Below are 114338 nucleotides of genomic sequence, written 5' to 3'. Positions count from 1 at the left end.
GCGTCCAGCCCCACCCAGCCGCGTGCGGTGATCGAGCCGGCGCCGGCGCGGCCGCTCAGGCGGTCGATCTCCAGACGCGATTGGGTGAAATGGCCGTGCAGGGCGATATTGGTGATCGCCGTGCCATAGGCGGGGTTGGCGTAACGCAGGGCGTCGGCGCGGAGGACGCCGCTCAGGGTTGGCTGTCCCACCCGGCCACCAAAGTCGGCGGCCACGGCGATCGGACCGCTGACCTCGTGCCCGGCGATCCCGGTCATCGCCCAGAGGACGTCGGCGGGGCCATTGTAGCGAATCCCGCCGCTGAGCGGGGCGCCCGACAGGCGCTCGCTCCAGGCGCCGACCCGGGCCGGCGCGCCCAGGCGGGCGTTCAGGCGTCCGATCGTCGCGCCGCCCCGCTTGACCAGGGCTTGGACCTCACCGCCAGCCGCCTTGAGGTCACCCCGCAGCGCGACATCGACCGGCGGGGAGGCCGTCGCCAGGCCCACGCGTGAGAAGTTGGCGATGTCCAGGCGGGCGGCGACGACGGGGGCTGCGTTTGGCCCTTCCTGCCTGGCTTCGATGAGACCATTGGCGGTCCCCTCAAGCGCCAGGTTGGGGTAGAGGCTTTGGACGAAGCCCAGGTCGAGCTCGCGCAGCTGGGCGTTCAGCTGGCTGGAAGCGCCCGTGCGGCCCGAAAGGATCGCCTCGCCTTGGGCGAGCTGGACGCGCACGGGCGACAGCCTCCAGTCTTGGCCGACCTTGTCGATCTGCGCCGGGGCCGCCAGGCGCACGGCCAGACGATTGATCGTGCCGGTCAGATTGGCCCGGATGGTCTGCGGGGTCAGGCTGGCCCGGGCCGCCAGATCGAAGGGGACGGCGTTGCGGCCCTTGGCCACCAGGCCAAGCTGACCGCGGCCAGACTGATAGCGCCCCTGGGCCTGGGCGCTGGTCAGCATCAGGCCATCGCGCGCCAGGTCGGCCACGCTGGCCTGGCCGCTGATCTCGGGGCCGCTCGGCGTCAACAGGATGGCGGCCGTAACCCGCCCGGACCCGATCGTGACCACGGGCGCGAGGGCCAACCGCGCCTGGTCGGCCCGCAGGTCAAGATCGGCCCGCTGAACGGCGCCCGCCGCGCTAAGCCGCGCCGCGCCGCTCAGGCCCGAACCGGAAAGCCGTAGTGTCCCGGCGAAAGGCCCGGCGGGGTCTTGGCTGACCGCGCCCGACAGGGTCACGCCCGCGGTGGTGAAGGCCGCGATCTGGATCGTCGGCGAAGGCTTGGCCCTGAAGACGCCGTTGCCGCGGAACGGCCCATAGGGCGAGCTTCCGCGCAGGGTGACGCGGTAGCCGTCTTGGCCGCCAACGGCGTCGATCACGACGTCGCGCAAGGGCACGCCGATGTCGGGCGCGGCGGCGGCCAGACGCAGAACCGGCCGCTGCGCGGTTCCGCCCGCCGTGAAGGTCAGGGGTCCGTAGCGGCGCGAGCGGGCCGCGGCCTGGAACGTCAAGCCACCGTCCGGCCGATAGGCGCCGCTCCCGCTTTCGATCTGAAAATCGGGGGCCTTCAGCCGCAGGTCGGCCACCGAAAGGGCGCCGCCGGGGTGCAGTTCGAGCTTGGCGCTGAGCACGCCCTGTCCGCCCAAGAGCTCGCGCAGGGGCTTGCTGTCCAGCCGCCGCGTCGTCACGCGCGCCGACCCGCGCAACCCAAATCCGCCCTGAGCGCCGGTGGTGAGCTTGGCGTCGGTGATGAGGTCGAACCGTCCCAGGCCATCGATGGCGTAGTCGTTGACCCGGCCCTTCAGGGCGCCGGTATAGAGTCCCGCCGCCGGGTCGGCGACGATGACGGCCGTGGCGTTGATGCGGTCCGATCGCAGCCGCAGATTGTCCGAGAGCCAGCGCCCGTCGTCATAGGCAAGGTCTCCGCCCAGGGTGATGTTGGACAGCGAACCGCCGGCCGCCGCGTTCAGCCCCGTGACGCGTCCGGCGGCGACCTTGATCGGGATCTTGATCCGCCCCGGGGTCAGGTGAGCACGCCCCGCCGCGCGCAGGGCCTGGACCTGGATGTCGCCCATGCCCACCCAGGTTGCGGAAAGCGCGTAGTCCGCCCGCAGCCTCGACAGGCGCCCGTCGAGTGTCAGGCTCAGCCGGACGTCACGTCCCGTCAGGGTCTTGGCCAGGGTCGCGGGCCGCAGGAGCTTGGCCTCGACCTGGACCCTATCGAACCGATTGGTGTCGAGCGCGATCGCGCCGCTCGCGCGCACGCTCAAGGCGTCCGATGTGAGGGAGAGTTTGCCGTCCAGACGACGACGCACCAGCGCGCCCTGTGCGTCGATGGCGACTTCGGGGGCCAGCAGGTCGGCGGCCGGGCCCGTGACCAGTCGGGCGGGGCGGGCCTGGCCCCTGACGCCGAAGCGGCCTTCGTTCGCGTCCAGCGTCAGGTCGAGCACGGGGGCGGTCCCCAGCTTGGCCAGGGCGCGGCCGTTCCAGCCCTTCCAGTCCCCGCGGCCGTCGACCGCGACCGTCAAGGGCGCTCCCAGGCGCAGATAGCTGTCGATCAGGCCGCCCGCCGGGGCGTTCAAGTCGAGCGCGAGGCGCAGCCGATTGAGCTTGGGGGCGATGTCGATCACCGCGGCGAGGCGATCGCCGCCGGACAGACCTGGGCCCAACAGCGCGCTGGCGCTCATGTCGATCTGGGCGCGGCCGCCGGCGAGTCTGAAGACGCCCTTGAGGTCGGCCACGTGGCGACGGCCGGTGACCGCTGGTTCGAGCACGATGCGCTCGATGTGGACGTTGGGGGCGATGACGGCGATGTCCGGCAGCAATGGCTTGCTCGGGTCGCGCGGTGTCGGCTTGAGCGCGGGGCGCCGCAGCAGGCGGGCGCTCGGAACGCTCAGGTGGCGAAGATCGACGGTCTTTCGCAGGAGCGCCAGGGGACGCCAGTCGAGGGTCGCCTCGGGGATGATGGCGAACGTCCCCCCGGGGTCGGACGCCGTCACCCCCTTCAAGGTCATCTTGCCATAGAGCGAACCGTCGATCCGTTCGATGTGGACACTGAGGCCCGACGCGGTCGTGTAGGCCGCGAGACGCGCGATCAGGAAGGCGCGCCCCGGCGCGGTGTTCAAACCCAGCAGGACCATCGCCGCCAGCGCGATCAAGGCCGTCAGGCCTCCTGCGACGATTATCGCCCAGCGACGGAGGCGACGTCTTGGCGCCTGGCCCTTGGCCGGCGGGCCGGTCTCAACGGCTGGCTCATCGATCGCCATCAGAATGCCTGGCCGATGGAGATGTAGAGCGCCACCCGCGGATCGCCCGGGCGGCGCGACAGGGGCGTGGCGACGTCGATCCGCAAAGGACCAAAGGGCGTGTAGTAGCGTCCGCCGATCCCGGCGCCGACCCTTAGGTCATCGAGCCCCGGTCTTGTGGCGCCATAGACCTGACCAGCGTCGACGAACGGGACGACGCCGATGTCCCCCCAACGAAAGCGCGCCTCGAGCGACATCTCGGTCAGGCCGCGACCGCCAAGGGGATCGCCGTCGGTGTCGCGCGGACCAAGGTCTTGATAGCCAAAGCCGCGCACAGAACCGCCGCCGCCGGCGTAAAGGCGGCGCGACGGCGCCAGGTCGTCGCGCGCGATGCCCATCACCGCGCCCAATCTCAAGCGTCCAGCCAGCACCAGCCTGTCGCCCATGGGCGCATAGGCGGTGGTCTCCAGCAGCGTTCGCGCATAGGGCGTCACCGCGTCGCGCCAGGCGACTTCCGGGCTCAGCCGGCCCGTCACGCGAAAGCCGCGCGTGGGATCGAGCAGGCTGTCGGAGGTGTCAAAGCCAAGCTGCGCGGGCAGGGCCGCGATCAGGAATGTGTCCCTTGGCCTGGCCGCGCTCGCCGCGTCGAACCGGGTCTCGTCCGTGGCGATCAGTTCTCCGCCATAGGCGTAGGTCCAGCGCTTCTGCCACAAGGGGGTGCTGTCGCGCGACACCCGCGCCGAGAGCTTGGCCGATCGTGCGTCGTAGGCCTGGCGGGTCTCCCGAGACAGTTCGGCGCTGGCCTGAAGGGTGCGGTCGCGCCGGCCGGCGTTGGATCGGCGCAGCGTGGCGCCCAAGCGCTGCTGCTGTGTCCCGGCGACGGCGTCCAGTGACAGAGCGCCTTCCGGCGGAAAGAGATTGCGGTGGGTCCACGACCCTGAGAGCCGAAAGCCTTCACCCGTGCCGTAACCGGCTGTGGCGGCCAGGCTGCGAGGCGGCGCCGGAACCTGCCGCACCCTGACGTCCACCATCTCCGAGCCATCGGGCCCCGGTGTTCCGGTGCGCAACGGTTCGAGCGCGACGACCGACAAAAGGCTGGTGGCCACCAGCGCTTGGCGCAGATCCTCGACCTTGCGGCTGTCATAGGTCTGGCCCGGCTTGAACCTGGCCAGGATGCGCACATGTTCGGCGTCGAAAACGGGCTTTCCGGCGACCTGAAAGCCGCCGAACCTGCCCAGGGGCCCCGCGCCCAGAGGCAGGCTGTAGTCGCCGCGCCGCGTGGCCGCGTCGAGTACGATGTCGCGAGGTCCGAGCTCGGCGAAGGGATAGCCCTCCTGTGGCAGGCGCAGGGCGACATGGGCCTCGGCCGCCTCGATGTCCGTGGCGACGATCGGATCGCCGGTTCGCAGGTTCAGCGCCGCGCGCGCGATCTCGGTCGGCGCGGCTGGCGCGCCGGTGATCCGAACGGCCCCGAGTCCATAGCGGGGTCCGGCCGTCACCGTCAGCCCCACGGCCAAGCGATCGGTGCGGCCGGTCGGGGGATCCAGGTCGGCCGTGGCGGCGGCGTCGTAATAGCCGTCCGCGTTCAGCAGTTGGACGAGCAACGCGGCGTCGGCGTCGGCGCGCAGGCGCACCTGGCCCGCCACGGCAGGCGCGCCCACGCCGCGATGCAGGGCCGAAAGCTCCCGAAACCGCGCCGTCAGGTCCGGATCGGTCAACCCCGTAAGGGTGATCTCGTAGCGCACCTGCGCCGCGCGTTCGCCGTCATCAGTCAGGTCGAGCATTCGGGGCGGCGCAGCATCGAAGGCCTCGAGCGGCGTCAGGGGCGTTTGGAACGCTGCATCGGGGGTAGGGTCGTAGGGGAGGTCTCCGGCCGGGCGTATAGAGGGGTGCGGCGTCTGGAGCGAGGGTAGGGCTGCCTCGAAGGCGGGGTCTGAGAAGAGAGGCAGGCGGTCCTGCGCGCCGGAGGATTGGGGGAGACCTGTCGCGATCAGGCTGGTGGCGGCAAGTGATACGAGCGGCGTCCGCACCATAAAGATCCTTTGAGGCAATTAGCCCGCGCGGGACTTGGGGACCTAACGCGGCTCAAGCACCGATTGTTCGATCACGGTGTGTTGACGGGCCGACCGCGCCGTCGAGCCCGCGCGGCCCTTGGCCAATGAGGCTCATCCAATCGCCCGCGGTGTGAAGGGGGTATTCAGTTTTGCGGAGAGCATTGACAATATTGTAAGTATGCTTGGGTGTTTAATTATTCGAATATTAGTTATTTATTGCGGTATTGTTGTATTTCTATATGTATTTTATCCTAAACTGAGAATTACATACCAATATATCGCGCGCGAGCGGCGAATTACGGCTTGGCCGTGGTCTAACATAATCGTGAAATTGCGAATTTAGTCGATATTCGATTTGGGGCGTTACTTAGATAGTCGTCAGAATTGTTATCAAATTTAGAGATTTGATCGTTCTTACGACTTTCACCTGTATTAAAGGAGATATTGCCATGTCTGCTGCGACCGCACAGCGCCCTGACGACAGCAACGAGATCGACCATCCCCTCATTCCCGCCCAGCGTGTCAACGGAGCCGATGTCTTTAACCAGGCCAAGGAAAAGATTGGCAGGATCGAAGACATCGCCATCGACAAGCGGAGTGGCAAGGTCGCCTACGCGATCCTGAGCTTCGGCGGGTTTTTCGGCATGGGTGACAAGCATCAACCGCTGCCTTGGTCCGCTCTGATGTACGACAAAGACCTTGGTGGCTATGTCGTGGACATCAGCCAGGAGTTCCTCGCCTTGGCGCCCAAGCTCGAGATTTCTGAGCTGAGCGGCTGGGATGACGCCGATAAGCGTGAAGCCTTCTACGGCTATTATGGCGCGCTCGGCGCCCGACCGTATTGGTGAGCGGCACGTTAAGCTGGGATGTTGCGGAGGCTGGGCCTCGTCCGGGTGCGCGGTTCTTTAATCGCGGGGAGGGGCGTCGAGGGCTTTCTGCGCCATTCTGGTATCTCCCGCATGTCGCCCGTCGCGCCTCGTCGATTGGGCGCGCCGTAAGGGTTCTGTGGAACGGCGGCGCTGAGTCGGCATAGCGAACCGCCCGGCGAAGCCGCCTGCTCGGATGGAGGCTCTGGGCTCCGCTCGTTTTGTAAAAGAGCCGAGAGGCGGCCGACGCCCGCCGCCGTCCTCGCCATCGTCGCCATACCGGCCTCCGGGGGTGGGTAACGGGCTCGGTGTCCCATCTCGCAACTCCGCCCTGCGGCGGACGTTGGGTCTTCGGGAGGCCACTATGCCAGACTCCATCTTCAGCGGATGGGACGGGATCATTCGCATTCTGCTCATCGCGCCCGCTGCCTATGTCGCGCTCGTGGTCATCCTGCGTGTTTCTGGAAAGCGGACGCTGTCCAAGCTTAACGCCTTTGATTTCATCGTCACAATCGCCATCGGCTCTACGCTGGCTTCGATCATCACGACCAAATCACTGGCCTTGTTGGAAGGCCTCGCGGCGCTCGTGGTTCTGGTCGCGCTCCAGTTTCTGGTTACCGCCACATCGGTGCGCTGGCCTTGGATCAACAATGCGGTGAAGGCCGAGCCGACCCTGCTTTTGAAAGACGGTAGCGCTCTGCGGGGCGCTATGCGACGCCAGAGGATCACACTTGAGGAAATCGAGGCGGCCGTTCGCCAGGCCGGCGGTGGGTCGCTCTTGGCGGCTAGGGCTGTATTTCTGGAGACCGACGGGACCCTGAGCGCCGTTCTGATGGAGCCGTGATGGACCAGCTGCATGCTCTGATCGGCTCGCAAGGCGAAGACATCAACTGGTGGCAGATGTCGATCAGGGCGTGTCTGGTGTTTGTCATCGGCGTCCTCTTCGTCCGCTTGGCCTCCACCCGGGCGTTTGGCAAATGGAGCGCGCTCGACATCATCCTGGCGGTGGTCGTGGGCTCCAACCTGGGGCGGGCCATGACCGGCAACGCACCGTTCGTCGCGACCCTCGTCGCAACCTGCGTCCTGCTGGCCCTCCACGATCTGTTGATCCGCGCCTCGGCCCGATGGTCCTGGCTAAGCCTTATTACAAAAGGCCGATCCGTTAAGCTGGTCAGCGACGGTGCGCCAAACCAAGTGGCGATGCGGCAGGCCGGCATCGGAGAGCGTGATCTTGGTCTGGCGCTGCGCTCGGCCGGCCATGCGGATCTCGACGAGGTGCAGTCGGTCACTCTGGAACGCAATGGCGACATCACGGTGGTCGCCGCTCGTGAGAATGGGGCTTCCTAACCAGGCCAACGCCTGCCCTGCAAAGCAGGTCGAGCGCTTTCAACGCATCATCGGAGAACAAGCCTTCATGGCTTCCACGGACTTCGACTTCGCCAACCGGACCGGACGCAAGCTCACAGGTCGGCTGGAGACGGGCGCCTCGCCTCCCCGGGCCTGGGCTGTGTTCGCTCATTGTTTCACCTGTGACAAATCCTCACTCGCTGCGATCCGCGTGGGCCGCGCCTTGGCGGAGCGCGGCATCGGTGTGCTCCGATTTGACTTCACGGGTCTGGGGGAAAGCGAGGGCCAGTTTGGTTCGGGGCTATCGGGCGATGTCTCGGACGTCGTGTTCGCGGCAAATGCGATGAACGCGGCGGGGATGAAGGTCCAACTATTGGTCGGGCACAGCTTTGGCGGCGCTGCTGTTATCGCGGCAGCGCACGCGATTGAAACCGTCACGGCCGTGGCCGTCATCGGCGCGCCGTTCGACGCCGAACATGTGCTGGCTCACGTCGGCTCGACCCTTGACGGGCTGGCGCTGGGTGAGCGTGTCCAGGTGTCGATCGGCGGACGCGATTTCGAGCTCGGGACTGAGTTCGTCGCCGATATCTGTTCACACAATCAACAAGAGCGGATCGCGAACCTGCGACGCGCGCTGCTCGTTATCCATTCACCGATCGATGAAGTCGTTTCGGTCGACAATGCCGCCCTGATCTTTCAGTCGGCGCTTCATCCAAAGAGTTTCGTCTCCCTCGACACGGCAAACCATATGCTCAGCGTTGACAGTGACGCCGACTACTGCGCCGCCGTGATCGCTGCTTGGGCAGATCGGTATCTTGGGGCGGACTGAGAGAAGACGCCGCCGACCGGCCGGCCATAGTCTGCCGTGGTTTGGTAGCGGCCGAGCTCGGCCCGCCCGGCGCTATCGATCAGCTCAGTCAGGTGGTGCGCGGCTTCGATATCGGAGCGGAGGCCGAAGAACACATATAGCGTCTCGCCTGCAGGGCTTCTCTCGCGCCAAACCCGGCATCGCAGTGGCTGGCGATGGCGAGATACAATCGTCCAGCGGGATGCGCTTGTTGCGCTAGGTCTGATATCCCCGCCGCTCATACGGCGCATCTCGGATTTCGACGTCGGTCAGCCACAAGTCGTGGCGATCGAGCAACTCGGCGACCTTGGTTGCAGCTGACAATGCTTCGCCTTCAGTGCAGCCGTTGTCTGTGGTTTCTGGCGCGCGGGCTGGCGCCACCTTACAATCAATGCCCCCCCAAGCTTCAGATCAGCGCTTTGCCGCCAGTCGTCTGCTCGACAGCTACCTCGTCGTCTCCGCCCAGGCCGGCGACCGGCGCGCGACCGACTTGCTGGCGCGTCGCTATCATCGCCGACTGGTGGCCCATGGTTGTGAGCGCAGATGAGGCGGGAAGGCTAATGTCCGCAAGGGGGCGGGAGGAGCCATCAGCACAGGCGCCGAAACCAGACCTTCAGATCGCCACCGCTATGCATTGTTCGTTCTGGTGAATTCCCGCCCTGAAATGAGGGAATGCCCCGACGCTGGCAAAGGTCGCGTCGCCGCTGCGGAGACGGACATAGCGATCGTCTGTTGGGGGTGGGAAACGGACACTGGGCCTGGCTTCGTTTGCAATAGGTCAAACGCGCGACATTGGACGCAGAAAGCGAGGAAACTGAGGAACGCGCTGAACCAATAGTCAAGCTGCGGGTTTGCTTGGGGAACGGCTTGCGAGCTACGGAGAATCCGATGCTTTCCACCTTTTCTACCTGGGCGGGCCAAGCCACTGCGAATAGGGATGGCCTAGCTTTCTATCGCGCCATCTCGTTCCTAGCAGCGAACACCAAGCGCTAGGCATGGCTTTACCCGTCACCTATTGCGGGCCTCCCCCAGTGCCGGCGGCGCTGGCGTCGAGCTTCAATTTCGATCCTGTTGTGCTGATCGGCCTTTTCGGCATGGCCGTCGCCCTAAGGCGAGAAAAGGCCGGGCTTGCTGCGGTTGGCGTGCTCGCCATCGCCTTTGTGAGTCCGCTCTGCGCCCTGTCGTCGGCACTCTTCTCGGCCCGGGTGGTGCATCACATCCTGCTGGTCGCCGTGGCGGCGCCGCTTTTCGCGATCGCCTTCCCGGCACGGACAAAGGGAGGGATTGCCGCTCCGTTTGTCATCTCAACAGCAGTGCTCTGGGCTTGGCACCTTCCTGCGGCCTACGACGCCGCCCTGGCCAATGTTCCCGTCTATTGGATTATGCAGCTGTCCCTGCTTGGCGCCGCCCTGATGTTCTGGCGGGCGGTGCTGGCCGAGGGGCGGTCTCCCGTGGAACGGCTCGGCTTCGTCGTGGCTGTCTTCGCCCAGATGGGGCTGCTTGGTGCGCTGCTGACCTTTGCCTCCGAGCCGCTCTATGCCGCCCACGGGTTCGCGCCACTTTCGTGGGGGCTGACCCCGCTCCAGGACCAGGCCTTGGGCGGGGTGATCATGTGGGTGCCGGCCGGGATCCCCTACGCGGTCGCGGCCGCGTGGATTGCGCGTCGGGGCTGGAAACAGCTGAAAGCGGTCGGCCTATGATCGACTGGCTGGCGCCCGCGGTTCCGCTGTTCAAGGCGGCGCACATTATTGGCCTAGTGGTCTGGTGCGGGGGGCTGCTGGCCTTGCCCCTGATTCTGACGCGACACGACCCGGCCATCTCGATCCACGACTACCGCACCATCCGGATGGCCTCGCACCTGGCCTACACAATATGCGTGACCCCGGCGGCCGTGATCGCGGTCATTGCCGGAACGTGGCTGATTTTCATACGCGAGGTCTATGTGCCGTGGATGTTCGCCAAGCTGGCTTTTGTGGCGGCCCTGGTCATGGCCCACGCCTGGATCGGTCACATTGTCGCGAAGATCGGCGAGGAACCGAGCGAGCACACGCCGCCGGCGGCCTATGTCCCGCTCATGCTGGTGCTCGTGCTCATTCTGGTGATCCTGGCCCTGGTGCTGGGCAAACCCGTCATGGGCTGGATCGCCTTCCCGGACTGGCTCACCGAGCCCAGGAGCGCTCAGCTCTTGTTCGACACGCCCAGTCGATAGTCGAAGACCAATTTGCCGCCATGCCAGCCCGTCACCGCTACCACCCCGACGCACAATGCCGAGAGCAGGATGCCGTAAGGCAAGACCGCCGCCTCGTAGCCATACAGTCGATGTCCCCAGTTGGCTCCAAGCAGGGCCAGCAAGGTGACCGCGATGATAAAATGCGTCCAGGCCGGTGCGCGGGCGCGAATGCCGGGAACCATCAGCAGCTCGGCCGTGCCGGAAAAGCCGGCCAGCATGCCGAACAAGAAGCCGGTCCCCGCGGACCACAGGGCGGCCCTGGCCCAGAAGCCATCGCCGGTCCACCAGTACAGGGCGTCGGCCCCGAAGGTGCAGAAGGTCAAGGCGACCGGAAAAGCCACGCTCATCGCATGGATCGGGTGACCCAAGACGGCGACGCGCGATTCGGTCGTCGAGAAGCCGGGCGCAGCAGCGATCGGGTCGATCAGGGCTTCGGTTTCTTCCTCGATATTATCGGTCACGGGCCGTCCCTACGTCCATCAATCGTCGTCCTAACAACGGCACTGCTGCTGGCGGGTTGCGAGGGCGCTCTATCGACGGTCCACCCGGCCGGGCCCGCCGCCCGAACCATCGCCCAGATCTGGTGGATAATGGTGGCCGGGGCCGCCGTCATCTTCGCCTTCGTTATGGTCCTCGTCGCCTTGGCGTTCTTTCGCGCGCGGGCGCCCGTCGACGAAGTGCGGCACGAGCGCCTGTGGATCATCAAGCTCGGCATCGCCTTCCCCGCCGTCGTGCTCCTGGCGCTGCTGGCCTATGGTCTGGTCGCCGGCGAATCCCTCTTGCCGCGGCAGGGCCCGGACGTAGTCAGCGTCAGAGCGGAGGCTCGCCGTTCGCAGTGGACGTTCGGCTATGGCGACGCCCCGGGACGGGTGACCGAACACGTGCTGCACATTCCCGCCGGCCGGCCCGTCGATGTCTCCATCACCTCGACCGACGTGATCCACAGCTTCTGGGCGCCGCGCCTCGCCGGCAAGCTCGACGCCATTCCCGGCCACGTGAACGTCCTGCGTATCGAGGCCGATGCGCCGGGCGCCTATGCCGGTCGCAGCGCCGAGTTCAGCGGCGTCGGCTACGACCAGTTCGCCTTTACCGTCGTCGCCCACGACCCCGCTGCCTGGGAGCGCTTCATCGGAGGCGGCACGCCATGAACACGCTCCAGCGCCACCGCAAACTCACCGCCATCTGGTCGTCCGAGCCGGGCGCGCGCGCCTTGGTTTCGACCGTCAACCACACGGATCTGGGCCGGATGTTCCTGGCCGTGTCGTTCTTTTTCTTCCTGGTCGGCGGCGTGCTGGCCATGCTGATCCGCGCCCAGCTGGCGACGCCGCAGTCGGCCTTCGCCGGGCCGGAGATCTACAACCAGATCTTCACCATGCACGGGACCATCATGATGTTCCTGTTCGCCATCCCGACCTTCGAGGGGCTGGCGATGTACCTGCTGCCCAAGCTGTTGGGTACGCGTGATCTCGCCTACCCGCGGCTCTCGGCCTACGGCTTCTGGTGTTATGTCTTCGGCGGCACGATGATGCTGGTGTCGATGGTGCTGGGCATCGCGCCGAACGGCGGATGGTTCATGTATCCGCCCCTGACCGGGGCGATCTATTCACCGGGGATCAACACCGATTTCTGGCTGATCGGCATCACTTTCGTCGAGATTTCCGCGATTGCGGCGGCGGTCGAGATCACCGTCTCGATCCTAAAATACCGCGCGCCCGGCATGGCGCTGGACAAGATGCCGATCTTCGCCTGGTACGCCCTGGTCACGGCGCTGATGATCCTGACGGGGTTCCCGCCCCTGATCCTGGGCTCGATCCTGCTGGAGCTGGAACGGGCCTTCGGACTGCCCTTCTTCCAGGCCGAGTTCGGCGGTGACAGTCTGCTGTGGCAGCACCTGTTCTGGCTGTTCGGCCACCCCGAGGTGTACATCATCGTCCTGCCGGCGGCGGGGGTGATCTCGACCATTCTGCCGGTCATGTGTCGAACGACGCTGCTCGGCTATGGCTGGATCGTGGCCTCGGCGACGGGGCTGGCCTTCCTGTCGTTCGGCATCTGGGTCCACCACATGTTCACGACGGGCATCCCGCACATGGGGCTGGCCTTCTTCTCTGCCGCCTCGACCCTGGTGGCGGTGCCGACGGGGGTCCAGCTGTTCGCCTGGATCGGCACCATGTGGAAGGGCAAGCCCAGCCTGCGGATGCCGATGCTGCACCTGCTCGGCTTCTTCTTCACCTTCGTCATCGGCGGACTCACCGGAGTCATGGTCGCGGTCGTGCCGTTCGACTGGCAGGCGCACGACACCGCCTTCGTTACGGCCCACCTGCATTATGTCCTGTTCGGCGGCTTCGTCTTTCCGATCCTGGCCGGGCTCTACTACTGGATGCCGCATGTCAGCGGCCGTGCGCGGTTCTTCCGGCTGGGTGAGCTCGCCTTCGCTCTGGTCTTCATCGGCTTCCACGTCACCTTCCTGGCCATGCACTGGGTCGGTCTGATGGGGCAGCGGCGCCGGATCTCGACCTATCTGCCGGAGAACGGCTGGACGACCATCAATCTGATCTCGTCGATCGGCAGTTTCGTGCTGGCCATCGGCATCGCCTTGGTGATCGTCGACCTGGTGCTGCATGCCTTCACCGCGCGGCGCAGCCGCCGCGATCCATGGAAGGCCGGCACGCTGGAGTGGGCGATGATGACGCCGCCCCCGGCCTATAATTTCGCCAGCCTGCCGCACGTGAACAGTCGCCAGCCGCTCGCCGACGATCCCGAACTGCCGATCCGCCTAGCGCGCGGCGAGGGCTATCTTTCCGAACCCGAACAGGGCTGGCGAGAAAGCCTGACGGTCGAGATCGCGACCGGCAAGCCGGACTTTCACGTCATCTACCCGACCAATACCCGCCTGCCGATCGTGATGGCGGCGGTTACCGGGGTGTTCTTCGTCTCCCTGCTGCTGAAGTTCTACTGGACCGTTCCGCTCGCAGTGGCGGGGGTGACGATCCTCTCCTGGCGATGGGCCTGGTCGCTGGGGCAGAAGACCGATCTGCCTGCACGCGCGATCGGCCAGGGTTTGAACCTGTTCAACGCCACCCAGGTCGGGCGTTCGCCCAGCTGGTGGGGCTCGGTCTTTCTGCTGACGGCCAATGCCACCTTCTTCGGCTCGCTGCTGTTCGGGTTCGCCTTCCTCTGGACCGTGGCCCCGGCCTGGCCCCCGCCGGCCTGGTTTGGGGCCTCGCTGGTCGAGCTGGCTCTTGGCATCCTTGGAGCGGGTCTGGCTGTGGTGTCGATCCGCCGGGCCGCGGGGGCCAATGCCCGGGACGGAAAGCCCCAGGGCGGAGAGATCCGCATCTGGCTGGGTCTGGCCTTCCTGGGCGCGCTGCTCATGGCGGCGGCCGCGCTCGGCATCGTGGTGCGCGCCCCAACGCCGGCCAACCACGCCTATGGGGCGACGCTCCTGGTGCTGGGCGGCTATGCGCTGTTCCACGCCGCGCTTGTGGCCCTGATGGTGGCGTTTCTGGCCGCCCGCGTGGTCCGAGGTTTCACCTCGCCCCGACGTCATGCGGAGTTTCCCGTGGTGACCCTGTGGGTCGACTACCTTGCCGCGACCTCAATGCTGATCCTCGCTGTGGCCCATCTTCCCGGGATGCTGGCGTGAAGGACATTATCCGGATCCTGATCGCGCCTCTGGTCTGGCTGGCCAGTTTCAGCGCAGCCTATGGCCTGCATGGCCTGATCTGCGGGCACGGGATCGACGGCATGATCTTCGGCGTCCTCTCCGTCCCCCGCGTACTGTTGGCGGGGGGCTATGTGCTCGCGATCCTGATCCAGGTGGGACTGGTCTGGGCTCTGCATTCCGAGCGTTTCAGCTCGCCATCGCCCTTCGTGCGGTTCGTCAGTCGCGTCACGGGCTGGGTCGGACTGGTGTCCGCCGTCTGGGCCCTGCTGCCGACGGTGACGACCACCTACTGCCTCTGAGTCGCGGTCGCCGCGTCGGTCGGCCCCGACACGCATGCGGGCTCGAAAAACTGAGACGCGGCCCACCGGTCAAAGGCTCCGCTTGCCTGTCGGGGGCGGGAGTGTCCGGCTGATCTGGGATGGCGAGCGGGCGCAACGGCGAAAGCACCCTGATCGTGAAGGATCAACGCTGAGCCGGCTGGCGCCTTTCCAGTCGCTCGGCCCGGCGCCAGGGCCAGCATCCTTCGATCTCTGTCTCCAGCGCGAAGCTTAGGAACGTCCGGATCAGGATAATGAGACCGAGCAGCCCGACCGTCTCGAGCGTGAGCGGGGCCGTGATCGTGCTGATGATGTCGGCCCCGACCAGGAGCTCCAGCCCGAGCAGAATGCCGCGCCCGAGGTTGGCGCGATAGTTCGTATAAGCATCTCGCCAGTCCCGATCGCGGGCGCCCTTGACCAGAAAAACCAGCGTTGCGAGCCCAACGGCCCCGACGATGATGCCGGCGCCGAGCAGCTCAAGAAGGACCGCGAACGGCTGAATAAAGGCGTGCGCCCCGCTCAGCATGGGTCCGTCCCTTCATGACCGGGACCGGGCGGTTTTGGGGCCGGTGTCGCCACTCGGACGGCGCTAGACTGCATCAGCCCCTCCGCCAGCGATGCAAGTGGTCGAGCACATCGGCGACGATCTGTTCGCGCGTGAAACCGGTCAGGTCGCGGGGCCGCTCGATCCCGTTGGAGCGGGCTGACAACCGCCACTCCATCGCTCGGCGGCCCTCGGGGGCCTCCAGTGCGGTCAGGGCCGGACGGGGACGCTCCAGAGCGTCCAGCCGGTAGTGAAACGCTTGTCCGCTCTCAGTGGCGGCAGTCAGGGACAGTCCGGCCGGGTCGCGGGTGATGCTTGCGTCCAGCCCTTCGGCCGCCAGTCCCTCCCGCACGCGTTCGAGCGCGGGCTCGCCTGTCTGCTTGATCTGGTGGTCGATGTCGCGGCGGCTGGCGGGCGACAGGATCCGCCGCAATTGGCTGGCCAGAGGGGGTCCTTCGGTCTCGACCGTCCGTCCGGCCAGATCGGCGTTCATCTGACGCACCAGCCCGGCGGCCAGCAGGATCATGATGACCGCGAAGGGCAGGGCCGCCACCAGCGTCGCGGCCTGCAGGGCTCCAAGGCCTCCGGCGAGCAGCAGAACGGCCGCGGCCAGGCCCTCCAGCGAACACCAGTAGACCCGCTGCCAGCGTGGGGTCTCATCCGCGCCGCCGGACGCGATGGTGTCGATGACCAGCGACCCCGAATCGGCTGAGGTGATGAAGAAGACCGCCACCAGCAGCACCACCAGCGTCGAGGTGATCGCCGTGCCCGGGAGTTCTTCGAGGAACTGGAAGATGGCGGTCGACAGGTCTGTGGTCACCGCCTCTGAAATGGCCCCCGCCGCTGCGCCCATGTCGAGACTGATGGCGGTATTGCCGAAGATCGTCATCCACAGGAAGGTGAAGCCGGTCGGGACCAGCAGCACACCGATGACGAACTCCCGCACGGTACGGCCGCGCGAGATCCGGGCGATGAACATGCCGACGAACGGTGACCAGGCGATCCACCACGCCCAGTAGAACAGCGTCCAGTTCGCCATCCAGCCGCGCGGCTCATAGGCGTAGAGGTTGAAGGTCCGGACAAAGAAGTGGTCCAGATACAGGCCGAAATTCTGCACCAGCGCCTTCAGCAGGAAGCCGGTCGGCCCGACCGCCAACACGAACAGCATCAGCACTACCGCGAGGACAAGATTCAGCTCCGACAGGCGCCGCACGCCCCTGTCCAGGCCGGTAAGAACCGAAGCGGTGGCGGCGGCCATCACCAACGCGATCAGTCCGACCTGAATCCAGGGCGTGTTGGGCAGGCCTGTCAGATAGCTCAGGCCGCTATTGATCTGGGACACGCCCAGTCCCAGGGAGGTGGCGATGCCGAACAGGGTGCCGCAGATGGCGAAGATGTCGACCGCGTCGCCGATCGGTCCGTTAACTCGCTTTCCCAGCAACGGGGCCAGCCCGGAGCGCAGCGTCAGGGGCAGCCCTTTGCGGTGCGCGAAATAGGCCAGGCTCAGGCCCACCAGCGCATAGATGGCCCAGGCGTGCACGCCCCAGTGGCTGAACGTGATGACCATAGCCTCTCGGGCCGCGTCGAAGGTTCCGGGCTGGGCCTCGGGCGGACTGGCGTAGTGCTGAATCGGCTCGGCGACCGCGAAATACATCAGCCCGATGCCCATGCCGGCGGCGAACAGCATGGCCAGCCACGAGAGGTAGGGGAAGTCCGGTTCGGACTCATCGGGGCCGAGCTTCAACGCCCCGGTCGGACCCAGGGCCAGGGCCAGCACGACCAGCAGGAATCCCGCCACCGAGGCGATGTAGAACCATCCGAAGGTGTCGATCACCCATGACTGCGCTGTCTGGAACAGCCGGTCGGATTCCCCGGGTGCGGACACGGCGATCGCCAGCAGGAGCCCGACAATCAGGCTGGCTCCCCAGAAGACGCGCGGGTTCATCTTGGTCTTGAGCATGGGCCTATAGCGTGACAGCTCGGCCAAGGTTGCGAGGACGGCCAGGTCAGGCCGCAAAACATGGACCTCGGCGCGGCCGCCACGTGGGCGGTTGGGCGCGAATGCTCTGTCGCCCAGGCATCATTCGATGCGGATCACGAATACCGCGTGGGGACGTTGAATCCTCCCGCTCATGCGCCGCAAGCGTGGAACCGGTCCGCGCGCCACCGGTTCATATCGTGCGGTAAAGCTGGTCGAGGGGTTTGCAAATGACGTGGATGGACAAGCGTGGGGGACCCGCCAGCATCGCCGTACGCCTTTTGGCCGCTCTGTTTGTTATCATCGGTCTGGTGCTGACGGTGGGCGGCGCGTGGCTGCTGTGGCTGGGCGGCTCGTCCTATTATCTCCTCGCCGGTCTGGGGCTCGTCGCCTCGGGCGTCATGCTGTGGCGGCTAAGCTTGGTCGGGGCCTGGATCTATGCCGGCGTGTTCGTCCTGACGGTGCTCTGGGCCCTGTGGGAGGTTGGGCTGAATGGCTGGGCCTTGGTGCCCCGCGTAATCGCGCCGGCCGTTCTGCTCGTTCTGGTGATCGCCGCCTTGCCCGTGCTGGACACCCGCCGGGGCGGACGGCTGGCATTTGGAGGGGCCGCGGTGTTCGTCTTCTTTGCATTGGTTTCCGGCGTCGTTGTCGCCCAGGCCAACCGGCCGATGCAGCCCGCCGTTCCGAAGACGCCTGCGCTTGCCGCCATGTCCGATCCTTCGCTTCGCGCCGTCGGAGCCGACTGGCCCGCCTATGGCGGCACCGAGGCCTCGCGGCGCTATTCGCCGCTGAGCCAGATCAACCGCGAGAATGTCGGCCAGCTGGAGCGGGTCTGGACCTTCCGCACAGGCGACACCCCGGAGGAGAAATGGGGCGCCGAGACGACCCCGCTGAAGATCGGCGACACGGTCTATCTGTGCACCGCGCGGAATATCCTGATCGCCCTCGACGCCCGCACCGGCCGCCAGCGGTGGCGCTATGATCCCGAGGTCTCGGACGACTGGATCCCCTATACCGCCGCCTGCCGCGGCGTGGCCTATCACGACTCAGCGGCGTCCGCGCCGTCGGCGGGCGGTCCCGCCAACCCGATGCGGGCCCCTCCCACGCTTGTGCCTGGTGCGGCCAACGCCGCCTGCGCGACCCGGATCATCGAGGGTACGCTGGATGGCCGGCTGATCGCCGTCGATGCTCGTACCGGCCGTCCCTGCGCCGGTTTCGGGATCAATGGCTCGGTCGACATCAAGGTAGGCATGGGCGACGTCATCCCCGGCATGGTGTCGATCACCTCGGCTCCCACCATCGTCCAGGGCGTAATCGTGACCGGCCACCAGGTGCTGGACGGCCAGTACCGATCCGCGCCGTCGGGCGTGATTCAGGGCTTCGACGCCGTGACCGGCGAACTGCGCTGGGCTTGGGACATGACGCGCCCGGACCTCACAGGGCGCCCGGCGGAGGGCGACACATATACGCGCGGCACCCCCAATATGTGGACCACGGCGTCGGGCGATGAGCAGCTGGGACTGGTCTATCTGCCGATGGGCAACTCCGCCGCCGACTACTACAGCGCCGACCGTTCCGAGGCCGAGAACCGCTTCGCCACGGCCCTGGTAGCGCTGGACGTCAACACCGGGCGCCCGGCCTGGTCTTTCCAGACGGTGCGCAAGGATGTCTGGGACTACGACCTCGGATCTCAGGCCACGCTGATCGACTATCCCACGGCGGCGGGCACGGTTCCGGCTCTCGTCCTGCCCAGCAAACAGGGCGACCTCTATATTCTTGACCGTCGCACCGGTCGGCCGCTGACGCCCGTCGAGGATCGTCCCGCGCCTGAGGGCGGTGTGGAGCCGCAAGAGCGAGCCCCGACACAGCCTTTCTCTCGCTTCCATACCCTGGCGAAGCGCGACCTGACCGAGCGTGACATGTGGGGCATGTCGCCGATCGACCAGATGATATGCCGGATTGGCTTCCGCCAGGCCGCCTATGACGGCATCTATACGCCGCCCACCAGCGACCGGCGCTGGATTCAGTATCCCGGCTACAACGGCGGCTCGGACTGGGGCGGGGTGGCGGTCGATCCGCGGCGCGGCTGGATCATCGCCAACTACAACGACATGCCCAACTACAACCGGCTGGTCCCGCGCGCCGAGGCCGACGCCAAGGGCTGGGTCCCCCATGGTGATCCGCGGGCCGAGGCGGGTGGGGCCGAGGGGGCCGGCGATCCGCAGGTCGGCGTGCCCTACGCCATCGACGTCAACGCCGGCTGGCGGATGGGCGCGACGGGCATGCTGTGCAAGCAGCCGCCCTACGGCGGCATTCGGGCCGTCGATATCCGCACCGGCCAGACCGTCTGGGATCGGCCGCTGGGAACGGCGCGCAAGAACGGCCCCTTTGGCATCCCGTCGATGCTGCCGCTGGACATCGGCACGCCCAACAACGGCGGGTCCGTAGTCACCGCAGGCGGACTAATCTTCATCGCCGCCACTACCGATGACCTTATCCGCGCGATCGACATCGAGACCGGCGAGACCGTGTGGTCCGAGGTCCTGCCAGCGGGCGGGCAGGCCGGGCCGATGGTCTATGAGCTGGACGGGCGGCAGTATCTGGTCCTGATGGCGGGCGGGCACCACTTTATGGAGACGCGGGCGGGAGACCACGTGATCGCCTGGGCCCTGCCTCGGCGATAGGTGGCCATCCAAGCTAAGGTCCAGCATTCGGACATTCGGCGGCGTTCCACCCAGCGGACCTTCCGAACTTCGGCAAGGGGTGGATGTCGGACCTAAGCGGGCTGGTGGCGTTCCTCGTCCCATTCCACCGGACCCCATGTCTGCGCGTCCGCCCAGGCTTTGGCTTCTGCGATCGTCTCGAAATCGGGGGAGGATTCCACATGATAGAGCACGCCATCGGGTCCTAGCGGTCGTGGCGGTCCAGGAGGTGCTAGCTCGTGGTCGTGGGCGTCCCGAACATGCTCGACTTCATCCAGAGCCCAAAAGTGTTCTCGGTCGAAATTGCATGCCGATATCACGACCCGCTGACGCACGGTTCCGTCGTACAACCAGGTCCCGGCAAGGACGGGTTCGCCGGAGAGATCGTCAATGGCCATATCCAACGGTTACCCTGATCGAGATCGAACTTGAATAGCCTGCTTAGGGTGGGAAGCGGGCCTTGGCCCGTTAGTGTAGGAAGCTCGGCGGGAGCGCCGCCCACCCGAGCGCGGCGCATGAGGCTTGCGTGTCACAGCGCGATCCACCGATGATTGTCGGCATTGGCAATTGGATAGCAAGGCAGAGGACTACCCAACGGTAGGCGCGACGTCGCAAAGCGATCCATGATCCGATGATGCCGAGCGCGGCAAAGCCTATATCCAGAGCAGATAGGACCGCCCACCCATCGGGCCGCACTTGGTGTCGAACTAGGTATGCGAGGTAGTCGCCCGACCCAACTGAATGCAGCGCAGACACCAGTGCGAAACCGCTCGCCAATGCCCAGAGGCCGATCGTAGCTGCCTTCATGGTTTCACCCAGGGTACTCGGTGGAAGGTCAAGCTTAGCCTCAGATCCAAGGTCCGCAACGGGTCGGGAGCGGAAGAAAGCGCGAGGGCCACATCCGGACCTTTCGCACTGTGTCCAATGTCCGGTTCTTGGAGCGATCCCAAGGTCCGCAATTGGCGCAATGCTACCGTTAGGATTAAGTGATTGAGAACGCCTCTCATTATGGCCAGCGTTAGGTTGGCATAGGGTCAGCGTTAGGTTGGAACGACAAGTTTTTGGCGGCCCGGAAGGGACTCGAACCCCTGACCTTCGCTTTAGGAAAGCGCTGCTCTATCCTGCTGAGCTACCGGGCCGCGCGCCGCGCGGGCGCAGGGTCAATAGCGCAGGATGGCGGGCTTGCGAACCCCGTCTGAGAAGGGGACGCAATGGGGCTGCTGGATCGTCTGAAGTCACTGTACGTGCAGGTGCTGATCGCCATCGCGCTGGGCATCCTGGTCGGAGCGCTTTGGCCAACGGTCGGCGTGGCGCTCAAGCCGCTGGGTGATGGCTTCATCAAGTTGATCAAGCTGGTCATCGCGCCGGTGATCTTCTGCACCGTGGCCGGCGGCATCGCGCGGATGGGCGACATAAAGTCATTCGGACGGGTGGGGGTGAAGGCCCTGATCTATTTCGAGGTGGTGTCGACCGTCGCTCTGGTGATCGGGCTGATCGTCGGGCGGGTGGTCCAGCCCGGGGCGGGGTTCAACATCGATCCGGCCACGCTGGATCCGGCCATAGCCGCTGGCTATCTGGCCAAGGCCCATCAGGGCGAGGACATGGTCGCCTATCTGCTGCACCTGATCCCCGACACCTTCTTCGGCGCCTTCGCCGAGGGCAATCTGCTGCAGGTGCTGGTGATCTCGGTGCTGACCGGCTTTGCCTGCACGCGCCTGGGTCCGTTTGGCGACAGGGTGGCCGATGGTCTGGAAGACCTGGCCAAGCTGTTCTTCGGCATCATCCACGTGGTGGTGCGGTTCGCGCCGCTGGGCGCCTTCGGGGCCATGGGCTTTACGATCGGCAAGTACGGGCTGGAAGCCCTGGTCCAGCTGGGCACCCTGGTGGCGACCTTCTATCTGACCGCCCTGATCTTCGTGCTGGTGGTGCTGGGCGGCATCGCGGCGGCGGCCGGGTTCTCGATCCTGAGGTTCCTGGCCTATATCCGCGAGGAGCTGCTGATCGTGCTGGGCACCAGTTCGTCGGAATCCGTCCTGCCCCAGATGATGGAGAAGCTGGAGCGGTTGGGCGCGCGCAAGTCGGTGGTGGGGCTGGTAATCCCCACGGGCTACAGCTTCAATCTGGATGGCACCAATATCTACATGACCCTGGCCACCCTGTTCCTGGCCCAGGCGACCAACACCCACCTGACCCTGTGGCAGGAGTTGAGCCTGCTGGGCGTGGCCATGCTGACCTCGAAAGGCGCCAGCGGCGTCACGGGGGCGGGGTTCATCACTCTGGCGGCGACCCTGGCCGTGGTGCCCGACATCCCGATCGCCGCCCTGGCGGTGCTGGTCGGCGTCGACCGGTTCATGAGCGAGTGCCGGGCCCTGACCAATCTGGTCGGGAACGGCGTGGCCACCCTGGTTGTGGCCCGCTGGGATGGCGCCCTGGATCGCGATCAGTTGGCGCGCGAACTTCGGCAGGGTCCCACCGCGACGGTGGCGCTGGTCGAGGGCAAGGCCGACGCAGACTGAGGAGCGGGCAGGGGGCAAGCCCGGCTTGGATAGGTTCTCAGCCCAATGCGCTCATTCGCTGAGCGTGTCGGAGCGTCTGAAGGTCGCGGCTTAGCGGGCGGCGGATCGCACACCCTGCGTCAGAGCCTGCGCCGCGATCGCGGCCTGGGTTCGGTTGTGGACGTTGAGCTTGCGCATCAGTGCGGTCATGTGGGCCTTGACCGTGGCCTCGGCGATGCCGAGGTCGTAGGCGATCTGCTTGTTGAGCAGGCCTGAATTGACGCCTTCGAGGACCTTCAGCTGGGTGGGAGTAAGCCCGCCAAACGCTGTTTCCAGATCCCGGTCGATAACGCGGACTTCCGTCGTAGTCATTCCTGAGCCCCCTTGATTTCGTCCCCGCGCAGCCATCCTACGATGGTGCGACGCCCGTCATTCTTGTCTGCCGATCGTTGTCGGTGATTCCGGGTCGTGTCTGGCGATGGTAGCGCTATCTGTTGGACAAGTTCAAGTGGTTTTGACGATGTGAGCGTGAACATCGCGCCTTGTGGTCTCTCGCGCTCAAACCTGTCATACAGGTTTGAGCGCGAGAGGGCGTCTTGTGAGCAAGGGCCAGTCGATGCGAACCTGTTGCGCAAAAAGTGTTTTCTCGACGCGACGGTGACGCCAGGTCGATTTGGAGACCGAAGGATGAGTGAGGGCCGCTTGGCCGACCGGGCCTATACGGGCATCGTGGAGATGATCAACGACGACGGTCTGGCCGTCGGTGATCGTCTGCCTTCCGAGGCCCGCCTGGCGGAGATCTTTGGCATGTCGCGCACCGTCGTGCGCGAGGCGCTGGTCCGACTCGCGGCCGACAGCATCACCGAGGCGCGGCGTGGGGCGGGGTCTTTCGTCAAGAACCGCCCATCTGACAAGCTGGGCGCCTACATGCCGCTGTCCGAGTTGCCGTCGACGCTCGGGAGCTACGAGGTGCGCTTCGTTCTCGAGGCCGAAGCCGCGCGGCTGGCGGCGGCGCGGCGGTCCGCCGAGGAGATGGCCAGTATCGAGGAAGGCCTGTCGCAATTGCGCGCCGCGCTCCTGTCCAACGCGCCGGCCCATGTCGAGGACATGGAACTGCACCGCCGCATCGTGCTGGCCACCGCCAACCCCGCCTTTCTGAGCGCCTTCGAGGCGCTGCAGCCCGATGTCGACCGGATCATGCGCGCCGGCGTCGGTATTTCCCGCTCAAGGCCGCCGGCGGCCATAGGCGAGATGATGCGCGAGCACGAGATGATCGTCGAAGCGATCCGCGCCCAGGACGGCGACGGCGCGGCCCTGGCGATGCGTTGGCACCTGTCACAGGGGCGGAAACGGCTGATGCCCTGACGGGCGGCCGATCCGCCCGCTCTGGCTGTCACTCGCCTTCAGCCAGGTCAGCGTGGCGTCGCGCAGATCACGGGGCGAAGCGTCGGCCGCGAAGAGGGTGGCTGCTTCATCCGGCCCCGGACGCTCCAATGCTGCCAGCTGACTGCCCAGCAGACTGGCGGGCATATAGTGACCGGTCCGAAGATCGAGGCGGCGACGGAGTTCGTCGGGGCTGGCGTCCAGCAGGACGAACCGGGTGGGCGCGTCTATCGCGGCGCGAAGGCGGTCGCGATAGACGCGGCGCAGGGCCGAGCAGGCCGCCACGACGGTTCGGCCCGACGCCAGGGTTTGGCCCATGGCGCCGCCCAGCCGATCCAGCCAGGGCCAGCGGTCTTCGTCGGTGAGGGGCTGGCCCGCGCGCATCTTGGCGATGGCGGCCGCAGCGTGAAAATCGTCGCCATCCAGAAAGGGACAGTCCAGCGCTTGGGCCAGAACGGTCCCGAGGGTCGATTTCCCGCTCCCGCTGACCCCCATGATGATGATGGCGACAGGCGCGGATCCGGCTTGGCGTGGCGGCGGCTGCAAGCGGCTTCCTAAGGCTCATCGGCGACCAGATGTCGAGCCGAACGGTGGGAGCACCGGTTCTAGAGCCAAGCTGAAACAGCGTGAACTACGACCATGGTCGTGGATGGCGACCCGCTTTGGACGCCTTATCCGTCGTTGAGCAAACTCAGGGAAGCGGCATGAGAGTAGTCATACTGGCGGCGGTGATCCTTGTATCCGCGTCGGCTTCCGCGTTCGGGACGATGGCCCAGACCCGGTCGGTCTATCTCAGCGCCCCCGATGATCCGCGCGCGATCACGGTCAAGGGCGTGGGCGACGGCCGGGCCGACGACACCCAGGCCGTCCAGACCGCGATCGACGCCGCGCGAGACAAGACCGGGCACGGCGTGGTCTTCCTGCCGTCGGGCCGCTACCGCCTGAGCCGCAGCATCCTGGTGCCGCCCGGCGTTCGGATCTTCGGCGTCGGCGCCACGCGGCCGGTCTTCGTGCTGGGCGCGAACACGCCCGGATTCCAGAAGGGCGTGGGCACGATGATCGTGTTCACAGGCGGCGACCAGTACAGCGTGGGCAAGGTGCCCGTACCGGTTCCGACCGCGGTCGGGGCCAAGGAAGAGGTGCGCGACGCCAATTCCGGGACCTTCTATTCGGCGCTGAGCAATGTCGACATTGAGATCGGCGCCGGCAATCCCGCCGCGGCCGGGGTGCGGTTCCGCATGGCACAGCACGCCTTTCTCAGCCACATGGACTTCCGCCTGGGCTCGGCCTTCGCCGGCGTCTATCAGGCCGGCAACATCATGGAGGACGTCCACTTCCACGGCGGCCGCTATGGCATTGTCACCGAGAAGACCTCTCCGGCCTGGCAGTTCACGCTGATCGACTCGACCTTCGATGGTCAACGCGACTCGGCGATCCGTGAGCATGAGGTCGACCTGACTCTGGTCAATGTCGCGATCAGGAATACGCCCGTCGGCATCGGGATCGACGAGGGCTACAGTGACAGCCTGTGGGGCAAGAACGTCCGCTTCGAGAATGTTTCGAAGGCCGCGGTCGTTATCTCCGCCGAGGACAACGTCTTTACCCAGGTGGGCTTCGACAACGCCGTGGCGTCCAACACGCCGGTGTTCGCCCGCTTCCGCGACAGCGGCAAGACCGTGGCGGGCAAGGGACGCGCCTATCGGGTGAAGTCCTTCACCTATGGGCTGACGCTGCCGGGCCTGGGCCAGATGGGCGAGTACAAGACCTTGTCCGACATCACCGCGCTGCCGACCATGCCGGCGGCGCCGCCCTCGGCCCTTCGCGCCCTGCCGCCGGTCGCGGACTGGACCAACGTCAAGACCCTGGGCGTGAAGGGCGATAGCGAGACCGACGACACTGCCGCCCTGCAGAAGGCGATCGATAGCCACCGCGTCCTCTATCTGCCGACCGGCTTCTACAAGGTGTCCGACACCCTGAAGCTGCGGCCCGACACCGTTCTGATCGGCATGCATCCGGCGATGGCCCAACTGGTCATCCCCGACAACAACCCCCGCCATGCCGGGGTCGGCGCAGTGACGCCCATCCTCGAGACGCCGCGTGGAGGCGACAACATCCTTGCCGGGATTGGTCTTTTCACCGGCCGCATCAATCCCCGCGCCTCGGCGCTGCTGTGGCGGTCGGGCGAGGCCTCGCAGGTCACGGACGTCAAGATCATGGGCGGCGGCGGCACGCCCACCATGGACGGCAAGTCGCTGGGCGCGGCCCAGGCGCGCAGCGGCGATCCGGTGGCCGACGGCCGCTGGGACGCGCAGTATCCCAGCATCTGGGTGACGGATGGCGGGGGCGGGACCTTCGCCAATGTCTGGAGCCCCAACACCTTCGCCTCGGCCGGCTTCTACATCTCCGACACCAGCACGCCCGGCCATATCTATGAGGTGTCGGTCGAACACCACGTGCGCAACGAGTTCGTCCTCGACAACGTCCAGAACTGGGAATTCCTGGCGCCGCAGACCGAGCAGGAGGTCGGCGACGGCCCCGACGCGGTGTCGCTGGAGATCCGCAACTCGCGCAACATCCTCTTCGCCAACTATCACGGCTACCGGGTGACGCGATCCTACCACCCGGCCGAAACGGCGGTGAAGCTGTTCAACTCGTCGGACATCCGTTTCCGCAACGTCCACATCAACGCCGAAAGCGGCATCGCCCTGTGCGGCGCGAGCGGCTGCGGCACGACCCTGCGGGCCAGCAAGTTCCCCTTCGAGAACGCGATCCAGGACAAGACCCGCAGGCTGGAGGTGCGCGAGCGGGAGTTCGCGGTGCTCGACGTCACGGGTGAACCCGCGCCGCCCGCTCCGGCCGGCGAGGGGAAGGTGCGGAAGCTGGAGACCGGCTTCTGGTCGATATCAGGCGCGGCGGTGGGCGCGGACGGCGCGCTCTATTTCGTGGAGAAGCGTTTCCAGCGGATCTATCGCTGGACGCAGGCGCGGGGGCTGGAAGTGGTGCGCGACTACGCTCTCGACCCGGTGAACCTGGCGGTCGATCGCTCGGGCAAGCTTCTGGTGCTGTCCTCGTACGGTCCCGAGGGAAGCGTCTATTCGATCGATCCGGCCGGGCCCAAGGACCAGCTGACGATGATCGCGGCGACGCCGTCGGCGGCGCGACCTGACGCCAGGACGCTCTTGCCGGTCAACTGGTGGAACAATGGCGAGTTCAAGGATCAATACGATCCGTCGACAGATCACTTCACCACCCTGGCCGAGATGTTCGCCCGCGACGCGGGCGCGCCGAAGGCCAGGGCCTATGTCTCGCCCGATGGCAGCCTTGTCCTGCCGGCCTTCCGTGTTTGGGAGCAGGGACCGCCCGACCATGTCGGCTGGCGTTGGTCCGACACCCTCCAGACCCATGGCCTCATCGGGGCAGGGCTTGGCGAGCGGGTGTTCGTCACCAACGGGTCCGAGAACCGGACCTATAGCGGCAAGGTCGGTCCCGACGGCGCCCTGACGGATCTGAAGGTGTTCGCCAACAGGGGCGGGGAGAGCGTCGCCGTCGATGGCCAGGGACAGGTGTTTGTCGCCAATGGGCAGATCTTCAGATACGCGGCCGACGGCCAGCCCACCGGACGCATCGACGTCCCCGAGCGGCCGCTGCAGCTGATCTTCGGCGGACCGGACCGGCGCACGCTGTTCGTCCTGACGCACCACTCGCTCTACGCCGTCACGCCGTGATGCGCGGCGCCCGCTGAGTTTCCCTTCCGCTGACCGGCAGGTGCGCCGGTCAAGCGTCCACCACCACCCCTGACTGGTCCCGGCCTCGCGCCGGGACACTTTTTACGAGGTTTGCAATGCGAAGCTGGGTGGCGAAAGGACTCATGGCCTTGGCTCTGCTGCTCGCGGGCGGCGCCCAGGCGGCCCCTTCGGAATCGGCCTTTGCGGTCGCGCCGGACGATCCCCGCGCCGTGCGGGTCCGCGCGGTGGGCGATGGCCGCGCCGATGACAGCGCCGCGCTGCAGAGCGCGATCGACCAGGCCGCGACCAAGGATGGCGGCGGCCTGGTCTTCCTGCCTTCGGGCCGATACCGGATCAGCAGGACGATCTTCCTGTGGCCGGGGGTGCGGGTGTTCGGGGTCGGCGCGAGCCGTCCGCTGATCCTGCTGGGCGACGCCACGCCAGGGTTCCAGAAGGGCCTGGCCAACATGGTGATCTTCGCGGGCGCCAAGGTGGATCCGTCGCGTCGCGTGCCGTTCCCGCCGCCGGGCAGCGTGCCCTTCAACAAGAACATCGCCGACGCCAATCCGGGCACCTTCTACTCGGCGATGAGCAACATCGACTTCAAGATCGGCGACGGCAATCCGGCCGCGACGGCGATCCGTTTCCATGCCGCCCAGCATGCCTATCTCAGCCATATGAGCTTCGACATCGGGTCGGGCCTGGCGGGTCTGTATCACGTGGCCAACGAGGCTGAGGACCTGCATTTCAAGGGCGGGCGCTACGGCATCCTGGCCGAGAAGACCTCGCCGGCCTGGGGTTTCGTGCTGCTCGACTCGACCTTCGAAGGCCAGCGCGACGCGGCGATCCGCGAGCATGAGGCCCGCCTGACCCTCGTCAATGTGACCTTGCGCGACACGCCCGTCGGTATCGAGATCGACCGGGGCTATGGCGACTGGCTGTGGGGCAAGGATGTCCGGTTCGAGAACGTCTCGAAGGCCGGGGTGGTGATCTCCAACGAGGCCAGCGTCTACACCCAGGTGGGTTTCGAGAACGCAACGGCCACCAACACCCCGGTGTTCGCCCGCTTCCGCGACAGCGGCAAGACCGTGGCCGGCAAGGGAGCCGTCTATCGTGTGGCGGCCTTCAATCATGGCCTGACCCTGCCTGGCCCGGGCCAGATGGGCGAGACCAGGACCCGGATGACGGCGGAGGCTGTCGCGACCCTGCACGCGCCTCGGAGCTCGGCGATCCGCGCCCTGCCGGCGGTGGCCGAGTGGACCAGTGTCCGCACGCTCGGCGCAAAAGGTGACAACGCCACCGACGACACCGCCGCCATCCAGAAGGCGATCGACATCCATCGCGTCGTCTATTTCCCGGCCGGCTTCTATGTCGTCAGCGACACTCTGCGGCTGCGGCCCGATACGGTGCTGATCGGCCTGCATCCCAGCCTGACCCAGATCGTGCTGCCCGATCGCATGCCGGGCTATCAGGGCGTCGGCGCGCCCAGGGCGCTGGTTCTGTCGGGGGCCGGGGGCGACAACATCGTCTCGGGGCTGGGCCTCAATACCGGCGGGATCAATCCCCGCGCCACGGCCCTGCTTTGGACGGCTGGCGCCAATTCGATGGTCAATGACGTCAAGTTCCAGGGCGGCCACGGCACCAACCTGTATGACGGCTCGCGCTTCAATCCCTACAACGCCAACGCCACGGCCGACGCCGACCCGGCCAAGCGCTGGGCGGGCCAGTATCCCAGCCTGTGGGTGACCAACGGCGGCGGCGGGACCTTCGCCAACATCTGGAGCCCCAGCACCTACGCCTATTCGGGCATCTATATCTCCGACACCCAGACGCCGGGCCATATCTACCAGGCCTCGGTCGAGCACCACGTGCGTTCGGAGATCAGTCTCAACCGGGTCGCCCACTGGGAGCTCCTGGCCGCGCAGACCGAGGAAGAGGCGGGCGAGGGCGAAGACACCGTCTCGCTGGAGATTCGCGACTCTCACGACATCCTGGTCGCCAACTATCACGCCTACCGCGTCACTCGGACGCGCAAGCCGGCGTCGGCGGCGGCCAAGATCTATAACTCGCACGACATCCGGTTCCGCAACATGGCGGTGAACTCTGAAAGTGGCCTGGGGGTCTGTGACGACAACGGCTGCGCCACCTTCTTGCGTCTCAGCAAGTATCCCTACGACAACGCCGTCCACGACGTCACCAGCGGCCTTGCGGTGCGCGAGCGCCAGTTCGCGGTGCTGGACCTTCCCGCCGATCCGCCGCCGGTCGCGCTTTCCGTCTTTCCGGCCGGCGCCCGCGTGGAGAAGCTGGCTGACGGCTTCCATTCGCTGGGCGGCGGCGCCGTCGACGCGGCCGGGACGCTCTACTTCACCGACCGCCGTCACCAGCGCATCTACAGCTGGTCGGATCAGCGCAAGCTGTCGATCGTACGCGATAACACACTGGATCCCGTCAGCCTGGCGGTCGACGCGTCGGGGAACCTGCTGGTGCTGTCGTCGGACGGTCGCGACGGGTCGGTCTACAGTTTTAGGCCAGGCAGTCCCGACACCGAGGTCACGGTGATCGCGCCGACCCCGGCGGTCGAACACCCGGGCGCGGCGACCGTGCTGCCGGTAAACTGGTGGAACAACGGCGAGTTCAAGGACCAGCTGGATCTTGCGACCTATCAGTTCACCACCCTGGCGGAGATGTTCGCCCGCGACATGGCGCTGCCCAAGGCCCGGGAATATGTCTCGCCCGACGGCAGCCTGGCCTTGCCGGCCTATCGGGTCTTCCAGCAGGGCCCACCGGATTACCGGGCGATGCGGTTCTCGGATGCGCTCGACACCTATGGCTTCACGACAGCCAAGCCTGGGCAAAGGGTGTTTGTCACCAACAGCTCGGAAAACATCACCTACAGCGGCCTAGTCGGACAGCATGGCGCGATCACAGATCTGAAGCCCTTCGCCAATCGCGGCGGCGAGAGCGTCGCGACGGACGGGGAGGGCCGTGTCTATGTCGCTAACGGCCAGGTGTTCGTCTACGCCCCGGACGGTCGGGAGCTGGGCCGCGTGGACGTTCCCGAACGACCCCTGCAACTGGTCTTCGGCGGTCCCGGCGGGCAGACGCTGTTCGTCCTGACCCACCAGGGCCTGTACGCGGTGCGACGGCCCTGAGGGGGCTTGGCCGGCCGCTCGCCTCGACCCGGGACCGCCGACCTACGACCATGGTCGTAATGGTTAGCGCCTCACTTGTCTGACAGCTTCGCGACAGGCCATCGCAGATGGACTCAACGAAAAACGGAGGGCTGCAGGATGAGTGCTTTGGGTCGGACGCGACGGGGATCGCGCTTTTTGAACGTGTTGTTCGCGACGAGCGCGGTCGCGATGATCGCTTCGGCGGGATCGGCCAGCGCGCAGACGGCCCCCGCATCGTCGGAGCCCGACGCTACGGCCCTGACCGAGATCGTGGTCACCGGCACCCGCATCCGATCCACCGGCTTTACGGCGCCCACGCCGACCCAGGTGCTAGGTCAGGCCGATCTGGAGCGAGCCGCCCAGCCGAACATCTTCACCGCCATCACCCAGCTGCCTTCGCTGCAGGGATCGACCGGCGCGACCACGGGCACGTTCAGCACCTCGAGCGGCGCGCAGGGCCTGAGCTCGTTCTCGCTGCGCGGCCTTGGCACCATCCGCACCCTGACCCTGCTGGACGGCCAACGGGTCGTGCCGGCCAACGTCACGGGCGTTCCCGACATCAGCCTGTTCCCCCAGTTGCTGGTCGAGCGGGTCGACGTGGTGACCGGCGGCGCCTCGGCCTCCTACGGCTCGGACGCCGTCGGCGGCGTCGTCAACTTCATCACCAACAAGCGGTTCGTGGGCTTCAAGGCCAATGTCATGGCCGGGATCACCACCTACGGCGACAACGAGCAGTATCTGGCCCAGGTCGCGGCGGGGAAGTCCTTCATGGACGACCGCCTGCACGTCCAGGTCAGTGGCGAGTATGACCAGGAAGAGGGCGTTCCCGCCGGCGGCTTCGGCGAAGACGCGCCCGGCAGCCGCGACTGGTACACGACCGCCACCCTGGTCAATCGCGGGATCACCAATGACGGATCGCCGCAGTATCTCTACCGCGAGCACGCCCAAGCCTATCAGTACACCAAGTACGGCCTGATCAGCGCCGGGCCGCTGCAGGGCACGGCCTTCGACAAGAGCGGCAATCCGTTCAAGTTCCAGTACGGCTCCAATGGCGTGCCGTCCAAGGCCGCCAATGGCGCGGTGATCGGCTGCTACACGTCGGGCGGTTTCTGTGTCGGCGGCGACCTGTCGGGCAATGTCGGCATCGGGACGTCGCTGCAATCCAAGATCAAGCGCATGAACACCTACACGCGCGTCGGATTTGATCTGGACGCCGACAACGAGATCTATGCGACCTTCAACGCCGCTCGCGTGGAGAGCAGCAACCAGCCCAACCCGGGCGGGGCCACCACCGGCCTGACGATGCAATGCTCGAACCCGTACCTGCCGGCGTCGGTCGTGGCGGCCTGCGCGGCCAACGGCATCACCAGTTTCACCTTCGGCACCAGCAACGCCCTGTTGCCCCGCAACATCTCGGTCCATCCCACGCGGACCCAGTATCGTCTCGTGCTGGGCGCCGACGGCAAGTTCGACGCTCTGGGCAAGGAATGGCGCTACGACGCCTATTTCACCCATGGGCAGAACACCACGAACATCCACGTTCGCGACATCATGCTGAACCCGCGTTACCGCCAGGCCATCCAGGCCACGCTGGTGGGCGGTCAAATCGTCTGCGCCGACCCGGTGGCTCGCGCCAATGGCTGCGCGCCGATCAACGTGTTCGGCGGCCAGACGCCCAGCGACGCGGCCCTGGCCTACATCACGCCCAAGAACGGCCCCTATCAGCACTCGGTGCAGAAGCAGGACGTCGCCAGCATCAACTTCAGCGGCGAGCCCGTCTCTTTGTGGGCCGGCCCGGTCTCCCTGGCGTTCGGCGCCGAGTACCGCCGCGAACAATACCACGTCAAAGGCGACCCCTACGGCGACGGCTCGGCGGACTCGCCCAACACGGCTGAATATCCGGCCGATCCGATCCTGAATGCGTCGGGCTCGAACTGGTACGCGGGCAATTATCACTCCGGCGCCGGCAAATACACGGTCAAGGAAGCCTACGCGGAAGTGAACCTGCCGCTGGTCAATTCCGAAGCCGCAGGCAGGGCCAACCTGAACTTCGCCGGTCGCTGGACCGACTACAGCACCTCGGGCACGGTCTATACGTGGAAGGTCGGCGCAACCTGGAACACGCCGGTCGAGGGTGTCCGCCTGCGGGCGGTGACGTCGCGCGACGTTCGCGCGCCGAACCTGTCGGAGCTGTTCGCCGCCCCGGTGACCACCACCTTGCCCAACTTCACCAATCCGTTCACCGGCAGCGCGCTGCTGGTTCTTCAGAACGTGGTGGGCAACCCCAACCTGAAGCCCGAGATCGCCAAGAACACGACGCTCGGTGTCGTGCTGTCGAACCCGGAATGGCTGCCGGGCTTCAGCGCTTCGGTCGACTGGTACAACATCGTGCTGAACGGCGGCATCTCCAGCCTCAGCGCCCAGCAGGTGGTGAACTTCTGCTATACCGGCCTGACGCAGTTCTGCAGCGCCTTCAACTTCGCCCCGGCGAGCGGCACGCCCTACGTCAACTCCCAGACGTTCAACCTCGCCTCGATCAAGACCAGCGGCTTTGACATCGAGACGAGCTACCGGTTCGAGCTGCCCAACGTGCCGGGCCGCTTCACTGCGCGCGGCCTGGCGACGAACACGCACAAGTTCGTCACCAACCCGGGCATACCCGGCGCGATCGCGAACGACTCCGCCGGTCAGAACTCCGGCGCCACGCCGGACTGGAAGTTCCTGGCCATCCAGTCCTGGGACACCGATCGCTTCGCCTTCAGCGTCCAGGAACGCTGGTTCAGCGACGGGACGTTCGGCAACCAGTACGTCACCTGCGGCGCCGGCAACTGCCCTGTGTCCACCAACAACAACCCGACCATCGACTACAACCACATGAGCGGCGCCACCTATGTCGACATCAGCGGCTCATACAAGTTTGGCAAAGGTCTGCAGGCCTATTTCAAGGTCGACAACCTGCTAGACCGCGAGCCGACGCCGTCGCCGCAAACCAACACCGGTCTGGACGCCAATCCGGCGCTTTATGATCTGCTGGGACGTTTCTACCACGTGGGCCTGCGCTACAGCTTCTAGCGCCACCCTGGCGCCCTGCCGCGGTTCTGCTCAAATGCAGGCTGCGGCAGGGACCATCGGACCCACACGCCGCTGCAGCTTTGGCGGACTCTAAAGAAGGCGATCCTTTGAGCAGGCCAGACCGCGCCCGGGGCGCGACCATTGTCGATGTCGCGCAACTGGCCGGCGTCTCGCGCATGACCGTGTCACGCGTGATCCATCATCGCGCCACGGTGCGCGAAGAGACGCGCCAGGCGGTTCTGGCCGCGATCAGCGAGCTGAACTACGAGCCAAACCTGGCCGCCCGCAACCTGGTCATGGCCGGCGAACTGCGGATCGGGGTGATCTATTCCAATCCCAGCGCCGCGTTCATGAGCGACTTCCTGATAGGGGTGTTCGAGGAGGCCACCAGCGCCGGAGCCCGGCTGATCCTGGTGCGTGGCGAGAACGGCCAGGCCCCGACGCCCCAGGAGTTGCGGAGACTGCTGGGCGCCGGTGTCCACGGCGTGGTCCTCGCGCCGCCCCTTGGCGAGTCCGTCGTCGCGCTGGACATGCTCCGCGCCGCCCATCTTCCCGTCGCCGTTGTCGCCGCTGGGCGTCCCGTGAGCGACGCGATCAATGTGCGCATTGACGACCGTCACGCCAGCCAGGCCATGACCCGGCACCTTCTGGACCTCGGCCATCGGCGGATCGGCTTTATCGCCGGAAATCCCGACCAGACCGCCAGCGCTGAGCGTCTGGATGGCGCGCGCGCGGCGATCGCGGCGGTCCAGGGCGCCGAGCTGGTGCTGGCCCAGGGCGCTTTCACCTACGCGTCTGGCCTACGCGCCGCCGAACAACTGCTTGACGCCGACCCGCCGCCGACCGCCATTTTCGCTAGCAACGATGACATGGCTGCGGCGGCTGTTTCGGTGGCCCACCGGCGCCACCTTGATGTGCCGGGCGACCTGACCGTGGTCGGGTTCGATGACACCACCGTAGCCACCACGCTGTGGCCCCCGCTCACCACCGTACGCCAGCCCGTGCGGCAGATGGCGGCCGTGGCCCTGGATCGGCTGATGCGCGCCCTGCGATCGACCGAGCCATCCGCCGAGGCCTCCGCCGATTATGTCCTGGACCACGCTCTGATCGAGCGGGAATCCACCGCTCCTCCACGCGCGCCCGCAGGCGCGAAAACCCACCAAAGGTCATCCGATGCCTGAACCGTCCCTCGACATGGAGCGCGCCACGGTCGGGCGGGTGACCCGGCGGCTGATGCCGCTGTTCTGCCTGATGTACCTGATCGCCTATATCGACCGGCAGAACGTGTCCTACGCCAAACTCGACATGGTTCAGGCCCTGGGGCTTACCGAGGCGGCCTATGGCCTGGGCGCGTCGCTGTTCTTCATCGGCTATTTCCTGTTCGAGGCGCCGGCGAACCTGATCCTGGCCCGGGTGGGCGCGCGGGTCTGGTTCGCGCGGATCATGTTCACCTGGGGGCTGGTCACCCTGGCCCTGGGCTTCACCCAGAACGCGACGATGTTCTACGTCCTGCGGTTCCTGCTGGGCGTCACCGAGGCGGGGTTCTTCCCCGGCGTACTCTACGTTTTGACCCTCTGGTACCCGCAGGCGCATCGCGCGCGGATGGTGGGTCTGTTCATGATCGCCAGCGCCGCCGCCAACGCCCTCGGCGCGGCGCTGGGCGGGCTGCTGCTGGATCTGGACGGCCTTCTGGGTCTGGCCGGCTGGCAATGGGTGTTCCTGGTCACCGGCATGCCGGCCGTGCTGCTGGCGCCCTACGTGCTGTGGCGCCTGCCCGATGGTCCGACCCAGGCCCGTTGGCTGCCGGAACCGCAGAAGGCCTGGCTGGCTGGGGTCCTGGACTCGGAGCGGGGCGGGGTGGTCGATGATCATCGCGGCGCCTGGAAGGCGATCTTCGATCCCCGCGTGCTGTTGCTGGCGGGCCTCTATATCGGCATGCCGCTGGGCGCCTACGGCCTCAGCTACTGGCTGCCGACCATCGTCAAGTCGTTCGGCGTCTCCAACACCGTCAACGGGTTCATCAATGTGATCCCGTGGATCTTCGTCGCCCTGGCGCTGTGGCTGGTGCCGCGCCACGCCGCGCGCCATGGGGCCAGCGCCTGGCACATCGCCGGACCTACGCTGCTGGCCGCTGTCGCCCTGATCCTGAGCGTTATCCTTCCGGGCGCGGCGCTGAAGTTCGCCATGCTGTGCATCGCCGCGCCGGCGATCTTCGCGGCCCAGCCGGTGTTCTGGAGCCTGCCGCCCAGCTTCCTCAGCGGCCCCCGGGCGGCGGCCGGGATCGCGGCGATCAACGCGATCGGCAATCTGGGAGGCTTCATTGCCCAGAACCTGGTGCCGATGGTGCGCGACGCGACGGGCAGCAACCTCGCGCCCATGCTGGCCCTGGCCGCCGTGCTGCTGGTGACCAGCGGGCTGATCTTCGTCGCCATGGCCCAGCTGGACAGGACGCGGGCGCGCGCAAGCTGAGTCTCGGCCAAGCCGGTCGAAGCGCTAGTTCTTGAGCGCTGCGGCCACCTCGGCGCGGGCCATGTCCATGTCTCGGCGGAACTCGGCCGAGACATGTTCGGCCGCATAGATCACCGCGCCGGCCTGCAGCCCGGCCTCCGCCGCGCTGAAGCTGTGCGAACCGCAGACATAGCGGCTCTCGGCATACTCCCGGCCGCGCGCATAGAGGGCGTTGGCGCGCGAAGGCGCCAGTTCGGCCAGGATCATCGCCACGTGCTCGCCGTGAGCCGAATGGCCCGACGGATAGTCGGGATTTCCCGCCAGATGATCGCTCCTGGCCTCGCAGATCGGGGCGTCGGCCTTGCCCAGATAGGGGCGGCGGGTTCCCCAATGGGTCTTGGCCACGCCGACCACCGAGCGATCCTCGCCCGCCCGTTCGAGCAGGGCGGTCAGGGTCGGCGCGCTCTGCGGCGTCAGTCGCACACCCAGGGCCTCGGCGAAGTGATCGTACATGTGGCCGTTGACGTCAGCCGTCGCCAGAGCCCAGCGGGGGCTGTCCTTCAGGCTGCGGGTCTGGTCGAACACCGCCGCGTCGGCGATCGCCCGGGGCGAGCCCGCCGCCGGCGGCGGGGCCAGAATCGTCGTCAGGTCCGGTCGATGCTCGGGCGCGAGATAGCCGCGCGCGGGGACGCCCGGCAGGGCCTCCAACGCCAGGCCATCGCAACGCTCGGCCGCGCGTACGGGATTGCAGACGGCGACGTCGCCGCCGGTCAGTCGCACCGAATAGCCGCCGGCAAAGCGCGGGTCGGCCCAGATATAGTCGGTGGAGACATATTGCGCGCCACTGGTCAGGGCGGCGCTGCGCTGACTAATGTCGTTGGCCCGCGCCGCACGGGTATCGGAGTCAGCCCGTGTGCGGACGATGAAGCCGGCCTTCACGGCGGCGGCAATGCGGTCCTTCTGGGCGATCGGGTCATTGAGGGTCAGATAGGCCGCCGCGGGTGAAGCCTCGTCGGTATTGACGAACATCGCCCGGCCTTCCAGCGAACGACGGGCGCCGCGATAGAGCGCCACCTTCTCGGGGCTCTCATCCAGGGCGAAGAACACCTTGCCCCGCGATGCGCCCAGGCTGGGCCAGCCCTTGGCCCGCACGGCCTCGCGCAGGGTGGAGGACTTGCCTCGCACCTGGTCGGGCGTGATCAGGTCCGTCTCGGCGAACACGGCGCGAACTTCGGCGTCGAGGGCGTCGAAGGTCTTTTCGTCAAAGGCCAGGGGCGTCACGCCGCCCGGAAAGCTGGCGGGGCCGTCCTTGGCGTTGATCAGGATCAGGATCGGGGCGTGGTCCGGATGGGCTTTGGACCAGGCTTTCACCTGCGAAAGACAGGCCACGAAAGTGGGGCACAAGACCCGAAAGTCCACGTCCGGCATGTGCAGGACCTTGAAGCCTGGCTGGGCCAACGCCGCCGCGAAGGTGGGCGACAGGGTCGCGCCGGTCCCCAGGGCGGTCAGTGGCCGCCCATAACGCCCGCCCTCCGGGTCGGCGACAACGTCGATCTCCAGCTGCCGCGCCCCGGCGTCAAGCTGCTCGGCAAGCGGTCGGTGCGCATAGTCGATGCCCAGGGCCGCCGGGCCGCGCGCCGCGACCATGGCGGTCATCTCTTCGGCCGGGATCGCCAGCTTGTAGCTGTTGTGGGTGCCCACGGCGGTGAAGTCGTTCATCCGCAGCTCAGTGTCCAGTCGCGATCGCGCGCAGGCGAGGTCGTCCTGAGGGCAGGGGGCTGAGGCGGCGAAGTTGGCCCCCATCAGAAACGCGACGACGAGATTGAGCATGGGTCCTCCGGAGGTCGAGTCCGACTAGCGGGGCTGCATGACGGTTTGACGTCAATCGCCGGGAGGTTGCGCTGTCACAAACTCTTTATGCAACCGAGAGCGCGTGGTCACGAAACAGCTCTAACGCCCGCCAAATCGCCGGACGCCCAGCCTTTGGGCCTCCTCCTTCCGGCGGTAGTGCAGGGGATTTCCATGTCATCCACCAAGAAGGCGCTCGTGATGAGCGCCGCGTCGACCGCTATCGCCTTGGCCATGTTCGCCGGCGCCGCCCAGGCCGCCGACACGACGCCTGCCGCCGAGACCGCGCCTGACGCTGTCGACGCCATCGTCGTGAACGGCTTTCGCAAGTCGCTGGGCGCGGCGCGCGCGCTGAAGAAGGAAAGCGCCATCGTCGCCGACACGATCGTCGCCGAGGACATGGCCAAGTTCCCCGACCTGAACCTCGCCGAGTCGCTACAGCGCCTGCCGGGCGTGGCGATCAACCGCGAAGGCGGCGAAGGCCGCCGGGTCTCGCTGCGCGGCCTGGGTCCCGATTTTACCCGCGTGCAGCTGAATGGCATGGAAGTGCTGGGCAACGTTGACTCGCCGATGGACAGCCGCGGCCAGACCTCGCGCGACCGCGCCTTCGACTTCAACATCTTCGCCTCGGAGCTTTTCTCCAAGATCGACGTGCGCAAGTCGTTCTCGGCCGAGCAGGACGAAGGCGGCATGGCCGGCACGGTCGGCCTCTATACCGCCAAGCCGTTCGAATACGGCGATACGCGCGCGGCCCTGTCGCTGCAGGGCGGCACCAACTCCGCAACTGACGACTTCCAGCCCCGCGTCGCCGGCATGTTCAGCCGCAACTGGGACGACAAGTTCGGCGTCCTGGTCTCGGTGGCCTATTCCAAGCGCAAGACCGAGGAGCAGGGCTACAACACCTACGGCGCCGGCACCCAGAAGGCGCTGGCGGCCAACGTGGTCAAGCTCAGCGCCGCCGATCAGGCCAAGGCGCTGAACGGCGAACTGATCTTCCAGCGCGGCAACCGCCTTTCGGTCTGGGGCTCGGACCAGGAACGCCTGGGCGTGACGACGGCGCTGCAATGGCGTCCGGTCGAGAATGTCACCCTGACGCTCGACGTCCTGCATGGAAAGTTCACCAACGATCGCAGCGAAAACCATCTGGCCACGCGCGCCAGCGTTGGCTCCACCGTCCTGGGCGGCACGACCCCGCACTCGGGGATCGTCGCTTCGGCCCCGGTGCTGAACGCGATCCAGTACGACAAATACAACTCGATCATCTACGCCGACGTGTCCAACACGGTGTTCGCCACTGAAACCCGTCGCCAGGAAACCAAGAACACCTTTGATCAGCTGGTTCTGACCGGCGAATGGAAGGTGTCGGACCAGCTGACCGTCGACGGCCACATCGGACAGGAAACCTCGGACTACGACATCCCGATTTCCGACAAGTTCTACACCGAGGCGTTCGGCGACGTGATCACCGACTATCGCGGCAAGACCGGCCGCAACACCTACAAGTGGAACACCACCGATCCCAACAACTACCGCGCCCACGAGATCGACTTCTCGGCGACCTATCAGACCACCGAGCTGAAGAACGCCGAGGCCAATGGCGCCTACGTCTTCAACGACAACCTGACCCTGAAGGCCGGTCTCTCGTACCGCGGCTTCAGCAACTCGGGCTACCAGCAGGCCACGGACGACCTGAACAAGACGGCGTGGGAAAAGGGCACGCTGGATGACCGGGTCAACGACTACTACAAGGTCTTCAGCCAGCATCAGGACCAGTCCTGGCTGATCGTCGACTGGAACAAGGCCCTGACCAAGTATGGCGTCACCCGCACCCTGGGCGCGCCGAAGGGCATCTATACGGTCGAGGAAGACACCACCGCCGGCTATCTGCAGCTTGACTGGAAGGCCACGCTGTTTGGCAAGCCGTTGCGCGGTAATGCGGGTCTGCGCAGCTACAGCACCGACCTGACCTCGTCGGGCACCATGTCGGTCAAGGGCGTCAATACGCCCACGACGACGGAGAAGACCTATTCCGGCGTCCTGCCGGCCTTCAACGCCGTGCTCGAGGTCTCCGACCAGTTCCAGATCCGCGCCGCCGCGGCCCAGAACATCAACCGCCCGTCGCTGGGCGCCTACGCCATGAACGGCTCGATCAGCGTTGACGGTTCGACGGTGACGGTGTCGACCGGCAATCCCAATCTGGACCCCTACACCTCCGACGAGTTCGACCTGTCGGCCGAATGGTACTTCGGCAATATCGGCATGCTGACCGCCGGTGTCTTCCACAAGCAGATCGACGGCCTGATCAGCAGCCAGACGACCAACAACGTCAGCTATGCCAGCACCGGCCTGGCCGATGGCCTGTATCCGGGCGTCACCGGCTCGACGGTGGTCGCGTCCTACACCCGCTCGGTGAACCTCAACGAGGCCAAGCTGACTGGCCTGGAACTGAGCGCGCAGAGCGACTTCTTCTTCCTGCCGGGCCTGCTCAAGAACATGGGCGTCGTGGCCAATGTCACCTTCATCGACTCCGAGACGACCAACCTCGTCAACGGCAAGAACCAGAAGGGTAAGATCTACGGAATGTCCGACCTGAACCACAACGTCACGCTCTACTACGAGACGGCCAAGTGGGGCGCGCGGGTGTCGTCGAACTATCGCTCGGACTACACGATCGACAGCGGCGGCTTTGAGGAGACCACCTATATCGACGCGGCCGCCTTCTATCAGATCACCCCGCGCATCCGCCTGTCGCTTGACGCCGTGAACCTCTCGGACGAGCGCGAGGCGCAGTACAACAGCTTCAACAACGGCTTTGGCGAGACGGGCGCACACCGGCTGTGGAACCACACCACCAGCGGCCGGACCGTGTTCATCGGCGCCAACATGCAGTTCTAGACGTCAGAGAAGCAGCGCTTCGCGAGGCGGGTTGAGTGACACCTCAAGCGACCTCGCGAAGGCTACTGTTGTTGCCGAAGAGGCCGGTCACGCGTCCTGACCGGCCTCTTCAACATATTGGCCGCGCCTCGTGCTGGATCTTGCTCAAGGCGCGCGGCGGTCCGGGGGCGATCGTCGCTCTAGCCACCACAGCAAACCCAGCACGGCGAGCAGGCTTGCGGCCCAGGGCCACGGTGATCCGGGAGCAGAGGTAACCGCCCACGTTCCGCGCCCGGCTGCGGCTTCCACCAGATCAAACGTCGCCTGCCGGTTGGCGCTGTGCGCCAGCGATGGGGCCGCGTCAGCGGGGTGGACGTAGAACGCTGCATCGACATCGACATCCACGACCCGGTGCCATCCCGACCGGCGGGGCCAGTAGGCGGCGCAGGCCGTGGGCCTAGTCGCCGGATCGAGGCGCGGCCGGCTTTCGACGCCGTCAGGGCCGACGACGCGAACCTGTCCCGTGACCGGGCACAGCGCCGCGCGCTCACCCGGTCTTGCGATCCCGTCCAGACGCACGCCCCTCAGCTCGCCTGGACGGGCCAGGGTCGAAAAGAGGTCGCTCCACAGTTCGCCGTAGCGGTCGGCTTGGCCGGCCAGGGCCAGTGCATAGCTGTCGGCCACGATCCACAGACCCACCCGGCCTTGGCCGCGCGGACGCCAGGCGGCGAGAGCTGCGCCGGCCGCATCCCGGATCATCGGTACGCTGTCTCGCCCGGTCTGGACCATGCCAAGCCGGTTTAGCGCGAGCGCTGAGGGCAGGGCAGACCCGCCGAGACGGAAGGCTCGGGCGTCGTCGTCACCGACAGTCGCCATGCCCAGCGCCGTCCATTGGCGTCGGGTGGCGTCCGCGAGCGGCCCGGTTGGCCGTAGCAGCAGACCAAGACCGTCCTGCGCCACTGCGCCGAGGGCGGCCCGCTCACCGGGCGACAGGGTCTCCCAGCGGCGGTCGTCGACGACGACGAGATCGACCTCGGCCAGGGCCGCGCGCGTGAGCGGCGTCGGTGGATCGCCCAGACGCGCGCCACCGCCGACATCGATTTCGATGCTCAGCAAGATGCCCGCGTCCCGGGCCCAGCGACGGAGATATTTGGTTTCAGGGCTCGCCGCGCCGGCCAGGACCAGGACGCGGGGCTGTCGCTGTGCTCGCGTCCGGACCGGAATCTCGATGTGCTCAACCTGCCGGCCGGCAGCATCCTTCAGGCGCAGATCGAACAGCGCCAGCCCGGCGGCGCGGGTCGCGGCCGACAGCCCAAAGCGTTGGCCGGCTTTCACCTCGGCGCGATCGACGACCGCGCCGGCCGGGTCGAGCAGTTCGACGGCTCCCGACTTGAGCGCGCCGATCTGGCCGATCACGCTGAAGCGCGCGCCGGGGGCGACTGGGGCTGGCAAGGTCAGATCAACAAGGCCGCCCGGCGCCCGCGAGGCAAGGAACTCCGCCGGCCGGTCGAGAGGAATCTGGTCGCGGGGCGTCAGGCCTTCGCCCTCGATGCGCAGCCGTCCGATCTCCGGATAGAGGCGCAGGGCCGAGCCGAGATCGGGAACGCGGATCGCGCCGGGCGTCGCGCCGGCCTCCGGCAGGGCGACCAGCACGTCGCCCGAAGGGTGCAACATCGGTTGCGCCCCGCGTGTGATGACCACCAGCCGTCCGGGGGATGTTCCCAGCGAGGGGGGAAAGAGCGTCAGATGGAGGAAGACGCCGCCGAGGATCTGCAGGCCGGCTAGGGTCGTGAAGCGCCATGAAGGTCCGCGCGTCGCCGGCGGCGCTGACCGACGCCGGACCGCCAACCGAACAACGCCACCGCAGACGGCCACGGCGATCAGGGCCGCCGTCCAGATCTGGAGGTCGCCGATCATCGCAGGGCGTCCAGATAGCGACGGCCGCGAGCGTCGGCCGGGGCGCGACGCAGGACGCTGGTCGGCGGCCGCTCCAGCGCCGTCCATAGAAGCGCACGCAGCTTTTGACGGCAATCCCGGCAGCCGGGTTCATTTCGAACGGTGTCGATCTGGGCCGACAGGGCCAGGGGATCGGCCAGGCGCTTCTGGTTGGCGGTTACCCAGCGCGCCAGGGCGTCCAGGCGAAGGGGCTTGGCGGGCGGAGCCTCGCCCAGCGTCCGCCAGGCCTCGACGGCGGGCGTGTCGGCGAGATCCCGCACGACTGGCGCCAGTCGGCCCGAGACGATGCCGTCCCGCTTGCCGGTAAGGCGGCGGGACAGGTCCACCGGCGGCATCTTCGCGGGCGCGCGCGCCAGGAAGATCCGCGTGGCCTGTTGGGCGTTCTTCAGCAGATCCAGCGCCCGATGGGCGTGCGGCAGGGCGTCCCTGGGCTTGCCCTGGCGCAGGGCGCGTTCGGAGTCCCACATGGCGTCCAGCGCCTGGGCCAGAGTCGAGCGCGTTCCCGGATCGAACAGGGTGGAGGCGTCGCCGGTGTCGTGCGCATGGCCGAACTGGGCGACCACGTCGCCCATCTCGCCGAAGGTCGAGGGCTCGGCGCCATGATCGTGCCCGTCGTCGGGACCATGTTTCTCGTGGGGTTCTGGCTTGGCGGGCGTCGACGCGGGGCCGTCGTTCGTCGGCAGATCCAGGGCGGGCGCATCATTGGTCGGGATGGACAGCCCGCCACCGCCGCCTTCGGCTTCCTCGCCCATGAACTGGCCGTAGCGCAGGCGCAGCTGGGCCTGGTCGGCGCCCAGCCCGTTGGACCGGTCGAGGAAGGCGTCCGGCGTGATCCGGCCCCGCTGGGCGATCAGGGCCTCGGCGTCGATGATGATCTGGCGCTGGCTGCGGAAATAGACGGGCAGGATCTGGCGGGCCATGCCCTCGAGCCCGTCGGCGAGGTCCAGGGCGGCGGGCCAGCGCAGGATGATGCTGGGCCCTTCGACCGTCTGGGGCGCGGGCGCGCGATTGTCGCTGACGACCAGCTGGACGATCATGTCTCCGCCAGGCTCAAGGCCTTCGCGCTTCAGGTCCAGATTGGCGGCGAAACGCTTGAGCCGCGCGTCGCCCCGGCCGGTCAGGGGCAGGGTCCGCTCTGTCGTGGTGATGTTCTCGCCTTCGCCCTTGGTGACGGTCACGCGTAGCAGGGCGGCGGTCGCGACCCCATAGTCGTCACGGACCTCGAATATGGGCGCCCAGCGCGTCTGGCCGGGGGCGGTCAGGGTCAGGGCGCTGTCTGGTGTCAGGACACGCACCACCGGCGCGGCGTCAGCGATCATCTCCAGCCGATGCAGGCGCTGGCGGGGCAGGCCTTCGGCCTCGACCCGATAGAGCGCCGACCGCGCGAAGATCCGATCGCCCAGCCAGCGTCCGCCCTCGCGGCGCAGGGTCAGCGACACTTCGCCCGGAAAGCTCAGGATGGCGGCGCCGGGGCTGGGAACGAGGTTCACCATCCACTCGATGCGCGAACTGGCTGGAGCGCGCACGTCGAGGCCGCTCTGCTCGAAGGGGCGCTGGCCGGTGTAGGCGGGTGGGGTGACGCGCAGCCGCGCGCCGGCGATCCTGGGAGCGCCCAGGGGAGAGGCCGAGCGGACGCCACTCACATCCGCGCCTGCGTCGTGCGACGATGGCCAGAGCGCGACGACCAGGATCACGACAGCGCCGACGCCGGTGGTCGCTATGACCCAGCGGCGCGACCAGTCGGGGCGCAGGTCGAGGGCGGCGGCTTCTGCCAGTCGAGCCTGCAGCCTCGCCTGCTGCAGGGCCGCTAGGCCCTCAAGAGCCCCAGGAGGGCGAAGCAGAAGGTCGCTGCTGTCTTCAAGGGCGGGGGCGTGGGCGTCCAGGGCGGCGGTCAGCCAGGCTGTGTCCAAGCAGCGCGCGCGCGTCCGGGCCATCCAGCCCAGCGCCAGGGCGCCGCAGACCATCACGGCCAACGCCGCTCCGACGCCGGCCAGCCGCCACGTTACGACGCCGAGGGCCAGCACGATCGGCAGTCCGATCGCGACCGTGTCTAGCAGGCTTCGCTGTCGGGCGGCCCGCAGATGGTGGGAGAGCGCGGCGATCATGCGGCGATCGGCCTTCGCCGCCGGGTGGCCAGCCAGCGCTCGACCGCGAAGAGAGCGGCGATGGCCACGGCCAGCCAGGGGCGCAGGTCCAAGGGATGGGGATTGTAGGACAGGGCGCCGGGCGTTGCGCGCACCGCGGGCGCATAGTCGGTCGAGGCGACACGATCGGGCGGCGGCGGCGGGGCCAGCAGGGACCACAGAGTCCCGGGGAAATCGGACTCGACCAGGGCGGGGATGGCTCTGGGTTCGAGGGGGCGCGCCAGGCGCAACACGCGCCCCTTGCCGAAGCGTCCTGCGCTGGCGAGCGGTTCGCCGGTCGTGTCGCGCCACGCCACGCGCTGCGCGCTCTCGACAGGAGAGGGTGCGTCATGGGCCAGCAGCGCCACGCCGCCGGCCTCGATCCAGTCCAGAATGGCCGACGGCACCGGCGCGCTGGACAGCCAGACGAGATAGCGGGCGGTGCGGGGCAGGGGGCGATCGACAGGGGCGGCGTCGAAGGCGGGCGGTTGGCCGGGCTCGGCGAAGGCCGCCGCCGCGGCGCGGAAGTAGCCAACAGCGTCCTCGCCGTCCGGGGAGTAGCGCACGGTCAGCGCGGGTGGCATGCGCGCGGCGACCCGTTCGGGCGGGCGCGACGACGCGGCGATCCGCCAGTCCACTGGGCGGGACAGATAGAGGCGCTGAGCGTCGACACCGGTCAGCTCCGGCGGCACGACCACTGCGATCGGTGTCCTGGCGGGCGTCTCGGCGTCGAGCTGGCGGACGAGGCTGGCCGGGCTGGTCGGCAGGGCCGGCGCGGGACGGTCGAGGCCTGGAAAACCGCGCGCCAGCCAGACCCGGCGCTCGCCCCGGTAAGGGACTCCGGCAGGATCGACGGCGGGGGAGACAGCGACCAGGGGCCGGCTATCGCCAGAGGGCCGCACCACGGGCCGGGTCAGGAGCAAGGCGATGGCGACGATCAGGGCGATCCGCACTGCCAGCAGCACCCGTTCATCCAGCCGCGGCCGCCGCACGGGCCTTGGGTTGGGGTTGAGCCAGCGCAGAGCCGAAAAATCGATGGTCTGGGTCTCGGTCCGCCGCGCGATGTGGATCGCAAGAGGAACCCCGACCGCGATCAAAGCGCCCAGCGCGGCCGGCAGGAGCAGGGTCGGCGTCATCGCGGGAGCGCCGGTTGGGACAGCTGCTGGATGGGCTGGTCCGGATTCTGGTCGGTGAAGTGCTCGACATAGCGAACGCCCCGGCTTTCGAGCCGTGCGCGCAGCTCGGTCCTGGCTTGGGCGAAGCGGGTCAGGAAGTCCTGGCGCAGGGCCCGGCCGTCGCCGGCCAGCTCGGCGTCGCCTTCAGGATCGCGGAAGCGAAGACTGCGGTCGAACGGGAAGTCGCGTTCGTCGGCCGTCAGCAGCTGGATGAACGACACGTCGCGACCGGACGCCGCGAGACGCTCGGCGGCCGCGACGCAGGCCTCGTCGAAGCCGTCGGTCACGAACAGGGCCATGTCGCCAGGCGCGATGCGCTCGCCCAGGGTTTGCACGTCTCGCTCCCAGGCCGGAACGCCGCCGGGGCGAAGCGGACCGAGCGTCAGCCGGATGCGGTCGCGGTGACGCTTGTCGCTGGACGGTGGCAGGACCAGCGCGCCTTGCGCCTGGGCGACGATGACGCCGAACCGGTCGCCCTGCTGCAGGGCGATCTCGATGAGGGCGGCGGTCAGGCGTCGGGCGGCGTCGAAGCGCGACCAGTCCGGGCGGGCGACATCGGCCTGGCCCATAGAGGCGCTGGCGTCCAGGACGATCCAGATCGCCACCGGGCTCTCGCGTTCGGCGTCGCGAACGAAGAAGCGGTCCGAACGGGAATAGAGCTTCCAGTCGATGCGGCGCAGGTCGTCGCCGCGCTCGTAGGCGCGGTACTGGGCGAACTCCATTGCGCCGCCGCGATTGCGGCTGGCGTGCATGCCATCGCCGACCAGCACCGCAGCCGCGCGGGGGGCCAGCGACAGGCGTCGCAGGCGGCTGCGCAGGTCGGGCGGGAGGTCGAACGGAGACATGCGCAGCGATCAGTCGCGCGCGGGCGCGGGAAGGGCGGCCAGCAGGGCGGCGACCACGTCGTCGGTCGTCTTGCGCTCGGCCTCGGCCGCGAACGACAGCAGGATGCGGTGGCGCATGACCGGCGCCGCCAGGGCGACGACGTCGGCCCGGGTAGCCGCCAGTCGACCGTGCAGCAGGGCCCGCGCCTTGGCGGCGAGCACCAGGGCCTGGCCGGCGCGCGGCCCCGCGCCCCAGCGGACATAGGCCTCCACGGCGGCGGGCGCATCGGGGCCGGGACGACTGGCGCGGACCAGGGCGGTGATCCAGGTCAGCAGGCCTTCGCCGACATGCACCTGCCGCACCCATTTTTGGAGCTCGACGATGTCGGGTCCGGTCATCACCGGGGCCGGGGCGGCGATGGCGCCGCCGGTGGTCAGGGCCAGGATCGCGCGCTCTTCCTCGGCCGTGGGGTAACCGACCCGGATATTCAGCAGGAAGCGGTCGAGCTGGGCCTCGGGCAGGGGATAGGTGCCGGCCTGTTCCAGAGGGTTCTGGGTGGCCAGCACGAAGAACGGTTCGGACAGCGCGTGGGTGACGCCCGCATAGCTGACCGTGTGCTCCTGCATGGCCTCCAGCAGGGCGGCCTGGGTCTTGGGCGGGGTGCGGTTGAGCTCGTCCGCCAGCAGCAGATTGGTGAAGACCGGGCCGGGCTGGAAGCGGAAGCTGCGATGACCGGTGCCGTGATCCTCTTCCAGCACCTCGGTGCCCAGGATGTCGCTGGGCATCAGGTCGGGGGTGAACTGGACGCGGCGGAAGTCGAGCGACAGCGCCTGACCCAGGGTGCGGACCAGCAGCGTCTTGCCCAGGCCCGGCACGCCCTCGATCAGGCAGTGTCCGCCCGCCAGAAGGCCGATCAGCAGTTGTTCGACCACCTCGTCCTGGCCGACGATGGCCTGGCCGATCGCCGCGCGCAGCTGGCCCAGGCGCTCGAGCTTGAGCGCGATATCGGCTTCGGTGGGGGTCTGGGTCATCGCGGTTCCGAACAGGCGAGAGGCGGGATCAGGCGGTCAGGGCGTAGAGCACGATGTTGACCGCGAACTTGGTGTTGTCTTCAGCCAGGAAGCGCTTGTTGCGCCAGTCGTAATCCCACTCGCAGCCATAATCCTTGTTGCTGTAGAGCAGGCCCAGGCGCCCGCCGATCTCGATGCCCTTGAGGTAGTCATGGACGAGATCATCGCCCCAGCCATTGAGCTCGAAGCTGGTGGCGGGCGGGCCGTCGAACTTGAAGAAGTTGCGATAGATGGCGTGGTCGTTGGGCAGCTTGCGCAGGGCCTCGGCGCCGAACAGTTTGGCCATCTGGCGCTCGAACGATCTGGCGAACAGGCCATCGATGTCGTGGTTGCAGTCGTCGACGAAGACGAAGCCGCCGTTGCGCACATAGCGTTCGAAATTGGCGGCTTCGGCGGGGCTGAACTCCACCAGCTTGTGGCCCGCCAGATAGCAGAACGGCGCGGTCAGCATCGCCGGATCCGACAGCCGCACCACGCGCTCCTGCGGATCGACCCGCAGGTTGGTGTAGTCGATCAGCGAGGTCAGGATGTTGGACGGCATCCGCTGGTCGACGTCCCAGTCGCCGGAGTCGTAGCGCAGGCGCGTGAACCAGAAGTCGTACACGGGCGCCGATCGGGCGGCGGCCGGGAGACTGGCAAGCCAGCCTCCCAATACGCCGCCCGTCAACAGGCGCAGACACTCAGAACGCGTTACGCGGTTACCGACCATGGGTGATCCGGTCAGACGGCGTCCGACAGCGAGGTGAAGGTGAAGTCACGCACACGCATCGCGGGGATCATGTACTGCATCTGACCGCCCTCGCTGACCCGAACCGGCCGGCCCAGATCGTCGATGTTGTTGAGCATGATCACCGGCGACTCGTTGAAGCGGAAGTTCTTCACCGGGTACTTCAGCTGGCCGTTCTCGATGTAGAACGTGCCGTCGCGCGTCAGGCCGGTCAGCAACACCGTCTGGGGATCGACCATGCGGATGTACCAGGTGCGGGTCACCAGGATGCCGCGCTCGGTCTCGCGCACCAGGTCGGCGGTCGACTTGGTGCCGCCCGACATGATGATGTTGCCGGGGCGCCCCACCACCTTCTTGCCCTGCTTCTGCGCCCAATAGGGCGTGTAGAGCAGGTTGGCGATCTTGCCGCTCTCGACCAGCGGCATGCGCTCGCGAGCCCGGCCCTGGGCGTCCCACGGCAGTACCGCCAGCTCGGGGTGCCAGGGGTCGGCCGTGAAGGTGACGCGCGGATCATAGACCTGCTCGCCCAGCTTGTTGCCGCCGCCCTTCTTGGACAGGAAGCTGCGGCCTTCGTCGGCCTGACGGGCGTCGAAGAAGTTGAGCATGAACGAGATCAGGCCCGACGCGGCGGCAGGCTCCAGGATCACCGTGTATTTGCCCGGCTCCAGCGACTGGGCCTCGGCCGAGGCGCTGGCCTTGCGCATCGCGATCTCGATGTCGCTGGCCGGATTGAAGCTGGTGGAGTCCTGCAGGTTGCGGCTGACCCAGCCCGAGCCCCGGCCATCGGCCGTGCGCACGGTGCAGGTGTAGTCGACTTCCGTCGCGCGCTGATAGCCGAACGCGCCCTTGTTGTTGGCGAAGGCGACGAAGGTCTGCTGGTCGTTGAGGAAGCCGGCGGCGATCAGTTTCTGGGCGCGGCAGGGCGCGATCGAGGCGCGGGCGATCTCGGCCCGCTGCTCGGGCGTGATTGCTGCGGTGGCCTCGCTGAAGGTGGCGCTGGGCTTGTAGGTCTGGGCCTCGACGGCCGTGACGAACTCCGGATTTTCCGGCGCCAGCTTGGCCAGTTCCTCGGCGCGCTTGACCACGCGGGCCAGGGCGGCGTCCGAGAACTCGTTGATCGACGCCGACCCGACGCGCTTGCCGAACGCGACCTGCACGGCCAGGTCGGTGTTGCTGACTACGCCGCTGGTCGAAACGTTGTTGAGGGCGAAGCGGATATTGCCTTCGACCGATCCGGTCAGCTGGGCTGTGCACTCGTCGGCCGTCGACAGCTTGATGACCTTGTCGAGGATCGTCTTGGCCTCGGCCTCTGTCATGATGCTCATTGGACTGTCTCCCTCGACCCGATCAACCGAGCGAGCGCGCGGTGTTGATGACATTGATGTCGTCGAACCGGGTGGTCGACGAACCGTGGCTCACGGCCGAAACCTGGCTGGGCTGGCCCTTTCCATCGAAGAAGGAGCCGAACAGGCGGTAGTCGCGCTCGTCGCAGATCGCCGTACAGGCGTTCCAGAACTCGGGCGTGCGCATCTGATAGGCCACGTCCTCGAGGGGCTGGGTGATCTTGCCGTCCTTGATCTCGTAGAACAGCGTGCCGCCGAACTGGGCGTTGTAGCGCTGCTGGTCGATCGAGAACGAGCCGCGACCCAGGATGTAGATCCCGTCCTCGACGCCCGAGATCATGTCGTCCAGGCTCATCTTCTTCTTGCCCGGCTGCAGCGAGACATTGGGCATCCGCTGGAACTGAACCGTCGACCAGGAGTCGGCGTAAGAGCAGCCGTCGGACTCGGTCTTGCCCAGCATGTGGGCTTGGTCGCGGGTCGCCTGATAGTCGACCAGCTTGCCGTCCTGGATCAGCGGCCAGCGCTTGGTCCCGACGCCTTCGTCGTCATAGCCGACCGCGCCCAGGCTGCCGGGTTGCAGCTTGTCGGCCATGATGTTGACGATCTCGCTGCCGTACTGGAAGCGCGCCTCGCGCTTGTCCAGCGTGGCGAAGCTGGTCCCGGCGTAGTTGGCCTCGTAGCCCAGCACGCGGTCGAGCTCGAGCGGGTGGCCGACCGACTCGTGGATGGTCAGGCCCAGATGGTTGGGGTCGAGCACCAGGTCGTAGCGGCCCGGCTTGACCGACTTGGCCGTCAGCTTCTCGCGCGCCTGGGCGGCGGCGGCCTTGGCGTCCTCGACCATGTCATAGGACTTGCCGTAGCTGATGATGCCGTTGGGCGAGAGGCTCTTGTCCTCGGCCTTGGGGTCCAGGTACTCGTAGCCCAGTCCCATCGGCGCGGAGAGGCCCTCGCGCGAGCGGAACTTGCCCGTGGCCTTGTCGATGGCGGTCACCGTGAACGGCGCCCAGATCCGGTGGACGTCCTGGTCGATGTACGAGCCGTCGGTGCTGGCGAAGTACTTCTGCTCGTTGATCAGGAACAGGCTGGAATTGACGAAGCTGGCCCCGGCCGTCAGCGCCGCGCCGTTGACGCGCATCAGAAGGTCGACCTTCTCCTGCAGCGAGACTTCCATCCCGTTACGACGGACGGGCGTGGCCCATTTGACCTCGCCGACCCCTTTGGTGGGAGCCAGGCGCACGGGCGCGGTCTGGTTCTTGGCGTTGGCCTTGGCGATCGCCGTCGCCAGGCGCGCGGTCTGGGCGACCGACTCCGCCGACATGTTGTTGGTGGCCGCAAAGCCCCAGGCCCCGTCGGCGATCACGCGGACGCCCACGCCGCTCGACTCGGTATTGGTCACCGCCTGGACGTTGGCCTCGCGGGTGACGATGAACTGGCGCAGGTAGCGGCCGACGCGCACGTCGCAATAGCTGGCCCCGGCGGCGGTCGCGGCGCTCATGGCCGCGTCGGCCAGGCGCTTTTTGACCGCCACGTCGATGGTTTCGACCAGCTGGTCAGCGGCGATCGCCTGGCCGAAGCCGGGCATGAGGATGCCGCCGGCGCCGATACCGCAGGCCGCAAGGAACTGACGTCTATCCAAGGTTCTTCTCCCCAGTGGCCCACGATCTGGGGCGCTCGCGCCGCTTTCCAGTCCAGATGGAATCTGACGCGATGGAAGTTCTGTGCTGAGCTGTGGCGGAGGTCAAATCTTTCCCGAAGCCACACTCTCGTCGTCATCGGATTGCGCGGAACGGAGCTTGATCCTGCAATGAGGTCCCGCAATGGCGTCATCATGCCGAACGCTTCGGACGGGGCTGGCCGGTTTCGCTTGACCTTGAAGCCATCATGCACAAGTTTCGCGGCAGATATCAGGTCGCTCCATGCGGCCAGGCCGCGCCCTCATGGCGAACTCGGTCCGGCGTCCGTCGGTAACCTGACGCCACGACAGCTTTATCCATGTCTTGGAGGCCGCCGTGGCGCTTGAACCGACGTCCGAATGCTCAACGTCCAGCATGATCGATCGGAAAACCGACCACGGTTTCGCGCGTTTTCGCCTGTGCTCCGCGACACCCTCGAACCCGAAAGACTGACCCTTGCCCTTCAAGTCCACGACCCGGGCGCTTTCGGCCCTGCGCGAGTTCATGCGCCAGGAGGCGGCAGGCGGCTATGTGCTGATGGCGGCGGCGGCTCTGGCCCTGCTCCTGGCCAATTCGCCCTGGGCCAGCGCCTACAACGCCGTGCTGCATATCGAGATCGGCGGGACCATCGCCGGCCTGGCGATGCGCGAAAGCCTCGCGCACTGGATCAATGACGGCCTGATGGCCGTGTTCTTCCTGCTGGTCGGCCTGGAGATCAAGCGGGAGGTGTTGGACGGGCAGCTTTCCAAGCCGTCGCGCCTGATCCTGCCGGGCGTTGCGGCTCTGGGCGGGGTCGTGGCGCCGGCCCTGATCTACAGCGCGGTCAATCTGGGAACGCCCGAACATCTTCGCGGTTGGGCGATCCCGGCAGCGACCGACATCGCCTTCGCGCTGGGCGTGCTGTCGCTCCTGGGATCGCGCGCGCCGGCGTCGCTGAAGATCTTCCTGACGGCCATCGCCATTCTGGATGACCTGGTCGCGATCCTGATCATCGCCATCTTCTACACCGACCAGCTCAACGTGTTGGCCCTCAGCCTGGCGGGCGGCGTCACGGTGGCGCTCGTCGTCCTCAACCGGTTCAAGGTGACCTGGCTATGGCTATACCTGCTGCTGGGCGCAGCGCTGTGGCTGTGTGTCCTGAAGTCCGGCATTCACGCCACATTGGCGGGTGTCGTCCTGGCCATGACGATCCCGCTTCGCCCGTCGCGGGGGCGGCCTGATGACCCTCATTCGCCGCTTCATCAGCTGGAGCATGCGCTGCACAAACCCGTCGCCTTTGTGATCGTGCCGCTGTTTGGACTGGCCAATGCCGGTGTCAGCTTCGCGGGCATGACCCTGGCGACAGTGCTGGCCCCGGTGCCGATCGGGGTGGCGCTGGGCCTGTTCCTGGGCAAGCAGGCCGGCGTTTTCCTCGCCGCCATGGCGGTGATCAAGCTGGGCTTCGCCGACATGCCTCGCGATGCGACCGCGCGCCAGCTCTACGGCGTGGCGTTGCTGTGCGGGATCGGGTTCACGATGAGCCTGTTCATCGGCAACCTGGCCTTCGCCGATCCGCTCCTGTTGGACGAGGTCAAGATCGGGGTGCTGGGCGGCTCCATCGTTTCAGCGGTGGCGGGCTATCTGCTGTTGGCCACCGCGCGTCCGGCCTTGCCTGCGTCGGGCGACCAGCAAGCCTGATCGTCGCGCTAACGGCCGGTTCGGGTCTCGTCGCCTGGATCGTTCGCGATCAGAAGGGGTGGGGGGATCTGACCGCAGGACGTCTCCAGCCCGCGACCAGGCGACGAGAAAGTAACAATACGTTTAGTTATAACTGAAGTCAAAGCATTTCATCGGGCGCCGACACGTTGACGCAGACCGTGGCAGGGCGCCTCGGCGCGAGGGCGCCGGCATAACAATGATCTTTGACAAGTTCTCGCATGTCGCCCAATAACACGTTGCATAAGTACTGGTTTATGCGAAAAATGGCCGCTTCCGCCGCTGCTGTATGACAATCAGGAGGCTAGATGCCACGAGCCACCCCCGACGCCGCCAAGGCCGCGCACACCAAGGTGCTGCGGCAGGAGGCGGGCCGATGGCTGAAGGCGGGCCGCGAGGCCGCGGGCCTCACCCAGGCCCAACTCTCCGAACAGGTCGGGCTGCGCTACTATACCTTTGTCTCGCAGGTGGAGAGCGGCGTCGGCCGCCTGCCGATCGAGACCCAGGCCGCCTGGGCCAAGGCCCTGCACCTGGACGAGGCCGAGTTCGCCAGGACTCTGCTGGCCTATTATGAACCTGAACTGCATCGGCTGCTGTTCGAGAGCGACGCCTCTCGCAGCCGGGCCACGGCCTAACCGATCGTCGCGAGTCGTCTCGTCGTGGGCACCGTTCTCTCCTTCGCCAATCATGTTCTGGGCAGCGGCCAGTGGACCGCGTCAGAGCGCAGCCGTCTCGAGGCGCTGACGGAGCGTTTCTTCGGCGGCGGCGAGAAGGTGCAGGTCGTCTTCGGCGCGACGGACGATGGCGCGCCGTGGTGCGCGGTGACCGATGAAGACGACGAGGTGCTGGTTCACGTCGCCCGTGTGGCCGACCAGTTCCTGGTGCATTTCGTCGCCGAGGACGTGGTGGCCAAGGGCTCCAATCTGCGCGAGGCGCTCGGACAGTGGTTGAGCCCCGAGCCTGAGCGCTTCGGGGTGGTGGTGCCGTTCGGCAGGGTCAGCAACGGTGCGAACATCCTGGTCCTGCTGGCGGTCGCCAATTTCCTGGAAGACCAGTTGCGGCTCATTGCGCCGCACCTGGCCGAAACCGGAGCGTGGCTGGCGGTCGATCCGTCTGTCGAGGAACCGGGGGTTACGCCGGAGCCGCAAGCGGCGGATGAGGCGGGCGACGAACGGTCGGCGACGGGCGAGCGGACCTCCGAGGACCCTGCCGGGCATGCCGCCACGGCATCTTCGCCGGCCCAGGCCGAGATTTCGGATCAGGCCGCGCCTCGCGGGCAAAGCGGTCCGGCCGCGGAGGCGCCGGCTTCCGCCGAAACCGCCAAACCCGATGTCCAGACGACCGCTCAAAAGGACGCGCCGCCGGAACTTCGCGGCGGCGATGGCGATGATCTGGTGGTGGGCGGTCCCCTTGCGGAGCGGCTGGTGGGTGGCCCGGGAAATGATCTGCTGATCGGCGGCGGCGGCCGCGACACCCTGGATGGCGGATTGGGCAACGATCGGATCGTGCTCACCCCGGACGCTGTCGCCTATGGCGGGGGCGGGGCCGACACCTTTGTGATCAGCGCGCCCGCCGTGCTGGATCATCCAGACACCCTGCTGGGCACGGTTTTCGATTTCAATGCCGAGGAAGGCGACCGGCTGGTCGCTCGCGAGGGCGAGCTGGCCATCCTGGGTCGTCCCGACGACCAGCCGACCGACCCTGGCATCGCGGCGAAAACCGATATCGATCAGCGTGTTGAGATCGATTTCAACGGAGACGGCCGCGCCGACGGTTACGTCCTGATCACCGCCGCATCGTCCCATGTCGTCGTGGCCGCGGGGACGGTTGAACTTGTTGGCCTCTCGTCGGACTGGGTTGGCGTCGTCGGCTGACGCGCGCGCCCAAGGGCGGCCTGAACCGGCTTATGTATAGTAATAACTAGACACGATATTGCTGGATATCGTAGCGTTGTCAGGCGCCCTCCGCGCCTCGATCAACCCGTCTGGATCCCTCCCATGACCTTGCATACTGAACCCGCCGCGCGCGGCGCGCTGTTCGTCGACGTTCCAGCGAGCGCGGTGAGCCCTTGGCCCAGGGTGTCGGTCGTCATCTGCACCCTGGACGAACATGAAGCGATCGGCGGCGTGCTGGACGATGTCGTCGCCGATCTGGCCCATATCCCGCACGAGATCATCGTCGTGGACGATTCCGCCGATGATCGGACGGCCCAGGTGGTTCGGTCCCGCGCCTGGTCCAATCCCGATATCCGCCTGATCCGTCGTGAGGGCGCAGGCGGGCTGGCCTCCGCCGCGATCGCCGGCTGGGACGCGGCGCGGGGCGAGGCGCTGGCGATCATGGACGGCGATGGTCAGCACGATCCGCGCCTGATCGGCCGCATGGTTGACCGCATGAGGCGCGCGCCCGTCGATATCGCCGTGGCCAGCCGCTATCTGGGCGGCGGCGGATCGGGGCTGGCGGGCTATCGCCACTGGCTCAGCCGCGCCGGCGTCAGGGTTTCAGGCCTGTTGCTGGGTCTGCGCCTGGCCGACCCGATGAGCGGCTGCTTCGTGATGACGCGGGACTGGTATGAGTCGGTCCGGCCTCGCCTGTCAGGTCTGGGCTTCAAGATCCTGATCGACGTCGTCGCCTCGGATCGCCGCCGGCCCCGCCTGTTACAGATCCCCACCGCCCTGCGTCCGCGCGCCGGCGGGGTGTCCAAACTGGACCTGCGCGTGGTCTTTGATCTCCTGGCCCTGCTGGTCGAGAAGCGCACGGGCGGGGCGCTGCCGGCGCGCATGACCCAGTTCCTGTTCGTGGGGCTGACGGGCCTGGTGGTGCACCTGATGGTCCTGGCCGCCAGCCGCGAACTTGGCGCGCCGTTCTGGCTGGGGCAGAGCGGAGCCATCCTGATGGCGATGAGCTGGAACTTCATGCTCAACAACGGCCTGACCTTCCGCGACCAGCGGCTGCGCGGCGGCGCCGTGTGGCAGGGTCTTCTCAGCTTCTATGTCGCCTGCCTTGGCGGGGCGGCGGTCAGCGAGGTAGCGGGGGCCGCTCTGCATGGTCTGGGCGTTCCCTGGTTTGGGGCGGGTACGGCGGGCGCGCTTCTGGGGGCCTTCTGGAACTACGCCGCCGTGCGCCGACTGACCTGGCGGCCGCTTTCGGCGGCCCAGCGCGCCAGGGCGCTGATCGCCAGCGTCGCGGGGAGGGCGGCTCGTTGATCACACCTCTCAAGTCGCGATCCGAGGTGGGCGATGGCCGGGCAGGGTGGGCCACGGTCGGCGCGGTGCTGCTGTTGGCGGCGTTCGCGATCCGCGGCGCGCAGTTCGGCAATCCGCTGATCCATGTCGACGAGAACTTCTACCTGCTGGTCGGCGACCGGATGCTGCACGGCGCCTTGCCCTATGTGGACATCTGGGACCGCAAGCCCGTGGGCCTCTTCCTGCTCTTTGCCGCCATCCGGTTGCTGGGTGGTGACGGGATCGTCCAGTATCAGATGGTGGCCACCCTGTTTGCGGCGGCCACGGCCTTTGTCATCGCCCGTATGGCCGCGCCCATGGCGGGCCTTCGGGCCGCGACGGTCGCCGGTGTCATCTATCTGCTGCTGCTGGGTCTGGTCGGCGGCACGGGTGGCCAGGCCCCGGTGTTCTACAACCTTCTGGTCGCCGGCGCGGCGTGGGCGACGCTGACCGTCTCGACCGATCGCGAGGTGTCGGCCGGACAGGTCCGGCGGCATGGGCTGCTGGCCATGGGTCTGATCGGCCTGGCCATGCAGGTCAAATATACGGCGGTGTTCGAGGGCGTCTTTCTGGGCGTGGCGCTGATGTGGGCCTCGTGGCGCGCCAGCGACCGCCTGTCGCGTCTGGCGGTCGACACCGTGCTGTGGGTGGCCCTTGCCCTGGCGCCGACCGTCGCGGCCCTGGGCTGGTACGCCTGGCTGGGTCACGCCGAGGCTTTTCTCTACGCCAACTTCCTGTCGATCGGTGACCGCTCAGGGGCGTCGCCGGACGAAATGCTGCATCGCCTGGCCAAGGCCTGGAAGGCCCTGCATATCCCGTTGTTCGCGGTGGTCCTGGCGGCTCTCCTGGAACCCTGGCGGCGCTTTGCGATGGGCCCCGCGACCTTTGGCTTCGCCCTGATCTGGCTGGCGGCCGCGGTGGGCGGGTATCTCGCGTTCGGCACCTATTTCGACCACTACGCCCTGCCGCTGTTCGCGCCCCTGGCGCTGGCCTGCGCGCCGCTGTTCGGCTACCGGCCCTACCGTTTCGGCGCCATCGCGGCCGTCCTGATGATCCTGTCGGGCGGCGTGGCCAACGCGGTGATCATTCACAAGATCCAGCTCAAGCGCGGGCATCAGGCCGAGATGACGGCCATGGTCGACGCCATTCGTCCGCGTCTGAAGGGCTGCCTGTATGTGTGGAATGGCGACCCTATGCTCTACCATCTGACCGGGTCGTGCCTGCCCACGCGCTATCCGTTCGCGGGGCATCTGAACCTGCTGCGGGAGAACGGCGCCATCGGCGTGGATCAGACCACGGAAGTGCGACGTGTCCTGGCCGGGCGGCCCAGCGTCATTGTTGATCACCAGCCCGCAGCCCGGGACTTCAACTTCGAGGTCGTGGACATGGTTCAGGCAGAGCTGAGGCGGGCTTACCGGCCGGTCAAGGTCGTTCCGCTGAGGCGGACCCGACTGGTCGTCTATGAGCGCATACCGGGTCGCTGACGGCGGTCTTGGCGACTTGGGGTGCGACGACCTGATCGGAAATCGCTTTTTGACGCGATGAAAAAAAGGGGCCGTCAAACCTGGCGGCCCCAGAGCAGAGGGGAGTTAGGGGTTGTGGCGGCGAGCCGCCGCGAACTCCATAGGTACCGCTAACATTCGGGCTTCGTCGGGTCAATCCGCATAATCTCCCTTTGGTTGTGTTGCGCCAGGTTTCGCCAATTTGACCTCGTGGACACAAATGTGATCCCGCGCACCCCAACGCGATGGCGTGCATATCGCGCCTGATTGTGCTATTAACAGCGCTGTCAAAATGCGATTTCAGCCATCTCTTGCGCTTGACGCTCCGGGAGACCGCTGTTACCGCTACCGTTATCTTCGCTGCTAAGTTGTCCGTGCTGAGCTGAAAGGCCCCGGGACGTACAGTTTTTGACGGCGCTGAAAAAAAGAAACACGCCCCGGCTATTCGGGGTCTCTTGCGGGGAAACGATCATGAAGCGGCAACGACGCTTAACGACATCTGTATCTTTGATAGCGCTGTCAGCGATGCTGACGGCAGGGCATGCCTATGCGCGTCAGGACAGCCAGGCCGTCGAGGAGGTTGTCGTCACCGGCATTCGCGCCTCGCTCGAGCGCGCCATCGAGATCAAGCGCACCAACAGCGGCGTGGTCGACGCGATCTCGGCCGAGGATATCGGCAAGTTCCCGGACACCAACCTGGCTGAATCCCTGCAGCGGATCACCGGCGTCTCGATCGACCGGACCAACGGCGAAGGCTCGCAGGTCACGGTTCGCGGCTTCGGCGGCGGCTTCAACCTGGTGACCGTCAACGGCCGCACGATGCCGACCGCCAACGTGGCGACGGTGGGTGGCGACCAGTCGGCGGACTTCGCCAGCGGCACCAGCCGCTCGTTCGACTTCTCGAACCTGGCTTCGGAAGGCGTCACCACGCTGGAAGTCTACAAGACCGGCCGCGCGGCGATCCCGTCGGGCGGCATCGGCGCCACCATCAACGTCAAGACCCGTCGCCCGCTGGACGGCAAGTCCGGCCTGAGCGGCAGTCTGGGCATCAAGGGCGTCTATGACGAAAGCATCGACAAGAGCCAGGAAGGCGCTGACAAGATCACGCCGGAAATCTCGGGCCTGCTCAACTGGCTCGACGACTCCGAGAAGTTCGGCATCGGCCTGTTCGGCAGCTATCAGAAGCGCAACTTCACCGGTCGCAGCGCCACGTCCAACGACTGGAACATCCGCCGCTATTCGGAATTCATCAATCCGGCCAACGGCTTCGTCCGTAACAATGGCACGACCCAGATCACCAATGCGCCGGCCAACGGCAACGTCCTGGTCGCCATCCCCAACGACAGCCGCTACCACTTCGCGGAAGGCGAGCGGGAACGCATCAACGGTCAGCTGTCGGTGCAATTCCGTCCGACCGAGAACCTGACCCTGACCGGTGATGCGCTGTATGCGCAGAACAAGGCCTACGAGCGGCGCAACGACAGCACCAACTGGTTCAACCGCCCGTTCGACCGCGTGACCTTCGACGGCAATCCCGTCGTCGCCACGGCGGTTCTGCTGCAGGAAACGCTCAGCGGCACCAAGGACATGGGGTTCGAGCAGCAGTATCGCGCCAACAAGGACACCCTGGAGTCCTATGGCCTGAACGCCGAGTGGGACCTCAGCGACACCTTCCGGGTGAACATCGACGGGCATGTCTCCAAGACCGACAGCTCGCCTGATGCGCCCAACGGCACCAGCATGACCTCGGTCAGCATCGGCGCGCCGATCGTCTCGTCGCATTCGGTCAACTACAACGGCAAGGTCCCCGTCCAGACCTTCACGATCAACGACGCCGCGCCGCGTGGTAACGCCAACGGTACGCTGGACGTGGGCGACCTGGGCAGCCAGGTGGCCCGCACCTCGGCCCAGCGCCAGCAGCACGACATCAAGGAAATCCGGGCCGACGCCACCTGGGATCTCGACGACAACGGCAGCCGCCTCGACTTCGGTGTCGACTACCGTACGTCCAAGATGGTTCAGTCCAATATCAACACCCAGCAGGACCTGGGCAGCTGGGGTATCTCCAATCCCCGCGACGTCCAGCAGTATGCGGGCAGCCTGGTCACCAGCTTCTGCCTGGCCTGCCAGTTCAACACCTATGAACCCAACCAGTCGGGCGCCGGCCTGACCTCGTTCCGCGCCGACGCCATCGACCTCTACAACGCCCTGTCGCCGGTCTACACGGCGCGCGGCAACCCTGTGGGCGTCACCGGCCAGGGCAACAACCGGGTCGACGAGGACATCACGGCGGCCTACGCCCAGGTGACCTGGAAGGCTCAGCTGGCCGGCCGCGACGCGACCCTGGTCACCGGCGTGCGCTACGAGCAGACCAAGGTCGACTCGACCTCACTGATCCGTTCGCCGCGCGCCATCGTCTGGACCGCGGACAATGACTTCCGCGTCGATACGACGGCGACCTATGTGCCGGTTTCGGGCACGGGCAAGTACAGCAACCTGTTGCCGTCCTTGGACTTCCAGGTGGATGTCACCGACAACGTGGTTGGCCGGTTCTCCTTCAGCCGCACGATCGCTCGGCCGGACTACGGAAGCCTGTTTGCCGCCCAGACGGCCGGCGCTCCCAACCGTCCAGTGGCCAACGGCGCCATCCCGCTCGGCACCAGCGGCAACCCCGATCTGGAGCCGCTGATCTCCGACAACTTCGACGTTTCGGTGGAGTGGTACTACAAGCCCGGCAGCTACGTGTCGGCGGGCTTCTTCGAAAAGCGGGTCAACAACTTCGTCGGGACGGGCACCGTTACGCAGAACCTGTTTGGTCTGCGTGACGCCAGCTCCGGCGCGGCGGGCACCCGTTCGGGCGACGCCCGGGCCAGCCTGACCGCCATTGGCGCCAACCAGACCGACGTGAACCTGTTCACGATGACGGCCCTGATCCAGCAGACCGGATCGGTGGCGGCGGCGACGGCGGCCTTCCAGGCCAATCGCGGTCCGAGCGGCGACCTGAACCAAGCCTATGCTGATCAGATCCTGGCGGCTCTTGATATCGAGCCGAATGCCCAGGATCCGCTGTTCAACTTCAATGTGTCGCGTCCGATCAACAACCGGACCGGCAAGATCCATGGCTTCGAAATCGCCGCTCAGCACTTCTTCGGCGACACCGGCCTTGGCGTCGCGGGCGCCTACACCATGGTTCGCGGCGACGTCGACTTCGACATCGCGTCGGACCCTGGTCAGGACCAGTTCGCCCTGCTGGGCCTCAGCGACACGGCCAACGCCACGCTGATCTATGACAAGAACGGCATCTCGGCGCGGCTGGCCTACAACTGGCGCGACCGGTTCCTGCAACAGACCAACCGTGGTGGATCGCGCAACCCGGTGTTCGTCGAGCCCTTCGGTCAGCTGGACTTCAACATCAGCTATGATGTGAACGAAAAGCTGGCGGTTTCGCTGGAAGGCCTCAACCTGACCCGCGAAAGCCTGCGGACCTACGGCCGCGACGCGCATCAGCTGTGGTTCGCCCAGGAGCTGGATAGGCGCTTCCTGCTCGGCGCTCGCTACCGCTTCTAGACCGAACGTCTGGAGGGCGAGGGGAAAGGTCGCTGTTCGCAGCGGCCTTTTTCTTCGAGATCAGCTTAGGATCGGGTCTGTGACTCAGGCCCGATCCGGCTCGAAAGGCGCGTATGACCAACAGAGTACTGCTTAACAACGTCGATCACGCCGAGCTGCGCGTGATCGCCGGCCATGGTGCGCGATTTGGCGACACCATCAATCTGGCCCTGGTGCTGCCGACCGAATTCGAGGAGGTCCAGCGCGAGTACCCCATCCTGCTGCGCAAGGACCCGAACGGCGACTATCAGGCCGTGGCCCTGCTCGGGCTGGACCGGGACGAGAACCTGTTTCTCGACGGCGAAGCCTGGTGCGCGCGCTACGTGCCCGCGGTCCAGCAGCGGGGCGCCTTTTCCATAGCGATGCAGGATCCGGGCGACGGGTCCGAGCCCGCGCCGATGATCCATGTCGACCTGGACCATCCGCGCATCAGCTCGGGCGAAGGCCAGCCCCTGTTCCTGCCGGCGGGCGGCAATGCGCCCTACCTCCAGCACGTGATGCGCGTGCTGGGCACGATCTATGACGGGCTGGACGTGGCGCCCCAGATGTACGCCGCCTTCGCCGCCCTGGACCTGATCGCGCCGGTCGAGATCAAGATCGCGCTGGATGGCGGAGCCTCCTACGACCTGCCGGACTTCCACACCATCGACGCCGACCGGCTGGCGGCCCTGTCGGGTATCGACCTGGAGCGGATGCATCGCGCCGGACTTCTGCGCGCCGCTCAATGGATCATCTCGTCGCTGGGCAATGTCCAGCACCTGGTCGAGCTGAAGAACCGGCGGCTGACGGCGCCATGACCAGGCCCGCGCGCAAGGTCATCGAGACCACGGTAGAGTCGGCGCGCGACATCCCGTTCGACGCCGTGCTGCAAGGCCAGACGCCGATGATCTTCAAGGGCTTGGCGCGCGATTGGCCGCTGGTTCGCAAGGGTCTGGAATCCCCCCGGGCGGCCATGGACTACCTGCTGGCCAACGATCGGGGCGGGCGGCTCCTGGCCTATGTGGGCAATCCTGCGATCGGAGGCCGTTTCTTCTACGATGACAGCCGCACGGCCATGAACTTTCGGGCCGAGCGGGCCGGGCTGGACGATATTCTGCGACGCATCGAGGGCGGTTTCGACCAGGCCGAGGCGCCGTCGCTCTATATCGGCTCGACCGATATGGAGACCTTCTTCCCGGGACTGGCCGCCGAGAATGATCTTGGCCTCAGCGCCGATACGTTCGGCCCCCAGCCGCCGCTGGCCAGCCTCTGGATCGGCAACCGCACCGTCGCGGCGGCCCACTATGACATGTCCAACAACATCGCCGTCTGCGCGGTGGGCCATCGCCGTTTCACCCTGTTTCCGCCCGACCAGGTCGCCAACCTGTATCCCGGTCCGCTGGAGCCGACCCCGGGCGGTCAGGTCGTCAGCATGGTCGATTTCGACGCCCCCGATTTCGAACGCCATCCGCGCTTCCGGGACGCCCTGGCCGCCGCCCAGGTGGCTGATCTGGAACCCGGCGACGTGCTGGTCTATCCGGCCCTTTGGTGGCACCAGGTCGAGGCGCTGGATCCGTTCAACGTGCTGGTCAATTACTGGTGGAACGCCGCGCCGGCCTTCATGGACACGCCCATGAACACTCTGCTGCATGGCCTGCTCAGCCTGCGCGACCGCCCGGATTTCGAGAAGCAGGGCTGGAAGGCCCTGTTCGACTACTACCTGTTTGGTCCCGCCGATCAGGCCGGCGCCCATCTGCCCGAGGCCGCGCGCGGCGCGCTGGGGCCGATGGACCTGGCCAGGGCGCGCCGTCTGCGCGCCAGTCTGCTGGACCGGCTGAACCGATAAGAAGAACAAGGGAGAAGGCCATGAGCGGTCAGGTCGTGAAGAAGGTCGTCGTCGCGGGCGGCGGCACCGCCGGCTGGATGGCCGCCGCGGCGCTCTCCAAACAGCTTGGGCCTCTGCTCGACATCACCCTGGTCGAGTCCGACGACATCGGCACCGTGGGGGTAGGGGAGTCGACCATCCCGACGGCCCGCACCTTCAATGCCCTGCTCGGCATCGACGAAGCGCAGTTCATGCGCGAGACCCAGTCGACCTTCAAGCTGGGCATCTCGTTCGAGAACTGGGGCCAGGTCGGCGACCGCTACATCCATTCGTTCGGCCAGGTCGGCAAATCCACCTGGATGGGCGGCTTCCACCACTTCTGGCTTGCAGCCCGGGCCCAGGGGTTCGGCGGCGACCTGGGCGACTACTGCTTCGAACTCAAGGCCGCAGAGGCCGACAAGTTCTTCACCGACGAGCAGGCGACGACCAACTACGCCTATCACCTGGACGCCACGCTCTATGGCCGCTTCCTGCGCGGCATGAGCGAGGGCAAGGGCGTGCGGCGCGTCGAGGGCAAGATCGCCAGCGTCAGCCAGCGCGCTGAGGACGGTTTCATCGAGGCTCTGGTCATGGAGTCGGGCGAGGTCATCGAAGGCGATCTCTTCATCGACTGCACCGGCTTTCGCGGCCTCTTGATCGAGCAGACCCTGAAGGCCGGCTGGGAGGACTGGAGCCCCTGGCTGCCGACCAACAGCGCCCTGGCCGTGCAGACCACCTCGACCGGGCCGGCCGTGCCCTATACCCGGGCCATCGCGCACAAGGCCGGCTGGCGCTGGAAGATCCCGCTACAGCACCGGGTCGGCAACGGCCTGGTCTATTGCAGCGACCACATGTCGGACGATGAGGCCCGCGCCCTGCTGCTCAGCGAGATTGACGGCGAGCCCCTGATCGAACCCCGTCTGATCCGCTACGGCGCCGGACGTCGCCGCAAGACCTGGAGCAAGAACTGCGTCGCCCTGGGCCTGGCCAGCGGCTTCGTGGAGCCCCTGGAATCCACTTCGATCCACATGATCATGATCGGCGTCACGCGCCTGATGCAGCTGTTCCCGTTCGGCGGCGTCAATGACGCCCTGATCGAGCGTTACAATCGCCTGGCCGAGGATGAGCTGGAGAAGATCCGCGACTTCATCATCCTGCACTACAAGGCCACCGAGCGGACCGACAGCCCGTTCTGGGACTATTGCCGGACGATGGACATTCCCGACAGCCTGGCCCAGCGCATCGACCTGTTTCGCGAGAACGCCCAAGTATTCCAGGCGCCGGGCGAGCTGTTCCAGGTCGATTCCTGGCTGCAGGTGCTGCTGGGGCAGCGCGTGGAGCCGCGCAGTCACCACCACATGGGCCGCCTGATGCCGCCCGAGCAGCTGCGTCAGGCCCTGGACTCCCTGAAGGGCAATATCGCCCGGGCGGTCGAGAGCATGCCCAGCCATCAAAGCTTCCTGGATCGCTACTGCGCGGCCAGGTCGGCCTAAGCTTCGGCTTCGGCTTCGGCTTCGGTTCCGGCTTCTGCAGTCGCCTCGCCGATGGCCTGAACGATGGTCCATGTGCGGCTGGTGATGCGGGTCGCCAGGGCCTTCTCGACGACGTTGTTGCTGAATTTCGAAGCGCCCAGCCCATTGGGATAGGTGACATAGAACTGGCGGCTCTCGACGCGCAGTTGCTCGCCGTCGGTCAGCTTGGCGCGCAGGGCGCCGATGACCTTCTTGTCGGGCGGATCCTTCAGGAACAGCGTCATCAGCAGGCCCGGATCGGTTTCCGCGAACTCCGCATAGGGATTGGCGGCGATGATCGCGGCCCAGGCCTGCGCGGTGCGGACATAGATGTCGGTGCGCAGGCCAAGGCGGGCGTGGATCTCGGTCTCCAGGAAATTCTGCAGGTCGGCGCCAGTGCGCGCGGGGCTGTCGAACACCAGATTGTTGGCACCGCCGACCGCGCGGGCGTTGGCGAACCCCAGCGCGCCCAGCAGGTCGACGAAGGTCTCGGCCGCGATGGGTTTCTGGCCGCCGGGGCTGACGCCGCGCAGCAGGGCGATGTGGGTGGTCATGAGCTAGGCCTGACTGTTCAGAGCGGCGAACCCGCGCTCCAGATCGATGATGAGGTCGGCCGGGGCTTCCAGACCGATATGCAGCCGCAGCAATGGGCCTTCCAGCCGAACGGGGAAAGAGCGGCTTTGCAATTGCGGATCGCAGTGGATGGCCAGGCTCTCGTACCCGCCCCAGGAAAAGCCGAGGCCGAAAAGGCGCAGGGCGTCGAGGAAGGCGTGAACCGCCTTTTCGGAGGCAGGCTTGAGCACCACGCCAAACAGGCCGCACGCGCCGCTGAAGTCGCGCGTCCACAGGGCATGGCCAGGATCGTCGGGCAGGGCGGGATGCAGCACCCGCGCCACTTCCGGCCGCTGTTGCAGCCAGCGGGCGATGGTCAGGCCGTTTTCGTGGTGACGGGGCAGGCGGGTAGCCATGGTGCGCAGACCGCGCAGCATGGTGTAGGCGTCGTCCGCCGACACCGACCAGCCGATATCCCACATGGCGTCGTCCAGCGCCCTGGCGATGGTCGGGTCGCAGGTCGCCACCGAGCCCATGAAGCAGTCCGAATGGCCGCCGACATATTTTGTCAGGGCCTGGATGCTGAGGGTGACGCCGTGGCTCAGAGGCTTGAAATAGAGGCCCGCCGCCCAGGTGTTGTCGATCAGGGTCAGGATGCCCCGCGCGTTGGCGGCCGCCGCGATGGCGGGCACATCCTGCATCTCGAAGGTCAGGGAGCCGGGCGCTTCCAGCAGGATCAACCGGGTTCTGGCCGTGGTCAGATCCATCAGCTGATCGGGCGTCAGGGCGGGATCATAATAGGTGGTCGAGACGCCAAAGCGGGTCAGCAGCCGGTCGCAGAACCGGCGTGTCGGCCTGTAGGCGCTGTCGACGACCAGAAGCTCGTCCCCGGCCTTCAGCACCGCCAGCAGGGCGCCGGTGATTGCCGCCAGCCCCGAAGGATAGAGGGTCACGTTCGACGCGCCTTCCAGCTCCGCCAGCGCCGTCTGCAGGGCGGCCGGCGAGGCCAGGCCCGTGATCCCGTAGCTGATCTGGTCGTCGTCATACAGCGACGCCGCATTGGGCATCAGCACTGTCGAGCCGCGCTGGATCAGCGGATTGACGGTCTTGGCCGCGAGAGCCGATGACGCGCCCGTGCGGATCAGGCGAGTTTCTTCATCCATGGGCAGGGGGCTCCGGGCGACGCGGCGATTGCGCGTGGTTTAGGCCGGGTTGCCCGATGCGCCAAGTCGTACGCGGCCTCAGGCCGGACCTGTGACGACCGGCGTGTCGGCCAGTCCGCCCCATTCGGTCCACGACCCGTCATAGACGGCGGCGCGCGGCGATCCCAGGCGCGCCAGGGCCAGGGCCACGACCGAGGCGGTGATGCCCGAGCCGCAGGTCGCGGCGACCGGCTTGGCGACGTCGACGCCGGCGGCGGCGAACACGGCCGCCAGTTTGTCGGCGCTCAGCATCGTGCCGTCCGGCGCCAGCATGTCGCCTAGGGGGATGTTGCGCGAGCCGGGGATATGGCCGCCGCGCAGGCCGGCGCGGGGCTCGGGCGCCTCGCCGGTGAAACGGCCGGCGGGGCGGGCGTCGACGACCTGCTCGCGGCCGGTCTCGAGGTTGCGCTTCATCTGATCGACCGAGCGGACGATGTCGGCCTGGAAGCGCGGGGTGAAGTGGCGCTCCTGCGGCAGGGCGGGGCCATCCTCGATCGGGTGGCCTTCGGCGATCCATTTGGGCAGGCCGCCGTCCAGCACCACGACGTCCTCGTGGCCCATGGCGCGGAAGGTCCACCAGACGCGGGCGGCGGGCAGGATGCCGAGGCTGTCATAGACGACGATGCGCGACCCATCGCCCAGGCCCAGCTTGCGGACCCGCGAGGCGAACTTGATCGGGCTGGGCAGCATGTGCGGCAGGCTGGAGGTCTCGTCCGAGATCTCGTCGATGTCGAAGAACACAGCGCCCGGAATGTGGGCCAGCAGGAACTCGGCCTTCGGATCGCGCGGCGTGCCCGGCATGAACCACGAGGCGTCCACGATCCGCACGTCCGGCGCTTCGAGATGGTCGCGTAGCCAGGCGGTCGAGACGAGAGGGTCTTGGGTCATGCGCTACGCCTTTCGGGGTCTGACTCGCCCCTGATTGAGGGCGGACAGGATCGCGGGATCGGGGAGGATGGGCAAGCGGCCTCCGACCCTTAAGCGCGTCTTCTACATCCAGCCCGGCGTCGGCAGGCCCTTTTCGGCGAGGAAGGCCGGGTTGAACAGCTTGCTCTGATAGCGTGAACCGTGGTCGCACAGGATGGTCACGATGGTGTGGCCGGGACCCATCACCCGGGCCAGTTCAACGGCGCCGGCGACGTTGATCCCTGCCGAGCCGCCCAGGCACAGGCCTTCGTGCTCGACCAGATCGAAAACGACCTTGAGCATGTCCTCGTCGCTGATCCGGAAGGGGTGATCGACCACCAGGCCGTCCAGATTGCCGGTGACGCGGCCCTGGCCGATACCCTCGCTGATCGAGGTTCCCTCCGACTTCAGTTCGCCGTCCCTGTACCAGCTGTAGAGGGACGCGCCGTGCGGGTCGGCCAGGCCGATCTTCACCGAGGGCTTGCGCTCCCGCAGCGCCTGGGCGACGCCGGCCAGGGTGCCGCCCGAGCCGACGGCGCAGATGAAGCCATCGACCTTACCGTCTGTTTGTTCGAAGATTTCCGGGCCGGTGGTCAGGTAGTGCGCCTGGCGGTTGGCGACATTGTCGAACTGGTTGGCCCAGATCACGCCATTGGGCTCGGTCCTGGCAAGTTCCTCGGCCAGGCGCCCGGAATAGCGGACATAGTTGTCGGGGTTGGAATAGGGAACGGCGTCCACCTCGACCAGTTCTGCGCCGAGAAGACGGATGGCGTCCTTCTTCTCCTGGCTCTGGGTGCGGGGGATGACGATCGTGGTTTTGTAGCCCAGGGCCGAGGCGACCATCGCCAAACCGATGCCGGTATTGCCCGCCGTGCCTTCGACGATCCGGCCGCCGGGCTTGAGCAGGCCCCGCGTCTCGGCGTCGCGGATGATGCCCAGGGCGGCGCGGTCCTTGACCGATTGGCCGGGGTTCATGAACTCGGCTTTGCCCAGGATTTCGCAGCCCGTCGCCTCGCTGGCGCGATGCAGGCGGATCAGAGGCGTATTGCCGATGGCGTCCAGAACACTGGGGGAGACGCTGGCTTTGAAGGTCATGTGCGCGGATCGGTAAAGCTGGAGGGTGCGAGGCAGGGCGAGCATGGTAGATCGTGTCGAAGCAACCCGAAGCAAGCCCAGTTTTCCTTAAAGGCCGGATCAGGCAGTGAGCAAACCATGACGGATCAGGCCCGGGGCGCGCTGCGGCTGGTGCTGGGCGATCAGCTGAGCGACGACCTTTCGGCCCTGGCGGGGTTGGATCCTGACCGCGACATCGTCCTGATGACTGAGTCGGTGGCCGAGGCCGCGGCCTGGAAGCATCACAAGCAGAAGCTGGTTCTGGTGTGGTCGGCGATGCGCCAGTTCGCCCAGCGCCTGCGGGATCGGGGCGTGCGCGTGCGCTATGTCAGGCTGGACGATCCGGCCAACACCCGCTCGATCGGCGGCGAGATCGCCCGCGCCCTGGCCGAGGAGCCGCTTGGCCGGGTTATCCGCACGGCCTGCGGCAAGTGGGGGCTGGAAAATCATCTGCTGACCCTGGCCCAGACCCTGCCGGTTCCTGTGGAAACCCGCGAGGACGACCGCTTCCTGTGCTCGCGCCAGCGGTTCGCCGCCTGGGCCGAGGGGCGCAAGGAGCTGCGGATGGAGTATTTCTACCGCGAGATGCGCCGCGCCACCGGCTTGCTGATGGACGGCGACAAGCCCGTCGGCGGGCAGTGGAACTTCGACGCCGAGAACCGCAAGAAGCTGCCGGCCGGCGTGCGGCCGCCGGCCCGCCTGCGCACCCCGCCGAACGCTGTGACGCGCGAGGTGATGGCGATGGTCGGGTCAGGCTTTGACGACCATTTCGGCCGCGTCGACACTTTCGCCTGGCCGACCAATCCCGAGGAGGCGGAAGCGATCCTGGATCACTTCTTCGCCGACATGCTGGCCGGCTTTGGCGATTGGCAGGACACCATGAGCTGGGGGCGGCCGTTCCTGTGGCACAGCCTGATCTCGCCGGCTCTGAACATCGGTCTACTCGACCCGCTGACCATCTGCCGGCGCGCCGAGGCGGCGTATCGGGCCGGCAAGGCGCCGCTGAACGCGGTCGAGGGTTTCATCCGCCAGATCCTGGGGTGGCGGGAATTCGTGCGCGGCGTCTACTGGCTGAAGATGCCCGAATACGCCCTGCGCAACGCGCTCGACGCCGAGGGCAAGCTGCCGTGGTTCTACTGGACCGGCGAGACCGACATGGCCTGCGTCGCCGACGCCGTGACCGCCGCGCGCGATCACGCCTATGCCCACCACATCCAGCGGCTGATGGTCACCGGCAATCTGGCCATGCTGCTGGGCGTCCACCCGGACGCGGTCGACGACTGGTACATGGTGGTGTTCGCTGACGCCTATGAGTGGGTCGAGATGCCCAATACGCGCGGCATGGCCACCTTCGCCGATGGCGGCATCGTGGGCTCAAAACCCTATGCGGCCAGCGGCGCCTATATCGACCGGATGAGCGATTACTGCAAAGGCTGCCGCTACGACGTCAAGGATCGCAACGGCGATAATGCCTGTCCGTTCAATGCCTTGTACTGGGATTTTATCGATCGGCATGAAGTCCGCCTGGCGGGCCTGGGGCGGATGATGATGCCGCTCAAGACCCTGTCGAAAATGCCTGACACCGAGCGGGCGGCCTTCCGCGCCAAGGCGGCGGCGACCCGCAAGGCCATGGGGGTCTAGGTCGGGCTGGCGTGGGTCTCGATGACGTTGAGCAGGGCCAGTGGCCCGCCGGCGGTCGTGGCGGCGCACCAGACATTGTGCAGGCCCTCGACCTCGACCAGGCGGTTCTCGACCGCATCGACCATGATGCCTTCGGCGATGTCGGACGACACCTCGCCCAGCAGCTGCTCTTCCTGCAGTTCGCCGCACCAGGCGGTGACCGCGTCAACCGGCGTGGCGGCGTCGAACTGGGTTATGTAGGTGCCGCCGTGGAAGTCCAGGACCATGGTGTAGAGGTTCATTCGAACGCGACCTTGATGTGCTTTTGATCATCTACGCACACCGAAGGTCATGATGCGAAGGCCAAACGACTAGGTCCTGCTCAGGCCCAGCTGGATCACATTGGTGCGCTCGGTGCGGAAGCCCGCCTCGCAATAGCTGAGATAGAACCGCCACAGCCGCCGGAAGCGCTCGTCAAAGCCCAGCTTGACGATCTCGTCCCAGGCCGCCTCGAACCGGCGAGCCCAATCGGCCAGGGTGTCGGCGTAGTCCTGACCAAAGCGGTTGATCTCGCGCCACTCCAGGCCGGCCTTCGTGGTCTCGGCCTTCAGACGTGTTTCGCTGGGCAGCATGCCGCCCGGGAAGATGTAGCGCTGGATGAAGTCTGTGTGGGTCCGATAGTGCTCGAACAGCTCGTCGCGGATGGTGATGATCTGCAGACCGGCGCGGCCGCCGGGGCTCAGCACCTCATGGATCTTGCCGAAATAGGTCGGCCAGTATTCCTCGCCGACGGCCTCGAACATTTCGATGGAGGCCACGCGGTCAAAGCGGCCCTCAACATCGCGATAGTCGATCAGCTGGATGTCGGCCTTTTCGGCCAGGCCCAGATCGAACAGGCGCTTGCGGGCGAAGTCGTGCTGGGCGGGCGAGATGGTGATGCCCGTGACACGCGCCCCGACCTCCCTGGCCGCGAACTCGGCGAAGCCGCCCCAGCCGCAACCGATCTCCAGAACGCTCTGGCCGGTCTGCAGGTCGAGGGTCCGCGCCAGGGCCGCGTACTTGGCGCGCTGGCCATCCGCGAGGGTCTGGCCGGGCTTGTCATAGAGCGCCGACGAATAGGTCATGCTGGAGTCCAGCCAGCGGGAATAGAAGGCGTTGCCCAGGTCGTAGTGGGCGTGGATGTTCTTCTTCGAGCCCCGGCGATCGTTGCGATTGAACAGGTGAAAGAGGGCGTTGATCGCCCGCATCGCGATATTGCCCTCGACCAGGTCGTGCAGGCGATCGAAGTTCAGCGAGAAGGCCTCCAGAACCGTCGACAGGTCGGGCGTGTCCCATTCGCCGGCGATGAAGCCCTCGGCGAAACCGATGTCGCCCGAGGCCAGGGCGCGGCGCACGAAGCGATAGTCGCGGATCTGGATCACCGCCCGGGGGCCGGGTGTCTTGCCCTCGATGTCGAACCGCTTGCCCGAGGGCAGGATGAAGCTGAGGGAGCCCGCCGCCCAGTTCTCGGCCGCAACGCGCAGGGCCGTCCGGAACGCGCCCGGGGCGCGCCGCAGATCGGGGTCATTCCAGAGCGCTGTGTCCGAACAGGTCATGGCGGTCCGCATGCGGTCTCCTGGGTACTAAACGCTTTCGAGACCGTCTTCGCAAACCCGCCATCAGCCTCCCTTGAGGCTCTGATAGGCGTCCAGGGCGCGTTGCCGCGCCCGGGCATGATCCACGACCGGTCTTGAGTATGTACGCTTGGCGGCGGGGGTGAGATGCGTCGGCGCCGTCCACGGGCTGTGGATAACCTTGTCGGGCAGGTTGCTCAGCTCGGGAACCCAGCGGCGCACATAGACGCCACGCGGATCGAACTTCTCGCCCTGGGTGATCGGATTGAAGATCCGGAAATAGGGCGCGGCGTCCGCGCCGCTGCCGGCGGTCCACTGCCAGTTGCCGACATTGTTGGCCAGATCGGCGTCCAGCAGCGTGTCCCAGAACCAAGCCTCGCCCTGACGCCAGTCGATCAGCAGGTGCTTGATCAGGAATGAGGCCACGATCATCCGCACGCGATTGTGCATGAAGCCGGTGGCCCACAGCTCGCGCATGCCGGCGTCGACGATGGGATAGCCGGTCTGACCCCGGGTCCAGGCCGCGAAAGCCGCCTCGTCGTGGTTCCAGGGGAAGGCGTCGAACTCGGGCCGGAAGTTGGCGGTGGTGATGTCTGGCCGATGGAACAGTATGGAGTGATTGAACTCGCGCCAGCCCACCTCCGACAGGAACTTGTCGGCCTGGGCGACGGGAATGTTTCCCGCGGCCGCCTCGGCCCGCGTGGCCACCCAGATCTGCCGGGGCCCGATCTCGCCGAAATGCAGGTGCGGCGACAGTAGCGAGGTCACCTCGACCCCGGGGATGTCGCGCTTGTCGGCATAGTCCTGGATTTTCGAGCTCAGGAACGACACCAGGCGATCGACCGCGCCGGCCTCGCCGGGCGACCACATCGAGAAGCCGGTCGACCAGTCCGGCCGGGTCGGATGCAGGCCCCAGTCGGACAGACCGTCGCTGGACGGCCATGCGGTGGGCGAGGGCAGGGCTGCGGGCGCCGCTGTCACATGCACCTCGCCGATATGGTCGCGCGCCGCGCGCCAGTAGGGCGTGAAGACCTTGTAGCCTTCGCCGGAACCGTTCTTCACGGTCCAGGGCTCGTTCAGCAGGCTGGCGTTGAAACTCTCGCAGGCCAGACCCCGCGCCCGGACCTCGGCCTTGATCGCGGCGTCGCGGTCGATGCTGGCCTTGTCGTACAGCCGGTTCCAGAAGACGCCCGCCGCGCCGGTCTCGGCGATCAGGGCGTCAAGAACTTCGGCCGCCTGACCCCGGCGCAGGATCAGCCTGCCGCCACGCTTGTCGATATCGGAGCCCAGGGCGGCGAGCGACTTGTCCAGCCACCACAGCGACGCCGCGCCCATCGGGCGAATACCCGGGGTTTCATCGAGAATGTAGAGCGGGATCACGGGCCGCCCCGTCGCGACCGCCGCGTTCAGGGCTGGATTGTCGGTCAGTCGCAGGTCCTTGCGAAGCCACACCAGGATCGGTCCGTCGCCGCCTATGTCGATCCGCACTTGCACCATCTCGCTTCTGAGGCCACCTGTCTGACCTGAAATCACCACTCGCCGGAAGTCTTGCCTTGAGTCAGCCCCAAGCCGTAGCCCCAAACGCCGTCGTCGAGGTCAAGACCGCGAACGGCAAGCCCGTTCGCATCGGTAATGGCGAAAAGCTGTCGATCATCGCCGGCCCCTGCCAGATGGAAAGCCGCCAGCATGCGCTGGAAACCGCCCATGCCCTGCGCGAGATGGCTGACCGCCTGGGCGTCGGCCTGATCTACAAGACCTCCTACGACAAGGCCAACCGCACCTCGGCCAACGCCCAGCGCGGCATCGGTCTGCATGACAGCCTGGCGATCTTTCAGGAGATCCGCGAGGTCACCGGCCTGCCGACCCTGACCGACGTCCACGAGATCAGCCACTGCGCCCCGGTGGCCGAGGCCGTCGACGTGATCCAGATCCCGGCTTTCCTGTGCCGCCAGACCGACCTGCTGGTCGCCGCCGCCAATACGGGCCGGGCGATCAACATCAAGAAGGGCCAGTTCCTGGCGCCGTGGGACATGAAGAACGTCATCGCCAAGGTGACGGGCGCCGGCAATCCCAACGTCATGGCCTGCGAGCGCGGCGTGTCGTTCGGCTACAACACCCTGGTCAGCGACATGCGCAGTCTGCCGATCATGAAGGAGATCGGCTGCCCGGTCGTCTTCGACGCCACCCACAGCGTCCAGCAGCCCGGCGGGCTGGGAGGCTCCTCGGGCGGTCAGCGCGAGTTCGTGCCGGTGCTGGCCCGCGCCGCCGTCTCGATCGGCGTGGCCTGCGTGTTCATGGAAACCCACCCTGATCCCGACAACGCCCCGTCTGATGGTCCCAACATGGTGCCGATGAGCCAGTTCGAGGCCCTGATCGCCAACCTTCTGGACTATGACGCCCTGACCAAGCGGGCCGCATGACCCGCAAGACCGTCCTCGTCACCGGCGGCGCCGGTTTCATCGGCTCCAACATCGTCGCCAAGCTGTGCGAGGATCCGGCCATCGACGTGGTGGTCTGCGATCGTCTGCGGCACGCCGACAGCGGCAAGTGGCGCAATCTGGCCAAGTCGCCGATCGCCGACTTCGTGGCGCCGGAAGACCTGTTTGCCTGGCTGGCCAGGCGCGGCGGCGACGTCGAACTGGTCATCCACATGGGCGCGGTGTCGTCCACCACCGAGCCAGACGCCGACAAGATCATCCAGTCCAACTTCGTGCTGTCGCGCGACCTGTGGGATTGGTGCGCCGAGCATGGCCGCCGGATGATCTACGCCTCTTCGGCGGCGACCTATGGCGACGGGACCCTGGGCTTCGACGGGCTGGATGACTTGGAGTCACTCAAGGCCCTGCGTCCGCTCAACGCCTATGGCTGGTCCAAGGCCCTGTTCGACATCTACGCCGTCCGCGAAGCCGCGCGCGGCCGCAAGCCGCTGCAGTGGGTGGGGCTGAAGTTCTTCAACGTCTATGGCCCCAACGAGGACCACAAGGACGGCATGAAGTCGGTGGTCGCCCAGATCTGGCCCAAGGTCGCGGCCGGGGAGGGCGTCAAGCTCTTCAAGTCGCACAATCCCGACTACGAAGACGGCGGCCAACTGCGCGACTTCGTCTATGTGCGCGACGCGGCCGATATCGTCGGCTGGCTGGGCGATAATCCGCAAGTCAACGGCGTGTTCAACCTCGGTTCGGGTCAGGCCCGTACCTTCAAGGCCCTGGCCGAGGCGACCTTCCAGGCCGTCGGGCGCCAGCCGGACATCAGCTATGTCGAGATGCCCGAGGTGCTGCGCGGCAAGTACCAGTACTTCACGCAGGCGCGCATGGAGCGTCTGCGGGCGGCGGGCTACACTGCGCCTATGACGTCGCTCGAGGACGGGGTGGCGGACTATGTGGCCGGGTATCTGAATACGGACGACCCCTACCGCTGAACCTGTTCCGCCCGGAGGTTTGAGCCATGAGCCCCCAGATCGCCGCCAGCCTTGATGTGCAGTGCTGCATCGTGGGCGGTGGTCCGGCCGGCGTCATGGCGGGGCTGCTGCTGGCCCGGGCCGGGATCGAGGTGGCGGTGCTCGAGAAGCACGGCGACTTCCTGCGCGATTTCCGGGGAGACACCGTCCATCCCTCGACCCTGCAGGCCATCGCCGATCTGGGCCTGCTCGACGCCTTCCTGACGCTGCCCCATACCGAAGTCAGCCAGCTGTCGGGCGAGTTTGGCGGGACGGTGGTGCGGCTGGCCGACTTCTCGCACCTGCCGACCGCCGCGCGCTTCATCGCGTTGATGCCGCAATGGGACTTTCTGAACTTTCTGGTCGGCTGCGCCCGCCGGTTTCCGCAATTCCGGATGCTGATGCAGACCCGGGCGGATGACCTGATCGAGACCGACGGACGGGTGACGGGTGTGCGGGTGACCACGCCCGACGGGCCGCTGGATGTTCGGGCGCGGCTGGTGATCGCTGCAGATGGCCGGAGCTCCCGCATGCGGGACCAGTCCGGCTTGCCCGTCACGGATCTGGGCGCGCCGATGGATGTGCTGTGGATGCGCCTCTCACGGCGGCCCGATGACGCGGCCGAGCTGCCGCTTGGCCGGGTCAGCGACGGCCGCATGTTCATCATGATCCCGCGCGAGGGCTATTTCCAGTGCGGCTATGTCGCCGCCAAGGGCCGTTTCGCGGCCATCCAGGCGGCGGGGATCGAGGCCTTCCGCCGCGATGTCGCCCTGGCCGGCCCGGCAATCGCCGATCGGGTGGACGAGCTGAAAAGCTTCGACGACGTGCATCTGCTGACGGTCACCGTCGACCGGCTGGAGCGGTGGTCGCGGCCGGGCCTGCTGTGCATCGGCGACGCCGCCCACGCCATGTCGCCGGTCGGCGGCGTGGGGATCAATCTGGCGGTGCAGGACGCCGTCGCCGCCGCCAATCTGCTGCATGACGCCTTCGCCGGTTCGGACGTCCGGCTCGACGCGCGGCTGGACAGCGTGCGCGCGCGACGCCTGCCGGCGGTGAAGGCCATGCAGGCGTTGCAGGTCCTCGTCCAGAAGCGGGTCATCGGCGCAGCCCTGGACGGACGACCGCTGAAGGCGCCCGCCGCCCTGGGGCTGTTCAACCTGGCGCCTATCCTGCGCCGGCTTCCCGCCCGCGTGATCGGCATGGGGTTCCGGATGGAGCGGGTGCGCTCGCCCGACGTCCACGGCGCCGGATGACGCTTGACGAAGCGGCACGCTTGAAGCGCCCGAAGGCCCCGGCCTAGGCTGAGGGCAACGAAATTGTACCGAGGGATGGAGACATGGTCGGCATCGCCGCCTGGGGCGCCTACGCGCCGCGTCTACGCTTGAGCCGCAGGGCGGTGGTCGAGGCCAACGCCTGGGTCGCCCCCAACCTGAAGTCCAAGGGCAAGGGCGAGCGGTCCATGGCCAACTGGGACGAGGACGCCCTGACCATGGCGGTCGAGGCGGCCCGCGACGCCCTGGGGGCCGGCGACGACCGCAGCCACATCGACGCGCTCTACTTCGCCTCCACGACGGCGCCGTTCGCCGACCGGCTGAACGCGGGCGTCGTCTCGGCGGCCCTGACGCTGGAAAAGTCGATCACCGCCAGCGATGTCACCGGCTCGCAGCGCTGCGGCCTGACGGCCCTGGCCGACGCCCTGGCGGCGGTGTCCGGCGGCGCGGCGAAGACGGCGCTGGTCGCGGCCGGCGAACGCCGCAAGGCGCGCGCGGTCTCGGCGCTGGAGCTCGACTGCGGCGACGGGGCGGCAGCCTTTGTGGTCACCGCCGAGGGCGGCGCGGCCGATTTCCTGGGGCGCGGCAGCGTCACCGATGACTTCGTCGACCACTTCCGGGGCAATGACGGCGGCTTCGACTATGCGTGGGAAGAGCGCTGGATCCGGGACGAGGGCATCGTCAAGCTGGTCCCGCCGGCCATCACGCGGGCGCTGGAGGCGGCGAGGGTCTCGGCCGCCGAGGTGACCCATTTCTGCTTCCCGTCGACCTTCTCCGGCATGGCCGCGACCCTGGCCAAGACCCTGGGCATCCCGGCCGAAGCCGTGCGCGACAACCTCGCCGCCGTGATGGGCGAGGCGGGCAGCGCCCACGGCCCGCTGATGCTGGCCCACGCGCTGGAACAGGCCAAGGCGGGCGAGATCATCGTCGTCGCCCAGTTCGGCCAGGGCGCCGAGGCCCTGGTGTTTAGGGCGACCGGCGCGGCCAACCTCAAGCCCGCACGCGGCGTCACGGGGTCGCTGGCCGACCGCCAGGAAGAGACCAACTATCTGAAGTTCCTGATGTTCAATGGCCTGGTCGACTGGGACAAGGGCATGCGGGCCGAGAAGGACAACAAGACCGCCCTGACGACCCTCTATCGCAACGAGGACATGATCCTGGGCCTGGTCGGCGGTCGCTGCCGCGAGACCGGCGTGGTGCAGTTCCCTCGCACCCGCATCTCGGTGGCCCCCAACAACCCCGCCGTCGACACCCAGGAGCCGTACCGCTTCGCCGAGCGCAAGGCGTCGGTGCTCAGCTACTCGGCCGACTATCTGACCTTCTCGATGGCCCCGCCCAACCACTACGGCATGATCGTCTTCGAGGGCGGCGGCCGGATCATGATGGACATCACCGACGTGTCGCCTGGCGACGTCGACACCGGCCTGCCGGTCAAGATGGTGTTCCGCATCAAGGACATCGACGAGAAGCGCGGCTTCGTCCGCTATTTCTGGAAGGCCGCGCCGGATCGTTCGGCGGTTTCAGCTCAAACCGCCGTCGCGGCGGAATAGGAGAGACGATCATGGCGCAAGGCATCCGCGACAAGGTCGCTATCCTGGGTATGGGCTGCAGCAAGTTCGGCGAGCGCTGGGACTGCGGTCCCGACGACCTGATGGTCGAGGCCTATATCGAGGCCATGAGCGACGCCGGCATCGAGCCCAGCCAGCTGGACGCGGCCTGGTTCTCGACCCATGTCGACGAGATGGGCACCGGCAAGGGCGGCACGCCGATGTCGATCGCCCTGCGCCTGCCCAATATCGCCGTGACGCGCGTGGAGAACTTCTGCGCCTCGGGCTCGGAAGCCTTCCGGGGCGCGGTCTATGCCGTGGCCTCGGGCGCGGCCGACATCGCGATCGCGCTCGGCGTGGAGAAGCTGAAGGACACCGGCTATGGCGGCCTGCCGGTTGCCAATCCCGGCACCCTGATGCCTCAGGTCATGCCCAACGGCTCGGCCCCCGGCAACTTCGCCCAGCTGGCCAGCGCCTATCGCGCCAAGCACGGGGTCAGCAAGGACGACCTCAAGCGCGCCATCGCCCATGTCTCGGTCAAGAGCCACGCCAACGGGGCCAAGAACGCCAAGGCCCATCTGCGCAAGCCGGTCACGGTCGAGCAGGTGCTGAACGCCCCGATGATCGCCGAGCCGCTGGGCCTGTTCGACTGCTGCGGCGTGTCGGACGGCGCGGCCTGCGCGATCGTCACCACGCCGGAGATCGCCAAGGCGATGGGCAAGAAGAACCTGACCATGGTCAAGGCGATCCAGCTGTCGGTCTCCAACGGCTATGAAAGCCAGTACAACGGCTGGGACGGCAGCCACTTCCACACCGCCCGCATCGCCGCCGGCAAGGCCTATCGCGAGGCCGGCATCGAGCGGCCGCGCGAGCAGATCTCGATGATCGAGGTGCACGACTGCTTCTCGATCACCGAGCTGGTGACGATGGAGGACCTGTTCATCTCGCCCGAGGGCCAGGGCTGGCGCGACGTGATGGACGGCTTCTATGACGCCGACGGCGGGGTGCCGTGCCAGATCGACGGCGGCCTCAAGTGCTTCGGCCACCCGATCGGGGCTTCGGGCCTGCGGATGCTCTACGAGATGTACCTGCAACTGCAGGGCCGCGCCGGTGAGCGTCAGCTGAAAGACCCGGTTTTCGGCATGACCCACAATCTGGGCGGCGCCCCGGCCAGCAATGTGTGCTCGGTGGCGATCATCGGGCAGGAGGGGGCTTAAACCTCGTCAAGGCTTGGTGTAGGCCAAGGCCATGGGCGATCGCTTCAAGGGCTTCAAGCGCTGGATCTTTGCGGGAGCGGTGCTCTTTCTGGGGCTGCTGATCGCGGCCGCCTTCGTGTGGCGCTACGACATCCTCAGCAACGCCCTGGACCCCAAGGTCCCGTTCCTGACCTATGAGCCGCCGCCCCCACCGCACTATGCGCAGGCCGCGTCCTGGGCGCTGCGGCCCAAGGATCCGTCCGGCCCGGCGCCCAATGACCTGCCGGCCGACGTGTTCTTAGTCCACCCCACCACCTTTGACGGCGGCCAGGACTGGAACGGAGCCATCGATCAGCCCAAGGCCCAGCGGTTCCTGAACCGCGTGGTGCTGCCCAACTATGCCGGGCCGTTCTATCGTGTGGGTCGGGTGTTCGCGCCGCGCTATCGTCAGGCCAGCCTCTACACCTATCTCACCCTGCGCGACGACGCGCGCGAGGCGCGGCGCTTTGCCTATGGCGACGTGCGCGAGGCGTTCCGGCTCTATCTGGCCCGCTACAACAATGGTCGGCCTTTCATCCTGGTGGGCGTCGAGCAGGGCGGGGCGATGTCCGCGCGGCTGCTGCGCGAAGAGGTCGCCGCCGATCCGGCGGTCCGAAAACGCCTCGTCGCGGCCTATCTGATCGAGACCATTGTCCCGGCCGAGGAATACGGCCTGGTCTCGCCTCTGCCGGCCTGCGAACGGCGCGGGCAGGCCGGATGCGTCGCGGCCTGGGCGTCGGCTCAGGAGGGCGACTTCCAGCGGATCCAGGAGTTGACCCATCGCTCGCTGATCTGGGACGCCGGCGACCAGCTGATCGACCTGAACGGCCGTCGGGCGCTGTGCTTCAATCCGCTGCTGGGCGGCGTCAGCCAGGAGCGGGCGCCGGCGCGGCTTAACCTGGGGGCGGCAAACGCCACCGGCCTGGAATGGGGCGCGCGGCCGGCCTTCCTGCAGCGCCAGGTCTGGGCCCAGTGCGAGGATGGCCTGCTGCATACCAGTCGGCCCAAATCGACATCCCTGCGCGATGGCGGCTCGTGGGCCGACCGCCGCAAGGTCGACGCGTTCAATCTGTTCTATGCCGACATCGAGGCCGACGCCCAGGGGCGGGTCGCCACTCTGACGGGCCGGCCGGTTCAGTCGGCAAGCAGCGCTTCCAGTCCCGAATAGGTTGGCTGGTCGATGGCGATCCGCGCGATCGCCGTCGCGCGAAGATGGGCCAGCAGGGCCGGCGCGCGCGGGTCCTGGTGGCCCGATCGCAGGGCCTGACAAAGCCTGTGGTTCAGCTCCGTGAAGTCACCGTCGATCCCCAGCAGGTCCGAAAGCCGCGCGCATTCCTCGGCCTCGGCGACGGCGCCCAGATCGGCTTCGCGGGCAAGCAGGGCGCGGGCGTTGTCGGCCACGCGGGCCAGAAATACGCGACGCGCGTCGGCCGGGCCTTCGGCCTCGCGGTCGAACAGGGCGAGGGCGGTCTGGAGTTCGCCGGCGGTCGGGCAGGTGATCACGCCATCGTCTCCATCAGTCGGACCAGATCGATCTCGGCTTCGCTGACCCGCCGGCCGATCATGGCCCGTTCAATCGAGGGATCGGCGCCGGTCGCGAAGCTGGAATACATCATCAGGCACATGACGCCCCATTTCAGCGAACCCAGGGCCTGCCAGAACTGCAGGCGTGACAGCGGGATCTCGCGCCCGCCGGCCTGGGCGTAGCCGTCCAGCAGGGCCTGATAGTCGCCAAAGCCGCCCACCGGCCTGCGCCACTGCCCGAAGCGCCAGGAATTGACGCAGATCCAGCCCAGGTCCTCGGCCGGGTCGCCCAGATGGGCCAGTTCCCAGTCCAGCACGCCGACCAGGCCCTGCTCGGGATGGATCATCAGGTTGCCATTGCGAAAATCGCCGTGGACCAGCACCGGCGTCACGGGCTCGGGGGCTGAGGCCTCCAGCCAGCGAAAGGCCGCCTCGAAGGTCGGGCGCTCGGCGCCATGCTGGCGGTAGACCTCTTCGTAGCGGGCCAGCTCGCCCCGGGCGTCCGACGTTGTCAGCGGCGGCAGGTCGTCCAGCGCGGCGCCGTGGATCCGGGCCAGCACCTGGCCGCAGCGGCGCGCCAGATCGGGCCGCACCGCGTCGAAAGCGGCGTCGCGCACGATGCGCTTGCCCAGGGTCTCGCCCTCGAGCCGTCGCATTACGAAGGCCTCGCCCAGGCCATCCTCGGGATCGCACACACGCTCGACGATCGGAACCGGCGCGCCGGCCCGGCCGGCGGCCACGATCAGGGCGGCCTCGTGGGCCAGGGGCGCGGCGGTCTCGCGCGGCGGTGCGTTGTCAGGGCGTCGACGCAGGATCAGGGCCGCGCCATCGTCGAGGTCGAAGGCCCAGGTCTCCAGACTGGCGCCGCCCGACAGCCGTCGGGCGTTGATCGCCGTCGTCGCGGTCGGCGACAGGCGGGGTGCGAGGCGGGCGAGGGCGGCGGGAATATCCATCAAACCTAGGTTTCAGGCCTCACCCAGCGTCACGCAAGGGATCGCGTGGTCGACTTTCAACGCGGATCACCACACCTTGGCGCTCTCCCCATTCTGTTTCGACGATCGAGAGTTTCATGCCTTCTGGTCTCGCCGCCCTGCTGGATGATGTCGCCGGCATAACCAAGCTCGCCGCTGCCTCCCTGGATGACGTCACGGGCGCGGCCGGCAAGGCCGGGACCAAGGCTGTGGGTGTTGTGGTGGACGACGCGGCGGTGACGCCCGGCTACGCCATGGGCTTCACGCCCGACCGCGAACTGCCGATCGTCTGGAAGATCGCGGTGGGCTCGTTCAAGAACAAGCTGTTGTTTCTGCTGCCCGGGGCGCTGCTGCTCAGCGCCTTCGCGCCGTGGGCGGTCACGCCGATCCTGATGGTCGGCGGATCGTATCTGGCCTTCGAGGCGACCGAGAAGATCCTGGAGGCCCTGAGCGGCCAACACAGCGCCGACGAGCCCGAAGAACTGGCTCTGAGCGGTCCGGAGCTGGAAGCCCAGAAGGTCAACGGCGCCATCCGCACGGACCTGATCCTGTCAGGCGAGATCATGGCCATCGCCCTTGCCGACGTGGCGGGCAAGCCGCTGCTGATCCAGGCCGGCGCCCTGGCCATGGTCGGCGTGCTGCTGACCGTGGCGGTCTATGGCGTGGTCGGGCTGATCGTGAAGATGGACGACATCGGCCTGCATCTGGCCCAGCGCAAGAACGCCGGCATACGCGGTCTGGGACGCGGCCTGGTCAAGGCCATGCCCATCACCATGGAGGCCCTGACCATCATCGGCACCGCCGCCATGCTGTGGGTCGGCGGGGGCATCATCGTCCATGGCCTGGAGCACTTCCACCTGACCCCGATCCCGGTCTGGGTGGAAGGTTTCTCGCACTGGGCCCATGGCGTTCCCGGCGTGGGCGCGGTGACCGGCTGGCTGGCCTTCGCCCTGGGCTCAGCCGCAGTGGGCCTGGTGGTCGGCGGCGTGCTGGCGGGCGTCATGCACCTTTGGCATCACCGCAAGGGCGCGGCGGCTCACTGAGCCGCCTGCGCGCTCAGGCGGTCTCGGTCTCGGTCTCGGTCTTGGCGGTTTCTGTTTCGGCCGTTTCGGTCGCGGGGAAGTCCGGCAGCGTCAGCAGGTCGTGCGGCTCGTTGCGGTCGTTGGCTGTCTTCAGATAGCGGCAACCGGTGCGGCTGGTCTGGGCCTCGACCTTGACCTCGACATCGTCCCGCATGACGAAGAAGCGCCACTTGCCGCTGTCGACCAGCTTGATCGCTTCCTTGATCGTCAGCTTCCAGGGCTTGGCCACGCCGCCGCCGATGTGGGTGATCCGCTCATAGGTGCTGTGACGATCGTTCTGGGCGGCAAAGCTGATTTCGGCGCGTTGAGCCATGGTCTCTTCCGGGGTCCGCGCAGGGTAAGCAACGGCGCCGGTCAGTTTGCGACTGCGCGCAAAGCCGGGGCGCCAAGAAGGCTGGTCTGCTGGTGCAATGAGCGTCGAAGGATCAACGCGTTCGTCAGTATAGCAGCTTAAGCTCACTTTGGGGGATCATTCGACGTCCAAGGCCTTTCCGCTGGCGGGCTCTACCCTGCGTCGTGCTGTGGCGCGGCGGGTTTCCAGTCGAAAAGTTCCTGCAGAGTGCGCACGGCCTGACCGCGTGGCGAGGTCAGTTCCGGGTCGCGGGCCAGGATCAGGCGGGCGTCGTCGGCGGCCACCGCGATCAGGTCGCGGTGGGCCACGGGGTCGGCGAGTCGATAGGCGGGAAAGCCGCTCTGCTTGAGACCCAGCGGATCGCCTCCGCCGCGCAGCTCCAGATCCTTCTCGGCGATCTCGAAGCCGTCGTCGGACTTGCGCAGGATATCCAGCCGCTGCTGGGCGGTGTCGGACAGCGGCAGGTCATACAGCAGCACGCACGAGCTTTCCCGCGCCCCGCGGCCGACCCGGCCGCGCAGCTGGTGCAGTTGGGCCAGGCCGAAGCGCTCGGCCTGTTCGATGACCATGATGCTGGCGTTGGGCACATTGACCCCGACCTCGACCACGGTGGTGGCGACCAGCACCGAGACCTTGCCGTCGACGAAGTCGGCCATGACCGCGTCCTTCTCGGCGGCGGGCATCTGGCCGTGCACCAGGCCCACCGAAGGGCCGATGATCTGGCGCAGGTCGGCGGCGCGGGCTTCGGCGGCCTGCAGGTCGATCTTTTCGGACTCCGAGACCAGCGGGCAGATCCAGAAGGCCTGGGCCCCGCCCTGCGCCGCGCTCTTTAGGCGGGCGACGATCTCGGGCAGGCGGGGCATCGGCACCGCGCGGGTGGCCACCGGTGTTCGGCCCGGCGGCTTTTCGTCGATGCGCGAGACGTCCAGATCGCCGAACACCGTCAGCTCCAGGGTGCGCGGGATCGGGGTGGCCGACATGGCCAGCAGATGCACCCCGTCCCCCTTGTCCTGCAGTCGACGACGCTCGTTGACGCCAAAGCGGTGCTGTTCGTCGATGATCGACAGGCCAAGCGCCTTGAACACCACATCGTCCTGGAACAGGGCATGGGTGCCGATGGCCACGGCGTGTGCGCCATTGGCCAGACCGGCCAGCTTGTGGGCGCGGCCCGCGCCCTTGTCGCGTCCGGTCAGCAGGATCACCGACAGACCCAGGGCCGTCAGGGCCGGGGCGATGGTCTCATAGTGCTGGCGGGCCAGGATCTCGGTCGGGGCCATGAACGCCGACTGCAGGCCCGCGCCGGCCGCGTCGGCTATGGCCAGCATGCCAACCACCGTCTTGCCCGAGCCGACATCGCCCTGCAGCAGCCGGCTCATCCGCTCGCCGGAGGCCAGATCGCCCCTGACTTCGGAGAGCGCGCGGATCTGGGCGCCGGTCAGCCTGAAGGGCAGGGCCTTTTCGGCGTCGGCGGCCAGGGGGCTGGGGCCGATGCGCGGGGCCGGCTGGGCGCGGCGCGAGGCCTTGCGCTGGGCCAGGGCCAACTGATGGGCCAGCAGTTCGTCATAGGCCAGGCGCCGGCGGTGCGGCGACAGCAGGTGGATATCGGCTTCGCCGCCGGGGTTATGGGCCGCGGCGAAGGCCGCGCGCCAGGTCGGCAGGCCTTCACGGCTTTGCCAGGCGGGGTCCAGCCATTCGGGCAGCTCGGCGGCGCGGTCCAGGGCTTCCAGGGCGAAGCGGCGGAAGGTGCGCGAGGGCAGGCCGGCGGTGGCGGGATAGACCGGTTCGAACTCGGGGATCTCGCCGGCGCGGTCTTCCGGCAGCAGATATTCGGGGTGGGCGACCTGGATCTCGGAGCCGAACCGCTCGACCTTGCCGCTGACGGCGCGGCGGGCGCCGACCGGATGCTGGCGTTCCAGGTGGGGGCCGTGGCCCTTGAACCAGGTCAGGGTCAGGAAGCCGGTTTCGTCCCAGGCGCGGATCTTCCACGGCTGGCCCAGGCGACCGGGCGGCTGGTGGGCGTCGATGCTGACGACAAAAGTCTGGACCTGGCCGTCGACGGCGCGGTCGACCGTGGTGGCGGTGCGGCGGATGACGCTGGTGGGGACGGTGAACAGCACGTCGCGGACGATCGCGCCGGCGATCTTCTCGACCAGGGGCGCGACGCGCGGCCCCACGCCTTTCAGCGTGGAGACCGGCGTGAACAGCGGGAAGAGAATCTCGGGTCGCATCGGCTGGACAATAGCGAAGCCGGCGACAGATGGGGACGTTTACGCGTCCCGGTTCATCACGGGATCAAGCGCCGTGACGAGATCGGCATGCTCCTCGGCGCGCGAGGCGCCCGAGACGTTCAGGCGCGTGTAGAGCGCGGCTGCGCCATGACGGGTCTGGGCCTCCGGCCAGCGCGCGGCGGCGCCGATCAGGTTGTTGGCCTCGCCGGCGAACAGCACGACGCCCTTGGCGTCGACATAGACGAAATTGCCAGCGATGGTCGTCCGGGGATCAGCGTCCTCGGCCAGCTTGTAGCGGTAGACGGCGCCGGAAGCGCCTTTCAGTTCGATATAGAGTTTCACAGGACCTCGCCTCAACAGCACGCGGCGTTGGCGGCGATGTGGTGGGGGGCGCCCTTGGCCAAAATAAGGCTCAGGGCGTCGTCACTTTGCCGAGGAATCGTCGCGTGCGCTCTTCCTTAGGCGCTCCGAACAGCTCGCGCGAGGGGGCCTGTTCGACGATAGCGCCGTCATCCATGAAGATCGTGCGGTCGGCGACGTCGCGGGCGAAGTCCATCTGGTGCGTGACGATCAGCATGGTGCGTCGTTCCGCGGCCAGTTCACGGATGACCGAAAGCACCTCGCCGACCAGCTCAGGATCGAGGGCCGAGGTGGGCTCATCGAACAGAATCACCTCCGGATCCATGGCCAGCGCGCGTGCGATGGCGCAGCGCTGCTGCTGGCCGCCCGACAGTTCGCCGGGATAGGCGTTGGCCCGGCCGCCCAGTCCAACCTTGTCCAGAAGCGCCAGGCCACGCTCTCGCGCCTGGGCCCGGGACTGCTTGCGAACAAAGATCGGGCCTTCGATCACATTCTCAAGCGCGGTGCGGTGCGGGAAGAGGTTGAAGCTCTGGAAGACGAAGCCCACCCGGCCCTTCAGGGCGCGGGCCAGCGGCGCGCGGGGCGCGGCCTCGACGCCGGCGATCTTCAGCGATCCGCCGTCCAGCAGCTCCAGCCCGGCCATGCAGCGCAGTAGGGTGGACTTGCCCGAGCCGCTGGGGCCGATGATGGCGACGACCTCGCCGGTGGCGACTTCCAGGTCGACGTCCCTCAGGACGGGAACCACGCCGAAGCGCTTGATCAGGCCCCTGGCGGAAACGGCGCTCATCGGCGGCCCTCCGCGGCGCGGCGTTCCAGTACGCCCTGTCCGGCGGCCAGCAGGGTCGAGACGATCCAGTAGATGGCCGCCGCCGCCAGATACATCGTGAAGATCTCGAAGGTGCGGGCCGTGATCAGCTGGGTCTGGCGAAACAGCTCCGGCACCTGGATGGTCGCGGCCAGCGAGGTGTCCTTGACCAGGCTGATGAAGCTGTTGGACAGCGGCGCGACGGCGGTGCGGGCGGCCTGGGGCAGGATCACCCGGCGCAGGGCCTGCCCACGGCTCATGCCCAGCACGGTGGCGGCCTCCCACTGGCCGCGATCGACATTGGCGATGGCGCTGCGCAGGATCTCGCAGGCATAGGCGGCGATGTTCAGCGAGAAGCCGATACCGGCGGCCAACAGCGGCGGCAGCTCGATCCCGAACTGCGGCAGGCCGTAATAGATCAGAAACAGCTGCACCAGCAGCGGCGTGCCGCGAATGGCCGAGACATAGGCTCCCGCCGGCCAGCGCAGCAGGAACGAGCGCGACAGCCGCATCAGGGCCAGCCCAAAGCCCAGTACAAGCCCAAGGCTCATGCCGATCAGGCTGAGCGCCACGGTATAGCCCGCGCCCTTCAGCAGCAGCGGCGCCGACTGGGTCAGAAGATCGAGGGTGGCGTCCATGCCTACTTCGTGACGTCCGCGCCGAACCAGGTCCGCGAGATCGCCGCCATCCGGCCGTCCGCGCGCATCGCGGCGATGGCCTGATCGACCATCACCTTCATGGCCGGATCCTTCAGCATGGCCACGCCCTGGTTCTGGGCCGCGAAGGCCGGACCCGCGGCGATGAACTCCGGCGAGTTCTTGACGAAGTCGGCGGCCACCAGCCGGTCGTTCAGCACCGCGTCGATGCGGCCGGCCTTCAGGTCCTGATACTTGGTCGGATCGTCGTCATAGGTGCGGACATCGGCGGTGGGCACATTGGCGCGCAGCCAGCTTTCGTAGTTGGTGCCCAGACCCACGCCGACTTTCTTGCCGGCCAGCTCGGCGGGCGAGTAGGGGCCGGCCTTGCCCCTCAGAACGATGATCTGGATGCCCGACACCGTATAGGGCTTGGAGAAGTCGTACTTGGCCGCGCGTTCGGGCGTGATCGTGATCTGGTTGATCACCACATCGATGCGCCGCGATTCCAGCGCGCCCAGCAGGCCGGCGAAGGGTGAGGGGCTGAACACCGGCTTGACGCCCATCTGGGCGGCCAGGGCCTTGGCGAAATCGACGTCGAACCCGGCCAGCTGGCCGTCCTGATCCTGGAAGTTGAACGGCGGATAGGTGCCTTCCAGCCCGATGCGCAGGGTCTTGGTCGCCTGGACCCGCTGGGCCGTCGTCTTGGCGGACCCGTCCCCGGCCTTGTCGCCGCAGCCGGCCAGAGACAGGGCGCCGCCGGCCCCCAGGGCCATGAGAAGGTTTCGACGGTCGTGGAATCGCATGGAGGCCTCGAAAATCGGTGAGCACGACAGTTCTATACGCCGGCGCGGCCTTCGCCAGAGGCAAGCGCGACCGGCGCACGCTTCCTCCGGCCTGACGCGGAATTAAGCTGACGCCTGCTGCGGACTCTGCCCTTCTTCAGTCCACGAACTTCAGGGGGGAGGGGCAATGACCCAGCCATTCGATCCGGCCGCCGCCACGGCCGCCTATCTGGCGCAGTTGTCGCCCGCGGCGCACGCCAAGGCGCAGGCCTATACGGAGGGCGGCCACTGGCTGCTGCTGTGGGGTTTTCTGATCTCGGTCTTCACGGCCTGGCTGATCATCCGCTCGGGCGTGCTGGTCCGGGTGCGAGCGGGGCTGGAACGTCGCCGCCCGCGCCCGATCGTGGCCAGTTTCGTTGTCGGGGTGGTCTATCTGCTGGTCGACTGGGCCCTCAGCCTGCCCTGGTCTGTCTATTCCAACTGGTGGCGCGAAAAGTCCTACGGCATGACCAGCCAGGCCTTCAGCGGCTGGCTGGGCGAGGGGGTGATGTCGATGGCCATCTCGGCCGTCTTCACGGGCCTGTTCTTCGTGGCCCTGTATGCCCTGATCCGCAGGGCGCGCCGCCTGTGGTGGCTGTGGGCGGGTGGTCTGACCGCCGGCTTCATGGTTCTGGGCATGCTGGTCGCCCCGATTTATATCGAGCCGCTGTTCAACAAGTACACGCCGGCCCCCAACGGTCAGGTGCGTGACGCCGTGGTCCAGATGGCCAGGGCCAATGGCGTCCCGTCCGACAAGATCTTCATCTATGACGGCTCCAAGCAGTCCAACGCCTACACGGCCAATGTCTCGGGCCTGTTTGGCACGGCGCGCATCGCCATGAGCGATGTGATGTTCAAGAAGGGCGCGGACCTGGCCGAGGTGCGCGGGGTCGTCGGCCACGAGATGGGCCACTATGCGCGGGGCCACAGCCTGTGGATCACCGGCATCTTCAGCTTGCTGGCGATCCTGGCGTTCTTCGTCGTCGATCGTCTGTTCGCGCCCGCCCAGCGGCTGTTGGGCGCCGGCGGTGTGACGGGCATCGCCGATCCCGCCGGCCTGCCGGTGCTGGGGGTGATCCTGGCGGTTCTGGGTCTGCTGGGCGGGCCGATCGCCAACACGGTGATCCGCGAGGTCGAGAGCGACGCCGACCGCTACAGCCTCGAGCGCGTCAACGAGCCCGACGGCCTGGCCAAGGCCCTGGTCAAGACCATCGAGTACCGCGCCGCCACGCCCGGCAAGCTGGAGGAGGTGCTTTTCTACGATCACCCGGCCGTGGGCGTTCGCGTCCGCCGGGCGATGGACTGGAAGGCGGCGCATCCGCAATAAAACTTGTCATCCCGGCCAAGCGCGTAGCGCGCCGAGCCGGGACCCAGGGGCGACCGCAATGCGCCGGCCCCTGGGTCCCGGCTCTCCGCTTCGCTACGGCCGGGATGACAAGTTTTAGAGCGCTCTACCGCTTGCGCACAAACACCGTGCCCGCCGAATAGCCCGCGCCGAAGCTGCAGATCAGGCCCGTCTCGCCCGCCGCGAAATCGTCATTGGCCGTGTGGAAGGCGATGATCGAGCCGGCCGAGCTGGTGTTGGCGTACTCGTCCAGAATGATGACGTTCTCGCCGGGGGCGGGATCGCGGCCCAGCACCTTGCGGCCGATCATCTCGTTCATGTTGATATTGGCTTGATGAAGCCAAAGGCGCTTTAGCCCTTGGGGGTCCACGCCGATATCGGCGGCGTGCTGCAGGATCATCTCGCTGACCATCGGCACCACCTCGCGGAACACCTTGCGGCCTTCCTGCACGAACAGCTTGTCGCGGGCCCCTTCGCCTTCCGGCGCGGCGCGGTTGAGGAAGCCGAAATTGTTGCGGATGTTGTTGGAGAACACCGTCTTCAGGCGCGTGCCCAAGATCTCCCAGCCGCCCTTGGCCTGTTCGGCGTCCTCGATGATCACCGCGGTGGCCACATCGCCGAAGATGAAGTGGCTGTCGCGATCCTTGAAGTTCAGGTGGCCCGAGCAGATCTCGGGATTGACCATCAGCACCGCCTTGGCGCTGCCGGTGGCGATGAAGTCGGCGGCGGTCTTGATGCCGAAGGTGGCAGACGAGCAGGCCACGTTCATGTCGAAGGCGAAGCCGTCGATGCCCAGGGCCTGCTGCACCTCGATGGCCATGGCCGGATAGGCGCGCTGCATGTTCGAGGCCGCGCAGATCACCGCGCCGATCTCGCTGACCGGCTTGCCCCAGGCGGCGATGGCCTGTTTGGCGGCCTCGACGGCCATCTCGGCCAGGATCGAGATCTCGTCATTGGGGCGCTCGGGCAGCACAGGACGCATCAGGTCGGGATCGAGGATGCCGGTCTTGTTCATCACGAATCGCGACTTGATGCCGGACGCCTTCTCGATGAACTCGGGCGAGGAGGGGGCCAGGGCCACGACCTCGCCGGCCGCGATGGCCTCGGCGTTGGCGGTGTTGAAGCGCTCGACGAAGGTGTTGAAGGCCTCGACCAGCTCGGTGTTCGAAATGCTGTGGGGCGGGGTGTAGAGCCCCGTGGCGGCGATGACGGCTTGATGCAAGCGACTGGTCCCGATGACGCTGGCGCGCGACCTGAAGCGCGCGTCTCAATTGTTGTTCTGCTGGATCAATAGCACGCCTGCCGGCCTCGTCACCTCCCCGGGACGCGCGGCTTTGGGGTCACAGGCGCGGCGTTTTCGCTTCCGCAGGGGAACAATCCCGCGCCGCCACAATCGCCTTGGACATGTCGGCCGCGACACGCAATGGCCGCAAACCGGTCCGGCCCGGGCCCTATCGGGGCCGCATGGCCGGCCTAGTCAGAGGGGGCTGAGGGGCATCAGTACCTGGAGTCACAACAATGAAAACTCTCATCGCCGCGACGGTTGTCGCCGCTTCGGTCGCCGCTATCCCCGCCCTTTCCCACGCACAGGTCTCGCCTGAATATTACGGCTCGGTCGGCTATGGCTCGACCCGCACCGATGGCGCCGATGTCGGCGCCATCCAGGGCCGCCTGGGCGCCAAGCTCACCCCCCACTTCGGCGTTGAAGGTGAGGTCGGCGTCGGCGTGACTGACGACAAGACCTATGTGGCCGGCGCGCCCGTGAACGTCGAACTGAAGCATCAGGCGGCGGCCTACGCCGTGGGCTATCTGCCGGTGACGCCGCAGATCGACCTTCTGGCCAGGGCCGGCTACGGCACGGCCAAGTTCAAGAGCTCGCTCGCCGGCGTGTCGTCCAGCGAGTCGCAGGACAGCTGGAACTATGGCGTCGGCGCGCAATACAAGCTCGACGACAAGAACGGTCTTCGCGCCGACTGGACCAAGTCGGAGTTCACCAACTCCAAGGCGGACGCCGACACCCTGGCGGTATCCTACGTCCGCAAGTTCTAGAGCGTTTTGTCCCGGGCTCGTGGGCCCGGGACGGCCTCTGTCCTCTCATGGGCGCGGGGATAGACGCCCAAAATCCTCCCCTGAAGGGGGGCGCATCACGAGCCTCCCCATACAATCCCCGTCATCCCGGGGCTCGTCCCCGGGACCCATTGTTCCGTTGCGCCGTAAGAGATTCATGGTCCGCCGACCGTGCGGCCGACCCATGGGTCCCGGGGACGAGCCCCGGGATGACGGGCTTTTCTATCGTCACGCTCCAGCGCGCCGACACGGGCGTCCAGACAATCGACGCAGCCCCCTAAAAACCTCCCGTATTCTGTACCCACCTCGTCGCGAGGAAAGGGCGCAAGGCCAGCGACCATTGCGGCGGCGGGGTGTGATCGAGCGGGGACAGGCGGGCGTAATGGCTCGCGGCCCGGCGTGAACGCTATTCACGCCGCCCGTCTGGGGCTGGAAGCGTACGAGGCGTCACAATACCGCCCAAGCGCAGGCTCTTGTGAACCGGTCACGCGGAGCGGACGGCTTCGTCGAAACGGTACTTTTTCAAACTCATCCGGACGTCGTCCGGACGCTCCGCGACCCTTTCCATCAACTCGGCGTTTCCGCGCGAGGTCGCGACACCGTGTCCGGGCTGCAGAACGACCAGATCCCTTGACGGCGATCACCTACGGCCCGACGCTGTCTGCAAAATACGGGGAGGGCGGCGTCAGCTTGGAAAAGGCGATGCTGATTCAGCTTATCGGTTCGGCGATCGCGATCAGCGTGCTCGTCGGCATAGCGGCCTGGGCGGGCATCGCCCGGCCGACGCCGCCGCTCGACTCGGCGGGCCTCGCGGCGTTGCTGGCTGAGGAGTTTCCCGACCATCACCCCACCGCGACCTGGATCTCGGCCGACGGCCTTGGCGCCCTGGCGCGGGATGGCGACACGGTGCTGGTTCTGTGGAAGCGCGGCGACGGCTATGTCGCCCGCGACCTGGCCTGGCCCGTCGTGGCTGCGGCGCAGTCGAAGAATGGCCGGCGGGTCGTGAAGACCGGCGACGCCGCGCCCGTGTTCGCGGTCGCCGATGATGTCTGGCCGCCCCAGGCCCTGATCGCCCAGAAGGAGCCTGTCGCATGAAGGCGCAGTTCGATCCCGTCCAGATGGCGATCCCGTTCTTCGTCCTGGCGGTCATCCTCGAGATCGTCCTGGCCCGGATGGGCAAGGCCAAGGCCAACTACGAAACCCGCGACACCGCCATGTCGCTGTCGATGGGTCTGGGCAGCACGATCGCCGGCGTGCTGACGGCCGGACTGGTCTTCGCCGCCACGGTCTGGGTGTATCACCACCGCCTCTTCACGATCCCGATGACAGCGGTCTGGGCCTGGGTCGTGCTCTTCTTCGCCGAGGATCTGACCTACTACTGGTTCCACCGGATCTCCCATGAGCGAAGGGTCTGGTGGGCCAGCCACGTCAATCACCACACCTCGACCCACTACAACCTGTCGACCGCCCTGCGGCAGACCTGGACGGGCGGGGTGGCCGGGACCTGGCTGCTGTGGCTTCCGCTCGTGTTTCTGGGCTTCCCGCCCGCCATGGTGGCGATCCAGAAGGGGATCAGCCTCGTCTACCAGTTCTGGATTCACACCGAGGCGGTTCGGCGCATGCCGCGCTGGTTCGAGGCGGTGTTCAACACGCCCTCGCATCACCGGGTGCACCACGCCCGCAACGCCCGCTATCTGGACGCCAACTATGCCGGCATCCTGATCATCTGGGACCGGATGTTCGGCACCTTCATTCCCGAGGTCGACGAAGAGCCCTGCCGCTATGGCACGGTGAAGAACCTGGGGAATTTCAACCTGTTCCACAACGTCTTTCATGAGTGGATCGGTATCGGCAAGGATCTGGCCGGTTCGAAGTCGCCGCGCGAGGCGCTGGGCTATGTGTTCGGTCCGCCCGGCTGGAGCCCGGATGGCTCGCGGGACACCTCGCACACCCTGAAGGCCAGATGGCGGGCGCGACAGGCTGCGGAAAAGGCGGCGGGCGATGTGCGTGAGGCGGCTGAATAGGCGGGGGCCAAGAGCGCTGAATTGCCCTTTTTCCCGCTCTCCCCGGCGAAGGCCGGGGCCCAGATCGAACCCTGAAAGGGTGTCGGTCTGGCTAAATCAGAAGGCGCGTCATCCCCAGACGCTCAGGCTGAATGTGGGTCCCGGCCTTCGCCGGGAAGACGGAGGTTTGGGAATTTCCTCAACACCGCGAACCCTAGTCCCGCAGCAGCGGCAGGCTGAGCCCGCTGGCCGGCCGCGCCGCCAGGATCTCGCGGCGGAACCGGAACAGCTCGGCCGGGCGGCCGCCGGTCTCGGCGTCCAGGCGTCCCAGGCCTTCCACGAGCTCCTCGCGTTCGACCACGCGGCGGAAGTTCTGCTTGTGCAGCGGCACCCCGGCGATGGCCTCGACGGTGCGCTGCAGGGTCGACAGGGTGAACTCGTCGGGGGTCAGTTCGAACACCACGGGCCGATACTTGATCTTGCCCCGGAGGCGGGAAAGGCCGGTGGCCAGGATGCGACGGTGATCGGAGATCATCGGCTCGCCCAGAGCCGCCGACAGGGCGGCGGGTTCGGCCGGATCGTCGCCGTCGGCCCGGGCCTGGTCGCGGGCGGCCTCGGGGGCCAGGCCGGCTTCGTAGAGCAGCTCGTAGCGCTCCAGGACCCGTTCCTCGTTCCACGGCGCGCCCTCGAGGGCGAAGGCCAGGCGGGCGCGGGACCACTTGCCGGCGTCGCCCTCGGCCCAGCGCCGCAGGGCCGGGGCCAGGACGGCGTCCAGCAGGGCGGGGCGGCCCTGGCGCCAGTCCTCCCAGGGAAAGAACCGCGACCAGGGCGCCCAGACGGTGTCCGGCGCATCGGTGTCGATCGCGTCTGGGGTCAGGCCCAGATAGCCGACCGAGACGACCCGCGCCGCGCCGGCCCCGACCTCGGCCCGGGGCGCGTCGCGGCCCTTGTCGCCGAAGGTGTAAAGCTGCTCGACATAGCCCAGCTGGAACCGGGTCTGCTCGGTGACGAACGCCCGCAGGCCCAGCTCGAAGGTGCGGTGGCCCTCGGGGTCGAACGGTCCGAACGGCAGGCCGGGCAGGGGCGAGGCGACATCGGTGACGGCGTCATGCGGTCGAACGGTCAGCACCACGGCCTCGCCATCGCGAATGGCGACGACCACGGCCGAAAGCCCGATGACGACGGATGCGCTCATTCGGTCTCGAACGCTTCGTTGGGCGCGGACTCGAAGCCCGCGGCCCTGGACAGCACATGGAAGCGCTGAACGTAGTGGGCCTGGGCCTCGAACGGCGGCTGCGGCTTGATGTGCAGGTCATAGCCGGCCGGCGGCGCACCGAAGATGGCCAGCGACTCGGCATGCTCGAACCCGGCCAGCTGGGTGGCCTCGAAGAAGGCGCAGGCCCGGTCGGCCTGCTTGATCAGCTTCTTGATGGCCGGCGGAGTCTTCACCGGCAGTCCGAAACGGATGTGGATCGCATCCTCAAGGCGGACCTCGAAATCCTTGTAGCTGACGCCCAGAGCCGCCTTGAACGGGCTGATCATGTCGCCGATCACATATTCGGAGGCGTCGTGCAGCAGGGCGGCCAGGCGCCACTTTGGCTCGAGATCGGGCTTGATGTGGGCGGCGATCTCCTCGACCACCAGGCTGTGCTGGGCGACGGAAAAGCCATGCTCGCCAATGGTCTGGCCATTCCAGCGGGCCACCCGGGCCAGGCCATGGGCGATGTCCTCGATCTCGATGTCCATGGGCGACGGGTCGAGCAGATCCAGCCTCCGGCCGGAGAGCATTCTCTGCCAAGCGCGGGGCGCCGCGCCCCTATGCAGCCCTTTGGCCACGAGATCGTTCCTCACGGTGAAGGTGGACTGACTGACCCATCGGTTGACAAAGATCAATGATGGGTACGGCCTCACCTGTGGAAATGCGCTCCAAAGGAGTTCGATCATGAGTTGGGCAAGAATTATGGCTCCCCTCGCGGGAGCACAGGCCGACCGGGATCTCCTGGCGTCGGCGGCCACCCTGGCAAAGGCGTTCGAGGCGGAGCTGGCCTGTGTCCACGCTCCGGCGGACATCGCCGACTTGATGCCCTGGATGGGCGAAGGCTTCATGGGCGGGGTGCAGGTCACAGCGCTGGAAAGCCTGAAGGAGGCCGCCGTGGAAGGGGCCCGCGCCGTCGGGGCTTTGGCCGCCGAGATCGGCTACTCGCGAACCCGTGTCATCAGCCTGGAATCGCCTGTCTGGGCGGGCCTGGCCATGGAAGGCCGCCTCTCGGACGTCATCGTTTTCGACAGCGCCTCGGCGCGCGGCAAGGGCCCCCTGGCCGAAGCCTTCCAGCAATTGGTCGCTGACGAGCAGCGCCCGATCATCGTCGCCCGTCCTGGCCTGAAGGTTGGAGGCGTCGCCGTGGTCGCCTGGGACGGCGGCAAGGAAGCCAGCCGGGCGATGCGCACCGCACTGCCGCTGCTGCAAAAGGCCTCGTCGGTGATCGTCGCCGGCGCTCCGGCTGCATCGTCGCGCAATTTCGATCTTGCGCGGCTGGTCGAGTTTCTGAGCGCTCGCGGCGTGACCGCGACAAGCCAGACCCTGCAGGGAACCGGCGACGCCGCCGGGCTGTTGCTGGGGACGGCTCGCGAGGCCGGCGCCGATTTCCTGGTCGCCGGGGCCTTCGGGCACCCGCGTCTGCAGGAGTTCATCTTCGGCGGCACGACCCGCAGCCTCCTGAACAGCGATGGTCCTTCGCTGTTCCTGTCGCACTAACTGTCCGTCATTCCTTCAAGGGAGGCTTAAATGTCCCTGTCTCGCATCGTGATGCGTCTTGCCCGCAATCCTGGCACCGAGTTCGCCGGCGGCGACGATCATCGCGGCTACGCCCTGACCGCGCCCCTGACCGCCGACGGTCATCTTGACGAGGCCGCCTACGCCAAGAGCAAGGCGGCCTGCAGCGTCCGCCGTTTCGCGCCCGACGAGGAGGCCGTTGACGGCCTGCTGGCGCGCAAGGGAGCGCGCTGGTTCTTCGACTACGACAATTCCGACAGCGCCGATGACGAGCCGGTCCACCGGCTGGGCGAGCACAGGTTCGCGCTGGGCGAATATGTCACCGTGACCGACGAGGATGGCCGGCCCCTGACCTACAAGGTGATGGAGGTCGTTCCGGTCCCGGCCTGAGTTCAGCCGCCGACGTTGTGGCGAACCAGGGCCTTCATGTCCTTGAAGACGTCATGGTCGCCGGAATCGCGGTTCTTGGCCTTGATGGTGGCGACGGCGAGCGGGCCCCCCTTGGGTCCGCGCGCCTCGTAGCCGACCACGCGGTAGCCGCTGGGCGCCTTGTCGCTGGCCAGGATCAGGGTCGAGCGGATCGAGTCGCCGCCCTTGCTGTGACGGATCTCGGCCCCGTCGTCACTGGCGCGGATATTGACGGCGCCGTCTCCGGTCTCATCGTCGTCCGCGGTGATGCTGACCGTCTCCTTGCGGTCGTCGCCCTTCACCGTGACGTTCTTGTCGATCTTGACCTCGGAGGCGCCGCCCTCGTTGCTGTTGATCGTGATGTGGCCGATCTTTATGTCGGCCCCGTCGTCGCTGGCATCGATCCGCAGGCCGGGCAGATGGATGCTGGTCTTGTTGCGGTCGTGCTTTTCGCCTGGCTTCTGGACCGTGGCGGGCTTCAGCGTGGGCATCAGCGCCTTCAGCTCGGCCTCGATCGGGGCCAACGCGACCTCGGCGTCGCCGGTGTTCAGCGACACGAGCCGGAGCAGCACTTCGGCCTGGTCGCCGGCATAGCCGCAGGACAGACCATCGGCCGCGACGCTGACGCGTTTCAGGTCGCCCTGCGTCTCGGGACAATCGAGCTTGGAGATCGCCCGGACCGGCTCGCGACGTAGATGCCGCTCGTGCTTTTCAGCCTTCACCGTTTCGCTGCGATGACAACCCGCCAGCGCAAGCGCGCTGGTGGCGGCGAACATGGCGATCCAAGTCGAATGACGCATGACCATCCCTCTGATTTCGGCGGGAAGGTGAGGGCGGTCGCGTCACCCGTCCAGTGAATTCCAGGTAAGCCCTTATTGCCCTGGGCGGCCTGCGCCTTCGCGCCTCGCTAGGAAGGCCAGGCGCTCGAACAGGTGGACATCCTGCTCGTTCTTCAGCAGGGCGCCATGCAGCGGGGGGATCAGCTTGGTGGGATCCTTCTCGCGCAGCAGGCTCACGTCGATGTCCTCGACCATCAGCAGCTTCAGCCAGTCCAGGAGCTCGGAGGTGGAAGGCTTCTTCTTCAGGCCCGGCACCTTGCGCATGTCGTAGAAGATCCGCAGGGCCTCGGAGACGAGCTTCTGCTTGATGCCCGGATAGTGGACGTCGACGATCGCCTGCATCGTCGCCTCCTCGGGGAAGCGGATATAGTGGAAGAAACAGCGGCGCAGGAAGGCGTCCGGCAGTTCCTTCTCGTTATTGGAGGTGATGATGATGATCGGGCGAACCTTGGCCGAAATCGTCTCGCCGGTTTCGTAGACATAGAACTCCATCCGATCGAGCTCTTGCAGCAGATCGTTGGGGAACTCGATGTCGGCCTTGTCGATCTCGTCGATCAGCAGGACGGGGCGCACGGGGCTTTCGAACGCCTCCCAGAGCTTGCCCTTCTTGATGTAGTTGCGGACATCCTTGACCCGCTCCTCGCCCAACTGGCTGTCGCGCAGGCGGGTGACGGCGTCATATTCGTAGAGGCCCTGATGGGCTTTTGTCGTGGACTTGATGTGCCAGGTCAGCAGGGGCGCGCCCATGGCCTTGGCGACCTCGTAGGCCAGCACGGTCTTGCCGGTGCCGGGTTCGCCCTTGATCAGAAGCGGACGCTCAAGCGCCACGGCGGCGTTGACCGCGACCTTGAGGTCCTCGGTCGCCACATAGTCGGAAGTGCCTTCGAAGCGCTGGCTCATGCCCACCCTTTGCCGGATCGATCCGGTCTCGAACAAGTGTTCAAATCAGGGGTTCAAACTACCGGGCGGGACGCGCTTGGCAAGAGCGTGCGGAATTGAAACCGAACGATCGGTTTGCTCTATGCTCCATTGCGCCCGGGCAGGGTGTCCAGCGGGTCTCGCTCGACGTCCAGACCTTCGTCGTCGCGTTCACCTTCGACTTCGTCTTCAAGGTCGGCCAGCTCGCTGTCGTCGAGGTCGTCAAAGCCCTCTTCGATATCGTCATCATCCGCGTCGCCATCAGCCTGGGTGACGTCATAGACGTCGGTGATCTCGTCGAAATTGGCGATGTCGTCGCCGTCGCGCGTCAGATGGGTTTCATCCAGCACCTCGGCGGTGTCTTGCGCGTCGGGGGCGTCGTTCACGTCCAGCGGAGCCATCACGAAATCTCCAGAAGCGGCCAAGCCCTGCGCCTGGCCGTCCTGCATCAATCCCGCCGCTGTCGCGACGTTCCCTAGCCGGGATAGGTTTCCGCCAGCGCCTGCGCCACCTCCGCCATGGTCGGCGACCAGTCGTAATAGTCCGACGAGGAGAAGCAGCGGATCTGCGGGTACCAGGGCAGGCTCTCGGTGCCCAGGCGGGTCCAGGACGCCGCGCCGCTGATCTGCCAGACATTGGCCCCGCAGGCGCCAGCCAAATTGATCGTCGCGTTCGAGAAGCCGATGATCAGGTCCATGGCGCAGCACAGCGCGGCGACGTCATCGAGATCCTTCTTCAGGTCGATGCCTTCGGGCTGCCAGATATCGACGCCAAACTCGGCCTTGGCGTAGGCGATCTCTTCGTCACAGTCACCGTACTGCAGATTGACGAAGGTGACGCCCGGCGTTTCGAGGATGGGGCTCCACAGGTCGAAGGGCGAGAACTGACGCGCCCGTTCGCCATTCAGCTTGAGGCTCTTCCAGAGCAGGCCAACCTTCGGGCCCTTGGGCGCGGCCTCGAGCTGCTGGCGCCAATGGCTGACGCGCTCGGGATCGGCGACCAGGAAGTTGGGGCGCCTGGGGAACGACTCGACCGATGGGCGCAACACCGGCAGCAGTGAACCGATCGGAGCCCACTGGTCGATCCTGCTCCAGTCCGAGACGTGGGGCGCGGTGCGACGCACTCGGCCCTCAAAGGCCACCGTTCGGTGCGCGGTAACCTCGGCGGTCGGAAAGGAGCGTTCGAAAAGTGGGACCAGGCGATGTTCGACGGCGATAGACAGCGCGCCCTCGGGGCCGATGGCGTCCAGAACGTCGGGCAACATGTTGGCGAACATCACTTCGTCGCCAAGGCCCTGTTCGGCGCAGATCATCATCCGCTTGCCCGCCAACGGCTGGTCGACCGACCAGCGGGGTGCGTCGATCAGAAAACGGGGCGCGTCGGACAGGTCGTGCGAGAAGCGCGCCTCGTAGGCTGCCCAGCCTTCGCTCACACGACCCAGGCAAAGAAGAATTGTCGATCTGGCGAACTGCATCATGGCCAGGTCGTCCGCCGACTCGGCGTGAGCAATGGCCGCCTCGCAATCCTCCAGCGCGCCCGGGACATCGCCCAGGTCCAAGCGGGCATAGGCGCGGTTGTGATAGCCCTTGCCAAAAGCGGGGGCGAGGCGAAGGGCTTCGTCAAAGAAGGTCAGGGCCTGCTGGCCGTCGCCCAGACTGCACATCACCGTGCCCAGAGTGTTCCAGAGGATCGGCTGGCCCTGGTCGGCCATGATGGCCGGCCGAAGAATGTCGATGGCTTCAGCGCATTGATTGAGGTCGCGCAGCGCGCAGGCCAGATTGTTGGTCGCTTCCACGCAATCGGGGCGGGCCAGCCGGTAGTGGGCGAAAAACTTGGCCGCCAGCTCCGGCATGTCCATGCGGTAGGCCAGTCGTCCCAGATCTCCCGCGACGGGGCCGTGGTCAGGCAACAGCTTCAGCGCCGCCTCGTAGGCGCGCATGGAAGAAACAAAGTCGCCGTTCTTTTCGCGTGCGATGGCCAGAACGTGCCAGGCGACGCCCTGTCGCTCATCCTTTTCCAGCACCTCGAGGGCCAGTGCGTCGGCCTTTTGGAAGTCACGCGACTGGATCGCCGCGATCGCTTGTCCTAGCAGGCGGGCTGTTTCGCGATTCTTCAGCTCGTTGGCGGCGCGGTCGAGCCGGGCCAGAGCCTCGACCGAAGCAGAATCACCCATGGTCGTCCCAGCGATTCCGCGCTGGACGATCGCCGCCGCGATGATCTCCTGCTGGGCCAGCGTGCTGCCGGAACCCTCGAGGGCGCGTTTGCGGGACATGGAATGAGCCTTGCGGGTTTGGAGTTAACCATCCTGTGGGGCAGTATGTTTAACTGAGTCCTAAGCCGCGGCTCACGGTCGCAGGGTCAGCAAGACAGCGTTAACCCGACCTGGCCTAACTTTGAGCCTGACCCGCCGATCCTGGCGGAACGGGCTGTCGTGGCGATTGCAGAGGGGAGCGGCATAACGTGCCTTTGAAGCTTTCGCTGAAGCCCGGCGAGAAGTTCGTTTTGAACGGTGCGGTGGTCCAGAATGGCGACCGTCGTGGCGTTCTCGTGCTCCAGAACAAGGCCTCCGTCCTTCGAGAAAAGGACATCATGCAGCCGGATCAGGTGACGACGCCATCACGTCGCATCTACTTCCCGGTCATGATGATGTACCTGGAAGAAAGTGTCGCGGAGCGGTTCTACGAGGACTTTGCCACGCGCCTGAACGAGTTCATGAGTGTGGTGCGTAACCCGGCCGTGTTGTCAGATTGCATCGCGATCTCAAAGCACGTCATGGCGCGCGAGTACTATAAGGCGCTCATGTTGAGCCGAAAATTGATCGAGTACGAAGACGAGAGGTTGGGGCATGTCTCTTCGAGCCTATCAGCAGGCGGCGACGAGGGCTGAAAATCCGCGTGAGCTGGAATACCGCCTCTTCGGCCAGGTGACGCGCGCCCTTATGGACGCGTCTCAGGCCCCCGAGGACGATATCGCCAAGCGGATCGACGCGCTCGACTGGAATCGCCGGGTGTGGTCGGCGATGGCCACCGACTGCTCCTTGCCCGAAAACTCGCTGTCGCCCGAGCTGCGCGCCAGCATCATTTCGCTCAGCCTGTGGGTCGGTCGCCACTCCAGTGCGGTCATGCGCAAGGAGGAGGATTTCGAGCCTCTTATCGATATCAATCGGACCATCATGCAAGGTCTGGCGGGGCGTGTCGAAGGCGCCTGATCCATCAGGCGCCAATTGCCCAGCCCGTTTAGGAAGTTCCTGCCGCCCGGCGAATGTTGCATTCGTCGGGCGGTTTAGTTTCCAGCTTGAGTCTGGAATAAACTCATAAAAATCAGCCGCTTAGAATCTGACCTCGCGTGAGTGTCAGTGGCCCGGCCCTTGCGATGGTTTCTGCAGGCAAAACGCCCAGCCGGCTCGCGCCGGAGAAATCCGACCAAAACGGTAGGTGACCTATGATGAACTCAATCAACACCAATGCTGGTGCGCTCATCGCACTGCAAAACCTCAACTCGACCAACTCGGAGCTTTCAACAACCCAAGGCCGCATCAACACCGGCAAGAAGGTCGCCAACGCCAAGGATAATGGCGCGATCTGGTCGATGGCCAAGTTGCAGAGCACTAGCTCGAGCTCGTTGAACGCCGTGAAGGATTCCCTCCAGCGCGGTCAATCGACGATCGATGTGGCGCTCGCAGCTGGCGATACGATCACGGATCTGCTCAGCAAGATGAAGGAAAAGGCTCTGGCCGCTTCCGACACCTCGCTGAACACCGCGAGCTTCAACGCCCTGAAGGCAGACTTCGAGTCGCTGCGTGATCAAATCACCAAGGCGGCCACGAACGCCAAGTTCAATGGCGTCAGCATTGCTGACGGCACGACGGCGTCGCTGACCTTCCTGGCGAATGCCGATGGCGATGGTTTCACCGTTACCGCCAAGACGCTGTCGCTCGACGGCATCGGCCTGGCGGCCGGCTCGACCTTCACGGACGCGGCCACGGCTAAGACGATGATTTCGACGATCACAACTGCTCTCACCACCGCGACCAACAAGCTGTCGTCGCTGGGCACCAATTCTGTCGGTCTGGACACGCACCTGACCTTCATTGGCAAGCTCCAGGACAGCCTGGAAACGGGTGTGGGCAATCTGGTCGACGCGGATCTGGCGAAAGAAAGCGCCAAGCTCCAGTCGCTGCAGACCAAGCAGCAACTGGGTGTGCAGGCACTGTCGATCGCCAATCAGACGCCGCAATCGATCCTGTCGTTGTTCAAGTGATCCGACATGCCGGGCGGCCCTTGGGTCGCCCGGCGCCTCCTTCCACCCGGCGCCTAGTGCCCGGCAATAGTTGCCCACAACAAACAACCCCCGGCAGTTTCTGCCGGGGGTTGTTGTCGTAAACAGACCTATAACGCCATCTTTTCAAGGACTTGTCGCGTATTGCCTGGTGGGCAGCTTTGGCCCGGTCATTGCTTCCCCTCGTGTGAGCAAAAAGCTCCCGGCAGTCAAAATGACGTCGGCCCACCTTGAAAAGGAAATTTCGTAATGGCGCTGAATAGCATCAACACGAACGCTGGCGCGCTCATCGCGCTGCAAAACCTGAACTCCACCAATTCGGAACTCCAGACCGTCCAACAGCGCATCAACACCGGCAAGAAGGTGGGCAGCGCCAAGGATAATGGCGCGATCTGGGCGACCGCCAAGAACCAAGCTTCCACCGCTTCGTCGCTGAACTCGGTGAAGGACTCGCTGCAGCGCGGCCAGTCGACCATCGACGTGGCCCTGGCCGCCGGCGACACCATCACCGACCTGCTTGGCAAGATGAAGGAAAAGGCCCTGGCCGCTTCCGACACCTCGCTGAACACCGCCAGCTTCAACGCCCTCAAGGCTGACTTCGAGTCGCTGCGTGACCAGATCACCAAGGCCGCCACGAACGCCAAGTTCAACGGTGTCAGCATCGCCGATGGCACGACGGCGTCGCTGACCTTCCTGGCCAACGCCGATGGCTCGGGCTTCACCGTCGCGGCCAAGACGTTGTCGCTGGACGGTATCGGTCTTTCGGCGACCTCCAGCTTCACTGACGCCGCCACCGCCAAGACCATGATCACCACGGTGACCACGGCCCTGGGCACGGCGACCAACAAGCTGGCTTCGCTGGGCACCAGCTCGACCGGCCTGGACACCCACCTGACCTTCGTCGGCAAGCTGCAGGACAGCCTCGACGCCGGCGTGGGCAACCTGGTTGACGCCGACCTGGCCAAGGAAAGCGCCAAGCTGCAGTCGCTGCAAACCAAGCAGCAACTGGGCATCCAGGCGCTTTCGATCGCGAACCAAGCTTCGTCGTCGATCCTGAGCCTGTTCCGCTAAGGAACGGAGGGGGCGGGTCCTTCACGGATCCGCCTCCGCTTCTTTCAGGCTTGAAGACGAGGAGAACCCGCACCACCAGAGGACGCCGCCGCGAAGGCGCTGGCGCAAGGAGAGATGGAACCCAAAGCCGCTTTGTCGGCCGTCGCAGCCGATTCGGCCGTCACAGGCCAATATTCGAAGGTCACCGCCCCGGAGCCATCCGCGGGCGCTGTTGTCGTTTCCGAATCGCGTACTGATTCGGTCGAGCCTCAGCCGGGCGACCTTCGCCTAGTGATCGAGCAGGACGAGGACAGCGGGGCGTTCATCTACAAGACTGTGGACCGCCGCACCGGTGAAACCTTGCAGATCGTGCCGCGCGAAGACGTGCTGAAACTCAAGCACGCCGCGACTTATGACCCAGGCTCGGTTTACGACGGCCTGACTTGAGGCGCCCCGAAGGCGCGCTTTTGCCCTGCGGCGGCGCGTCGCGGGGTGTAGTCGTTATGGTTTATTTCCGTTAACCATAACCTTACCTTCTGATCATACGGTTTGCTCCGTGAGGGCTCGTTCGCCGGTGGGCGTTCGAACCAAACCCGGAAAAAATTTCCGATCGGAGGCCGCGAATGTCGCTCAGCGTCAACACCAACCAGCCCGCGCTGATTGCTCTGCAGAATCTGAACAAGACCAACGATGACATGCAGGGTGTTCAAACCCGCATCAACACGGGTCTGACAGTCTCCAGCGCCAAGGATAACGCGGCAGTCTGGTCCATCGCCCAGGAACAGCGCGCGGACATGAACGCGCTCTCGGCGGTCAAGATGAGCCTTGATCGCGCGACCTCGGTCGCGGACGTGGCCCTTGCCGCGGGCGAGTCGATCTCGGATCTGCTCAGCCTGATGCGCGAAAAGGTCGTTGCGGCCAAGGACACCTCGCTGACCACCAAGTCACGCCAGGCTCTCAACTCCGACTTCCAGGGGTTGGTCAAGAATCTCAGCCAGGTGCTGTCCAGCGCCACCTTCGATGGCGCCAACCTGCTGAACGGCAGCCTCACGGCCGACGTCTCGTTCCTGGCGGATGCTGACGCCGGAACGGCGATCACGCTGAACCTGCAGAACCTGTCGCTCGGCGGGACGATCAACACCCTGACCGCCACTGACGACATCTTGGATGTCGCCAACGCCTCCAATGTCCTGACCCGCCTTGACGCCACCATGGGCGCGGTGAACCAGGCCGTCGGTAATATCGGCACCCAGGCCAAGCAGATCGAGGCTCACCACACCTTCGTTTCCCGGCTGTCGGACGTGCTGGAAACCGGCGTGGGCAACCTGGTCGACGCCGACCTGGCCAAGGAAAGCGCGCGTCTGCAGGCCCTGCAGGTCAAGCAGCAGCTCGGCGCTCAGGCCCTGTCCATCGCCAACTCGGCGCCGCAGATCATTCTGAAGCTCTTCAACGGCTAGTCGCCGGACGCGGTCTTCGCGCCGGCGCTCTAGGCCATCGGAGTCGCGCGGGGTAGGCTTTGTAAAGGCGCCAGGGGGAATTGGCCGGGATGATCGACCTTCGCGATTTACAGGATCAGGATGAGGGCGTGCTGTTTCAGTGGCGCTCCGAACCTGAAGTCGATCGATGGATGTCGGACGCCGCCTTTCCCAGCCGGGAGGCGCATGCGGCCTGGTTCGACAGCCTTCGCAACGATCCCGACATGCGCGGCTGGATGATCACGCGGGCAGGGGTCCCGGCGGGCCTTTTGACCCTCTCTGGCCTGCTGAGCCATCACCGCCGGGCGAGCTGGAACTGGTTTCTGGGCTCGGCGGAGGCCCGGGGCCGCGGCGTGGGCCGCGCCGCCCAGGTGCTGGGGCTGGATCGCGCGTTCGGCGAGCTTGGCCTGCACAAGGTTTTCGCCGAGGTGATGGCCGACAATGACGCCGCGCTGAAGGCTCAGGTGGCGACCGGATTTCGGCGCGAAGGCTATCTGCGGGGGCATGTTCTGAAGAACGGAACAGCGCGCGATGTCGTCCTGCTGGGGATCCTGGCTTCAGAGTGGAGCCATCTGCGCGAGGCGGCGCGGCGTAGCCTCACCGAAGCGCACCTAATCGCCGCGTAACCAAAGGTCTTAACGAGTTTTCAGCGTTACGCGTTCAAATAGAAGCGGGGTGCTCCGCGTACCCCGACAGGAATCGCCGTGATCACTTTCGACACCAGCGTACTGCTCGGCTACTATCAGGCTCGCACGGGCCAGCTGAACGGCGCGTCGGCCACGGCGACTTCCCCGTCCAAGTCCAAGGCCGTGGTGCCGACCGCGCCGTGGATGTCCGGGGGCACGGAACCCAGCGCTCTGGTCAAGGCGGCCCTGAGCGGCCGCAAGTTCGTCGATGAGGCGGGCAATGCCTCCAGCCTCAAGGGCGCGAGCGGCGACTACAAGAAGCTTTTCGCCACGTACCAGGCGCTCAACACCCTTTCCGCCATAGCGGCGCGGGCCGCTGAAAAGGGCGTCACCGACAGCGAGCTCAAGCGACTGCAGACCGCCCTGACCAAGGGACTGTCGGAAGTCACGGCCTACACCCAGAACATGAGCCTGGATCAGGGGCGCCTCACGCCGGGCGCGGTGATGGCGACCGATCGCTCCACGGTCGGTGTGCCCAAGAACGTCTACAGCTACATCACCGACACGATCTACAGCGGCGAGTCCGACGACGAAGTGCCCAAGTTCCAGGGCAATGTCAGCTTCGATCTGGCCGTCAAGAAGTTCGGCGTCACGACAAACGTGACCATGAACCTGATTGATATGGGTGCGACGCCCCGGACGATGTCCAACGTCGTCAGTTTCATGAACAGTAAGCTCAAGGCTGAAGGCTTCGAGACCAGCTTCGCCGTTGAGCGCAAGGTCGGCGAGACCCGAACCGTGCAGGTCAATGGTCAGCCGGTGACGCTGCCCGCGACCGGCGACGACTTCGCGCTGCGGGTGAAGGGCGACTCGACCGAGCAACTGACCTTCACCGCGACGGCCTCATCGCCCGCCGTCTACATCACGACAGCGGCCGGCAATCCCGATCCGGACAAGGACACCAAGACCGACGACGCGGTCATCGAAAACACCCTGACCAAGTACAGCGCCGCCGGCGGCGGGCAGCCGGGCGGCAAGGTGTTCTCCGAGACCCTGCAGGGCACGATATCCAGCGTTCGCAAGACGGTGTCCGGAGCCGACGGCTCGATCTACATGCTGGCCGACGTGACCAAGGACGTGAACGGCCAGGTGATCAAGGGCGACCAGGACGTCGCGCTGCTTAAGTACGACTCGGCCGGCCACCTTCTGTATGCCCGCAGCCTGGGCGCCACGGACTCGGCCAGCGGCCTGAACCTGGCTGTGGCCGACGACGGCAGCGTGGCGGTCGCCGGTTCGGTGACGGGCCGGCTGCAGGGCGCGGTCGATGGGCCGATCAATTCCGATGCGACCTCGGGCAAGACCGATAGCTTCGTCACGCGCTATGACGCCAAGGGCGACGAGCAGTGGACGGTGCGGCGGGGCGCCATGCTGGAAGACGAGGCGACGGCGGTCGCGTTCGGATCCGATGGCATCCTCTATGTCGGCGGACGTTCAAAGTCCGATCTCCCCGGTTCGACCTCGGCTGCCGGTGGCGAGTATGATTCCTATCTGACGGCCTTCGCCACTGACCTGAACGGAGGTCCCAAGGCCCTGTTCACCCAGAAGTTCGGCACCGCCGAAAACGACTCCGTCTCGGACATTGTCGTGAACGGTTCGCAGGTTTTGGTCGGCGGCAAGGAGAACGGCAACGCCGTTCTGCGCAGCTTCACCGTGGCTCCGACCGTGGTCACCGAGAACGCCACGTCGGTCACGTCCGCGGGCGTGACGGTCACGACGCCGGTGACCTACACCAAGGCCGCCACCCTTTCGACGGGCGCCGTGCGCGATCTGGGCTCGCTCAAGGGCGGCGAGATGGTTGGCCTGAAGATTGATGGCGGCCAGCTTTACGTCGGTGGCCATACGTCAAATGGCGCACTGAGCCTTGGCAATACGACAGCCGTAGCATCCGGGGGTTCCGATGGCTTCGTGGGCCGTCTGTCGCTCGACCTGACCGACACCAGCGCCGACGCCCTGGCCTACTATGGCGGTACGGGCGACGACACGGTAACCGGAATGGCCGTCTCGAACGGCTCGGCCTGGCTGGTGGGCGCGGCGGGCAAGAACCTCGAAGGCCAGGCGACGGTCGGCGAGAAGGACGGCTATGTCGCGCAGATCGACGTCGCCTCAGGCGGGGTGTCCTGGTCGCAGAGGCTGACGGGCAAGGACGGCTATGCGACGCCGACCTCGATCGCGGTCGACCAGGCCGGCTCCAGCAGTCTCGACGCCTTTGGTCTGCCCAAGGGCAAGATGGATTTCACCCAGTCCGAGCGCCTCGTCTCCGCGACGGCCGCCCGCGCGGGTGACACCTTCCAGATCCGCACCCGCGAGCGCGGGACGCTGACGACCATCACCATCGACGCCAAGGACACGCTGGAAACCCTGGCCGACAAGATCAAGCGCGCCTCGGGCTTCCGGGCCAAGGTCGAGATGTCCAGCGACGGCAACAGCCGCAAGCTGAAGATCAGTCCCGCCTACGCGACCTCGACGATCGAGGTTCTGGCGGGGAAGGGCGGCACCGACGTGCTTCAGGCCCTGGGCCTGGCCTCCGGCGTTGTTCGCAACACCAAGGTCGAGAGCGGCAAGACGGTTTCGGCCGATGGCGGCGGTCCGGTGTTTGGCCTTCAACTGGCGCCCGAGCTGGACCTGTCGGACGAGGCGGGTCGCAAGAACGCCTCTTCGGTGATCACGCGCGCGATGTCGTCCGTGCGCACCGCCTATCGCGAAATCGCCGACATCGCGATGGGGATCGACAGCAGCGCCGCCACCACCTCGGGCAAGACCGGCGGCACGGTGCCGGCCTATCTGAAGAACCAGATTTCCAATTATCAGGCCGCGCTGAACCGTTTGACGGGCGGATAGTCGTGCAGACGGCCCTGTGGCGCTTGAAAGCGCCATCTTCGCGTCGTAGCCAGTGTTCATGGAACTTCTGAAAGACCGACGCATCGTTCTGGCGGGCGGCGCCGCACTGGCGCTCCTGGCGGGTCTCGGCATCGCCGTCGCGCTGCTGGGCGGCAAGGGCAAGCCGACCGAGCCGCCTCCCGCCTCCCGCGCGGGCCTGATCGTCGAGACCGGACGGGCCGACGACACCAAGCTGGACCCTGCGCGTCCGCTGCGCTGCTTCGTGGGCGGCCAGTTCGTCGGCGAGACCACCCTGGCCGAGTGCGCCAAGAAGAATGGCGTCGCCACGGGCGCTCTGGATGTGGGCGTCGACGAGACCGGCGCCCTGGCCGCCGCCGATCAGGCCGGCACGGTCCTGACGCCCCTGCCGCCGCCGACCATCGACGCTCCGCCGACATCGGCCGTGTCGCCTGGACCCGCGCCGTCGCCGGCGACGGCCGCCTCGAGCACGCCTCTCGCAGCGTGTTGGCGCTATTCCGGCGCCGAGTGGCGCCGTCTGCCGGGCGACATCACCCTGAACGCCTGCGCCCAGACCCTGTTCGCGGGCCGCTGCGAGCGGCCGGGCGGGGCCACCTACGGTCGCTGGGGCGAAGAGACCCTGCGGCTGGTTCCCGGGCGTGTCGAAGCGTCCTCTGACAATCGTTCCTTCCACACCGTGATCGACCAGGGACCGAACTGCTCGATCCCGGCCGCCGGCTAAGACGAGTACCGCCATGCGCCGTCCGATCCTGATCGCAGTTGCTCTCGTCGCCGCGGGGCTCGCCCTGACCGCGTGCGAAAAGCAGATCAAGGCCCCCTTCGAGAAGGGCGTCTGCTTCCACGTGGCGACCAACAAGGACAAGACGCTGCGGTTCAATGCCGTGGAGCGAAACGTCGCGTCCATGGAACAGTGCGCCGCGACGCTTGAGGGCATGCGCATCCGCTTCGTGCGCATGGGCAGCCCCCAACGGAACCTCACGGGATCCTACCAGGGCAGCTTCATCTTCCTGGAAAGGGAAGGGATCTATCTGGGTCAGACCTATGACGGACCGCGCTTCATGTCGCTGGTTCGCACCGGAGACGGTCGTCTTGCGGTGCCCGGCGTCATGCCGGCGGCGCCGGCCCAGTAGCGCGTCGCCCTCCGAAATCGCCCTCGGTCCACAAGAACGTATTGAGAACAAAATTGCGTTGACGTCATCGCTCCGTTAATGTCTTGCTCAGATTCTGGCGCATGGGTCGCTGGGCGTGAACAAGGTCGAAGCGATGGCGGGCAGCGTCAACAAGGTCATTCTGGTGGGCAACCTCGGGGCCGATCCCGAAATCCGCAGCCTGGGTTCCGGTGACCGCGTCGCCAATCTGCGCATCGCCACTTCGGAAAGCTGGCGCGATCGCACGTCGGGCGAGCGCAAGGAAAAGACCGAATGGCACCGGGTCGTGATCTTCAACGACAATCTGGTGAAGGTGGCCGAGCAGTATCTGCGCAAGGGCTCGACGGTCTATATCGAAGGCGCGATCCAGACCCGCAAATGGACCGACAATACCGGCGCCGAGAAGTATTCCACCGAGATCGTGCTGCAGAAGTTCCGCGGTGAACTGACCATGCTGGGCGGTCGCGGCGATGGCGCGGGCGCATCGTCGGGCGGCGGCGATGACGGCTATTCCAGCGGCGGTGGCGGCGGTGGCTATGGCGGCGGCGCGCCCCGCAGCCAGCCCAGCGGTCCGCGCGAGAGCTTCTCGGCCGACCTGGACGACGAAATCCCATTCTAGAGCGGAATAAGGCCAGAAACGTCAATAACGGTCGGCTCCTCAAGGAGCCGGCCGTTTCCTGTTGCGCGCTCTTCACGCTCCTGATCGGCCAGCACGCTGAATCTGGTTGATCGCGACACCGGCGCGGCTGGTGTAAAGACGGCTGGCAAGGGTCAGGGAGGTCGGCGTATCAGGTCGCGCCTTCGCCTGGACACCGTCGGACACGTTTTGAAATCACCAGCAATGACGCCGTATCAACCGCATAGATTTTCCGTCGCGCCGATGATGGACTGGAGCGACCGGCATTGCCGGTCGCTGCACCGGGCCCTGTCGAACCGGGCGCTGCTCTATTCGGAGATGGTGACCAGCGGCGCCGTCGTGCATGGCGATCGCGAGAAGCTGCTGGGTTTCGACGCCGGGCAACATCCCGTGGCGCTGCAGTTAGGGGGCTCCGACCCCGCTGAACTGGCGCTTGCGGCGCGGATCGGCGAGGACTTCGGCTATGATGAGATCAATCTCAACGTCGGCTGCCCCTCCGACCGGGTGCAGAGTGGTCGCTTCGGCGCCTGTCTGATGCGCGAGCCGCAGCTGGTGGCCGAGTGCATGGCGGCGATCAGCGACGCGGTGTCGGTTCCGGCCACGGTGAAGTGCCGCATCGGCGTCGACGACCAGGATCCCGGGGAAAGCCTGTTCGCCCTGGTCGACGCCAGCGCCGCGGCGGGCGTCGGCAGTTTCGTGGTTCATGCCCGCAAGGCCTGGCTCAAGGGGCTTTCGCCGAAGGAAAACCGCGACATTCCCCCGCTGGACTACGATCTGGTCTATCGGCTCAAGCGCGAACGCCCGCAGCTGACGATCGTGATCAATGGCGGGGTCACCGACCTCGACGCCGTCGAGTCCCATCTGGCCCATGTCGATGGCGTGATGCTGGGGCGGTCGGCCTATCATGAGCCGGGTCTGCTGGGCGCGGTGGACCGGCGCGTGTTCGCCGAGGCCGTCGCCGATGTGTCCGAGTTCGAGGCTGTTGAGCGCTTCAAGCCCTATATCGCCGAGAAGCTGGCGGCGGGCGTCCATCTGGCGGCGATGAGCCGGCACATGCTGGGCCTGTTCCACGGCTTGCCGGGCGCGCGGGCGTGGCGGCGGATCCTGACGGTTGAGGGCGTACCGGCCGGCGCCGGCCTGGAGGTCGTCGATCGCGCCCTGGACGCGGTGCGCCAGGCGATGGAGGCGCGGGAAGCCCGGTTCGCCGAGAGCGTTTCGGCCTAGGGGTGCAGGACGAGCGCTTGGGGCGTGGCCTCGAAGCGCGACAGGCGGCCCAGATAGCTCATGCCCAGCAGCGAGGTTTCGAGGCCTTTCTCGATGACCAGAGCGTCGACGTCGCGCACGCGGGCGCCGGCGATGGCCACGCTGGCCAGCTTCACCGACGCGGCGCGCGTGCGGCCGTCGGCGGTGATGACGCTGTAGTCATAGGTCAGCTTGTCGGTGTCGATGCCCAGGCGCTTGGCGTCGGCCATGCTCAGTGAAACGGCGGTCGCGCCGGTGTCGACCAGGAACCGCACGGCCTTGCCGTCGACCGCGGCCTCGGCCCAGAAATGTCCGTCGGCGCCCTTGGTGAGTTGGGCCGCGCCGTCCGAGCCGCCGAGCGTGGCGTTGGCCGCCGTCGGGGCGCGCAGCTCGGGGTGACGCAGGTCATCCAGAGACACCACGGCCTTGGCGGCTCCCACCGCCGAGAGCGCTCCCACCATCGCGATCGCCGCGAACTTCAACATCGAAGACACCCCGCCTTGAAGGCTTTGTGACCGTTTTCTTCGGCCGTTGAGAGGGACCTTAGAGCGACAGGCGTTTGCAAGCGGTAAATCAGATCGGTGATTTATTGCTTATAGTTAATGATGGCGTAATGCTGATTGTCGTTTTGCGATAAATACTGTGATTAAACTCGTGTAATGTATTACATGTCCTCGAATTAACTTCAGCTGTGTTTTGACTAGCAGTATCCCTTGCCGCGCAAAAAGTTGCTTATCGAGGGAACGCAAATGAAGTCCATCATCATCACCGCCGCCATCGTTGCATCGGCGCTGACAGGCGTCGCCCATGCCGGATCGAAAGTCTCCGACAAGGAATTCCTGCAGGCGGCGCGCTGTCGCGGCCTGGCGGCCTCGGAAGGGCTCGGCCAGATCGACACCGCGGCCGTCGATCTGCTGCTGCGCACCGAAGGCTATCCGCGCGCGCTGTCGCTCAAGCTGTCCGCCAACACCAAGATGAAGGCGGCCCAGGCGCAGGGCGACAAGGCTGAGGGCGCCAAGAAGGAAAAGCTGCTGGCCGAGCGCCAGGACGACTGCGCCACCTGGCTGCAGGGCGGCCAGTAGGGTTCAGGTCTGGCCAGCCATCAGGCTGGCCACCGGATCCGGGCGATCGGGGAGGGCGGCCATGATCTCGGCCCTTTCCTGATCGCTCAGCCGGCCCCAGCCGGCGATTTCCGGCAGGGTGCGGCGGCAGCCCAGGCAGTAGCCCGTGCGGCCATCCACGGCGCAGACCTTCACACAGGGTGTGACGATCGGGCGAGGCGGGGCGGCGGTCGAGTCCATGACCGATTGTCTCCGGTGCGCCGGCTCGGCGCAAGCGGGCGGTGGAAGGCCGTGCATCATGTGGCGACGTAGGGCGGGGTAGAGATTTTGCCCGCTTTTGGCGTGTTGCGTAGCGGTTTTTTGTGTGGGAGCGTTCGTAGCGTCTGAGGGAGCTGTCTGTGAATTGCATCATCGCCCTGCTGGCGGGGGCGTCGCAAGCTGCGGCCGCGACGACGCCGATTTCAGAAGCTCGCTTCACGCCCATCAATCCCGGCGACCCGAACAGCGCCCAGATCGCGGTGCTGCGCGGCGACCCCGCGACGGGCCCCTCCGACATGCTCATGCGCTTCGGTCGCGGCGAAGGCGTGCCGCATATCCATTCCTCGGACTACCGGCTCGTTGTCATCGAGGGCTCGATGAAGCATGCGGAACCCGGCGCCTACCCCTCGGCTTCGCTCATGGGGCCCGGAAGCTACTGGTTCCAGCCGGCCAATGAGCCCCATGTCGATTCCTGCCACAGTGACCAATGTACCATGTTCATCAGTTGGTCCGGAAAACGCGACGCTATGCGTGCTCCGGGCCAATAGGGTCGGTCATAGACGTCCTGTCAGACTTGTGACGCCGCCAGTCTGTCATGCTTGCCTGGCGCCGACGGCGCCAACCGCTTTACAAGACCGGACGCGGGCGCCAAAGCCCGCGCCATGACCGCTTCACCGTTCGACGACATTCGCGCCCTGGCTTCCAGTCCCCCGGCAGCCGGCGCCGCGCCCGCCCTGGTCCAGTCCGACCGACTGGCGGAAATCTCGTCCTGGCTGACCGCCTGGACGGGCAAGGCGCCGCCTGCCGTGAACCGGCCGGTGGTGGCGCTCTATGCCGGCGCCCGTCAGGGCGTAGGCCCGCGTGGCTACGCCCGCGACCGGCTCGAAGCCGTTGCCTCTGGCGGCGCGACCGTGTGTCGGCTGGCCGGCGCGCAAGGTGCGGGTCTGGAGGCCTTCGACCTCG

At 66.7% G+C, this 114338-nt stretch carries 96 protein-coding genes, 1 tRNA gene and 2 pseudogenes (2 of these 99 only partly in view); 56 read left to right on the top strand and 43 right to left on the bottom strand.

Features of this window, described 5'->3' with window-relative positions; translation table 11 throughout:
- Window positions 1-3131, bottom strand: the 5' portion of a protein-coding gene (locus tag ACW17V_RS11530) for a translocation/assembly module TamB domain-containing protein (RefSeq protein ID WP_492105267.1). It extends 1000 nt beyond the left edge of the window; the window shows 3131 of its 4131 coding nt (coding positions 1-3131); it begins with the start codon at window positions 3129-3131; its stop codon lies off the left edge, out of view.
- 107 nt (window positions 3132-3238) lie between these two features.
- Window positions 3239-5002: an autotransporter assembly complex protein TamA gene (locus ACW17V_RS11525; RefSeq protein ID WP_492105266.1), complete on the bottom strand. Its 1764-nt coding sequence runs from the start codon at window positions 5000-5002 to the stop codon at window positions 3239-3241.
- A gap of 719 nt (window positions 5003-5721) precedes the next feature.
- Here ACW17V_RS11525 and ACW17V_RS11520 point away from each other — a divergent pair.
- The 4 genes from ACW17V_RS11520 (at window position 5722) to ACW17V_RS11505 (ending at window position 8314) form a co-directional block, all read left to right on the top strand.
- Window positions 5722-6120, top strand: coding sequence for a PRC-barrel domain-containing protein (locus tag ACW17V_RS11520; RefSeq protein WP_492105265.1), 399 nt, complete (start codon window positions 5722-5724; stop codon window positions 6118-6120).
- A gap of 382 nt (window positions 6121-6502) precedes the next feature.
- Window positions 6503-6982, top strand: coding sequence for a DUF421 domain-containing protein (locus tag ACW17V_RS11515; protein WP_492105264.1), 480 nt, complete (start codon window positions 6503-6505; stop codon window positions 6980-6982).
- Window positions 6982-7485, top strand: a complete 504-nt coding sequence (locus ACW17V_RS11510; RefSeq protein ID WP_492105263.1) for a DUF421 domain-containing protein — start codon at window positions 6982-6984, stop codon at window positions 7483-7485. The genes ACW17V_RS11515 and ACW17V_RS11510 overlap by 1 nt, the downstream gene beginning before the upstream one ends.
- On the top strand, window positions 7472-8314 hold the full coding sequence (locus ACW17V_RS11505) for an alpha/beta hydrolase (RefSeq protein WP_492105262.1): 843 nt from the start codon (window positions 7472-7474) through the stop codon (window positions 8312-8314). Before ACW17V_RS11510 ends, ACW17V_RS11505 begins: the two co-directional genes overlap by 14 nt.
- Here the strand turns inward: ACW17V_RS11505 and ACW17V_RS11500 are convergent.
- Window positions 8260-8574 carry a DUF7168 domain-containing protein gene (locus ACW17V_RS11500; RefSeq protein WP_492105261.1) on the bottom strand — a complete coding sequence of 105 codons (315 nt, stop codon included), beginning with the start codon at window positions 8572-8574 and terminating at the stop codon, window positions 8260-8262. The genes ACW17V_RS11505 and ACW17V_RS11500 overlap by 55 nt on opposite strands.
- A gap of 753 nt (window positions 8575-9327) precedes the next feature.
- On the opposite strand from ACW17V_RS11500, the gene ACW17V_RS11495 reads away from it, so the two are divergent.
- Both ACW17V_RS11495 and ACW17V_RS11490 read left to right on the top strand, forming a co-directional pair.
- Entirely contained in the window at window positions 9328-10032 is a 705-nt protein-coding gene (locus tag ACW17V_RS11495) for a cytochrome c oxidase assembly protein (RefSeq protein WP_492105260.1), read from the top strand.
- Window positions 10029-10541, top strand: coding sequence for a CopD family protein (locus tag ACW17V_RS11490; RefSeq protein ID WP_492105259.1), 513 nt, complete (start codon window positions 10029-10031; stop codon window positions 10539-10541). Before ACW17V_RS11495 ends, ACW17V_RS11490 begins: the two co-directional genes overlap by 4 nt.
- Here the strand turns inward: ACW17V_RS11490 and ACW17V_RS11485 are convergent.
- Window positions 10511-11023 (bottom strand): DUF2231 domain-containing protein, encoded by a 513-nt coding sequence (locus ACW17V_RS11485; RefSeq protein WP_492105258.1) that lies wholly within the window; start codon window positions 11021-11023, stop codon window positions 10511-10513. The genes ACW17V_RS11490 and ACW17V_RS11485 overlap by 31 nt on opposite strands.
- Before the next feature lie 129 nt (window positions 11024-11152).
- Between ACW17V_RS11485 and ACW17V_RS11480 the strand changes: the two genes are divergently transcribed.
- The 3 genes from ACW17V_RS11480 to ACW17V_RS11470 are packed head-to-tail and all read left to right on the top strand — an operon-like array spanning window position 11153 to window position 14525.
- Window positions 11153-11710: a cytochrome c oxidase subunit II gene (locus ACW17V_RS11480; protein WP_492105257.1), complete on the top strand. Its 558-nt coding sequence runs from the start codon at window positions 11153-11155 to the stop codon at window positions 11708-11710.
- Complete coding sequence (gene ctaD / locus ACW17V_RS11475) at window positions 11707-14205, top strand: cytochrome c oxidase subunit I (RefSeq protein WP_492105256.1); 2499 nt, start codon at window positions 11707-11709, stop codon at window positions 14203-14205. Before ACW17V_RS11480 ends, ctaD begins: the two co-directional genes overlap by 4 nt.
- Window positions 14202-14525, top strand: a complete 324-nt coding sequence (locus ACW17V_RS11470) for a hypothetical protein (protein WP_492105255.1) — start codon at window positions 14202-14204, stop codon at window positions 14523-14525. The genes ctaD and ACW17V_RS11470 overlap by 4 nt, the downstream gene beginning before the upstream one ends.
- A 163-nt stretch (window positions 14526-14688) precedes the next feature.
- On the opposite strand, the gene ACW17V_RS11465 is transcribed toward ACW17V_RS11470, so the two are convergent.
- Both ACW17V_RS11465 and ACW17V_RS11460 read right to left on the bottom strand, forming a co-directional pair.
- On the bottom strand, window positions 14689-15069 hold the full coding sequence (locus ACW17V_RS11465; RefSeq protein WP_492105254.1) for a DUF1622 domain-containing protein: 381 nt from the start codon (window positions 15067-15069) through the stop codon (window positions 14689-14691).
- Between the two features lie 73 nt (window positions 15070-15142).
- Window positions 15143-17047 carry a BCCT family transporter gene (locus ACW17V_RS11460; RefSeq protein ID WP_492105253.1) on the bottom strand — a complete coding sequence of 635 codons (1905 nt, stop codon included), beginning with the start codon at window positions 17045-17047 and terminating at the stop codon, window positions 15143-15145.
- A 248-nt stretch (window positions 17048-17295) separates the two neighbouring features.
- Between ACW17V_RS11460 and ACW17V_RS11455 the strand changes: the two genes are divergently transcribed.
- Entirely contained in the window at window positions 17296-19749 is a 2454-nt protein-coding gene (locus ACW17V_RS11455) for a membrane-bound PQQ-dependent dehydrogenase, glucose/quinate/shikimate family (RefSeq protein WP_492105252.1), read from the top strand.
- A 1080-nt stretch (window positions 19750-20829) separates the two neighbouring features.
- Here the strand turns inward: ACW17V_RS11455 and ACW17V_RS11450 are convergent.
- Window positions 20830-20906: transfer RNA gene (locus ACW17V_RS11450), tRNA-Arg, on the bottom strand.
- Window positions 20907-20996: 90 nt separating this feature from the next.
- Here ACW17V_RS11450 and ACW17V_RS11445 point away from each other — a divergent pair.
- Window positions 20997-22283 (top strand): dicarboxylate/amino acid:cation symporter, encoded by a 1287-nt coding sequence (locus ACW17V_RS11445; protein WP_492108790.1) that lies wholly within the window; start codon window positions 20997-20999, stop codon window positions 22281-22283.
- 90 nt (window positions 22284-22373) lie between these two features.
- Here the strand turns inward: ACW17V_RS11445 and ACW17V_RS11440 are convergent, their stop codons facing one another.
- The gene (locus ACW17V_RS11440; RefSeq protein WP_492105251.1) at window positions 22374-22634 is read right to left on the bottom strand and encodes a helix-turn-helix domain-containing protein; all 261 of its coding nucleotides are present in this window, start codon (window positions 22632-22634) and stop codon (window positions 22374-22376) included.
- Between the two features lie 330 nt (window positions 22635-22964).
- Between ACW17V_RS11440 and ACW17V_RS11435 the strand changes: the two genes are divergently transcribed.
- Window positions 22965-23627, top strand: a complete 663-nt coding sequence (locus ACW17V_RS11435; RefSeq protein ID WP_492105250.1) for a FadR/GntR family transcriptional regulator — start codon at window positions 22965-22967, stop codon at window positions 23625-23627.
- Here the strand turns inward: ACW17V_RS11435 and ACW17V_RS11430 are convergent.
- Window positions 23598-24191, bottom strand: coding sequence for a gluconokinase (locus ACW17V_RS11430; RefSeq protein WP_492105249.1), 594 nt, complete (start codon window positions 24189-24191; stop codon window positions 23598-23600). The genes ACW17V_RS11435 and ACW17V_RS11430 overlap by 30 nt on opposite strands.
- Window positions 24192-24349: 158 nt before the next feature.
- On the opposite strand from ACW17V_RS11430, the gene ACW17V_RS11425 reads away from it, so the two are divergent.
- The 5 genes from ACW17V_RS11425 to ACW17V_RS11405 all read left to right on the top strand — a co-directional run bounded on the left by ACW17V_RS11425 (window position 24350) and on the right by ACW17V_RS11405 (window position 36084).
- Window positions 24350-27370 carry a glycosyl hydrolase family 28-related protein gene (locus ACW17V_RS11425; RefSeq protein ID WP_492105248.1) on the top strand — a complete coding sequence of 1007 codons (3021 nt, stop codon included), beginning with the start codon at window positions 24350-24352 and terminating at the stop codon, window positions 27368-27370.
- 143 nt (window positions 27371-27513) lie between these two features.
- Window positions 27514-30522, top strand: a complete 3009-nt coding sequence (locus ACW17V_RS11420; protein ID WP_492105247.1) for a glycosyl hydrolase family 28-related protein — start codon at window positions 27514-27516, stop codon at window positions 30520-30522.
- Between the two features lie 138 nt (window positions 30523-30660).
- Complete coding sequence (locus ACW17V_RS11415; protein WP_492105246.1) at window positions 30661-33615, top strand: TonB-dependent receptor plug domain-containing protein; 2955 nt, start codon at window positions 30661-30663, stop codon at window positions 33613-33615.
- A gap of 107 nt (window positions 33616-33722) precedes the next feature.
- Window positions 33723-34796 (top strand): LacI family DNA-binding transcriptional regulator, encoded by a 1074-nt coding sequence (locus tag ACW17V_RS11410; protein ID WP_492105245.1) that lies wholly within the window; start codon window positions 33723-33725, stop codon window positions 34794-34796.
- Window positions 34789-36084 (top strand): MFS transporter, encoded by a 1296-nt coding sequence (locus ACW17V_RS11405; RefSeq protein ID WP_492105244.1) that lies wholly within the window; start codon window positions 34789-34791, stop codon window positions 36082-36084. The genes ACW17V_RS11410 and ACW17V_RS11405 overlap by 8 nt, the downstream gene beginning before the upstream one ends.
- A 24-nt stretch (window positions 36085-36108) precedes the next feature.
- Here ACW17V_RS11405 and ACW17V_RS11400 read toward each other — a convergent pair whose 3' ends face one another.
- A complete protein-coding gene (locus ACW17V_RS11400) occupies window positions 36109-37893 on the bottom strand; it encodes a Ca2+-dependent phosphoinositide-specific phospholipase C (protein ID WP_492105243.1) in 1785 nt (594 codons plus the stop codon).
- Between the two features lie 192 nt (window positions 37894-38085).
- Here ACW17V_RS11400 and ACW17V_RS11395 point away from each other — a divergent pair, with 192 nt between their 5' ends.
- A complete protein-coding gene (locus ACW17V_RS11395) occupies window positions 38086-40806 on the top strand; it encodes a TonB-dependent receptor (protein ID WP_492105242.1) in 2721 nt (906 codons plus the stop codon).
- Between the two features lie 144 nt (window positions 40807-40950).
- On the opposite strand, the gene ACW17V_RS11390 is transcribed toward ACW17V_RS11395, so the two are convergent.
- From ACW17V_RS11390 to ACW17V_RS11355, 8 genes are read right to left on the bottom strand one after another with little or no spacing between them, the layout of a single operon-like run.
- Window positions 40951-42702 carry a hypothetical protein gene (locus tag ACW17V_RS11390; protein ID WP_492105241.1) on the bottom strand — a complete coding sequence of 584 codons (1752 nt, stop codon included), beginning with the start codon at window positions 42700-42702 and terminating at the stop codon, window positions 40951-40953.
- Window positions 42699-44846, bottom strand: a complete 2148-nt coding sequence (locus tag ACW17V_RS11385) for a DUF4175 family protein (protein WP_492105240.1) — start codon at window positions 44844-44846, stop codon at window positions 42699-42701. The genes ACW17V_RS11390 and ACW17V_RS11385 overlap by 4 nt, the downstream gene beginning before the upstream one ends.
- Complete coding sequence (locus tag ACW17V_RS11380) at window positions 44843-46000, bottom strand: BatA domain-containing protein (protein ID WP_492105239.1); 1158 nt, start codon at window positions 45998-46000, stop codon at window positions 44843-44845. Before ACW17V_RS11380 ends, ACW17V_RS11385 begins: the two co-directional genes overlap by 4 nt.
- Window positions 45997-46884 (bottom strand): DUF58 domain-containing protein, encoded by an 888-nt coding sequence (locus ACW17V_RS11375; RefSeq protein WP_492105238.1) that lies wholly within the window; start codon window positions 46882-46884, stop codon window positions 45997-45999. Before ACW17V_RS11375 ends, ACW17V_RS11380 begins: the two co-directional genes overlap by 4 nt.
- 9 nt (window positions 46885-46893) lie before the next feature.
- A complete protein-coding gene (locus tag ACW17V_RS11370; protein WP_492105237.1) occupies window positions 46894-47895 on the bottom strand; it encodes an AAA family ATPase in 1002 nt (333 codons plus the stop codon).
- Between the two features lie 28 nt (window positions 47896-47923).
- Window positions 47924-48643, bottom strand: a complete 720-nt coding sequence (locus tag ACW17V_RS11365; RefSeq protein ID WP_492105236.1) for a DUF4159 domain-containing protein — start codon at window positions 48641-48643, stop codon at window positions 47924-47926.
- An 11-nt stretch (window positions 48644-48654) separates the two neighbouring features.
- On the bottom strand, window positions 48655-49986 hold the full coding sequence (locus ACW17V_RS11360) for a TldD/PmbA family protein (protein WP_492105235.1): 1332 nt from the start codon (window positions 49984-49986) through the stop codon (window positions 48655-48657).
- Window positions 49987-50008: 22 nt separating this feature from the next.
- The gene (locus ACW17V_RS11355; RefSeq protein ID WP_492105234.1) at window positions 50009-51640 is read right to left on the bottom strand and encodes a TldD/PmbA family protein; all 1632 of its coding nucleotides are present in this window, start codon (window positions 51638-51640) and stop codon (window positions 50009-50011) included.
- A gap of 541 nt (window positions 51641-52181) precedes the next feature.
- Between ACW17V_RS11355 and nhaA the strand changes: the two genes are divergently transcribed.
- The 9 genes from nhaA (at window position 52182) to ACW17V_RS11310 (ending at window position 65037) form a co-directional block, all read left to right on the top strand.
- The gene (gene nhaA, locus ACW17V_RS11350; protein ID WP_492108789.1) at window positions 52182-53354 is read left to right on the top strand and encodes a Na+/H+ antiporter NhaA; all 1173 of its coding nucleotides are present in this window, start codon (window positions 52182-52184) and stop codon (window positions 53352-53354) included.
- A gap of 326 nt (window positions 53355-53680) precedes the next feature.
- Window positions 53681-54007, top strand: a complete 327-nt coding sequence (locus ACW17V_RS11345) for a helix-turn-helix domain-containing protein (RefSeq protein WP_492105233.1) — start codon at window positions 53681-53683, stop codon at window positions 54005-54007.
- A gap of 24 nt (window positions 54008-54031) precedes the next feature.
- Complete coding sequence (locus ACW17V_RS11340) at window positions 54032-55246, top strand: hypothetical protein (protein WP_492105232.1); 1215 nt, start codon at window positions 54032-54034, stop codon at window positions 55244-55246.
- A 123-nt stretch (window positions 55247-55369) separates the two neighbouring features.
- Window positions 55370-56575: a glycosyltransferase gene (locus ACW17V_RS11335; protein ID WP_492105231.1), complete on the top strand. Its 1206-nt coding sequence runs from the start codon at window positions 55370-55372 to the stop codon at window positions 56573-56575.
- Entirely contained in the window at window positions 56572-58077 is a 1506-nt protein-coding gene (locus ACW17V_RS11330; protein WP_492105230.1) for an ArnT family glycosyltransferase, read from the top strand. The genes ACW17V_RS11335 and ACW17V_RS11330 overlap by 4 nt, the downstream gene beginning before the upstream one ends.
- A gap of 543 nt (window positions 58078-58620) precedes the next feature.
- Window positions 58621-61662, top strand: a complete 3042-nt coding sequence (locus ACW17V_RS11325) for a TonB-dependent receptor (protein WP_492105229.1) — start codon at window positions 58621-58623, stop codon at window positions 61660-61662.
- 113 nt (window positions 61663-61775) lie between these two features.
- Window positions 61776-62498, top strand: coding sequence for a SapC family protein (locus tag ACW17V_RS11320; RefSeq protein ID WP_492105228.1), 723 nt, complete (start codon window positions 61776-61778; stop codon window positions 62496-62498).
- Window positions 62495-63526 (top strand): cupin-like domain-containing protein, encoded by a 1032-nt coding sequence (locus ACW17V_RS11315; protein WP_492105227.1) that lies wholly within the window; start codon window positions 62495-62497, stop codon window positions 63524-63526. The genes ACW17V_RS11320 and ACW17V_RS11315 overlap by 4 nt, the downstream gene beginning before the upstream one ends.
- Window positions 63527-63546: 20 nt before the next feature.
- On the top strand, window positions 63547-65037 hold the full coding sequence (locus ACW17V_RS11310; RefSeq protein ID WP_492105226.1) for a tryptophan halogenase family protein: 1491 nt from the start codon (window positions 63547-63549) through the stop codon (window positions 65035-65037).
- Here ACW17V_RS11310 and ACW17V_RS11305 read toward each other — a convergent pair.
- From ACW17V_RS11305 to ACW17V_RS11290, 4 genes are all read right to left on the bottom strand, one after another.
- The gene (locus tag ACW17V_RS11305) at window positions 65034-65609 is read right to left on the bottom strand and encodes a DUF1697 domain-containing protein (protein WP_492105225.1); all 576 of its coding nucleotides are present in this window, start codon (window positions 65607-65609) and stop codon (window positions 65034-65036) included. The two genes, ACW17V_RS11310 and ACW17V_RS11305, sit on opposite strands and share 4 nt — an antisense overlap.
- 3 nt (window positions 65610-65612) lie before the next feature.
- Window positions 65613-66770 (bottom strand): cystathionine beta-lyase, encoded by a 1158-nt coding sequence (gene metC, locus ACW17V_RS11300; protein ID WP_492105224.1) that lies wholly within the window; start codon window positions 66768-66770, stop codon window positions 65613-65615.
- A 78-nt stretch (window positions 66771-66848) separates the two neighbouring features.
- On the bottom strand, window positions 66849-67697 hold the full coding sequence (gene sseA, locus ACW17V_RS11295; RefSeq protein ID WP_492105223.1) for a 3-mercaptopyruvate sulfurtransferase: 849 nt from the start codon (window positions 67695-67697) through the stop codon (window positions 66849-66851).
- A 102-nt stretch (window positions 67698-67799) separates the two neighbouring features.
- Window positions 67800-68810 (bottom strand): cysteine synthase A, encoded by a 1011-nt coding sequence (locus ACW17V_RS11290; RefSeq protein WP_492108788.1) that lies wholly within the window; start codon window positions 68808-68810, stop codon window positions 67800-67802.
- Between the two features lie 117 nt (window positions 68811-68927).
- On the opposite strand from ACW17V_RS11290, the gene ACW17V_RS11285 reads away from it, so the two are divergent.
- Window positions 68928-70469: a cryptochrome/photolyase family protein gene (locus tag ACW17V_RS11285; protein ID WP_492105222.1), complete on the top strand. Its 1542-nt coding sequence runs from the start codon at window positions 68928-68930 to the stop codon at window positions 70467-70469.
- Here the strand turns inward: ACW17V_RS11285 and ACW17V_RS11280 are convergent.
- The 3 genes from ACW17V_RS11280 to ACW17V_RS11270 form a co-directional block, all read right to left on the bottom strand.
- On the bottom strand, window positions 70466-70750 hold the full coding sequence (locus ACW17V_RS11280; protein ID WP_492105221.1) for a hypothetical protein: 285 nt from the start codon (window positions 70748-70750) through the stop codon (window positions 70466-70468). The two genes, ACW17V_RS11285 and ACW17V_RS11280, sit on opposite strands and share 4 nt — an antisense overlap.
- 69 nt (window positions 70751-70819) lie before the next feature.
- The gene (locus ACW17V_RS11275) at window positions 70820-72055 is read right to left on the bottom strand and encodes a class I SAM-dependent methyltransferase (RefSeq protein ID WP_492105220.1); all 1236 of its coding nucleotides are present in this window, start codon (window positions 72053-72055) and stop codon (window positions 70820-70822) included.
- A gap of 51 nt (window positions 72056-72106) precedes the next feature.
- On the bottom strand, window positions 72107-73555 hold the full coding sequence (locus ACW17V_RS11270; protein WP_492108787.1) for a cryptochrome/photolyase family protein: 1449 nt from the start codon (window positions 73553-73555) through the stop codon (window positions 72107-72109).
- A gap of 59 nt (window positions 73556-73614) precedes the next feature.
- Between ACW17V_RS11270 and kdsA the strand changes: the two genes are divergently transcribed.
- The 6 genes from kdsA to ACW17V_RS11240 all read left to right on the top strand — a co-directional run bounded on the left by kdsA (window position 73615) and on the right by ACW17V_RS11240 (window position 80718).
- Window positions 73615-74481: a 3-deoxy-8-phosphooctulonate synthase gene (gene kdsA, locus ACW17V_RS11265; RefSeq protein ID WP_492105219.1), complete on the top strand. Its 867-nt coding sequence runs from the start codon at window positions 73615-73617 to the stop codon at window positions 74479-74481.
- Window positions 74478-75479 carry an ADP-glyceromanno-heptose 6-epimerase gene (gene rfaD, locus ACW17V_RS11260; RefSeq protein WP_492105218.1) on the top strand — a complete coding sequence of 334 codons (1002 nt, stop codon included), beginning with the start codon at window positions 74478-74480 and terminating at the stop codon, window positions 75477-75479. The genes kdsA and rfaD overlap by 4 nt, the downstream gene beginning before the upstream one ends.
- Window positions 75480-75505: 26 nt before the next feature.
- Window positions 75506-76750, top strand: a complete 1245-nt coding sequence (locus ACW17V_RS11255) for an FAD-dependent oxidoreductase (protein WP_492105217.1) — start codon at window positions 75506-75508, stop codon at window positions 76748-76750.
- 83 nt (window positions 76751-76833) lie between these two features.
- Window positions 76834-78318, top strand: coding sequence for an OB-fold domain-containing protein (locus tag ACW17V_RS11250; protein WP_492105216.1), 1485 nt, complete (start codon window positions 76834-76836; stop codon window positions 78316-78318).
- Between the two features lie 11 nt (window positions 78319-78329).
- A complete protein-coding gene (locus ACW17V_RS11245) occupies window positions 78330-79532 on the top strand; it encodes an acetyl-CoA acetyltransferase (RefSeq protein ID WP_419255338.1) in 1203 nt (400 codons plus the stop codon).
- Window positions 79533-79563: 31 nt separating this feature from the next.
- Entirely contained in the window at window positions 79564-80718 is a 1155-nt protein-coding gene (locus tag ACW17V_RS11240; RefSeq protein ID WP_492105215.1) for a DUF3089 domain-containing protein, read from the top strand.
- Here ACW17V_RS11240 and ACW17V_RS11235 read toward each other — a convergent pair.
- Window positions 80685-81053, bottom strand: coding sequence for a DUF6285 domain-containing protein (locus ACW17V_RS11235; RefSeq protein WP_492105214.1), 369 nt, complete (start codon window positions 81051-81053; stop codon window positions 80685-80687). The two genes, ACW17V_RS11240 and ACW17V_RS11235, sit on opposite strands and share 34 nt — an antisense overlap.
- Window positions 81050-82027 carry a phosphotransferase family protein gene (locus ACW17V_RS11230; protein ID WP_492105213.1) on the bottom strand — a complete coding sequence of 326 codons (978 nt, stop codon included), beginning with the start codon at window positions 82025-82027 and terminating at the stop codon, window positions 81050-81052. The genes ACW17V_RS11235 and ACW17V_RS11230 overlap by 4 nt, the downstream gene beginning before the upstream one ends.
- 116 nt (window positions 82028-82143) lie before the next feature.
- On the opposite strand from ACW17V_RS11230, the gene ACW17V_RS11225 reads away from it, so the two are divergent.
- Window positions 82144-83088 (top strand): DUF808 domain-containing protein, encoded by a 945-nt coding sequence (locus ACW17V_RS11225; protein WP_492105212.1) that lies wholly within the window; start codon window positions 82144-82146, stop codon window positions 83086-83088.
- A gap of 13 nt (window positions 83089-83101) precedes the next feature.
- Here ACW17V_RS11225 and ACW17V_RS11220 read toward each other — a convergent pair whose 3' ends face one another.
- From ACW17V_RS11220 to tcyJ, 6 genes are all read right to left on the bottom strand, one after another.
- Entirely contained in the window at window positions 83102-83440 is a 339-nt protein-coding gene (locus ACW17V_RS11220) for a DUF3892 domain-containing protein (protein WP_492105211.1), read from the bottom strand.
- Between the two features lie 191 nt (window positions 83441-83631).
- A complete protein-coding gene (gene recG, locus ACW17V_RS11215) occupies window positions 83632-85707 on the bottom strand; it encodes an ATP-dependent DNA helicase RecG (protein WP_492105210.1) in 2076 nt (691 codons plus the stop codon).
- A 39-nt stretch (window positions 85708-85746) separates the two neighbouring features.
- Window positions 85747-86049, bottom strand: coding sequence for a hypothetical protein (locus tag ACW17V_RS11210; protein ID WP_492105209.1), 303 nt, complete (start codon window positions 86047-86049; stop codon window positions 85747-85749).
- A 70-nt stretch (window positions 86050-86119) separates the two neighbouring features.
- Window positions 86120-86854: an amino acid ABC transporter ATP-binding protein gene (locus tag ACW17V_RS11205; RefSeq protein ID WP_492105208.1), complete on the bottom strand. Its 735-nt coding sequence runs from the start codon at window positions 86852-86854 to the stop codon at window positions 86120-86122.
- Window positions 86851-87510: a cystine ABC transporter permease gene (gene tcyL / locus ACW17V_RS11200; protein WP_492105207.1), complete on the bottom strand. Its 660-nt coding sequence runs from the start codon at window positions 87508-87510 to the stop codon at window positions 86851-86853. The genes ACW17V_RS11205 and tcyL overlap by 4 nt, the downstream gene beginning before the upstream one ends.
- Window positions 87511-87512: 2 nt before the next feature.
- On the bottom strand, window positions 87513-88313 hold the full coding sequence (gene tcyJ / locus ACW17V_RS11195; protein WP_492105206.1) for a cystine ABC transporter substrate-binding protein: 801 nt from the start codon (window positions 88311-88313) through the stop codon (window positions 87513-87515).
- Window positions 88314-88479: 166 nt separating this feature from the next.
- Here tcyJ and ACW17V_RS11190 point away from each other — a divergent pair, with 166 nt between their 5' ends.
- Window positions 88480-89658 (top strand): M48 family metallopeptidase, encoded by a 1179-nt coding sequence (locus ACW17V_RS11190; RefSeq protein WP_492105205.1) that lies wholly within the window; start codon window positions 88480-88482, stop codon window positions 89656-89658.
- A gap of 124 nt (window positions 89659-89782) precedes the next feature.
- Here the strand turns inward: ACW17V_RS11190 and ACW17V_RS11185 are convergent, their stop codons facing one another.
- Window positions 89783-90898, bottom strand: a complete 1116-nt coding sequence (locus ACW17V_RS11185; protein WP_492105204.1) for a beta-ketoacyl-ACP synthase III — start codon at window positions 90896-90898, stop codon at window positions 89783-89785.
- Window positions 90899-91194: 296 nt separating this feature from the next.
- On the opposite strand from ACW17V_RS11185, the gene ACW17V_RS11180 reads away from it, so the two are divergent.
- Window positions 91195-91725 carry a porin family protein gene (locus tag ACW17V_RS11180; RefSeq protein ID WP_492105203.1) on the top strand — a complete coding sequence of 177 codons (531 nt, stop codon included), beginning with the start codon at window positions 91195-91197 and terminating at the stop codon, window positions 91723-91725.
- A gap of 246 nt (window positions 91726-91971) precedes the next feature.
- Here ACW17V_RS11180 and ACW17V_RS11175 read toward each other — a convergent pair.
- Window positions 91972-92120 (bottom strand): annotated as a pseudogene (locus ACW17V_RS11175) (hypothetical protein); the annotation flags it as partial.
- 325 nt (window positions 92121-92445) lie between these two features.
- Here ACW17V_RS11175 and ACW17V_RS11170 point away from each other — a divergent pair.
- Complete coding sequence (locus ACW17V_RS11170; RefSeq protein WP_492105202.1) at window positions 92446-92838, top strand: hypothetical protein; 393 nt, start codon at window positions 92446-92448, stop codon at window positions 92836-92838.
- Window positions 92835-93767, top strand: a complete 933-nt coding sequence (locus ACW17V_RS11165) for a sterol desaturase family protein (RefSeq protein ID WP_492105201.1) — start codon at window positions 92835-92837, stop codon at window positions 93765-93767. The genes ACW17V_RS11170 and ACW17V_RS11165 overlap by 4 nt, the downstream gene beginning before the upstream one ends.
- A 193-nt stretch (window positions 93768-93960) precedes the next feature.
- Here ACW17V_RS11165 and ACW17V_RS11160 read toward each other — a convergent pair.
- Window positions 93961-94999 (bottom strand): annotated as a pseudogene (locus ACW17V_RS11160) (NUDIX hydrolase).
- Complete coding sequence (locus ACW17V_RS11155) at window positions 94938-95582, bottom strand: YfbR-like 5'-deoxynucleotidase (protein ID WP_492105200.1); 645 nt, start codon at window positions 95580-95582, stop codon at window positions 94938-94940. Before ACW17V_RS11155 ends, ACW17V_RS11160 begins: the two are co-directional and overlap by 62 nt.
- Before the next feature lie 106 nt (window positions 95583-95688).
- On the opposite strand from ACW17V_RS11155, the gene ACW17V_RS11150 reads away from it, so the two are divergent.
- On the top strand, window positions 95689-96501 hold the full coding sequence (locus ACW17V_RS11150) for a universal stress protein (protein ID WP_419317051.1): 813 nt from the start codon (window positions 95689-95691) through the stop codon (window positions 96499-96501).
- Window positions 96502-96531: 30 nt separating this feature from the next.
- Window positions 96532-96909, top strand: a complete 378-nt coding sequence (locus ACW17V_RS11145) for a hypothetical protein (RefSeq protein ID WP_492105199.1) — start codon at window positions 96532-96534, stop codon at window positions 96907-96909.
- A 2-nt stretch (window positions 96910-96911) separates the two neighbouring features.
- On the opposite strand, the gene ACW17V_RS11140 is transcribed toward ACW17V_RS11145, so the two are convergent.
- The 4 genes from ACW17V_RS11140 to ACW17V_RS11125 all read right to left on the bottom strand — a co-directional run bounded on the left by ACW17V_RS11140 (window position 96912) and on the right by ACW17V_RS11125 (window position 100956).
- Window positions 96912-97727 carry a hypothetical protein gene (locus ACW17V_RS11140; protein WP_492105198.1) on the bottom strand — a complete coding sequence of 272 codons (816 nt, stop codon included), beginning with the start codon at window positions 97725-97727 and terminating at the stop codon, window positions 96912-96914.
- A 72-nt stretch (window positions 97728-97799) separates the two neighbouring features.
- Entirely contained in the window at window positions 97800-98666 is an 867-nt protein-coding gene (locus ACW17V_RS11135; RefSeq protein ID WP_492105197.1) for an AAA family ATPase, read from the bottom strand.
- 119 nt (window positions 98667-98785) lie between these two features.
- On the bottom strand, window positions 98786-99085 hold the full coding sequence (locus tag ACW17V_RS11130; protein ID WP_492105196.1) for a hypothetical protein: 300 nt from the start codon (window positions 99083-99085) through the stop codon (window positions 98786-98788).
- 74 nt (window positions 99086-99159) lie between these two features.
- Window positions 99160-100956: a tetratricopeptide repeat protein gene (locus ACW17V_RS11125; RefSeq protein WP_492105195.1), complete on the bottom strand. Its 1797-nt coding sequence runs from the start codon at window positions 100954-100956 to the stop codon at window positions 99160-99162.
- Window positions 100957-101144: 188 nt separating this feature from the next.
- Here ACW17V_RS11125 and flbT point away from each other — a divergent pair, with 188 nt between their 5' ends.
- The 12 genes from flbT to dusA all read left to right on the top strand — a co-directional run bounded on the left by flbT (window position 101145) and on the right by dusA (window position 112038).
- Window positions 101145-101570: a flagellar biosynthesis repressor FlbT gene (gene flbT, locus ACW17V_RS11120; protein WP_492105194.1), complete on the top strand. Its 426-nt coding sequence runs from the start codon at window positions 101145-101147 to the stop codon at window positions 101568-101570.
- Window positions 101530-101892, top strand: a complete 363-nt coding sequence (gene flaF, locus ACW17V_RS11115; protein WP_492105193.1) for a flagellar biosynthesis regulator FlaF — start codon at window positions 101530-101532, stop codon at window positions 101890-101892. Before flbT ends, flaF begins: the two co-directional genes overlap by 41 nt.
- A gap of 233 nt (window positions 101893-102125) precedes the next feature.
- Window positions 102126-102944, top strand: a complete 819-nt coding sequence (locus ACW17V_RS11110; protein WP_492105192.1) for a flagellin — start codon at window positions 102126-102128, stop codon at window positions 102942-102944.
- A gap of 267 nt (window positions 102945-103211) precedes the next feature.
- Entirely contained in the window at window positions 103212-104033 is an 822-nt protein-coding gene (locus ACW17V_RS11105; protein ID WP_492105191.1) for a flagellin, read from the top strand.
- Window positions 104034-104147: 114 nt separating this feature from the next.
- The gene (locus ACW17V_RS11100; protein ID WP_492105190.1) at window positions 104148-104459 is read left to right on the top strand and encodes a hypothetical protein; all 312 of its coding nucleotides are present in this window, start codon (window positions 104148-104150) and stop codon (window positions 104457-104459) included.
- 176 nt (window positions 104460-104635) lie between these two features.
- The gene (locus ACW17V_RS11095; RefSeq protein WP_492105189.1) at window positions 104636-105469 is read left to right on the top strand and encodes a flagellin; all 834 of its coding nucleotides are present in this window, start codon (window positions 104636-104638) and stop codon (window positions 105467-105469) included.
- An 89-nt stretch (window positions 105470-105558) separates the two neighbouring features.
- A complete protein-coding gene (gene pseH, locus ACW17V_RS11090; RefSeq protein ID WP_492105188.1) occupies window positions 105559-106113 on the top strand; it encodes a UDP-4-amino-4,6-dideoxy-N-acetyl-beta-L-altrosamine N-acetyltransferase in 555 nt (184 codons plus the stop codon).
- A gap of 78 nt (window positions 106114-106191) precedes the next feature.
- Complete coding sequence (locus tag ACW17V_RS11085; protein WP_492105187.1) at window positions 106192-109011, top strand: hypothetical protein; 2820 nt, start codon at window positions 106192-106194, stop codon at window positions 109009-109011.
- A gap of 58 nt (window positions 109012-109069) precedes the next feature.
- Entirely contained in the window at window positions 109070-109750 is a 681-nt protein-coding gene (locus ACW17V_RS11080) for a hypothetical protein (RefSeq protein WP_492105186.1), read from the top strand.
- A 13-nt stretch (window positions 109751-109763) separates the two neighbouring features.
- Window positions 109764-110159 (top strand): hypothetical protein, encoded by a 396-nt coding sequence (locus ACW17V_RS11075; protein WP_492105185.1) that lies wholly within the window; start codon window positions 109764-109766, stop codon window positions 110157-110159.
- A 133-nt stretch (window positions 110160-110292) separates the two neighbouring features.
- On the top strand, window positions 110293-110796 hold the full coding sequence (gene ssb, locus ACW17V_RS11070) for a single-stranded DNA-binding protein (RefSeq protein WP_062151494.1): 504 nt from the start codon (window positions 110293-110295) through the stop codon (window positions 110794-110796).
- A gap of 222 nt (window positions 110797-111018) precedes the next feature.
- Complete coding sequence (gene dusA, locus ACW17V_RS11065; RefSeq protein ID WP_492105184.1) at window positions 111019-112038, top strand: tRNA dihydrouridine(20/20a) synthase DusA; 1020 nt, start codon at window positions 111019-111021, stop codon at window positions 112036-112038.
- On the opposite strand, the gene ACW17V_RS11060 is transcribed toward dusA, so the two are convergent.
- Window positions 112035-112550, bottom strand: coding sequence for a TIGR02281 family clan AA aspartic protease (locus ACW17V_RS11060; RefSeq protein ID WP_492105183.1), 516 nt, complete (start codon window positions 112548-112550; stop codon window positions 112035-112037). The genes dusA and ACW17V_RS11060 overlap by 4 nt on opposite strands.
- A 255-nt stretch (window positions 112551-112805) precedes the next feature.
- Between ACW17V_RS11060 and ACW17V_RS11055 the strand changes: the two genes are divergently transcribed.
- Window positions 112806-113138: a hypothetical protein gene (locus ACW17V_RS11055; protein WP_492105182.1), complete on the top strand. Its 333-nt coding sequence runs from the start codon at window positions 112806-112808 to the stop codon at window positions 113136-113138.
- Between the two features lie 3 nt (window positions 113139-113141).
- Here ACW17V_RS11055 and ACW17V_RS11050 read toward each other — a convergent pair whose 3' ends face one another.
- Window positions 113142-113357, bottom strand: a complete 216-nt coding sequence (locus ACW17V_RS11050; RefSeq protein WP_492105181.1) for a DUF1289 domain-containing protein — start codon at window positions 113355-113357, stop codon at window positions 113142-113144.
- Between the two features lie 158 nt (window positions 113358-113515).
- Here ACW17V_RS11050 and ACW17V_RS11045 point away from each other — a divergent pair, with 158 nt between their 5' ends.
- Together ACW17V_RS11045 and ACW17V_RS11040 are read left to right on the top strand one after the other, a co-directional pair.
- The gene (locus ACW17V_RS11045) at window positions 113516-113923 is read left to right on the top strand and encodes a DUF4437 domain-containing protein (RefSeq protein WP_492105180.1); all 408 of its coding nucleotides are present in this window, start codon (window positions 113516-113518) and stop codon (window positions 113921-113923) included.
- Window positions 113924-114037: 114 nt separating this feature from the next.
- Window positions 114038-114338, top strand: the beginning of a protein-coding gene (locus tag ACW17V_RS11040; protein ID WP_492105179.1) for a nicotinate-nucleotide--dimethylbenzimidazole phosphoribosyltransferase. 581 nt of this gene lie beyond the right edge of the window; only the first 301 of its 882 coding nucleotides appear in the window; it begins with the start codon at window positions 114038-114040; the stop codon falls past the right edge of the window.

Source organism: Caulobacter sp. FV2ye17ST, from assembly GCF_058680955.1.
The sequence above is the reverse complement of the archived record's forward strand: the minus strand, read 5'-3'. Positions and strand labels throughout refer to the sequence as shown.

What these genes read in the sequence shown, in the direction of transcription:
- flaF (WP_492105193.1), top strand. Translation starts at nt 101,530, where the DNA reads ATGTCTCTTCGAGCCTATCAGCAGGCGGCGACGAGGGCTGAAAATCCG.
- ACW17V_RS11400 (WP_492105243.1), bottom strand. Translation starts at nt 37,893, where the DNA reads ATGCTCAATCTCGTCGTCGCGTTTCTGATGGGGGCCAACTTCGCCGCC.
- ACW17V_RS11375 (WP_492105238.1), bottom strand. Translation starts at nt 46,884, where the DNA reads ATGTCTCCGTTCGACCTCCCGCCCGACCTGCGCAGCCGCCTGCGACGC.
- ACW17V_RS11075 (WP_492105185.1), top strand. Translation starts at nt 109,764, where the DNA reads ATGCGCCGTCCGATCCTGATCGCAGTTGCTCTCGTCGCCGCGGGGCTC.
- dusA (WP_492105184.1), top strand. Translation starts at nt 111,019, where the DNA reads ATGACGCCGTATCAACCGCATAGATTTTCCGTCGCGCCGATGATGGAC.
- ACW17V_RS11170 (WP_492105202.1), top strand. Translation starts at nt 92,446, where the DNA reads ATGCTGATTCAGCTTATCGGTTCGGCGATCGCGATCAGCGTGCTCGTC.
- ACW17V_RS11390 (WP_492105241.1), bottom strand. Translation starts at nt 42,702, where the DNA reads ATGATCGGCGACCTCCAGATCTGGACGGCGGCCCTGATCGCCGTGGCC.
- ACW17V_RS11360 (WP_492105235.1), bottom strand. Translation starts at nt 49,986, where the DNA reads ATGAGCATCATGACAGAGGCCGAGGCCAAGACGATCCTCGACAAGGTC.
- ACW17V_RS11255 (WP_492105217.1), top strand. Translation starts at nt 75,506, where the DNA reads ATGAGCCCCCAGATCGCCGCCAGCCTTGATGTGCAGTGCTGCATCGTG.
- ACW17V_RS11385 (WP_492105240.1), bottom strand. Translation starts at nt 44,846, where the DNA reads ATGATCGCCGCGCTCTCCCACCATCTGCGGGCCGCCCGACAGCGAAGC.
- ACW17V_RS11080 (WP_492105186.1), top strand. Translation starts at nt 109,070, where the DNA reads ATGGAACTTCTGAAAGACCGACGCATCGTTCTGGCGGGCGGCGCCGCA.
- ACW17V_RS11365 (WP_492105236.1), bottom strand. Translation starts at nt 48,643, where the DNA reads ATGGTCGGTAACCGCGTAACGCGTTCTGAGTGTCTGCGCCTGTTGACG.
- ACW17V_RS11465 (WP_492105254.1), bottom strand. Translation starts at nt 15,069, where the DNA reads ATGCTGAGCGGGGCGCACGCCTTTATTCAGCCGTTCGCGGTCCTTCTT.
- ACW17V_RS11415 (WP_492105246.1), top strand. Translation starts at nt 30,661, where the DNA reads ATGAGTGCTTTGGGTCGGACGCGACGGGGATCGCGCTTTTTGAACGTG.
- rfaD (WP_492105218.1), top strand. Translation starts at nt 74,478, where the DNA reads ATGACCCGCAAGACCGTCCTCGTCACCGGCGGCGCCGGTTTCATCGGC.
- nhaA (WP_492108789.1), top strand. Translation starts at nt 52,182, where the DNA reads ATGCGCCAGGAGGCGGCAGGCGGCTATGTGCTGATGGCGGCGGCGGCT.
- ACW17V_RS11520 (WP_492105265.1), top strand. Translation starts at nt 5,722, where the DNA reads ATGTCTGCTGCGACCGCACAGCGCCCTGACGACAGCAACGAGATCGAC.
- ACW17V_RS11165 (WP_492105201.1), top strand. Translation starts at nt 92,835, where the DNA reads ATGAAGGCGCAGTTCGATCCCGTCCAGATGGCGATCCCGTTCTTCGTC.
- ACW17V_RS11325 (WP_492105229.1), top strand. Translation starts at nt 58,621, where the DNA reads ATGCTGACGGCAGGGCATGCCTATGCGCGTCAGGACAGCCAGGCCGTC.
- ACW17V_RS11405 (WP_492105244.1), top strand. Translation starts at nt 34,789, where the DNA reads ATGCCTGAACCGTCCCTCGACATGGAGCGCGCCACGGTCGGGCGGGTG.
- ctaD (WP_492105256.1), top strand. Translation starts at nt 11,707, where the DNA reads ATGAACACGCTCCAGCGCCACCGCAAACTCACCGCCATCTGGTCGTCC.
- metC (WP_492105224.1), bottom strand. Translation starts at nt 66,770, where the DNA reads ATGGATGAAGAAACTCGCCTGATCCGCACGGGCGCGTCATCGGCTCTC.
- ACW17V_RS11380 (WP_492105239.1), bottom strand. Translation starts at nt 46,000, where the DNA reads ATGACGCCGACCCTGCTCCTGCCGGCCGCGCTGGGCGCTTTGATCGCG.
- ACW17V_RS11190 (WP_492105205.1), top strand. Translation starts at nt 88,480, where the DNA reads ATGACCCAGCCATTCGATCCGGCCGCCGCCACGGCCGCCTATCTGGCG.
- ACW17V_RS11130 (WP_492105196.1), bottom strand. Translation starts at nt 99,085, where the DNA reads ATGGCTCCGCTGGACGTGAACGACGCCCCCGACGCGCAAGACACCGCC.
- ACW17V_RS11050 (WP_492105181.1), bottom strand. Translation starts at nt 113,357, where the DNA reads ATGGACTCGACCGCCGCCCCGCCTCGCCCGATCGTCACACCCTGTGTG.
- ACW17V_RS11440 (WP_492105251.1), bottom strand. Translation starts at nt 22,634, where the DNA reads ATGACTACGACGGAAGTCCGCGTTATCGACCGGGATCTGGAAACAGCG.
- ACW17V_RS11480 (WP_492105257.1), top strand. Translation starts at nt 11,153, where the DNA reads ATGGTGGCCGGGGCCGCCGTCATCTTCGCCTTCGTTATGGTCCTCGTC.
- ACW17V_RS11305 (WP_492105225.1), bottom strand. Translation starts at nt 65,609, where the DNA reads ATGACCACCCACATCGCCCTGCTGCGCGGCGTCAGCCCCGGCGGCCAG.
- ACW17V_RS11460 (WP_492105253.1), bottom strand. Translation starts at nt 17,047, where the DNA reads ATGCTCAAGACCAAGATGAACCCGCGCGTCTTCTGGGGAGCCAGCCTG.
- ACW17V_RS11225 (WP_492105212.1), top strand. Translation starts at nt 82,144, where the DNA reads ATGCCTTCTGGTCTCGCCGCCCTGCTGGATGATGTCGCCGGCATAACC.
- ACW17V_RS11335 (WP_492105231.1), top strand. Translation starts at nt 55,370, where the DNA reads ATGACCTTGCATACTGAACCCGCCGCGCGCGGCGCGCTGTTCGTCGAC.
- ACW17V_RS11455 (WP_492105252.1), top strand. Translation starts at nt 17,296, where the DNA reads ATGACGTGGATGGACAAGCGTGGGGGACCCGCCAGCATCGCCGTACGC.
- ACW17V_RS11285 (WP_492105222.1), top strand. Translation starts at nt 68,928, where the DNA reads ATGACGGATCAGGCCCGGGGCGCGCTGCGGCTGGTGCTGGGCGATCAG.
- ACW17V_RS11525 (WP_492105266.1), bottom strand. Translation starts at nt 5,002, where the DNA reads ATGCTCGACCTGACTGATGACGGCGAACGCGCGGCGCAGGTGCGCTAC.
- ACW17V_RS11095 (WP_492105189.1), top strand. Translation starts at nt 104,636, where the DNA reads ATGTCGCTCAGCGTCAACACCAACCAGCCCGCGCTGATTGCTCTGCAG.
- ACW17V_RS11315 (WP_492105227.1), top strand. Translation starts at nt 62,495, where the DNA reads ATGACCAGGCCCGCGCGCAAGGTCATCGAGACCACGGTAGAGTCGGCG.
- ACW17V_RS11055 (WP_492105182.1), top strand. Translation starts at nt 112,806, where the DNA reads ATGAAGTCCATCATCATCACCGCCGCCATCGTTGCATCGGCGCTGACA.
- ACW17V_RS11145 (WP_492105199.1), top strand. Translation starts at nt 96,532, where the DNA reads ATGTCCCTGTCTCGCATCGTGATGCGTCTTGCCCGCAATCCTGGCACC.
- tcyL (WP_492105207.1), bottom strand. Translation starts at nt 87,510, where the DNA reads ATGGACGCCACCCTCGATCTTCTGACCCAGTCGGCGCCGCTGCTGCTG.
- ACW17V_RS11425 (WP_492105248.1), top strand. Translation starts at nt 24,350, where the DNA reads ATGAGAGTAGTCATACTGGCGGCGGTGATCCTTGTATCCGCGTCGGCT.
- ACW17V_RS11125 (WP_492105195.1), bottom strand. Translation starts at nt 100,956, where the DNA reads ATGTCCCGCAAACGCGCCCTCGAGGGTTCCGGCAGCACGCTGGCCCAG.
- ACW17V_RS11370 (WP_492105237.1), bottom strand. Translation starts at nt 47,895, where the DNA reads ATGACCCAGACCCCCACCGAAGCCGATATCGCGCTCAAGCTCGAGCGC.
- ACW17V_RS11345 (WP_492105233.1), top strand. Translation starts at nt 53,681, where the DNA reads ATGCCACGAGCCACCCCCGACGCCGCCAAGGCCGCGCACACCAAGGTG.
- ACW17V_RS11290 (WP_492108788.1), bottom strand. Translation starts at nt 68,810, where the DNA reads ATGACCTTCAAAGCCAGCGTCTCCCCCAGTGTTCTGGACGCCATCGGC.
- ACW17V_RS11230 (WP_492105213.1), bottom strand. Translation starts at nt 82,027, where the DNA reads ATGGATATTCCCGCCGCCCTCGCCCGCCTCGCACCCCGCCTGTCGCCG.
- ACW17V_RS11500 (WP_492105261.1), bottom strand. Translation starts at nt 8,574, where the DNA reads ATGAGCGGCGGGGATATCAGACCTAGCGCAACAAGCGCATCCCGCTGG.
- ACW17V_RS11495 (WP_492105260.1), top strand. Translation starts at nt 9,328, where the DNA reads ATGGCTTTACCCGTCACCTATTGCGGGCCTCCCCCAGTGCCGGCGGCG.
- ACW17V_RS11180 (WP_492105203.1), top strand. Translation starts at nt 91,195, where the DNA reads ATGAAAACTCTCATCGCCGCGACGGTTGTCGCCGCTTCGGTCGCCGCT.
- ssb (WP_062151494.1), top strand. Translation starts at nt 110,293, where the DNA reads ATGGCGGGCAGCGTCAACAAGGTCATTCTGGTGGGCAACCTCGGGGCC.
- ACW17V_RS11100 (WP_492105190.1), top strand. Translation starts at nt 104,148, where the DNA reads ATGGAACCCAAAGCCGCTTTGTCGGCCGTCGCAGCCGATTCGGCCGTC.
- ACW17V_RS11240 (WP_492105215.1), top strand. Translation starts at nt 79,564, where the DNA reads ATGGGCGATCGCTTCAAGGGCTTCAAGCGCTGGATCTTTGCGGGAGCG.
- ACW17V_RS11250 (WP_492105216.1), top strand. Translation starts at nt 76,834, where the DNA reads ATGGTCGGCATCGCCGCCTGGGGCGCCTACGCGCCGCGTCTACGCTTG.
- ACW17V_RS11310 (WP_492105226.1), top strand. Translation starts at nt 63,547, where the DNA reads ATGAGCGGTCAGGTCGTGAAGAAGGTCGTCGTCGCGGGCGGCGGCACC.
- ACW17V_RS11105 (WP_492105191.1), top strand. Translation starts at nt 103,212, where the DNA reads ATGGCGCTGAATAGCATCAACACGAACGCTGGCGCGCTCATCGCGCTG.
- ACW17V_RS11395 (WP_492105242.1), top strand. Translation starts at nt 38,086, where the DNA reads ATGTCATCCACCAAGAAGGCGCTCGTGATGAGCGCCGCGTCGACCGCT.
- pseH (WP_492105188.1), top strand. Translation starts at nt 105,559, where the DNA reads ATGATCGACCTTCGCGATTTACAGGATCAGGATGAGGGCGTGCTGTTT.
- sseA (WP_492105223.1), bottom strand. Translation starts at nt 67,697, where the DNA reads ATGACCCAAGACCCTCTCGTCTCGACCGCCTGGCTACGCGACCATCTC.
- ACW17V_RS11490 (WP_492105259.1), top strand. Translation starts at nt 10,029, where the DNA reads ATGATCGACTGGCTGGCGCCCGCGGTTCCGCTGTTCAAGGCGGCGCAC.
- ACW17V_RS11220 (WP_492105211.1), bottom strand. Translation starts at nt 83,440, where the DNA reads ATGGCTCAACGCGCCGAAATCAGCTTTGCCGCCCAGAACGATCGTCAC.
- ACW17V_RS11510 (WP_492105263.1), top strand. Translation starts at nt 6,982, where the DNA reads ATGGACCAGCTGCATGCTCTGATCGGCTCGCAAGGCGAAGACATCAAC.
- ACW17V_RS11245 (WP_419255338.1), top strand. Translation starts at nt 78,330, where the DNA reads ATGGCGCAAGGCATCCGCGACAAGGTCGCTATCCTGGGTATGGGCTGC.
- ACW17V_RS11205 (WP_492105208.1), bottom strand. Translation starts at nt 86,854, where the DNA reads ATGAGCGCCGTTTCCGCCAGGGGCCTGATCAAGCGCTTCGGCGTGGTT.
- ACW17V_RS11420 (WP_492105247.1), top strand. Translation starts at nt 27,514, where the DNA reads ATGGCCTTGGCTCTGCTGCTCGCGGGCGGCGCCCAGGCGGCCCCTTCG.
- ACW17V_RS11280 (WP_492105221.1), bottom strand. Translation starts at nt 70,750, where the DNA reads ATGAACCTCTACACCATGGTCCTGGACTTCCACGGCGGCACCTACATA.
- ACW17V_RS11505 (WP_492105262.1), top strand. Translation starts at nt 7,472, where the DNA reads ATGGGGCTTCCTAACCAGGCCAACGCCTGCCCTGCAAAGCAGGTCGAG.
- ACW17V_RS11140 (WP_492105198.1), bottom strand. Translation starts at nt 97,727, where the DNA reads ATGCGTCATTCGACTTGGATCGCCATGTTCGCCGCCACCAGCGCGCTT.
- tcyJ (WP_492105206.1), bottom strand. Translation starts at nt 88,313, where the DNA reads ATGCGATTCCACGACCGTCGAAACCTTCTCATGGCCCTGGGGGCCGGC.
- ACW17V_RS11110 (WP_492105192.1), top strand. Translation starts at nt 102,126, where the DNA reads ATGATGAACTCAATCAACACCAATGCTGGTGCGCTCATCGCACTGCAA.
- ACW17V_RS11515 (WP_492105264.1), top strand. Translation starts at nt 6,503, where the DNA reads ATGCCAGACTCCATCTTCAGCGGATGGGACGGGATCATTCGCATTCTG.
- ACW17V_RS11135 (WP_492105197.1), bottom strand. Translation starts at nt 98,666, where the DNA reads ATGAGCCAGCGCTTCGAAGGCACTTCCGACTATGTGGCGACCGAGGAC.
- recG (WP_492105210.1), bottom strand. Translation starts at nt 85,707, where the DNA reads ATGCGACCCGAGATTCTCTTCCCGCTGTTCACGCCGGTCTCCACGCTG.
- ACW17V_RS11320 (WP_492105228.1), top strand. Translation starts at nt 61,776, where the DNA reads ATGACCAACAGAGTACTGCTTAACAACGTCGATCACGCCGAGCTGCGC.
- ACW17V_RS11150 (WP_419317051.1), top strand. Translation starts at nt 95,689, where the DNA reads ATGAGTTGGGCAAGAATTATGGCTCCCCTCGCGGGAGCACAGGCCGAC.
- ACW17V_RS11275 (WP_492105220.1), bottom strand. Translation starts at nt 72,055, where the DNA reads ATGCGGACCGCCATGACCTGTTCGGACACAGCGCTCTGGAATGACCCC.